The sequence below is a fragment of the Actinacidiphila sp. bgisy160 genome, assembly GCF_057707815.1.
This window is the reverse complement of sequence record NZ_JBYIQW010000018.1, coordinates 1-109,249: the sequence shown is the minus strand read 5'-3', so window position 1 is coordinate 109,249 and position 109,249 is coordinate 1. Positions and strand designations below refer to the sequence as shown.

The following is a 109,249-nucleotide window of genomic DNA, read 5'->3' as shown; positions in this document are numbered from 1 at the left end:
GGGCGAGGGCGTGGACCTGGCCAAGGACACCATCGCCTACTGCCGCATCGGCGAGCGCTCCGCGCACACCTGGTTCGTCCTGCACGAGCTGCTCGGCCAGCCCAACGTCAAGAACTACGACGGTTCCTGGACCGAGTACGGCTCCCTCGTCGGCGTGCCGATCGAGCTCGGCGCCGCGAAGTAAGCCCACGAGACCCCGACCCGGAGGAACAGCACCATGTGTGGAGCGAAGGCCGGCGGCCCGGACCTGGCCGGCATCGACGTGGCGACCGAGACGATCATCCAGGGTTCCGTGACCCGCGACGGCGAGCCGGTGGCCGGCTACGTCCGGCTGCTGGACGGCGGTGGCGAGTTCACGGCCGAGGTCCCGACCTCGGCGACCGGCCAGTTCCGCTTCTTCGCGGCCCCGGGTTCGTGGACGCTGCGCGCCCTCGTGCCGGGCGCGACCGTGGACCGTGCCGTCGTGGCCCAGCAGGGCAACCTCACCGAGGTCGCCATCGCCGTCTGACCCGGCGATCACGTGGACGACGAAGGGCCGCAATCCCACCGGGCCACCGGGTGGGAGTGCGGCCCTTCGGGTCGTACGGTGGAAGGGTGTCCACGAGGCGTCGTCGTCGCTGGTATTACGCCATGATGGGCAGTTGTGTCCTGCTCTTCGTCCTGGCGTGGAGCCTCGTGCGCCTGTGGTCGGTGCCGGTCGCCGTCGGGATGTGCGTGGTGGCCATGGTCATCCCGCCGGTCGCCGCCGTCGTGGCCAACCGCCGCGGACCGGACGAGCACTGGTGGGACGAGACCGGCGACCCCACCTCCGACGAGTGGTGGCGCGAGCTGGACCGCCGCGACGACCATCGCGACCAGCGCTGACGCCCGACGCGTCCGCGCGTCGGCCCGCGCCGCGAGGCCCCGAGGCGCAAGGAGGAGCGCGGTAAGGACCCGCGGCACAAGGACCCGGGACGGTTCACGACGGATCAGTAGACGAGCGCCTGCGTGCCCTCGGCCATGGCCTCGCTGACGAACACCTGGGCCCCGGCGATCCGGACGCCGTCCAGCACGTCCTTCTCCGTGATGTCCCGGCGTGCCGCGCACTGCGTGCACAGCGTGATCCGCCCGCCCGCCATGATGCCCTCGATCAGCTCGGGCAGCGGCGCGGCGTGCGGCAGCTCGAACTCCGCGGCCCGTCCCGGCAGCGCGAACCACGACGACTCGCCGGTCAGCCAGAGCGACACCTCGACGCCGCTGGCGACCGCCACCGCCGCCACCGTGAACGCCTGGGAGCAGCGTTCGGGGGCGTCCGCACCCGCGGTTACCTTGATCACGAGCTTCTTCGCCATGGCTTATACCTTAGGGTGGCTCGTCTCACAGGAAAAATACTGGGAGCGTTTGCCGACGCTCGGCATAATGCGTTCGCCGCGGAGGCGCGATCAGCGCGCCGGCCGCGGAATTCTGCCCGGGGGGGCTTGTGGAAGCGCGCACCATTTCGCGTACCGGCGTGGTGATCGCCACGATCACCGGACTTGTTGTGCTCGCGACATTGACCGCGGGGGCCGTCGTGGCGTTCGGCTCCTCGTCCTCGCCGCCGTCCGTGTCCGCGCTCCCCGGCGGGTCCCCGCCGAGCAGCCCGGGTCCGGAGACGACCGGCCCGGCGACGCCGTCACCGACGGCGTCCCCGAGCCGCAGCGCGACCGCGGCACCCTCGCCCACCCGCACCCTCAAGGGCACCGTGGACGACGGCAGGCACCGCGGCGACCTGCGCTACTTCCTGCTCACCCCGCCGGCGGACGCGGAGGTCTACGGGGACGAGGAGGGCACGCAGCTGTCCCGCTCCGAGGTCGCGGACTCCGCCGAGGTGAAGCAGGCCCTGGCCACCTACGGCTTCAAGGCCGCGGCCCAGCGGACCTACCTCACCGGCGACGGCGAGTACGAGGTCTCCGCCCAGCTCGTGCGTTTCGCGAGCGCGGGCTCCGCCACCGCCTACTACAACGCCTTCTACTACCAGGGCACCCGGATCACGCTTCCCTCGTCGCGCAACCCGGCCAAGGCCTACCGGCTGTCCTCCTCCTCCGCCGAGAGCACCGGCTCGGTGATCGTCCTGTCCCATCAGGGCGACGTGCACATCACGCTCTCCGTCACCGGGGCGAAGACGCCCGGCAAGGACCTGCTCGGCCGGATCCTCGACCAGCAGTACCGGCGCCTGAAGACCGGCCGCTGAGCCTCACAGGCCACACCCTCACACCTCACACCGAACGTACGGACCGGCCCGCGCGCCGGCCGCACCCACCCACGAACACCCCAGTGGAGAACCCCTTGTCCCAGGACACCCCCGTCCCGGAACAGGACGCCCCTGTTCCGGACGGGCCTCCCGTCCGCCCGCCGCGCAAGCGCGGCCGGACCACCCTGCTGATCGCCTGCGCGGCGGTCCTCGGCGTCCTCGCGGGCGCCGGCGCCGGCTACAAGATCCAGTACGACCGCCCCGAGACCCCGCTCCCCCCGCTCGCCCAGTCCGAGCTCGTGCAGCCCAAGGGCGCGGCCCCCGCGGCGAAGCCGCTCACGGCCGCCGAGGACACCCTGGTCACGTACGACGGTGACCTGCGCAAGCTGCTGGTCAAGAAGCCGAAGGGCGCCAAGGACCTCGACGGCCGGACCGGCCAGGACCACTGGATGTCGCTGTACGAGTACGCGGACTCGTTCGAGGAACCGGACCACATGTTCGCCGAGCTGAACGAGAACGACTTCCGGAGGGCCGCCGTCTCCGCGTGGCGGACGGGCGGTTACGCCACGACCACCACCACCGAGATCCACCTGATCCAGTTCCGCGACGAGAGCGCCACCTACACCGACGACATGTTCGACGGGCAGCGCGGCTACATGGCTGGGAAGAAGTACGCGGGCAACTCGGGGTCGGCCATCCCCGGCGCCTTCGGCGGCAGGGCGTGGGTCTACTCCAAGCCCTGGACGAAGGCGGGCTACCTGCCGCTGTACTCGGCGCGCGCCCTGGCCCGGAAGGGCACGGTCATGATGGACATCTGGGTGAACTCGGAACGGCCGATCAAGAAGTCCACCATCATGTCCCTGGCCGAGCGGCAGTGGGAGCGGCTGTGAGCGACGAGAACACCCCTGTCCCCGGGGAGCCGCAGCCCGAGGGCGGCGCGGACGTCCCGACGGCTCGGCCCGAAGCCCAGATGGCACCGTTCGCGGGGCTCGAGCCCGCGGACGGGACGGCCGTGCCGGAGGCCGTCCCCACGCCCGCGCCCCGCCGCGGACGCCGCGGCCTCGCGCTCGGCATCGCCGCCGCGCTGGTCGCCGTCGTCGCGGGCGGCGGCATCGGCTACGCCGTGCTCCAGCACCAGAAGGACGACGGCAAGCAGGCGAGCCCGCAGACCTGGAAGGCTCCCGAGCCGAAGAAGACCGGCGAGTACGGCACCCAGTCCGGCGGAAGCCACTACGGCGCGCTCGGCAAGCTGCTGCTGCCCGTGCCCGATGCCTACATGCCGGGCCCGGACGTGGACGAGTTCGGCAACGACGCGGAGTTCACCGGCAAGAAGGCCGTGGCCGTGTTCGAGGGCGACCTCGCAGGGCTGCCGAAGAAGCAGCGTGACCGCCTGCACAAGGCCGTCGCGGGGCTGCACATCCAGGGCGTCGGCCTGCGGACGTACCGCGACGTGATGGGCGAGGCCGTCTTCGAGACGCAGATCGTCCAGATGAGGAACAAGCGCGCGGCGCGCGCCGGAACCGAGTTCTTCACCGAGTTCACCAAGGCGCTCGGGGTCTTCAGGAACGGGCCGAGGATCGAGGGCCACGACAAGGCGCGCTGCGTCCTGCCGCCCAAGAAGCCCGGGGCGAAGCTCGACACCATGATCTGCGAGGCGACCGAGGGCGACCTGACCATCCGCATGTCCGTCTCGGGATCCTCGCCGCTGGACAAGGACGACGCCGCGGATCTGTTCAAGCAGCAGCTCGACCGCGTACAGGACCCGGGAGAGGCCGCATGACCGAGCAGACCCAGAGCGACGACGTGAAGATCCCGGCGCAGTCCGCCGCCCCGGCGGCGGAGGCCCTTCCGGACGCCGGTCCCGTGACCGCGCCCTCCGGGGAGGACGTGGCGGAGCCCGCGCCCGCGAAGGGCGGGACGGAAGCCCCGGTGGAGCCCGCGCCCGCCGAGTCCGCGCCCGCCGAGTCCGCCGTTGGCGAGTCCGCGCCTGAGGAGGCCGTCTCCGACGGGGAGGCGACGGAAGCCGTGGTGGAGTCCGTGCTCGCCGGGGCCGCTTCCGCGGGGGCCGTCGCGGATGCCGCGCCGGAGGCCGTTCCCGCCGAGTCCGTTCTCGCCGAGGCCGCCTCGCCCCGGCCGCGGAAGCGGCTGCGGGACCGCAGGGGGCTGCGGGCCGCCCTGCGGTGGACGGCCGCAGTCGTGGTCTTCGCGGCCCTCGGCGGCGCCGCGGCGTACGCCGTCACCCAGCCCGAGCGGACCGAGATCCCGGGCCTGGAGACTCCGGACGACGGCCGCTGGGCGTACCCCGCCCTGAAGCTGCCCAAGCTGCCCGCGGGGGCGCCCCGCGCGCTGGACACGGAACGGAACCGGCCCCGCCGTCACTACGCGGACGTCCGCACCCTGCTGCTTCCCGTCCCCGCCGGGGCCAAGGTCGACAAGGGCTTCCCGGGCGCCACCGGGTGGCTGCCGACCGGCGACTTCCTCGAGCTCTACCCCAAGGGAGACCGCAAGGAGCTGGGCGCGACCCTGGAGCAGAACACCCTTCGGCACATCGCCGCCCGCGCCTGGACCATGGCCGACGGCACCCGCGCGGAGGTCTACCTGCTGCAGTTCGCGACCCTGGGCCACTCGAGCGACGTCAAGGACAAGTTCGTCGTCGACGGCACCCCCGCGAAGGCCGAGTCGGCCGACTACGACACGGAGTGGGAGTCGACCTGGCTCGACGATCCCGAGCTGCACGTCTCCCTCTTCGACGAGGACAAACCGCGTGGCGCCGAGCACGTCCGATTCGGCTACGTCCAGGCCGGCGACGTCCTGGCGCTGGTCGTGCTCTCCAAGGCCGGCACCCAGCCGGCCGTCCCGTTCCACCAGACCGTGCTGCTCCAGGCGCAGCTGCTCGGCTGACCCGGGCCGTTCCCGGGTGGCCGGGCGCGGGCGCGGCGCGTGGGGAGACCTCACGCGGCCGCGCCCGTACCCGCCCACTAGACTCGTACCTGGCCCACCGGGCCGCCGACCGTCCGCGCCTGCCCGAGGAGCACGCTCGTGAGCGCCCTTGAGTTCTTCTTCGACACCCTGCTCGTCCTGGTCTGCCTTGGCGTCATCGCGTTCTCCGCTCTGGCCGTGAAGAAGCTCTACCAGGGACAGCGCTGAACATGATCGAGATCCCCTCCGACCTGCATCCCGACCTCGTCCCCCTCGCCTTCCTCCTGGGCACCTGGGAGGGCGCGGGCGTCTTCGACTTCCCCGGTGCCGAGAAGTGCAACTTCGGGCAGGAAGTGATCTTCAGCCACGACGGGCGGTCGTTCCTGGAGTACACCTCCAAGACCTGGGTGCTGGACGCCGAGGGCAAGCCGGTCCGGCCGCTGGAGAGCGAGTCCGGCTTCTGGCGGATCGGCAAGGACCGCAAGGTCGAGATCACCATGACCCGCGACGACGGCGTGATCGAGATCTGGTACGGCGAGCTCGCCGAGGGCAAGCCGCAGATCGACCTGGTCACCGACGCCGTGGCCCGGCTCGGCGACGCGCCCCCGTACAGCGGCGGCAAGCGGCTGTACGGCTACGTCAAGAGCGACCTGATGTGGGTCGGCGAGAAGACCACCCCCGAGGTCCCGCTCCGCCCGTACATGTCGGCGCACCTGAAGAAGGTCGTCAACCCCAGCGAGTGGGCGAAGGACCTCAAGGACCTCCCGGACGACGGCATCGCCTTCTTCCGCTGAGCCGCCCCGCGGGCTCCGTCGGCCCCGCACGGCTCCCGAGGGGATCACGACTGCGTGGTCCCCCTTTCCCCTGCCTAGACTGTTCTCGTGGTCACCACGGACTGGAAGAGCGACCTGAGGCAGCGCGGCTACCGATTGACGCCGCAGCGGCAGCTTGTCCTGGAGGCTGTTGACACGCTGGAGCACGCGACCCCGGACGACATCCTGTCCGAGGTGCGCAGGACCGCCTCCGGCGTCAACATCTCCACGGTCTACCGCACCCTGGAGCTCCTGGAGGAGCTGGGCCTGGTCAGCCACGCCCACCTCGGGCACGGCGCCCCCACCTACCACCTCGCCGACCGGCACCACCACATGCACCTGGTGTGCCGGGACTGCGAGTCGGTCATCGAGGCCGACGTGTCCGTCGCCGAACCGCTGACCGCGCGGCTGCGCGAGACGTACGGCTTCGAGACCGACATGAAGCACTTCGCGATCTTCGGCCGGTGCGCGGACTGCGCGGGGAAGTCCCGAACGCCTGAGGGTTCAAGTAACCGGACGTAGGCTGGTGGGCATGCAGCGACAAACAACGACCAGTCCTCTCCTGTCGCTCCCCGGTGCCGTTCCCGCGGAAGGCCCCGACGAGGGAGTCGCCGCGCACTACGGAGACCTCTTCCGCGAGCAACGCGCCCTGGCGTCCGGCGACGGTTTCGTCGACCTCTCCCACCGGGGCGTCGTTGCCGTCACCGGGCAGGACCGGCTCGCCTGGCTCCACCTGCTGCTCACCCAGCACGTCAGCGACCTCCCGCCCGGCCGGGCCACCGAGGCGCTGATCCTCTCCGCCCACGGCCACATCGAGCACGCCCTCTACCTCGTCGACGACGGCACGACCACCTGGATGCACGTGGAACCCGGCACCCAGGGCGAGCTCATCGCGTACCTGGAGAGCATGAAGTTCTTCTACCAGGTCGACGTCTCGGACCGGACCGGCGAGTACGCCGTCGTCCACCTGCCGGCGGGCAGCATCGCCGCCGTCCCCGAGGACTGGCCGGTGCGCGAGGTCCCGTACGGCCGCGACGTGTTCGTGCCGCGCGGCGAACTCGAGGACGTCGCCCGGCGGATCGGCACCCCCGTCGGTGTGCTGGCGCTGGAGGCGCTGCGGATCGAGGCGCACCGCCCGCGGCTCGGCCTGGAGACCGACCACCGCACCATCCCGCACGAGCTGGGCTGGCTGGACACCGCCGTCCATCTCGACAAGGGCTGCTACCGCGGCCAGGAGACCGTCGCCCGGGTGCACAACCTCGGCCGGCCGCCGCGCCGCCTGGTCTTCCTCCACCTCGACGGCAGCGAGGTCAGACTGCCCGGCCACGGCGCCGCCGTACGCCTCGCCGCGGACGGGCCGGACGGCCGCCCGGTCGGCACCGTCACCTCCTCCGCCCGGCACTGGGAGCTGGGCCCGATCGCCCTCGCCGTGATCAAGCGCAACACCCCGGTGGACGCGCCGCTGCTCGCGGACGGGACGGCGGCGAGCCAGGAGACGGTCGTCGAGCCCTGAGGGGCGCGCCTCACATTTCCAGGACGACCGTGAACGGGCCGTCGTTCGTGAGCGAGACCTTCATCTCCGCTCCGAAGCGGCCCGTCTCCACGTGCGCGCCCAGCGCCCGCAGTTGTGCCACCACCTCGTCCACCAGCGGCTCGGCGACCGGGCCGGGCGCCGCCGCGTTCCAGGTGGGCCGGCGCCCCTTGCGGGCGTCACCGTAGAGGGTGAACTGGGAGATCACGAGCAGCGGCGCGGCGATGTCCGAGCAGGACTTCTCGCCGGGCAGGATGCGCAACCCCCACAGCTTCCGTGCCAGCTGAGCCGCCTTCTCCTTCGTGTCGTCGTGCGTCACCCCCACCAGCACGCACAGTCCGGGACCGGCGATGTCCCCGACCGTCTCGCCGTCCACCACGACACTCGCTTCGCTCACCCGCTGGGCCACCGCACGCATGCCGCCATTGTCCCGGGCCGGCGGGGGCGCGCGGCACCCGGGCCGTACGCCCGCTTGGACTCACGCACAACTGTCCGGAGCCGCCGTTCGGGTGCAGGTGCCTGCGCGACGCAGTTACTCGGTGGCACGATCGAGATCTGCCCGACGTGGGGGACGAGGGGACGGACAGCGATGAAGCACAGCATCACGACCGGCACGGCGGAAGGCGATCGCATGCTCAAGGCACCGGGCCCGCGCTCCCCCCTCACCGCCGGCACCTCCCAGCCCGACTTCGCCGGTCTCACCCTCGAAGGACTGCGCACCGCGCGCCGTGAGGCCCAGCTGGAGGAGGCCGACCTCTCCTACCTGCGGCGGCTCCTCCAGGGCCGGATCGACATCCTCCGCGCCGAACTCGCCCGGCGCACCGCCCCGGACGCGCCCGTGCTCGACCGGCTCTCCGAGATCCTCACCGACACCCCGTCCCGGCACCGCTCCTCCGCCCGACACGTCACGCTGGGCACCCCGCACAGCGAGCGCTACCGGCAGCTCGCCGAGGAGATGCTCGCCGAGGTCCAGCTCTCCGACCTCGAGGCCCGCACCGACCAGGAACTCCACGACGCCATGGGCCGGCTGGTCCGTCACGAGCAGCAGGTCTCGCGCTGCAGGCAGTCCCTGCAGCGGACGGTCGACGGCTGCAGCACCGAGATCGCCCGCCGCTACCGCGAGGGCGAGGCCCGGGTCGACGACCTGCTGGCGGGGGACTGACGGCGGCCGACGGCGGCGCCGCGAAAACGGGATGCGGCGGTGGCCGGGCGCCGCATAGCGTGCGGGACATGAGCCTTGAGGTCCGTACGATCGGCGATCCCGACTTCCCCGGCTGGCTGCGAGCGGTCAACACCGGCTTCCACCGGCCGCCGTCGGTGACCGAGGAGGAGATCGCCCTCCGGCGCTCCCAGACGGACCTCGACCGCACCCAGGGCGCGTTCGACGAGGGCCGCTGCGTGGCCACGTTCCGGAGCATGCCCCGCGAACTCACCCTGCCCGGCGGCGCGGTGCTGCCCGCCTCGGCGATCACCAACGTCTCCGTCACCGCCACACACCGCCGCCGCGGCCTCGCCTCCCGCATGATGGCCGCGGAACTCGACGCCTGCGTGCGACGCGGCGAGCCGGTCGCGATCCTCGTCGCCGCGGAGTACCGGATCTACGGCCGCTTCGGCTTCGGCCCCGCGGCCGGGGTCACCGAGTGGGAGGTCGACACCGCCCGCGCCGGCCGCCCCCAGGGAGCGCCGTCCGACAGCGGCCGCATCGACCTGGCGGACCCGTCCGAGGTCCTCAAGCTCGGCCCCCAGCTCCACGACCGGGTGCGGCTGCGCGCGCCCGGCGCGATCAACCGCACCGAGCGCAACTGGGAGTACGCCACCGGGACGGTGGTCAACCCCTCCTTCCCCTGGAAGGAGCCGATCTTCGTCCTCTACCGCGACGCCTCCGGACGCGTGGACGGCCTGGCCGCGTACTCGGCCGAGGACACCTGGCACGGGATGTTCCCGAAGGTCCCGCTCACGGTGCGGGAGTTGATCGCCGCCACCCCCGAGGCCGAGCGCGCCCTGTGGCGGTATCTGCTGTCCATCGACTGGGTCGCCACGGTGCGCACCGGCTTCCGCGCCCAGGACGACGTCCTGCCGCTGCTGCTCGACGACCCGCGCGCCGCCCACGTCCACTCCACCAGCGACTTCCTGTGGCTGCGCCTGCTCGACGTGCCGCGTGCCCTGTCCGCCCGCACCTACGCGGCCGCGGGCTCCGTCGTCCTCGACGTCGCCGACCCCGACGGCCATGCCGCCGGCCGCTTCCGCCTCGAAGCCGCCGCCGACGGCACCGCCACCGCCGAGGCGGCCCCCTCCGCCGCCCCGGACGTCTCCCTCACCGCCGCCGCCCTCGCCTCCCTTTACCTCGGCGACGAGTCCGCGGCGCGCCTGACCGTCACGGGCGGCGTCACGGAGTCCCGCCCGGGCGGCGCGGCCCGCCTCGACGCGCTGTTCCGCACCGCGCGCAAGCCGTGGCCGATCGACACGTTCTAGTGGTGTCCGAAGGACACCAGCACCAGGAGGACGAGTACCCCGCCGACGCACATCGCATAGCTGGAACGCGCCTTGAGCCCGGCACCCACCAGCAGTACGCCCAGCCCCATCAACGGCCCGTACTGCCACGCCAGGTACTGCTCCAGCAACGCCGCCGTCACATGGCTCCACAGCATGACCCACCCCCTTCCAAGGTGGCCGACCCAAAGGCGCGGGCCCGCTGCCGTCCTGGCCCTACTGGGCCAGGAGCAGCGCGATCACCGCGAGTCCGACGCACGTGAACGTCGTATTCCGGGCCTTGTGGCCCACCGTGAACAGTCCGACGGCGAAGGCGCCTGCCGCGCCGTACCGCCACTGGACGAGCTGCTCGAACGCGAAGGCGCACAGAGCGAGAGCGGGCATAGCGATTCACTCCTTCGAGGCGCGTTGGATCGATCCCTCCGCGCGTAGAGCGCGGAGGGGGCAGATTTGACCCGTGGGTCGGCATGAGACAGCAGTGGAAGCTTGATGCTGATGCGTGCGATGCGACATGGCGCCGCACTGTCACCCGCGGCCATCCCCGGCGCGTCATCGGGACGGAGAGGCAGCGGTCCCCGATGGCGTCAACTGGTCCAACTTGACTGTCGGCCGACCAGTTGACTGCATTCCTCTACGGTCATGTTGCCGCTGACTGCAGATCCCTAAACTCTATGCAGTCAACTCCACTTGCCTGGCGTGAAGCTGTAGTGTGGGTCACGTGAGCAACGACCGCACCGCCGGTGGGGCCAGGCGTGAGTACGAGCGCGTGGCCGATGTGTTGCGTCATGAGATCGAGGGCGGCGCGATCGGGGTGGGCGAGCAACTCCCCACGCATGCTGAGCTGGTGGACCGCTTCGACGTCTCCCGGGCCACCGTCCAAAAGGCGATCAAGGCCCTTGAGGGCAAGGGCTACGTGGAGTCGGCCCAGGGCAAGGGAGTCTTCGCCCGCGACTGGCGGCAGTCCGGCAACGCCCACGCCAACGGGACCGCCGTGGTGGCCGTGGACGCCGGCAGCGTCGAGCTGGACGACGCCATCGCCGAGGCGTTCGAGGCGGAGCACATCACGATCGACGCGTACTGCCTGACGGCGGAGTCGCTCCACGGAGCCTTCCTGCCGCAGGCGCGCCGCGTGCTCAGGGGCGAGCTCCAGCCCTCGTCGATCCAGGTTCGGCTCCTGCTGGCCCGTCCCGGTGCGCACTTGGCGATCCCGCGGATCGTGGGCAAGCCGGAGGACACCCGGCCGCTCGACCGGCTGTCCGAGCTGATCAAGCGCTACGCGTTCACCCTGCGCAACCTGCTGGAAGACCTGGTCAGACGGGGTGTCGACGTGACTGTCGAGGTGCGGACCCTCCCCATCACGCCGGTGGCCAAGTACTACCTGATCAATCGGCATCGGGGGCTGATGGGCTTCTACAAGGTCGAGGCGCACCCCGTCCATTTCCCGGATGGCAAGGACGTCCAGATCTACGACGTCCTGGGTCTGGGGGCGCGGCTGTACCTTCAGGGGCCCGAGCAACGGGCGGAGTGTCAGCAGTGGTTCGACTCCTTGTGGAACACAATCGCCGAATCGGTGTGACACTCACTGAATGGCTTCGATCGACCCTGAGTGGCTCCTGAGCCGAGTACGAGGCGTCAACGTCGTCCTCTTCGACTTCGATGGGCCGCTTTGTGACCTTTTTGCGGTGTACACCGCCGATGCGGTGGCCGAGCGCATGAAGAAGTATCTGCGCTGCAAGCGACGGCTCTTGACGGATTTCGCCTCGTACACAGATACGCACCAACTGCTGTATGACGTCGCGGAGCGGGACGATATACCCGGCCGCATAGGCCGCGGCCTCGACAGGGTGCTCGTGCGGGCCGAGCGGCGGGCCGCAAAGGTGGCGCGCCCTACGGAAGGTGCGGCGGAACTCGTGGAGCTCCTGGCCCGCGCGCGGCTGCCGATCGCGATCACGACGAATAATTCTGCGGCAGCGGTGCGTATCTACCTGAAGAAACATGGGCTGGCTCGCCCGTTTGGTGAAAGAATCTTTGGTCGAGAGGCTCCCCAGCTCATGAAGCCCGACCCCCATTGCCTTCTCAAGGCCATGCGGCAGATCGGATCGGGCGGTGACCCGGGCAATTGCCTCATGATTGGTGATTCCGTGCGTGATCTGAAGGCCGCCAGTAGTGCGGGGGTCAGATTTCTGGCATATGCCGCCCATGATGAGCGCGATCCGGAGCGCGGTGAACGGCTACTGGAGGCCGGCGCGGATTTCCTGGTCAGCGACATGCGCGAGGTGACGGAAGCTTTCACCCGGGCCGATCTCGGCTGTTGGGGCGCTCCTGTGAGGGAGTGATGCGCAGAAACTCGATTGACACAACTGTTTCGATTCGCGTCACGCGGGAAGCCGGTATAGGCTCTGCGCTCATCAACGCCGTATCAAGTGGTTATTCCCTGCTGGGTCGATCTCAAACGGTCGGTGCAACTTATGACCATGGCTGCGCCTGCGAATGCCAGGGGTGCCGGTGCGGCGCCCTCGCGCCACATCGTGCGCAGTCGACTGCACGTGCCTCTTGTGCGCTGGCACTACAACCGTCGGAAGCGTGACGGGGAGTCCCTGATCCTGACGGGCCATCACAATTCCAATGAAGTGGTGACGCTGGACAAGCGACTCGCCCGGCTGGCCCGCGTGACGTTGGACGAGGCCGCACGGGTCAAGCTGCGGGTGCCGCTCACGACGCCCAAGGTCGTCATGCGCACATGGCCGGACGAGGCCGAGGTCCTTGCCACGCTGAACGAGGCCGTCGCAGGCCAGCGGCTCAAGCCGAACTTCGGTATTCCCCAGTGTCTGGTCACGTTCGGGCGGGCCTCCCTGCACCGATTCGTGGACGGCAAGCCCCTGTCCCAAGAGGCTCCCTCCGGCACCCCCATCCGCGAGAAGCGCCTGCGGGACATCGCGGAGGTCTTCGCCTACGCGGCGACGGTCACCCGCGAGCAGTTGCCGAAGCTGCCGGCGCGATGGCCGGGCGACAAGGACAGTGACGGGTTCCTGGACCTTCTCGTGCAGTACGCCGAGCGAGTGCACCACGAGCACCGTCCCGTGTACGGCAGCCTCTTCGACGCCCTCGGAGTGCCGGTGGACGCGCTGGAGCGTTTCCGGCGAGGGGTGCGGCAGCGGGTCGGAGTGCTCTACCCGAGGCCCTACTCCTTGCTGCACACCGATCTCCACCGCGACAACATCGTGCTGCTCAAGGACGGGAGCCTGTTCATCCTCGACTGGGAGCTGGCCACGTTCGGCGATCCACTCCATGACCTCGCGACTCATCTGGTCCGGATGGAGTACACCGAACGCGAGCGCGAGCGGATGAAACGGCAGTGGGAGAGGACTCTCAACCTGCGCGGCCATTCCGCGATGACCGCCGGGATGGCGACGGACCTGCAGGCCTACATGGACTTCGAGTACGCCCAGTCCGTCTACGCTGATGTCGTACGGGCCGCCCTGAGGCTCGGGGACGTTCCAGGGAGTCCGGAGCTCGAGCCCTCCGTCAGCCTGGTCGTGAGGGCACTGCAGCGGGCCCAGGTGCCCCTCGGGCTCGCCTCCGTCCCGGGGGAGTCGGAGGTGGAAGCCGCGCTGAACGACTGGCATTCCTGGCGTTATCCCCAACAGCGCTGGAGGTGGGGCTTCGTGGAGAGGCAGGCCCCCAGCCAGGCCCATGCCTTCTAGCGCGATGACCCAGGAGACCGTCGGCGACATGTCGGCCCTGCTGGAACGTGTGAGCTGCGTGCTGTTCGACTTCGACGGCCCCCTTGCGGACCTCTTCGCCCGCTACCCGGCAGCCGGCGTTGCCGAGACCCTGCGGGTCCGAGCGATGAAACTGGGCGTTCGTTCAGAGGAGCTGAGTGGCGTCAGCGATCCGCTGCGCGTCCTGCGGATTGTGGCGACATGTGATGCCTCCCGTCACGTCACATCGGAGCTGGAGAAGTGCTTGGCCCAGGAGGAGGTGTGTGCCGCGGAGACGGCTCTGCCGACACCGCACGCCGCCCGGCTGGTGAGTACCCTCGCCAAGAGCGGCCGGAAGGTCGCCATCACCACCAACAACTCGGCTGAGGCGGCAAGCGCCTACCTGGACCGAATCGGACTGTTGCGCTACTTCGGCAGACATGTCTACGGGCGGGCGGACGACCCGGGCCTTTTGAAGCCGGATCCCCACTGCTTGATGCGTGCCATGGCTTGCACGGGGGCAGTGCCGGAGAACTGCCTGATGATCGGTGATTCCCCCAGCGACCTCCGAGCCGCCGAACTCGCGGGTGTGCGGTTTCTCGGCTTCGCTCGTGACGAGCCCAAGTCGCATCGGTTGTACGAGGCGGGAGCGAAGCACGTCGTGACGTCATTGGGGCGTCTGTCAGCAGCCGCGGTGCCGGTGTAGGCGAGAGTTCAACTGCGCAGCCAAAGACCGGGTTGTACGCTCGACGGCATGTCGAACGACCGTACCGTCGGTGGAACCAGGCGTGAGTACGAGCGTGTGGCCGATGTGTTGCGTCATGAGATCGAGGGCGGCGCGATCGGGGTGGGCGAGCAACTGCCCACGCATGCGGAGTTAGTGGACCGCTTTGACGTCTCCCGTGCCACCGTCCAGAAGGCGATCAAGGCGCTTGAGGGCAAGGGTTATGTGGAGTCGGCTCTGGGCAAGGGAGTCTTCGCCCGCGACTGGCGGAAGTCCGTCACCGCCCACGCCAACGGGACCGCCGTGCCGGCCGCGGGCGCGGGCAGCATCGAGCTGGACGACGCCATCGCCGAGGCGTTCGAGGCGGAGCACATCACGATCGACGCGTACTGCCTGACGGCGGAGTCACTCAACGCGGCCATCGTGCAGCAGGTCAAACGGATCATCCGCGGGGACATCCGGCCGTCCTCGATCCACCTGCGCCTGCTGCTGCCGCGCACCGACGTGCGACTGGCCATTCCACGCAGCGTCGAGGACCCCGACGACGAGCGTCCCATGGAGCGGCTCAGCAGTCTGTCGGCGGCTCACGTCCGAGCCCTGAGAAACCTGGAGAACCTGGTCGGTCAAGGCGCCGTGTCCGAGGTGACCGTCGAGGTACGACTGGTGCCGGTCACGCCCCTGCACAAGCTCTATCTGATCAACGGCGACATGGCCCTTGACGGCATGTACGTTGTCACCGACAACGTCATCACCATCGGCGATGCGACCATCAAGATCCATGACGTCCTGGGTGTCGGGGCCAAGCTTTACCCGCAGCCGCCGGAACGTGTGGGACTCTCTCAGGAGTGGTTCGACTCTCTGTGGACGAGGCTAGCCAAGCCCGCCTGACATCCGCCGGCATCGAGTGTGTCCTGCTGGACTTCGATGGTCCGATCTGCCGCCTCTTCGCCGGGCATCCCGCCTCTGTGGCCGCCTCACGGCTCAAGGACGCCTCGGGCGCATGCGGCTGCTCCCGCCCGAGCTGCTCGACACGGAGATCTGCACGGGCTGCTGTGGGCGATTACCACGGGCGTCGGCCGCAACGCCTACGAGGTGAGCGCGGAACTGACGGCAAGTCGCGTGAGCTCGGATCCTGGGCTTGACATGACTTCATCCGTTGGGCCTGCGCTTCTTCAGGTTGCACGGAACGGGGCAATCGGGCTGAAGCGCGGTGCTGCCGCGTGAGTATCGAACGCACTGCCGGAGGGCCCAGGCGCGAGTACGAGGTGGCCGATGCACGGCTCACATCACCAGTGACATACAGTGCCCCGGCACCTCCAGCGGCTCGAACCCCACCTTCGCGTACACCCCGTGGGCGTCGTGCGTCGCGAGGAGCACGCGCCGCACGCCCAGGGACTCCAGGTGGTCCCGGGCGGCCGTTGCCAGGGCCGTGGCGAGGCCGCGGCCGCGGGCGGAGGGTGACGTAGACGTCGCAGAGCCAGGCGAAGGTGGCGTGGTCGGTGACGAAGCGGACGCCCCCTGGGCGCCGGAGGCCCTGTCGTAGGCGCCGAAGTTGAGGGAGGCGGCGATAGCGGCGCCGATGCGGGCGGGGTCGGCGGAGATCTCGTACCGGTCGTCGCTCATGGGGCCTGAGGGCAGGGAGGTGCCTTTGTGCAGTACTGCTTATTGGTGCGATGAAGGACTATTAACTGGACCTTGAGGGTGCCGTGGGCCCACGCTCGATGGCATGGGAATTCACGTACCGCTCATCACGCCCTTCGACGAGGCCGGTCGCGTGGACGCCGGCGCGCTGGAGCGGCTGGCGCACGAGGTGGCCGACGGAGGCGTCGCCGGGCTGGTGGCGCTGGGGACGACCGCCGAGGCGGCGATGCTGGACGAGGCCGAGAAGGCGGTCGTCCGGGAGACCGTGGGGCGGGTGTGCCGGGAGCGGGGGCTGCGGTACACCGTGGGCGCCGGGGGGCCGGACACGCGCCGGGCCGCCGCGGAACTCGCGGAGCTGGACGCGGACGCCGCGCTGGTGTCCGTGCCGTCGTACGTCAGGCCCTCGCAGGACGGGGTCGTCGCGCACTTCGAGGCCCTGGCGCGGTCGTCGGCGGTGCCGCTGGTCGTCTACAACATCCCCTACCGCACCGGGCTCGCCCTCACCGCGGACACGGTGCGCGCGATCGCCGCGATCGACGGGGTCGTGGGCTTCAAGCACGCCGTCGGCGGCATCGACCAGGACACCGTCCTGCTGGTCGGCCAGGTACCGCTGTACGCCGGGGACGACGTCTTCGCGCCCGCCCTGCTCGCCCTGGGCGCCCAGGGGGCGATCACGGCCTCCGGGCACCTGGCCACCGAGCGGTGGGTGGAGGAGGCCCGCTCCCACGACGCGGAGCGCGGGCAGGCGCTGGCGAGGCTCGCCGCCGCCCTCTTCGCCGAGCCGAACCCCACGCTGATCAAGGCGGTGCTGCACGTCCAGGGACGCATCCCGACCCCCGACGTGCGGCTGCCGCTGCTGCCCGCCGGGCGACCGTCCCTAGGGACGGCACTCCGGGCACTCGCCGCATCGGGGGATACTCGGGACCGTACGTACGCACTGATCGGAGAGACCGGATGAGGATCGGAATCGTCGGAGCCACCGGCCAGGTCGGCGGTGTCATGCGCAAGGTGCTGGCCGAGCGCGACTTCCCGGTGGAGCAGCTGCGGCTGTTCGCGTCGGCCCGTTCGGCGGGACGTGCCGTGCCGTGGAAGGACGGCGAGGTCACGGTCGAGGACGCGGCCACCGCGGACTACACCGGTCTCGACATCGTGCTGTTCTCGGCGGGCGGCGCCACCTCCAAGGCGCTGGCCCCCGAGGTCGCCGCCGCGGGCGCCGTGGTGATCGACAACTCCTCCGCCTGGCGGATGGACCCCGAGGTCCCGCTGGTCGTCTCCGAGGTCAACCCGCAGGCGATCGCCGACCGCCCCAAGGGCATCATCGCCAACCCCAACTGCACCACCATGGCCGCCATGCCCGTGCTGCGCCCGCTGCACGACGAGGCGGGGCTGACCGCGCTGGTCGCCACCACCTACCAGGCGGTCTCCGGCTCCGGTCTGGCCGGTGTCGCCGAGCTCGACGGCCAGGTGCGCAAGGTCGCCGACCGGGCGACCGAGCTGACCTTCGACGGCGCCGCCGTGGAGTTCCCCGAGCCCGCGGTCTACCAGCGGCCCATCGCGTTCAACGTCGTCCCGCTGGCCGGCAAGATCGTCGACGACGGCCGCTTCGAGACCGACGAGGAGCACAAGCTCCGCAACGAGTCCCGCAAGATCCTGGGCATCCCGGAGCTGAAGGTGTCCGGCACCTGCGTCCGCGTCCCCGTCTTCTCCGGGCACTCGCTGCAGGTCAACGCCCGTTTCGAGCGTCCGCTCAGTGTGGCGCGCGCGTACGAGCTGCTGGGCGCCGCCCCGGGCGTGGAGCTGTCGGAGATCCCGACCCCGCAGCAGGCCGCCGGCAAGGACCCCTCCTACGTCGGCCGGATCCGGGTGGACGAGACCGTCGAGCACGGCCTCGCGCTCTTCCTCTCCAACGACAACCTCCGCAAGGGCGCCGCGCTCAACGCCGTCCAGATCGCGGAACTCGTCGCCGCCGAGCTGCGCGGCTGACCGCTTCTTCCCACGGGTGCCCCGGCGCGGACCGCGCGCCGGGGCACTCGCCGTTCCGCTTGACCCTCACACCGTGTGAGGCGCTGGACTCGGAGACGTCATGTTCGGAATCGGAGACTTCGCCAGGCACGGCCGCGTGTCGGTGCGCATGCTGCGTCACTACGACGCGGTCGGACTGCTGCGCCCCGACCGCGTCGACGCCGCCACCGGCTACCGCTACTACGCCGCCGGGCAGCTCGCCCGGCTCAACCGCGTCATCGCCCTCAAGGACCTCGGCTTCACGCTCGAACAGGTGCGGTCGATCCTCGACGAGGAGGTGAGCGCGGAGCAGCTGCGCGGCATGCTGCGGCTGCGCCGCGCCGAGCTCGCGGCGGCGATGGCCGCGGACGCGGCGCGGCTGGCGGGCGTCGAGGCGAGGCTCCGGACGATCGAGAGCGAGGGACGGATGTCCACCGACGATGTGGTGATCAAGAGGGTGCCCGGGGTGCGGCTCGCGGAGCTGACAGCGACCGCGGAGGGGTTCGAGCCGGCGCAGATCGGGCCCGTCATCCAGCCGCTGTACGACGAGCTGTGCCGGCGGCTGGACGCGGCGGGCGTGCGGCCGGTGGGGCCCGGCGTGGCCTATTACGAGGACGCGGCGGAGGGGAACGGCGCGGTCCTGGTGCACGCGGGGCTGCAGGTAGCGGTCGAGCCGGACGGCCAGTACGACTTCTCGGTCGTCGACCTGCCCGCGATCGAGAGCGCGGCGACGATCGTGCACCGCGGCTCCATGGACGACGTCCTGCGCTCCGAGCAGACGCTGGCCCGCTGGATCGACGCCCACGGCCGCCGCCCCACCGGCTACCCGCGCGAGTTCTACCTGGAGGCCGGCGGGCATCCCGACACCTGGGTGACGGAGCTGCAGCAGCCGCTGGCCACGGGGGCGTGACCGGTCAGCCCATCGGCTTGCCCCGCTGAGCCGCCTCGGCGACCAGTTCGAAGGCCGTCAGGCCGTCCAGGGACTCGCGGATCACGTCCGCGTGCCCGGCGTGCCGGGCGGTCTCCTCGATGAGGTGGAGCAGGATCCAGCGGGCGCTGACCTTCATGCCCGGCGGGTTCCAGGGCGCGTCGGGCAGCGGCACCACGACCTCCAGGTCGGGCAGCGCCAGGACGGCCTCCTCGGTCTCCCGGCCGATCCGCGCGTACTCCTCCAGCCGGCCGGCGAGTGTCTCGCCCTCCAGCAGCCGGAAGCCGTCGAGGTAGTCCGCCTCGGTGCCCTTCTTGTCCTCGTGGCCCAGCAGCAGGCCCTGCACCCAGGACTCCTCGGTCCTGGCGACGTGCTTGACCAGCCCGGCGAGGCTCATCTCGCTGACGCTGGGCCGCGAGGACGCCTGCTCTTCGGTGAGTCCGAGCACCGCCCGGCGTACCCCGCCGCGTTGCGCCTCCAGGTAGGCCAGCAGCGCGTCCCGCTCATTAGTCTCGTTCCGTACCACCGTCGGCATCGCGCGCTCCCCTTGGTCGTGGGCTCGGTCGTGGGCGCCGGTTTCCCTGCGTCCTCGGTGTCTTCGACGTTACGCACCCTTGCGGTCAGTTCCGGTCCGCGATGAGCGGCGAGGAGAAGGCTCCCTCGGACAGGACGGGGACGACGGAGGCCGCGTCGAGTTCGGTGGCGATCACGACGTCCTCGGGGAAGCCGCCGCCGTCGAGTTCGAGCCCGGAGGCGCAGGCCGCCACGGCGGCGGCCGGATCGGGGGTCCCGGCGAAGGCGGCCGCCGCGGCGCGCGCCTCGGGGGAGGGCGTCACCGCGGGGGCGTGCCCCTGCAGCGCGGCGACGACCGCGCCGGCGCCGAGCAGGTCCTCCAGCGAGGGCCGCAGGGCCCCGTCCGGCCGGCGCTCGCCGGCGGCGATCACCGCGACGGGGCGCTCCCGGACGCCGTAGCCGTGCCGCGCGAGCCACGCTCCGACGGCCGTGGCGTTGCGCAGGCAGGCGGCGACCACGGTCGCCGCCTGCCCGGCAGCAGCGGCGATCGTCGATCCGTTGGGCGAGGGCAGCACCAGCCGCGGGGTGTAGGGCGCACGGCGCAGCGCGGCAGGGGACAGCGACCACGGCGAGCGCTCGGACACCTCCCGCCGCCCCACGGCAAGCCGCGCGCCGACCCGCCGGGCGTACGCGGCGGCCGTCGCGTCGCGCCAGGCGTAAGGGTGCACCGCGATGCCCGCCTCCACGGCCACCGTCACCGCCGTGGTGAAGGACAGGACGTCGACGACGACCAGGCACGCCACATGCGCGCCGATCAGCCGGGCGCCTTCCGGCCCCCACTCGAAGCGCACCCCGTGGCCCGTCTGCAGAAACCATTCTTCGCTCATGGGCGAGGACTATGCCGCCGCGGTCCCCTCCTGTACATCGGCGACCACGCAACTGACGTTGTCGGGACCGCCGGCGGCATTGGCCAGCCCGACCAACGTGCGCACCGCCTGGCCGGGTTCGGCTCCCGAGGCGAGCACCCGGCGCAGCTCCTCGTCCGGGACGACGGCGGACAGGCCGTCCGTGCACAGCAGGTAGCGGTCGCCGGGACGCGGGTCGTGCAGCCGCAGGTCGGGCAGGCGCCCGGCGGGGCGGGTGCCCGAGCCCAGCGCCCGTACGAGCAGCGACCGCTGGGGGTGCGAGGCGGCCTCGGACTCGGTCAGCCGGCCCTCGTCCACCATCGACTGCACCATCGTGTGGTCGTGCGTGATGCGGAACAGCTCGCCGTCGCGCAGCAGGTACGCCCGCGAGTCGCCGATGTGGACGAGGGCCAGCCGCTCCCCGGACCACAGCAGCGCGGTGAGTGTGGTGCCCGAGTCCGCGAAGCCGCGCACGGTCTCGTCGGCCCGGTCCAGGGCGTCCTGCAGCAGGTCCAGCAGGCCGCCCTGGGCGGCGCGGGTGTCGAGCTCCTTCAGCGCGTCGACGGCGGCGGCGCCCGCGGGCGCCCCTTCGCCGCCGAAGCCGTCGGCCACCGCCAGCAGTCGGGCGTCGGCGTAGGCGGTGTCCTGATTGCCAGGCCGGACCAGGCCGGCGTCGGAGAGGGCGGCGTAGCGCAGTTCCAGGCAGTGGTTCGCGTCGTTCACGGCGCGGTCCTTCCGGGACAGGTGATCGACGAGGAAGGCGGCCAGATCCCGCCGCGCGCCGTGCGCGGCCTCGGTCTGTGCCCAGTACGCCCGGATCTCCCGCGCGGCGGCGGGCGCGTCCAGTGCGCACACCTCACGTATGCGGGCCAGCGGCATCCCCAGGCGCCGCAGCCACGCCACGAGCCGGGCACGCTCCAGCTGGGCGGGCGCGTAGTGGCGGTAGCCGGTCAGCGGATCGACCCGTGTGGGCGTCAGCAGCCCGAGCTCGTCGTACAGCCGCAGCGCCTTCGGTGACAGCCGGGAAGCCTTCGCGAAGGCCCCGATCGTCAGCGAGTCCATGGCGGGCTCCCTCCCTCGGGCCGGGCACACCGCCCGGCCGCTTCGATGCTGTGGCCTGCCCCAAGGTCAAGGTCAACCGGCTGCCCGGGCCCGGTTCACAAGGCGATCGGCCGGTAGGCGAGGGCGGCGTCGACGATCCGCTCGGGTGTGGCGTCCTCGAGGCCGGCCGGCGGGTGGAAGAGCAGGTCGCAGGCTCTGGGGTGAGGGGTGTTGCAGTCGAAGAGCAGCAGGTGGTGGTCGGTGTCCGCGCCGACCGCGCCGTCCGTGACGCGGCGGACGATCCCGACGAGTTCCTCGCGCGTGACGCCGGCCACCCGCGGCTGGGCGGGCCGGGCGGCCTCCCGGGCGAAGTCCTCCAGGTCGCGCGAGGTGTGGTACCAGGCGAGGTCCGAGGGCAGGTAGTCATGGCCCGTCCGCTCGTTGAAGGCGGACACCGCCTCCTCGAAGGGCCCGCCGGTCCCGGCCAGGCGCGCGACGCACTCGATCTCATGGGCGGGCTCCGCCAGTCGTTCCGGGCTGACGGGCGGCGGTAGGAGTTCGGCACGCAGGTTCACGGCGGCATTATGCGCGCCGGGGCCGACAGCGGGCCGGAGCGGCCCGGGGCCGCGACGCCGGCCGGTCCGCCCCGCCGGACGACCCGGTTCGGGGAACCCGGCTCTGCCCGGTGGGGCGGCCGGCTGGGCCGGGAGGGGGACGTCACATCCCCGTAACGAGACTTTTGCAAGCACCTTGCTTGCAAAAGTTAGCACCGCGCGGCATCCTCGGAGACATGGCTTCACTGAACGTCGGCACCCTCGGTGAGTATCTGCGGGAGCAGCGCCGCAACGCGCAGCTGTCCCTGCGTCAGCTCGCCGACGCCGCCGGGGTGTCCAACCCCTACCTCAGCCAGATCGAGCGCGGGCTGCGCAAGCCCAGCGCCGAGATCCTGCAGCAGCTCGCCAGGGCGCTGCGCATCTCCGCCGAGACCCTGTACGTGCAGGCCGGGATCCTCGACGAGCGGGACCAGGGCGACGGGATGGAGGTGCGGACCGCCATCCTCGCCGACACGGCGATCAACGAGAAGCAGAAGCAAGTCCTCCTGCAGATCTACGAGTCGTTCCGCAAGGAGAACGCCGCAGTGGAGGAAGCTCTTGACGGGCAGCCCGCTGCGCCGCGCGAGCACGTGGCGAAGAAGGCGGCGAAGAAGGCTGTCGCCGTGCTGAAGCCGAACGCGTCCGGACCGGCCGGGCCGGGCAGCGGCGGTGGCGGCGGTGACGCCGCGGCCGCCGGGTGACCGGCCGCGGCCGGCCGCGCGGAACGAGCGACTGAACAGACGTACACGCCACCATCCTCAAACGGGAGAAACCCTCATGGCGATCACCGAAGACATCGTCAAGACCCTCAAGGACCCGACCCCGCTGTACGCGCTGGCCGGGACCGCGGACCTCGCGGCCGAGAAGCTCAAGGAGGTCCCGCCGCTGATCGAGAAGATCCGCGCCGAGGCCCCCGAGCGGATCGAGAAGATCCGCGGCACCGACCCCAAGGCCGTGCAGGAGAAGGTGACCGCACAGGCCAAGGACGCCCAGACCAGGGCGCAGGCAAAGGTCAACGAGCTCCTGGGCACCATCGACGGCGACCTGCGCAAGCTGCGCGACTCCGCGCAGGACTTCGCGCTGCAGCAGGTGGGCCGGGCCGCCGAGTACGCGGTCCGCGCCAAGGAGGCCTACGACGGCCTGGCCGAGCGCGGCAAGGACGCGGTCGCGACCTGGCGCGGCGAGGCCGCCGAGCAGGTCGAGGACATCGCGGTCGCGATCGAGCCGGAGCCCGTCCCGGCGGCGCGGCAGGCGCCGGCCGCGGACAGCAAGCCGGCTCCGGCGCCCTCCCCTGCCCCGGCCCCCGCTTTGGTGCAGGACAGTCAGGCGAAGAAGGCCCCCGCGGCCAAGAAGCCCGCGACGCCGGGCAAGAAGCCCACGACGCCGGGCAAGCCCGCGTCCTGAGCGGCCGGTACATCACGGGCCGGGCACGCGCGGCGTGCCCGGCCCGTTGTGCCGGTACGGTGGGAGCCGATGACGGAGGTGGACGGCAATGCTGGTGCAGGGCTTCTACAACTTTCTGGGCTGGATCTCCATCGCCCTGCTGGTCTTCGCGGTGTTCGCGCTGGTCGACGCGGCCATCCGGCGTGAGGACGCCTACCGGGCGGCGGACAAGAACACCAAGGCCTTCTGGCTGATCATCCTCGCCGTGGCGGCGGCGCTGATCGCGATCCTGCCGATCATGTGGTTCCTGCCGGTCATCGGCCTGATCGCGGTGATCGTCTACACGGTGGACGTGCGTCCGGCCCTCAAGCAGGTGTCGGGTCCGCGGCGGCGCGGCGGAAGCAGCAGCGACGGCCCGTACGGACCGTTCAACCGCTGAGGCGGCGGCCTCCCGGCCGGCGGACCGGCCGGGCCCGCGGATCAGGCGCCGGACTCCAGGAGCATCAGGGCCACGTCGTCCGTCAGCTCCCCACCGTTGAGCTCCCGGACCTCGGTCATGGCCGCGTCCAGCAGCTCCTCGCCGGCGAGTCCGGCGGACAGTTGCCGCGTGACCAGCTCGACCATGCCCTCCTGGCCCAGTCGCTGCGCGCCCAGGCCGATCCGGCCCTCGATCAGCCCGTCGGTGTAGAGCATCAGGCTCCACGCCTCGCCCAGCTCGAAGCGCGCGCCCTCCCAGCAGTCCTTTTGCGGCAGCAGCCCGAGCGCCGGGCCGCCGTGCTCGTACGGCAGCAACTGCGGCGCCATCCCGGACAGCGACAGCAGCGGCGCCGGGTGACCGGCCAGCCAGAGGTCGGCGGCGCGGCCGTCCGGACTGATGTCGACCTGGCAGAGGGTCGCGAAGATCTCGTCGTCGGACCGCTCGTGCTCCAGGACCTGCTGCAGCGTGCCCAGCAGGGCGGCCCCGCACAGTCCGGCCAGCGTCAGCGCGCGCCAGGCGATGCGCAGCTCCACCCCGAGGGCGGCCTCGTCCGGGCCGTGGCCGCAGACGTCGCCGATCATCGCGTGCACGGTGCCGTCCGGGGTGCGGACGGTGTCGTAGAAGTCGCCGCCGAGCAGGGCCCGGCTGCGGCCGGGCCGGTAGCGGGCGGCGAAGCGCAGGTCGGCACCGTGGAGCAGCGGCGTGGGGAGCAGCCCGCGTTCCAGCCGGGAGTTCTCCTGGGCGAGCAGCCGGGTCTCGGTCAGCTGGCGCTGTGCGACGTCGGCGCGCTTGCGCTCCACGGCGTAGCGGATGGCCCGGGTCAGATGGGACGGGTCCAGGTCGGCCGGGGTCAGATGGTCCTGGGCGCCGACGCGGACGGCCTCGGCGGCGCGCTCGGCGTCGGTGTCGGTGCCCGTGGTCAGCACCAGCACGGCCGTGCGGGGGGCGAGCCGCATCAGCTGCCGCAGGCTGTCCAGCCCGTCGGAGGTGCCTTCGGCGGCGTGGGCGGAGAGCTCCAGCAGGATGCAGTTGACATCGTCCCTCAGCAACCGCTCGGTCTCGGTCAGGTTGCGGGCGCGGCGGATGCGCACCCGTGTGCCGGAGACGTCCAGCAGGTCGGGGAGGGTGAAGGCGCCGGCGGGGTCCTCACCGATGACGAGCAGGGTCAGGGCAGGGGAGGTCCGGCCGTCGGCCAAGGGTGATTCCTGGCGCGGCCCCGGCACGGCGGCGTACTGGTCGGTGCGCCGCTCGGTCGCGGACATCGGCGACATCGGACAATTCCTTCCCTCCCCCCGAGGGCAACGTCCCGGAGCGGTCGGATCGGTCGGATCGGTTGCTCAGCTCCGAGCACACTGAAGGGCGACCATAGCGGTAGCGCCCGGCGGCGGGGGAGGCCCTGTTGGTAAACCGCCCGTGTCATATGCGGTGCTGAGCTGCGGATTTCGGACTCGGGGGGACGAGCCGGGCGTGGCCAACATCACGTTTGGCCCGGCGCGCGGTGGCGCGGGCCACGCGGCCGGGGTCACAGGACGCAGGTCACAGCGGTCCGGCGGTCCGGGGTGGCCGCGTCCGCTCATCGGGGGCGCACGACGCCGAGGGCTGGGCGTCGACCCGGCGCCCGCCACCGTGATCCGCCGCCCGGAACGCGACGCGTGGACGGGCTCGGGCGAGCGCGCGCCCCCGGGGCGGTGACGGTGCGCAGCCGCGTCTGCTCACGATCGATGACGCGGGCGAGGACCCGTTCGTGCGCGAAGTCGTAGGCACCTCGGCCCGTACGCCCTGGAGAGTGCGGGGTGGGCCGGGCGTATCGGCGTGCGCGACCGGTACGGGCGGCGGGGAGCGGCAGCGCGGCACGGGCCAGGCAGGCCGTACGCTTCACGCGGGCACCCCCGCAGCATATGTGACGGTTCGTCACATGGTCGTGGGCGGTGCCACGGAAGACGGAATCGGCCAGTGCCGTGAGCCGGTGTCCTTCCCCGGGACCGCGCGCGGGCGATCCGGATCAGCCCGGCGCCGGGGCCAGGGCCTCCCAGCGGACGGTCACCTCGCCCTGGCGCCAGCGGGCCGGGGCGTCGGTGACGGGCCAGCCGCCCGGGCCCGCCAGGCTGCGCACCGCGCGGATCCAGCGCTGCCGGGCGCCCAGGGAGGCGAAGGGCGCGGCGGCCGCCCACGCCCGGTCGAAGTCGGTGAGGAACGCGTGGACCGGCTCGCCCGGCACATTGCGGTGGATCAGCGCCTTGGGCAGCCGCTCCGCCAGGTCGGAGGGGCGCTCCAGCGAGCCGAGCCGGGTGGCGAAGGTCACCGTGCGCGGCCCCTCGGGGCCGAGCGCCACCCACACGTGTCGGCGGCCGATCTCGTCGCAGGTGCCCTCCACCAGCAGCCCGTCCGGCGCGAGCCGGGCCCGCAGCCGCGTCCACACCTCGGCGACCCGCTCCTCGTCGTACTGGCGCAGCACGTTCGCCGCCCGGATCAGGGCCGGCCTGCGGCCGTCGGGGAGGGGCACCTCGAAGCCGCCGTGCGCGAAGGAGAGCCCCTCGCGGGCGTACGGCCGGGCGGCGGCCACCCGGGCCGGGTCGATCTCGATGCCGACGACCTCGGCGTCGGGGCGCGCGGTGCGCAGCCGTCGCAGCAGTTCCAGGGCGGTCCAGGGCGCGGCGCCGTAGCCCAGGTCCACGGCGAGCGGGTCGTCGCTGCGGCGCAGCGCGGGTCCGTGCTGCGCGGCGATCCAGCGGTCCATGCGGCGCAGACGGTTGGGGTTGGTCGTCCCCCGGGTCACCTCACCGACCGGCCGTGTCGCGCGCATGCGTCGAGCCTATGCCGAGCCCACGGCCGTCGGATCCGGGCCCTGCCGACGGTCACGCTTTGGCAAAGCGGAAATGGATCTAGGCCTTCCGCTGGTTGTCAGGGTTGGAGGGTGGTCTCCGCTCGGCCGCCCGTCGAGGAAGTGGAGGACGCGACGTGAGCCAGTACGTGGCGAAGGTCCTGGCCGGTGGTGCCCACCGTCGGCTGCGCCGCCATGCCGGTGGGCGCCGTCCGCGGCGCGTGGCCATGCTCAGCGTGCACACCTCGCCCCTCCACCAGCCCGGCACCGGGGACGCGGGCGGCATGAACGTCTACATCGTCGAGCTGGCGAAGCGGCTCGCGGAGGGCCCCGGCGTGGAGGTGGAGATCTTCACCCGCGCCACCACGGCCGCCCTGCCGCCCATGGTCGAGCTGGCCCCCGGGGTCCTGGTGCGGCACGTGGACGCCGGGCCGTACGAGGGCCTGAACAAGGAGGACCTCCCCGCGCAGCTGTGCGCCTTCACCCACGGCGTGATGCACGCCGAGGCCAGCCACCGCCAGGGCTACTACGACCTGGTGCACTCGCACTACTGGCTCTCCGGCCACGTCGGCTGGCTCGCCGCCGAGCGCTGGGGCGTCCCGCTCGTCCATGCCATGCACACCATGGCCAAGGTGAAGAACGCCGCACTCGCCGACGGCGACACGCCCGAGCCCGCGGCCCGGGTCATCGGCGAGACGCAGATCGTCGACGCCGCCGACCGGCTGATCGCCAACACCGCCGAGGAGTCGGACGAGCTGATCCGGCACTACGAGGCCGACCCCCGCAAGGTCGCCGTCGTCCACCCCGGGGTGAACCTGGAGCGCTTCCGGCCGGACGCCCACGGCGGCCGCGCCGGGGCCCGCGCGCGCCTCGGCCTCCCGCAGGACGCGGTGATCCCGCTCTTCGCCGGCCGGATACAACCCCTCAAGGCGCCGGACATCCTGCTGCGTGCCGCGGCGATCCTGCTCGCGGAGGACCCGTCGCTGCGCGACCGCCTCGTCGTCCCCGTCGTCGGCGGGCCGAGCGGCAGCGGGCTGGCCAAGCCCGAACGCCTGCACAAGCTCGCCGCCCGGCTCGGCATCTCCGACCTTGTGCGCTTCCAGCCCCCGGTCGCCCAGGACCGGCTCGCGGACTGGTACCGGGCCGCGTCCGTGCTGGTCATGCCCTCCTACAGCGAGTCGTTCGGGCTGGTCGCCATAGAGGCGCAGGCCTGCGGCACGCCGGTGGTGGCGGCATCGGTCGGCGGGCTGCCGGTGGCGGTGAAGGACGGCGAGACCGGTTTCCTCGTCACCGGCCACGACCCGGCCGACTACGCGCGCGCCCTGCGCCGCTTCGTGGAGCACCCGCAGCTGGTGCCCGCCATGGGCGCGGCCGCGGCCCGGCGCGCGGAGTGCTTCGGCTGGGACGCGGCGGCCACCAGGACCGCCGAGGTGTACGCGGGTGCGATGGCCGAGCGGCGGCGTCGCCTACGATCGCCGCATGGGTGAGCGGGAGCAGACGGCGGCGCGCGCGGCGGTCGAGCAGGCACTGAAGGACGCGGAACTCGGCTGGGAGACCGGCGCCGGCGGCGAGTACGTCGTCACGCTTCCCGGCACGCGCAAGCTGTCCACCACCGTCGCCCTGGCCGTGGGGCGGCACACCCTCACGGTCAACGCCTTCGTCGTGCGCCGTCCCGACGAGAACCACGAGGCGTTCTACCGCTGGCTCCTGGAGCGCAACACCCGGCTGTACGGGGTGGCCTACGCCATCGACAGGCTCGGCGACGTCTACCTCTGCGGCCGGCTGCCGCTGGTCGCGGTGACGCCCGAGGAGGTCGACCGGCTGCTGGGCGCCGTCGTGGAGAACGCCGACGGCAGCTTCAACACCCTGCTGGAGCTGGGCTTCGCGGACGCGATCCGCAAGGAGCACGCCTGGCGGACCGCGCGCGGCGAATCCACACGCAACCTCGACGCGTTCACACATCTGATCGGCAAGGCGGACACGGGCGCCGAGTAGCGCCGCTGCCGCCCTGTGCCCTCCCGAGGCCTTCCCCGGGTGTCGCCGCACCACGACACCCTCAATGCCCGCCGCACACCTGTACGAGGCGAAGCGCGAACCCTCCCGCTAGCAGTCCGCCGTCGGCTCGGGCTCCGGTATCCGCGCCGGGGCCGGCGGCACCGCGTCCACCTGCGCGGCCTGCGCGCCGCGCTCCCGCAGCAGCAGCCAGTAGCCCGCGCCGGCGACCGTACCGACCACGGCGCAGGCCCCCCACACCACGCCGCCGCCCCACCGGTCCAGCGCCACGCCGCCCAGCAGCGGTCCCGCGAAGGACGCCGCGGGCCAGGCGAGGGAGTACATGCCCTGGTAGCGGCCTCGGGCGTGGGCCGGCGCCAGGTCGGCGACCAGCGACATCGAGGCCGGCGCGTGCAGGATCTCGCCGATCGTCCACACCGCCACCGTCAGCGCGTAGAACGGGACCGAACCGGCGAAGGCGGTGAGCCCGAAGCCCCAGCCCATCAGCAGAGTGCCGGCGGTGAGCAGCGCCGCCACGCTCCGCCGCTCCACGAGCCGGGTGAGCGGGATCTGCAGCAGCACGATCAGCAGGCCGTTGAGCCCGATGACCAGGCCGTACTGGCTCGCGGAGAAGCCCTGGCGGCCCATGTCGACCGAGAGGGTCGTCGAACCCTGCTGGGTGACCGTGCCCAGCAGGAACGTCAGCGCGACGAACGCCATGAACCGCTGGTCGCGCAGGACGACCCCGAGGCCGACGCGCGACTCCCCGCCCGCCGCACCCGTGGCGGCCGCTGCTGCGGGCTCCCCGCCCGGCATCGACTCCGGCACCTTGGCGTAGATCACCAGCGCGCAGAGCACCGTCATGAACGCGTCGCCGAGGAACAGCCACAGATAGCCCTGCGAGGCGATGAGACCGGCCGCCGCCGAGGAGACGGCGAACCCGATGTTGATCGCCCAGTAATTGAGCGAGAACGCCCGCACCCGGTCCGCGGCGGGCACCACGTCCGCCATCATCGCCTGCACCGCGGGCCGCGAGGCGCTGCTCGCCACTCCGATCACCGTGGCCACCGCCGCGATCTGCGCCTGCCCGTCCACGAAGGCCAGCGTCGCCGTGCCGGCGGCGGCGGCGACCTGGGCCAGCAGCATCGTCGAGCGCCGCCCCATCCGGTCGGTCAGCACCCCGCCGACGACCGCGCCGAAGGCGCCGCCCAGGCCGTACAGGGACGCGACGAGACCGGCGTAGGTGGCGGAGTAACCCCGGTCGAGGGTGAGGTAGAGCGCGAGGAAGGTGACGACGAAGCCGCCGAGCCGGTTGACCAGCGTGCTGGTCCACAGCCACCAGAAGGTCCGGGGGAGTCCCGACACGGTCTCCCGTAGGGCACGTCTGACATCGGGCACGGCGGCTGCTCCTCGCGGCGTCGGGGCGCTGTAGGCGTAATGGGCCGGTCTGGCCAGCGCAGCTTACATCCGCCCTCCGGAGGGCACCAAAGGGTTTTCTTTTAGACTCCTTGCCATGGCAGAAGCTCCCTACAAGCTGATCCTCCTCCGCCACGGCGAGAGCGAGTGGAACGCGAAGAACCTCTTCACCGGCTGGGTCGACGTCAACCTCAACGAGAAGGGCGAGAAGGAGGCGGTCCGGGGCGGCGAGCTGCTGAAGGACGCCGGACTCCTCCCCGACGTCGTCCACACCTCCCTCCAGAAGCGCGCGATCCGCACCGCGCAGCTGGCCCTCGAGGCCGCCGACCGGCACTGGATCCCCGTGCACCGCAGCTGGCGCCTGAACGAGCGCCACTACGGAGCCCTCCAGGGCAAGGACAAGGCGCAGACCCTGGCGGAGTTCGGCGAGGAGCAGTTCATGCTCTGGCGCCGCTCCTACGACACCCCGCCGCCGTCGATCGAGGACGGCAGCGAGTTCTCCCAGAGCGACGACCCGCGCTACGCCTCCATCCCGCCGGAGCTGCGCCCGCGCACCGAGTGCCTGAAGGACGTCGTCGTCCGCATGCTGCCCTACTGGTACGACGGCATCGTCCCCGACCTCCTCGCCGGCCGCACCGTCCTGGTCGCCGCCCACGGCAACAGCCTGCGCGCCCTCGTCAAGCACCTCGACGGCATCTCCGACGCCGACATCGCGGGCCTGAACATCCCCACCGGCATCCCGCTCGCCTACGAGCTCGACGCCGACTTCCGCCCGGTCACCCCGGGCGGCCGTTACCTCGACCCCGAGGCGGCCGCGGCGGCGATCGAGGCCGTGAAGAACCAGGGCAAGAAGAAGTAATCCGACGCGACCAAGCCCCCTGCCCGCGGTTTCTCCGCGGGGAGGGGGCTTGTTGCCGCTCCGGGGCCGTCTCTGGGCCGCCAGCCGGTTGATCGGGCCGTGCTCAGTCCGTCGGAAACCCCGGCTCCGGCCGTTCTCTCGTCTCCGCCTGTGCTCCCACCTCGCGGAGGGCCGAGACGGCTGCCGCAGCGTCTTCCTCGGGCACGCCGGCGAGAATCACGGCGGGAACCTGCGTCACCAGAACCTTGCTGTGCCAGAGGCTCAGCCCCTTCAGCCGACGCACGACCTGCGCGACGTCCAGCACGCGGAGGCCCGGATCGGTGAGCACCGCGTGATGAGGAACGTCGTCGCACACAGCAGCCCGGTGAAGGCAGCAAGGAGAACGAGCAGCCGGTAGCGCGAGCCCATCGCGTCAGCCATCGGCGTACACCTCGCCCACGCGAGTTCGCCACCGACGCCCTGGCCGCCGGCCGGGACCCCGACGTGCAGGCGACCTGCGTCCAAGTCGCTGCCACACCGAAGGTCTCCGAGCGCCTGGCCGTCGAGCCGGGAGCTCCCGTGATGACGCCTGGATACGGTAGGCGTCCGCGTCACCCGTGTGTCCGAGGACGTCACGGTAAGGCCGCCCCGCGCGGCAACGCCTCCGGGTGGGGGATCGGCCGGCGCCGGGATGGAGGGGGCGCCGCGTCGCCGACTGCGGGTCCGCAGGTGGCGTGCGTGGGGGGCTCCCATCCCGTCCACCGTCGACCCAGGCAGAGCCGAGCAGACGCGGTCCATGGCGTCCAGGTCGTTCGTACAGTGGCGCGCTCCCCCTGGACCCCCACGCCAGCTCCACGGTGTGTGGGTCGACGGCGGACGGGACGGGAGCTGGGGAGAGTGGCGGGTGAGGAAGTGGGCGGCTGATCAGTCGCGCTTGGGCCAGATCGGACCCTGTTCGGTCCAGATGACGCCCTTGTTGCGGCACAGGCAGAAGGGGTGGCCGATCGGGTCAGTGTAGACCTGCCAGCCGTACCCGTTGGGGCCGATGAAGTCCTGCCTCAGCGTCGCGCCGAGGTCGAGGACGCGGTGCTGCTCGGACTCCATCTCGTCCACTTCGAAGTCGAGGTGGAACTGCTTGGGGTGCTCGCTGTCCGGCCACTGCGGAGCGCGGTAGTCGTCCACCCTGATGAATGCCAGCTCGATCTCGCCGAACTGGATGCCGGCCCAGTTCTCAGAGCTGCCTTCCTTGATCGGACGGCCCGTCACCGCGGAGTAGAAAGCCGCCAGCTTCATCGTGTCCGGGCAATCGATAATAAAATCGGTGAGTCGCAGCATCCCGCGATCTTGTCACAAGCTCACACCCACTCCCAGAGGCAGCCAGGTTTTTACCGCACGTGCCGATCAGCACGATGGCCCCCAGGTCGCCGCGTACCCGCAGGCGCGCAATCACGGACACTCGCGGACCGTCCGCCCAGGTCACGACCGGTTTGCCGCAGGGCACGCAGCCGCTGACATTGCTTCGGGACGAAGAGGCCGTTTCGCCGGGGTGCTCGACATGGCCGGCGAACTTCCCGCCTGCCCCGATTGCGGACAGCCCATGAAGTCTGGCGGCCTGGTGCTCTCCCACCGGGAGGACGATGGCCAGCGGGTCTGTAGGCCGAGGTCGCACGCCTTGAGGCTCATGGCGTCGCCTGGTGGGACGCCTTCCCATGGGATTCGATCGGTGCCTGGTTCGCCGATTCGCAGGGCTCTAGGGTCGTTCCCCGTGACCGACTCCTCCCTCTCCCCGCTCTCGACGGCCAGTGCGTACGACGCCGTCGCCGTCCTCTACGCCGAGCTGTTCCGCGACTCGCTCGGCTCGCTCCCCCTGGACCGCGCGCTGATCGCGGCGTTCGCCGACTCCGTGCGGGCGGCCGGCGGCAGGACCGTCGCCGACCTCGGCTGCGGTCCGGGATACGTCACCGCGCACCTGCGGAGCCTGGGGCTGGACGCGTTCGGCGTCGACCTGTCCCCCGTGATGATCGGCATCGCCCGCGAGGCCCATCCGGAACTGCGCTTCGACGTCGGCTCGATGGACGCCCTCGACGGCGTCGCCGACGGCGAGCTGGACGGCATCCTGTCCTGGTACTCCGTCATCCACACGCATCCGCGCGACCTGCCCCCCTACTTCGCCGAGTTCCGCCGGACGCTGGCCCCGGGCGGTCACCTGCTGCTGGGTTTCTTCGAATCCGGCGGCGGTCCCCTCGACGCGTTCGACCACAAGGTGACGACGGCCTACCGCTGGCCGATCGACGACCTCGCCGCCCTGGCGGTGGCCGCCGGTTTCACCGAGACCGGCCGCATGCTCCGGGAGCCCGGACCGGACGAGCGCTTCCGCAGGGGGCACCTGCTGATGACCCGGGAACGGTAGCCGCCGCGAGCCGATGAGTTTCCGGCGCAAGGGCCGTCCTAACGACGTACGCGCCCATGTGCCAGGAGGAGGCAGCGATGACCACCGACGGATTCACCACGTGCCTGTGGTTCGACGGGAACGCCGAGGAGGCGGCGAACCACTACGTCTCGATCTTCAAGAACTCGGCCATCGGCACGATCGGCCGCTACAACGAGGCCGGGCCCGGCCCCGCGGGGTCCGTGCTGGCCGTGGAGTTCACGGCCAACGGCCAGAAGTTCGTGGCACTCAACGGCGGCCCGCAGTTCACCTTCAACGAGGCGGTCTCGTTCCAGATCCGCTGCGCCGACCAGGCCGAGGTCGACTACTACTGGGAAAAGCTCACCGACGGTGGTGAGGAGGGCCCCTGCGGGTGGCTGAAGGACCGGTTCGGGGTGTCCTGGCAGGTGTTCCCCGAGGTGCTGCTGGAGATGGTCGGGGACGCCGACCCGGAGAAGGCCAGGCGGGCCACGGAGGCGATGCTGTCCATGAAGAAGATGGACCTCGCCGCGCTGCGGCGCGCGTACGACGGCGAGTGACCGGGGGTCATGGCGTCGGGGGCCCGTCCGGAGAGTCCGGACGGGCCCCCGAGCGTGACGAACGCGGGTGGCGTGGAGTCGGTGGAGTCAGCAACTGCCGCCGCAGCGGCAGGGCGCTCCGGACTGGCAGCCGCAGCCGCAGCCCGATCCGCAGCCGCACGCTCCGAGCAGCGGCAGTTCACGAATGCCGACGGACTGCGGGGTCCCCTCGGGGGACGGCTGGTCGCGGGCGGTGGGCGATGTGGGGGACTCGGGCATGGTTACCCTCCTCTGCCGTTGGTGACGGCTGCCTGCATGCCTGCCAACCAGTGAACGGCACTGCCCACCGGCGCATCAACGGCGCGCGGAAGCGTTCTGCCCCGAAAGGCGCACCCGCCCCGCGCGCCGCCCCGCGCCGTACGGCTGTCGCCGGCGTTAGTCCGCCGGCAGCGGGGTGGGGGGCGGGCTCAGCTCGTCCGCGTGCTCGCCCGTGACGAGGTAGACGACACGCTTGGCGACCGAGACCGCGTGGTCGGCGAAGCGCTCGTAGTAGCGGCCGACGAGCGTGACGTCCACGGCCGTCTCGATGCCGTGCTTCCAGCGGTCGTCGAGCAGGTGCTGGAAGAGCGTGCGGTGCAGTTCGTCCATGCGGTCGTCGTCCGCCTCCAGCTGCAGCGCGTCGTCGACGTCCTTGGTGACGATGACCTCGGCCGCCTTGGCCATCAGGCGCTGCGCCAGCTGGCCCATCTCCAGGATCGTGCTGTGCAGGTCGCGCGGGACGGCGGTGTTGGGGAAGCGCAGCCGTGCGAGTTTCGCCACATGCCGGGCGAGGTCGCCGGAGCGCTCCAGGTCCGCGCTCATGCGCAGGCTGGTGACGACGATCCGCAGGTCGGTCGCGACGGGCTGCTGACGGGCGAGCAGGGTGATGGCCCGGTTCTCCAGCTCGCGCTGGAGGTCGTCCACCTTCTCGTCGGCGGCGATCACGCTCTCCGCGAGCTTGAGGTCGGCATCGAGCAGCGCCGTGGTGGCCCGCCCGATCGCGGAGCCGACCAGCCTGGCCATCTCGACCAGGCCGTCACCGATCGAGTCCAGTTCCTCATGATATGCGTCGCGCATCGCGTTCCTTTCCTTGCCGCTTCAGCCGTTCGAAAAGAGGATTGTCCTCCCACGCTGACACGCTCCCCAACCTCGCGCGCACACGCGTACCGCTCGAGCATCCGGAATGAACCGGTGCTGACACCACGGTGAACTCTTGGCAACGCGCGTTCGAGAAGACGCTCCGACGGCTGTGGGCCACTCATTCCGTCCCCCTAACCTGGGGGTATGGACGTGAACGCGGCAGTCGCCGCAGCCAGTGCGATCGCCGGGCTCTGCACCGGTGTGATCGCTGTGCTCGCGTTCCGCTGGAGCGAACGGGAACAGGCCCGCCCCACACGCACATCCCTGCGGCCGGACGCCGCAGCCGTACTTCCGCCGGGCGTGGACACCGTGCTGTCCGTGCTGCGCTCGTCGGCCGTCGTCCTCGACGAGGGCGACGCGGTGGTCAAGGCCAGCTCGGCGGCGTATGCCCTCGGACTGGTCCGTGGCGGAAGGCTCGCCGTCGACCAGATGCTGCAGATGGCCCGGGAGACCCGGCGGGACGGCGAGATACGGCAGGTCGAACTGGACCTGCCCCGCCGGGGCGCCGGCCGCGGCGAGGGCCTGGCGGTCTCCGCCCGGGTGGCACCCCTGGGCTCGCGCCTGGTGCTGCTCCTGGTGGAGGACCTGACCGACGCCCGGCGCATCGAGGCGGTAAGGCGCGACTTCGTCGCCAACGTCAGCCATGAGCTCAAGACCCCGGTCGGGGCGCTGTCGCTGCTCTCCGAGGCGGTGATGGACGCCAGCGACGACCCGGAGGCGGTCGAGCGCTTCGCGGGCCGGATGCAGATCGAGGCCGCCCGGCTGACCAGCCTGGTCCAGGAGATCATCGACCTCTCCCGGGTCCAGGACGACAACCCCCTCGACGACGCCGAGCCGGTCGCCGTCGACGACCTCGTCGCCGAGGCGGTCGACCGCTGCCGCCATCCGGCGAACGCCAAGCAGATCACCATGGCCACCAGTGGCGCCCCCGACCTGTACATCTGGGGCAACCGGGGCCAGCTCGCGGCCGCGCTCGGCAACCTCGTCGAGAACGCGGTCAACTACAGCCCGGCCCGCACCCGTGTGGGTATCGCGGGCCGCAGGGTCGCCGCACCCGGTGGCGGGGGCCCCGCCCAGGCCGGAGGCTCTGGGGGACTGATCGAGATCTCCGTGACCGACCAGGGAATCGGGATCTCCGAAAAGGACCGGGACCGCATCTTCGAGCGGTTCTACCGGGTCGACCCGGCGCGTTCGCGCGCCACCGGCGGCACCGGCCTCGGTCTGTCCATCGTCAAGCACGTGGCCGCCTCCCACGGCGGGGAGGCCACGGTGTGGAGCGCCGAAGGCCAGGGCTCCACCTTCACTCTGCGGCTGCCCGAAGCCGCGGCGACCCGGGACGGCCGGGACCGCTCCACCGCCGTGGCGGCGGAGGACTCCGGCCCCGGGCCCGGCTCCGGCTCTTCCTCCTCCGCCCTCTACGAGACGTTTCCCGATCACATCCCCGCTCCGGAGGTCCTTCCGTGACCCGAGTACTCGTCGTCGAGGACGAAGAGTCCTTCAGTGATGCCCTGTCGTACATGCTCCGCAAGGAGGGCTTCGAGGTCGCCATCGCGGTGACCGGCCCCGACGGACTGGACGAGTTCGAGCGCAACGGCGCCGACCTGGTCCTGCTCGACCTGATGCTGCCGGGTCTGCCCGGCACCGAGGTCTGCCGCCAGCTGCGGCTGAAGTCCAACGTCCCGGTGATCATGGTCACCGCCAAGGACAGCGAGATCGACAAGGTCGTCGGTCTCGAAATAGGAGCGGACGACTACGTCACCAAGCCCTTCTCCTCCCGCGAGCTGGTCGCCCGTATCCGGGCCGTCCTGCGCCGCCGCGGCGAGCCCGAGGAGATCTCGCCCACCGCCCTCGAGGCCGGGCCGGTCCGCATGGACGTCGACCGGCACGTCGTCACGGTGGGCGGCGGCAAGGTCGACCTGCCGCTGAAGGAGTTCGACCTCCTGGAGATGCTGCTGCGCAACGCGGGCCGTGTCCTCACCCGCATGCAGCTCATCGACCGGGTCTGGGGCGCCGACTACGTCGGCGACACCAAGACCCTCGACGTCCACGTCAAGCGGCTCCGCGCCAAGATCGAGCCGGACCCGGGTGCGCCGCGCTACCTGGTGACGGTCCGCGGCCTGGGCTACAAGTTCGAGCCGTAAACCGGCCGCCGCCAGTGACGCCGGACGGAGTCCGGCTCAGCGCTGCGAAGCCGGTGAGGCCCTCTGGGGCCGAGCGGTGCGAGGAGCGCACGCGGGACCGGGTTCGAGCCGGACCCGGTGACCGACAGGAAGGCGGGAAGGGCCCCGGGAGCGATGCGCTCCCGGGGCCCTTCCGCGTGCCGGGGTGCCTCAGCCGGCGGGGGACTCGGTGATCGTCTCGGTCTCGGTCGGCGAGGCCGTGACGCCCTCGGCGGGCGACTCGCCCGGGCTCGCGGTCTCGGTGGGGGAGGGCTGCTCGCTCGGCCCGAAGGAGGTGTAGTAGCCGGCGGCCGGCAGCGCGAGGCTCTGCAGGGAGACCTCCCCGGTCTTGCTGAAGCCGAAGACGACGTTCTTGAAGTCGCCGTCGGTCTTGCTCGCGGAGCCGCCCTTGAAGAGGGCGGACGGGTTGCCGTCTCCGCCGAGCAGCAAAGAGCTGTGGCCGGGCAGCGAGATCGGGCCGGACAGCTTGGCGTCCATGGAGCCGACCTTCACGGAGTCCAGGGTCTGCGAGTCGTCGCCGTTGTTGAAGATCTTGGCCGTCACCGAGGAGGAGCCGTCGGAGGTGGCCTGCGTGAGCACCACGACGTTCTGGACCTCGATGTCGCCGACGCTGGTCGCCGCGTTGTCCGGCCTGATGCGCAGCGTCTCCGCGTCGTTCCCGGCGGCGCAGGCGGCGAGCGGGACGATCGAGAGTGCGAGGGCGGCGGCGAGAGCGCCGCGTCGAAGGCTGCTGCTCACGGCGGCGGCATCTCCTTGGGCGGGGTACGGACGTACGGGACTTACGCTTACCTGTTGCTGGATTAGGTTACCGAGCCTGTCTCACGCGCCCGCACCGGGCCACCCCTCGGCGGGGCGGGGCTTCACCCGCCCGGGTGTCCCGGAGGCGTTCACGGGGCCCGGCAGGGGCCTTCCGCAGGCACCCGGAGGTACCGGCGCGGGCGTGGCGGAATCCATTCCGGGATTCCGCCGAACGATTCCCGCCACACCGGCAAGATCCATTTACTGTTCATCCGCCGGACGGAAATCCGGCGTGGTGCGAAAATGGATCACATCAAGCTCGCGGCGGCCGAACGGAGTAGCGACAGACCCCCCGCAAGAGAGCGACAAATCGGGATGTTCCTTCCCTTGTCCAGGCCGTCCGCAGGGTGTAACGACGGCGTTTCAAGGCCCCTCGACACCCACTCCGACCTGCGAATTCCGCCCTCCGCTCCCTCTCCGCAGCACGTTCCGGCCGCACTTGTCAAGCCCCGAGATATGCCCTGACCTGCGAAAACGCCATTCAGAACCGGCCGTTCCCGTGTTACCCTGGATAGCCACGGAAGGGGTACCTGTCACATGACGTTCAAGGTTGGCGACACCGTGGTCTATCCCCATCACGGGGCCGCGCTGATCGAGGCCATCGAAACTCGCCAGATCAAAGGCGTGGACAAGACCTACTTGGTGCTCAAGGTCGCCCAGGGCGACTTGACGGTACGCGTGCCCGCGGACAATGCGGAGTTCGTCGGCGTGCGCGACGTGGTCGGTCAGGAAGGGCTGGACCGGGTCTTCGAGGTGCTGCGCGCACCGTACACCGAGGAGCCCACCAACTGGTCCCGCCGCTACAAGGCAAATCTGGAGAAGCTCGCGTCCGGCGATGTCATCAAGGTCGCGGAAGTCGTACGTGACCTGTGGCGTCGTGAGCGGGAGCGCGGGCTGTCGGCCGGCGAGAAGCGCATGCTCGCCAAGGCCCGCCAGATCCTGGTCAGTGAGCTCGCGCTCGCGGAGAACACCAACGAGGACAAGGCCGAGACCCTCCTCGACGAGGTCCTCGCGTCCTGACGCGGATTTCCGCCGCGGTGCCCGGTGCGTCCCATACGCCGGGCACTGCGGCATGCCGGGACGCCCGCGCGGTGCCTGGCCACTTTGATCACTTCGACCACTTCGACGACGCCGAGGAGCCCCCCTCGTCTTCGTTCGCGCGTCGCTTCCCCCTGCATACTGGGTGCCGGGCCCGGGCAGCAGGCTCTGTCGGTGTCACGGAAGGGTCCGACAGGGGCTTCGCGCCCGGCACGTTGAGGCGATACCCATTTCGGCCAAGGACACAAACCTGACTACCGCGGCAGTCATTCCCGCCGCCGGACGTGGAGTCCGGCTCGGCCCCGGTGCGCCCAAGGCGCTGCGCACCCTGGGCGGCGTCCCGATCCTCGTGCACGCCGTGCGTGCCATGACCCGCGCCCGCGCGGTGTCCCTGGTCGTGGTGGTGGCACCCCCGGACGGGGTCGCCGAGGTCAGGGCACTGCTCGACAGTCACGGCCTGCCCGAGACCAAGGACATAAAGGTCGTCGCCGGCGGCGAGAGCCGGCAGGACTCGGTACGGCTGGGTCTGGCCGCGCTGCCGGACGAGGTCGAGGTGGTGCTCGTCCACGACGCCGCGCGCCCGCTGGTGCCGGTCGACATGGTCGACGCCGTCGCGGCCGCCGTGCGGGACGGCGCCTCGGCCGTCGTGCCCGGGCTGCCGCTCGCCGACACGGTCAAGGAGATCGACCCGGCGACCGGCGCCGTCGTCGGCACCCCGGACCGCTCGCTGCTGCGCGCCGTCCAGACCCCCCAGGGCTTCGACCGGGCGACGCTGCTCAAGGCGCACACCACGGTCACCGGTCCGGTCACGGACGACGCGAGCATGGTCGAGCGGCTCGGCGTCCCGGTGCTGGTCGTGCCGGGGCACGAGGAGGCCTTCAAGGTCACCCGCCCGCTGGACCTGGTCCTCGCCGAGGCCGTGCTCGCCCGCAGGAGGGCCACCGATGACTACTGAGCCGACCGCCGCCGCCCCGGCCGCGTACGTCCCCGTGCTGCCCCAGGTGGGCATCGGCACCGACATCCACGCCTTCGAGGCGGGCCGCGAACTGTGGGTCGCCGGCCTGCTGTGGGAGGGCGAGGGCGACGGCCTGGCCGGACACTCCGACGCCGACGTCGTCGCGCACGCCGCCTGCAACGCGCTGTTCTCCGCCGCCGGCATGGGCGACCTGGGCGCGCACTTCGGCACCGGCCGCCCGGAGTGGTCGGGCGCCCCCGGTGTGACCTTGCTCACGGAGGCGGCCCGGATCGTCCGCGAGGCGGGCTACGACATCGGAAACGTGGCCGTCCAGGTCATCGGTCCCCGCCCCAGGATCGGCAAGCGCCGCGACGAGGCCCAGAAGATCCTTTCCGCCGCGGTGGGCGCCCCGGTGGCGGTCTCCGGCGCGACGACCGACGGCCTGGGCTTCACCGGCCGCGGCGAGGGACTGGCGGCCGTGGCGACCGCACTGGTGGTGCGCCGCGCGAAGTGACCGACGGCGCGGAAGAGTTGACGCGCCGCTCGCGAGGCCGTGCCGTCCGCTGTACGGGTGAAGCGGCCGGCCGCCCACCGCCCGGTCGGCCGGTGCCACGGCCCCGGCGAGCGTCACAACACCGTGAAGCTCATGCGGAGCGGACGGCGCACGCACCCGGGACCACTACCCTTGATGCGTGACTATTCGCCTGTACGACACCAACGCGCGCCAGGTCCGTGACTTCACCCCGCTCCGGCCGGGCTGCGTCTCGATCTACCTGTGCGGCGCCACCGTGCAGGCGGCCCCGCACATCGGGCACATCAGGTCCGGCCTGAACTTCGACATCATGCGCCGCTGGTTCGCCTACCGCGGCTATGACGTGACGTTCGTCCGCAACGTCACCGACATCGACGACAAGATCATCACCAAGTCGGGCGAGCAGGGCCGCCCCTGGTGGGCGATCGGTTACGAGAACGAGCGGGCCTTCAACGAGGGTTACGACGTGCTCGGCTGCCTGCCGCCCACGTACGAGCCGCGCGCCACCGGTCACATCCCCGAGATGATCGAGATGATGCGCGGCCTCATCGAGCGCGGTCACGCCTATGAGTCGGAGGGCAACGTCTACTTCGACGTCCGCTCCTTCCCGGACTACCTGGAGCTGTCCAACCAGGAGCTCGGCAACCTGCGCCAGCCGGAGAGCGAGGGCGAGACCGGCAAGCGGGACGCGCGCGACTTCGCGATGTGGAAGGCCGCCAAGCCCGGCGAGCCCTCCTGGGAGACCCCGTGGGGCCCCGGCCGTCCCGGCTGGCACCTGGAGTGCTCCGCGATGGCCCACAAGTACCTGGGCCGCGCCTTCGACATCCACGGCGGCGGCATCGACCTGATCTTCCCGCACCACGAGAACGAGATCGCCCAGGCCAAGGCCTTCGGCGACGAATTCGCGCGGTACTGGGTGCACAACGCCTGGGTCACGATGAGCGGCGAGAAGATGAGCAAGTCGCTCGGCAACTCGGTCCTCGTGGCCGAGATGACCAAGCGCTGGCGGCCCATCGTGCTGCGCTACTACCTCGGCACCCCGCACTACCGCTCGATGATCGAGTACAGCGAGGAGGCGCTGCGCGAGGCCGAGTCGGCGTTCGCCCGGATCGAGGGCTTCGTGCAGCGGGTCGTCGAGATGGCCGGCCCGGTCGAGCCGGCCGCCGAGGTGCCGCCGGCCTTCGCCGAGGCCATGGACGACGACATGGGCGTCCCGCAGGCGCTGGCGATCGTCCACACCACCGTCCGGCAGGGCAACTCGGCGCTCACCGCGGACGACAAGGAGAGCGCCGTCGCCCGCCTCGCCGAGGTGCGCGCGATGCTCGGCGTCCTGGGCCTGGACCCGCTGGACCCGCACTGGTCGGGCGACGGGCGCGGCGAGGACCTGCACGGGGTCGTCGACTCCCTCGTCCGGCTGGTGCTGGAGCAGCGGGAGTCCGCCCGGGGCCGCAAGGACTACGCGACCGCCGACGCCATCCGCGACCGGCTCCAGCAATCCGGGCTGGAGATCGAGGACACCCCCTCCGGGCCGCGCTGGACGCTCGGCTCCCGGTAGCCGGGCGCTCGCGTCATCATTGACACACGTACGTACGTTCACGCAGTAGCAGCAACAGCAGCAGGAAACAGGTGACCCATGGCCGGCAACAGCCAGCGCAGGAACCGCCGCACGTCCAACAAGAAGGGCGCCACGGTCGGTAGCGGTGGGCAGCGGCGCAGGGGCCTGGAGGGCAAGGGCCCCACCCCGCCCGCGGAGGCACGCAAGGGGCACGCCAAGCAGCGCGCCGCCAACGCCAAGATGAAGCGCGCCGCGTCCGCGCAGTCCCGCCGCCCGTCCGGCCGGGGCGCCAAGTCGACGTCGGAGCTGGTGGCAGGGCGCAACCCGGTGGTGGAGGCGCTGCGCGCCGACATCCCGGCCTCGGCGGTCTACGTCCAGCAGTTCATCGACAACGACGAGCGCGTGCGCGAGGCGATCAAGCTCGCCACCGACCGGGGCATCCCGCTGATGGAGGCCCCGCGCCCTGAGCTGGACCGCATCACCAACGGGCTCAACCACCAGGGTCTGGTGCTGCAGATCCCGCCGTACGAGTACGCGCACCCCGACGACCTCGCCGCCGAGGCCTTCGACGCGGGCGAGGACCCGCTGATCGTCGCGCTGGACGGGGTCACCGACCCGCGCAACCTGGGCGCCGTCGTCCGTTCCGTCGCCGCCTTCGGCGGCCACGGGGTGGTCGTGCCCGAGCGCCGCGCGGCCGGGATGACCGCGGGTGCGTGGAAGACCTCGGCCGGCACGGCCGCGCGGGTCCAGGTCGCCCGGGCCACCAACCTCACGCGGACTCTGGAGGCCTACCAGAAGGCGGGCCTCACGGTCGTCGGCCTGGCCGCCGACGGCGAGGTCGAACTGCAGGACCTCGAGGCGCTGGCCGGACCGGTCGTCGTCGTCGCGGGCTCGGAGGGCAAGGGTCTGTCGCGGCTGGTCGGAGAGACCTGCGACCTGCGGGTGCGCATCCCGATGCCGGGCGGCGCGGAGTCGCTGAACGCCGGTGTCGCCGCGGGCATCGTGCTCTACGAGGCGGCGCGCCGCCGGGCCTGAACCCGCGCGCGCTCCCCTGCGTGCCCCGGCGACAACCCCCGATTGACGGGCCTCGGACACAACGGGGCCCGTCACACAGTGTCCTTATCGGGTGTCACTCGGTTAGATGAGTGTGGACACCAGAACACCCCGCACTCCTCCGGGGGGACGGTCGTCGGCGATCACCGACGAGCCTGTGCTCAACATGCTCAAGGTCTCCTCCGACCCGGCCCAGGTCATCGTCAATCACGCGAGCTTCCGCGTGCAGCTCGGCGCGACGTCGGGCCGTGCCCTGACGAGGACCCAGCGCGTCCCCGTCATCCCGACCTCCGTCCGCCCCTCCGCCGCCGCGCAGCGGCGCGGAGCGCCCCTGGTGTGGTCCGGGCGCAGCGAACCCGGCGACGCCGCCGCCACCCACCTGCTCGCCGCGGTGCGCCACGGTCAGGCGGACGGCCTCGACCTCGGCGCCGCGACGCAGGTGCTGCCGCGGATCGAGGAGCCGCCGCAGCCCGTCGTCGGCCCGCCGCGCCGGCCGCCGGCGCCCGGCGAGATGCTCGGCGGCATCCGCCCCGCGCGCGGTGCCTACGGCGGCTACGACCCCGAGGACACCAACGAGTTCGCGTACTCCGCGCCGCCCGCCGACCCCGTCGACGAGGGCCCCGACTTCGACCCGTACGAGGAGCCCGGCGAGGGGTACGGCCGCGCCCGCGACCGTGAACGCGCCGAGCCCATCCGGCACGCCTACTACCCCGGCCGCCGGATGAACCTCGGCATCGTTCTGCTGCCGCTGCGCATCTTCCTGGGCTTCATCTCCATCTACGCCGGCATGGGCAAGCTCTGCGACCCCGTCTACTTCGACGGCGGCAAGCGCGGCTCGATGGTGACCTGGCTCGCCTCGCTCCACCCCTCGGGGCTGGCCGAGCCGCTGCGCGACCTCGCCCTCGCACACCCCATCGGCGCCGGGCTCACGGTGGCCTTCCTGCAAGTGATCGCCGGTGTTCTCACGGTCTTCGGGCTCTGGCAGCGGCTGGCGGCGTCGATCGGCGTCATGCTGTCGGCGGCGCTGCTGGTGACGGTGAGCTGGCGGACCGTCCCGGCCTACGACACGCCCGACATCATCCTGCTCGCCGCGTGGAGCCCGCTGGTCATCGCGGGGGCTCCGGTCTACTCCGCCGACGGCCGCCTGGCCGGTGAGGCCTGGCGCAAGCTCGGCCCACGCGCCCCCCTGGGGGAGCTGCGGCGCCGGGTGCTGCGCCGCGGCGCGGTGCTGGCGACGGTGCTGACCGGGATCTCGCTCGTGGTCGGTGCCACGCTCGGCACCGCCGTACGGTCCACCAGCCCGCGGTCCGAGCTCCCCGCACCGACCGACCTGCCGACCAACGACCTCGAGGGCTCCCCGCTGCCCGAGGTGCCCGGGGAGAAGTCGTCCCGGCCCTCCAGGACCCCCTCGGCGGGCCGTTCCGGAGGTCCCTCGCCCTCCCCGTCCTCCGCGCCGTCGGCCCCGGGACCGGCGTCCTCGGCGCCGAACGCCCGGCAGTCGCGTCCCGGGGCGTCCTCGGGGAACACCGGCAACGGCGGCGGTACCGGTGGCGGGCCGACGCAGCCCGTGCCGTCCGTCCCGTCCCGCCCGACGGTGCCCAACAACCCGCCCACGCCGGGCGGCGGCAGTGGCGGTGGCGGCAGCGGCGGCGGTTCCTCCGACAGCGGAGGCGCGCTCGGCGGGCTGCTGGGCAGCGGTGAGACCTCCGGCTGGCTGCTGGGGGCCCCGGCACGGCACGGCTCGGGCAAGTTCGCGTAACACCCGTACGGCGCACACGCAGAGGCGGCCGGAGGTTCCTTCCTCCGGCCGCCTCTGCGTGGCCGTCGTGCCCTGTCGCGGCCCGTACGCTCAGCTCTGGGAGGCGAGTTCCTTCGCGGCCTCGGCGAGGTCCTTGGCGGTGTCGATGGCCCGCCAGTACGCGCCCTGGGGCAGTGGGAAGCCCGCGAGCCGCCGTTCCCGGGCGAGTTGGGGGAAGGTGGTGCGCTCGTGGTCACCGCGTTCCGGGAGCAACTCGGTGAACTCGGGGGAGAAGACGTAGACGCCCGCGTTGATGAGGAACGGCGACGGGGGCGACTCGATGAAGTCCACGACATGGCCGAACTCGTCGGTCTCCACGGCGCCCCACGGAATGCGCGGACGCGCCAGCGCCAGCGTGGCGACCGCCGCCCGCTCGATGTGGAAGGCCGCCATCTCCCGCAGCGAGAACCGCGTCCAGATGTCGCCGTTGGTGGCGTACCAGGGCTCCTGGGGCCGTGGCAGGGAGGCAGCGGCGTATCTCAGGCCGCCGCCACGGCCGAGCGGTTCGCGCTCGACGACCGTGGTCACCCGCAGCGGCAGGTCGGCCGCCGGGCCGGCGAGCCACTCCTGGAGGACCTCAGCGAGAGGGCCGCACGAGATCACGGCGTCGGTGACGCCCTCGGCGGCCAGCCAGGCGAGTTGGTGGCCGATGATCGGGATCCCGGTGCCGGGGATCTCGATCATCGGCTTGGGGCGGGTGTCGGTATAGGGCCTCAGGCGGGAGCCCTGTCCTCCGGCGAGGAGGACGGCCTGGGTCACCGCCGGGGAGGTCGCGGGCGTGCCGGTCATGGGCGCACCCTACGCGACCCGCGCGACGGGTCATCCGACCGAGGCCACGCCCGTCGCGAAGGCGGTGTCGCAGACCGGCCGCGACCAGGCCTGGGCACGCTGCACCGAGCCGTACTTGGCGACCGCGGCGCGGCCCAGGGACCGGGCGATCGAGCCGCAGTACCGCGCCAGCGACGGCCGCTCGGCCATCTCGCGCTGCAGGTGCGTCAGGGCGACGCCGGGGTTCTTCTGCTGCACCTCGCCCAGCAGCTTGCGGCGGAGCACCTCCTGTGGGGCCGACCTCTCGGACGCCGCCTTCTTCTGGTGCGAGGCGGTGAGGACTTGGGCGTCGGACGCCGAGGTCGCCCACGGCACGCGGGTGACGGCGAGGGTGCCGGAGAGCACGAGGACGACCGGGAGGACGAGGGCGAGTGACTTGCCGATGCGGCGGGCTACCTGGTTCACGGCAGTGATGGTAGCGAGGAGTGATGATTTGGCGACATTTAGCCACTCTGATGAGTGATGAATGCCCCTTGATCAACTATGGGCGCATTGACGAACATGGTCGAAATGCCGTTGTATGACCGGAAATGTCAGGTGTTTCGGCCCCGGAACGGCCGTGGCCCGGCCCCCTTGCGCGGGGGCCGGGCCACGTGGGTCCGCAGGCGGTCCTGCGACCGGGCGCTCGTGCGCTCAGTCGGTCAGACGCTCGCCGGTGGAGGTGGAGAAGACGTGGGTCTCGCCGGCGCGCGGCACGACGTGCAGCACGGAGCCCTTCTCCGGCACCTGGCGGCCGCCGACGCGGATGACCAGGTCCTTGTGCTCGCCGTCGACCTGGGCCGAGCCGTAGACGAAACCGTCCGCGCCCAGCTCCTCGACGACGTTCACCGTCACGGCCAGACCCGCCGGCTCGTCCTTCGACAGGCCGGAGCCGTCGCCGTTGACGATGTCGAAGTGCTCCGGGCGGACGCCGACGGTGACCGTGCGGTCGCCCTTGTCGGCCGCGGCCTGCACCGCTTCGCGCTCGACCGGCACCACGGAGTTGCCGAACTTCACGCCACCGTCGTGGATCGGCACCTCGACCAGGTTCATGGCCGGGGAGCCGATGAAGCCCGCGACGAAGAGGTTGGCCGGCTTGTCGTACATGTGGCGCGGGGTGTCGACCTGCTGCAGCAGACCGTCCTTGAGGACCGCGACGCGGTCACCCATGGTCATGGCCTCGGTCTGGTCGTGAGTGACGTAGACCGTGGTGACGCCGAGGCGGCGCTGCAGCGAGGCGATCTGCGTACGGGTCTGGACACGGAGCTTGGCGTCCAGGTTGGACAGCGGCTCGTCCATGAGGAAGACCTGCGGCTCACGGACGATCGCGCGGCCCATCGCCACGCGCTGGCGCTGACCACCGGAGAGCGCCTTGGGCTTGCGGCCCAGGTACTCGGTGAGGTCCAGGATCTTGGCGGCTTCCTCGACCCGCTTGCGGATCTCGGCCTTGTTGACGCCCGCGATCTTCAGGGCGAAGCCCATGTTGTCCGCGACGGTCATGTGCGGGTAGAGCGCGTAGTTCTGGAACACCATGGCGATGTCCCGGTCCTTGGGCGGAAGGTGGGTGACGTCCCGGTCACCGATCCGGATGGCGCCGGCGTTGACGTCCTCCAGGCCGGCCAGCATGCGGAGCGAGGTCGACTTGCCGCAGCCCGAGGGGCCGACGAGGACGAGGAACTCGCCGTCCTCGATGTCGATCTGGAGCGCGTCGACGGCGGGGCGCTCGGACCCGGGGTAGATCCGGGTCGCCTTGTCGAAAGTGACAGTGGCCATGGTGCAGTGGTCCCTTCACCGGCAGGAACGTGCCGGACGATCCGAGTAAAGGAAAGAGGTCTAGTCCACAGGATGTGGACCTTCCGTGACGCTACCTGCCCCGCCCCGCTTTGTCAGCACCCTCCCGGCCCCCAATTCCCGGACCTCCCCCCTCCCCGCCTGGGTACACTTCTCATGGCCCCACCCGTCGCCCGGCCACCCCGGAGCGGGGGACGGCGCCGTGCCGCCTTAGCTCAGCTGGTAGAGCACCGCTCTTGTAAAGCGAAGGTCGTCGGTTCGAACCCGACAGGCGGCTCCAGTTGGGAGCAGTGACAACGCCCCGGACCATGATCGGTCCGGGGCGTTCGGTGTCTGCCGGGTGCGTCGGCCGCGGTGCTCACGTGTGGCCTGAGCGGGAGGGTTTCGGGGCCGATGGCCTCACGCTGTGTGTCCGATGTCACGTCCGACCGGCCGAGCCACGGCGACCGCCAGGGCGAAGGCGGCGTGGAGCGGAACGCCGGCGTCTCGTCCAACGTCCAGGGAGTGGCCTCGCGGCCGAGGCCCTTGGGCGGCTCCACGAGCGAGGCGACGTTCTGGGTGGCCGGATCCTCCGGCGGGCCGCCGTGAGGGCCGTGCAGAGGACGCGGTGAGCCTCCTGGGCCGTGGCGGGCCCGTACGGCGGGACACCTCGGCGACGAAGGTCCGCACGTCACGCGTCCCCAGGGTGTGTGCGGCATGCCGCCTGGTGACGATCGGGTAGAACAGCGCCACGCGGTACGGGTGACGCGATGCGGGGAGTTCCCGCCATCGCGCGGCGAGGCGGCGGAAGCGTGTCGCCACGGTGCACCTCAAGCCGGCTCAGGGGCCGGGCGGTCGTACCCCGGCTAACCCCGGCGCTTGTGTACCTGCCACCAGATGATCAGGGCCGCGGCGATCACCAGCAGCATGACCACGCCCCAGAACGTGATCTGGCCGCCCCAGTAGTGGAAGGAGAAGCCGCTTCTGCCGCGGTACCGGCTGCGAGCGAGCAGTGCGCCGGTGGTGAGTGTCGTGTGCACGGCTCAACATGTTCATCGCGCGGAGTCCCGCGCAAGGGTCCGGGGGGTTAGTGACGGAACCGTAACAGCGCAGGTGGGGCCCAGGAGTGGCGTCGGCGGGACGGGGTGGCCGTCACGCGCCCTGGAGTGAGTTCGGGAACGTGACGGCCGTCCGGTTCACCAGGGCGCCGGGCCCGGGGGTGCGACGACCGGGGGACGGTCGTCGCAGGTGATGGTGTTGGGCAGCTCCCACGCCGCCAGCCAGGGGCCCGTGGCGCCGCCGCCGTCGTTGCCGCCGAGGTCGGTCAGGGAGAACTCGGAGCCGGTGGCGGGGAAGTTGAAGGAGCCGCAGTTGTTGACGCCCACCGCGCCGACGTTGCGGGCGTCGACGTTCTCGAAGGACGCGGAACCCGCGGCCCGGGCGCTCACGACCGAAGTGCCGGTGCCGTCCACCCGGATGTCCTTGAAGTGCACGTTCGTGATCGAGTAGGTGTCCTTCACCGGCCAGTCGGCGACCAGCATGATGGCGTTGTAGGTGCTGTCGAGGAAGTGGTCGCCGGTCACGCGGATGTCGGCGTCGATGTTCCGCTCCAGGGCGTAGAACCAGATCGCGCCGAGGCCGATGTTCCAGTTCAGCTCGTACGTGCCGGACCGCACCGTGGTGTTGTCGGTGATCCACAGGTGCCCGGTGAACGGCTGGGCGCCGAAACGGGAGCCCACCTGGAGGGCACTGCCCTCACGGATGGGGTCGGCGATCAGGTTGCCCGAGACCGTGTTGTCGGTGCCGCCGTAGATCGCGATGCCGTTGGCGAGCACGGGCGTCTGCACGGTGTTGCGGTCGAAGGTGTTGCGGGCGTTGCCCGTCTTCTCCGACCACATCGCCAGCCCGTCGTCGCCGGAGTTGCGGACGAAGTTGTTGCGGACCACCGAATCGGTCACGCCGGTGTGGAAGTTGAGGCCGTCGGCGATCTGGTCGGTGATGACGTTGTCCGTGATCCGCAGGTTCGACATCGGGCCGTCGAACCACAGGCCCACCTTGGTGTGGTGGATGTACAGACCGTCGACGGTGGAGTCGCTCATCGCCCCACCGACGCCGTTCACCTGGTCGGTGTCGATGCGTTCGCGTACGTCGCCCTCGATCGCGAAGCCCGACAGGTGGACGTTGCGGCTGCCGCCCGCCGACGTGTCCTTGCCGTAGAAGCCGACGCCGGTGCGGAGGGAGTGGTCGGGCGCGGGGGAGTCGAGCGCGACCTCCTTGCCCTTGAAGATCGTGTACCAGCTGCCGGCGCCCTCGATCGTCACGTCGTCCACGACGATGTGCCGGTTGACCTGGTACGTGCCCGGTGGGACGTAGACCTTCAGGTGCGCGCGGCGGGCGAAGGCGATCGCCTTGTCGAGGGCGCCCGCGGAGTCGCGGCGTCCGGTCGGGTCGGCGCCGAAGGCGAGGACGTTCGCGGCGACCAACGAGACGCGGGGCGGCGCGACGAGCTGCGAGTCGAGGAGGTCCACGGTCGTCGTCACGGCCCCGGCGCGCGCGGGGACGGTCAGCCGGACGCGGTCGCCCGCCTTGTACGTCCGTGTCAGCAGGAGCCGCTGCTCGTCGTAGAAGTGGCTGGGCCGGAAGGGCTTGGGGATGACCGGCGCCGGGGTGGTCGCGTTCGGCACGCAGCCGCACTCGGTGATCCACCAGTCGTCGTGCAGCAGTCCGGCCCGCGGATCGTTGGAGAACGGGTACTGGTTGTAGAGCCAGGCGTACTGCGAGGTCAGGGTCATCGTCGTGCGGGCGCGGCCGTTGACCGTCACGTCGAGCGGCGCGGTGATGCCGCCTCCGCCGGGCGCGTCCGGGATGCTGTACCGCACGGTGATCGCGTTGGCGGCGCTCGGCAGCGTGAACTCCAGGTACTGGCCGCGGCGCAGGGTCACCGCCTTGCGGCCCGACGCCTCCGCGGGGAGCGTGTAGGCGGTCCGGTCCGGGCCGATGACCTCCCCGTCCGTGGCGGCGTTCTCGGCCTCCTGCTCCACGAACCCGAGGTCCGCGCCGCGACCCTTGACCAGCGCCGGGTCCAGCGCCGCCCGCGTCACGACCGGCCCGGCCGCGCCCTTCGCCGAGGCGGCGCCGGCCTGGGCCGTCGCGCCGGCCGGGCCGATGCCGAGGCCGGCCGCCACGGCGACCACCGCGACGGCTCTTCGCCACGCACTCCTGCTGCTGCTCCCTGTCATCCCCAGCTCTTCTCTCGTAAGGCGCGACCGCCCGGGACGTTCGAGGCGGAGCGGACGTCGTGAGGTGAGGCGACCGTAAGGACCCGTCAGGCCGCTCCACAAGGCTCATGCCACAGGTTTTCGGCTGAATGATGGCTGACTGCGGATATCTGTTTGTTTCTTGCGTTGCTTGCGTTAGTCGTTGCGGATACGGACAGCATGGAGCACCCGGGCGCGGCCGGGTGCCCGGGACGGGGAGCAGCGGGGCTGGTGGAGGCGGCTCACCAACTCGGCCAGGGCTGGGGCAGGGGAGCCCAGTCCGGGCCGCGGTGGCGCAGCCACCATTCGCCGATGGTCCGGAACTTCTCCTCGAAGGCGGCGTCCTGGCTCATGAAGCCGGTGACGGGCGCACGCAGGCGGGTGACGCGGCCGCCCGCCTCGCAGATCACCACCCGCCGCACGCCCATGCTCGACTCGACCCAGATGCCCTGGACGTCCGCCCAGCGAATCGTCCTGCGCCGCAGGTTGTGCACCACCGCGGTCGATGGGGTGAGCGTGACCCCGGATCGTGCGGAGCTGAGCAGCCCCACCGGCAGCACGAGGAGCCACAGGCTCACCGGGAACGCGAAGCCGGGGCCGGGCGAGGTGGGGGAGAGCAGCGGTGCGGCGATTGCCAACACCGTGACGACGGCGGCGCCGGGCAGCAGCGGCATCACCCTCTGGTACCAGGTCAGCCGGAAACGGACGCGCTCCATCGAACTCCCCACCCCTCGTCGGCGCATGATCGCCGACGCAGTTTGGCCGACGCTGTTGCCGCCGTCCACCCGGTGGGAGGGTCAGTCGGCCTCGGCGGCCGCGGGCCGCGCTTCGGGCGCGTGACGCAGTCCGTAGGCGGTGAGGGGTTCGAGGGCGGCGAGGAGTTCGGTGCCGCGTGCGGAGGGGTGGTAGTGGATCTGCACGGGGGTGCTGGGGATGACCTCGCGGCTGACGAGGCCGAGGGTCTCCAGTTCCTTGAGGCGTTGCGAGAGCAGCCGGTCGGAGATGCCCGGCACCATGCGGCGGTAGTCGGTGAAGCGCCGGGCGCCGCGTGCGGCGGCCAGCAGGACGGCGCCGGTCCAGCGCCGGCCGACCTGCTCGAGGACGGCCTGGAAGGCGGTGCAGGCCTCGGCGTCGATGTCGGGTGCGGTGATGTCGCGAGAAGTCACTTATCGGAGATTAGTGGCTAACCCTCTTCTTTGTCGAAGGCCCCGGTCCCCCGACGCTGAAGCCATGGACACCACCGACCGTGCACAGCGGCTCCGCTTCGGACTGAGTCTCGACCCGGACGCCGGCCGCCTCCCGGAGACGCTGGAACTGGCCGCCGCCGCGGACGCCGCTGGGCTGGACCTGCTCGCCCTGCAGGATCACCCGTACCAGCCCGGGCACCTCGACGCGCTCACGCTGTCCGCCCTCGTCACCGCCCGCACCTCGCGCATCTCCGTCTTCACCGACGTCGCCGACCTCCGGCTGCGGCCCCCGGCCATGCTGGCCAAGACCGCCGCCAGCCTGGCCGCGGCCTCCGGCGGCCGCTTCCAGCTGGGCGTGGGCGGCGGCGGGATACCGGAGGCGATCGGCTCGATGGGGGCGCCGCCAATGCCGCCCCGCCAGGTGGTGACGTACACCGAGGAGTCGCTGCGGCTGCTGCGGACCGCCCTGGACGGCGGGCCCGTACGGCACCGCGGCGAGGTCCTCACGGTGCCGGGCTACCAGGCAGGCCCGGTGCCGCCGAGCCGGGTCGAGGTGTGGCTCGGCGGGCAGCGGCCGCGGATGCTGGCGGTCGCGGGCCGGGCCGCGGACGGCTGGATCTCGCCGCTGAACATCTACGTGCCGCCCCAGGAGGTGCCGGAGCGCCAGCGGATCGTCGACGAGGCGGCCCGCGCCGCCGGGCGGGATCCCGCGCGTGTCCGCCGCATCTACAACGTGATCGGCGTGATCGGCGGTTCCGGCGCCCCCGGCCTCAACGGGGACGCCGGCCGGTGGGCGGACACCCTCGCCGAGTGGGCGACCGTGCTGCGCTTCGACACCTTCGTCTTCTGGCCCGTCACGGCGCACCGGCAGCAACTGGAGGTCTTCGCCGGCGAGGTCGTGCCGGCCGTCCGCGAGCGGGTGGCCCGATGACGCCCGGCCACGGCGCCGCCCCGGCCGCCGCCTTCGTGGTGCCCGCCGCCCTGGCGGAGCGGACCGTGCTCCCCGGTGACCCCCGCTACCCGTTGCTGCGTTCCACCTACACCACCGTCGCCCACCCCGGCGCCGTGGTCCTCGTGCGCGGGCCCGGCGACATCGCTGACGCCCTCGCCGCGGCCCGGGCTCAGGGACTGCCCGTCGCTGTGCGCTCCGGCGGACATGGGCTGTCCGGCCGGTCGTCCAACGACGGCGGCGTCGTCATCGACCTGTCCGGGCTCGACGAGGTGCGCGTCCTGGACCGCGCGACCCGCCTGGTGCGGGTCGGGGCGGGCGCCCGCTGGGGCCGGGTGGCCGTCGCGCTGGCGGCCCAGGGGCTGGCCGTCAGCTCGGGCGACCACGGCAACGTGGCGGCGGGCGGCCTGGCCACCGCGGGCGGCATCGGATGGCTCGCCCGTACGTACGGGCTCACCGTCGACCGCGTCCGCGCCGTCGAGCTCGTCCTGGCCGACGGGACCGCCCTGCGCGCCGACGCCACGCACCACCCGGACCTGTTCTGGGCGGTGCGCGGGGCGGGTGCGGGCGTGGGGATCGTGACCGCCTTCGAGATCGAGGCGATGGAGCTGGGGGACATCGGTGTGGCCCAGCTGGTCTTCGAGGCCGACCCTGCGGGCGGGGCGCTCGCGCAGTGGGCGGCCGCGATGGCCGCGGCCCCCCGCACGCTCACCTCCGCCGCCCACATCCTGTCCAACGGGTCCGCCCTGGCGCTGTCCGTCACCGTCGCCACGGCCGACGACGACCCCGGCCGCGTTCGTGAAACCCTCGGCCCCCTGCTGGCCGGGCGGCACCGGCCGCTCCAGGCGACCGCGCAACTGGCCCCGTACACCGCGCTGGTCTCCACCGCCCACCAGCACGCGAACACCGGCCAGCAGCCCGTGGTGAGCACCAACTCGCTGCTGCCGGCCATGGACCGGGACGCGGCGCGCGCCGTCATGGCGACGGCCGGCGACCGGCGGCGGCCGGCCTTCGTCCAGCTGCGCTCGCTCGGGGGCGCGATCAACGACGTCCCGGCCGGCGCCACCGCCTACGCCCACCGCACCCAGCAGGTCCTGGCGCAGGGCAACCTCTTCCCGCCGCACGGGCCGGACGACCTGCACCGCCTGTGGGAGCCGGTGCGTGAGCTCGGAACCGGCAGTTACGTGAACTTCGAGAGCGGCACCGGCCCCGGCGTCTTCGGCCGCGCCTACCCGGGCGCCACCGGCGTGCGGGTGCGCGAGCTGTGGCGGCGCCACGACCCGGACGGCGTCCTGCGCCCGCTCACCCCCGGCTGACCGGGCCGGGGCCGGGCCGGCGGCGCTCCGCGAACGGCCCGCCGGGCCCGAAGGCCAGTGCCGCGAAGCGCCGGCCCATCCGTCGGTAGCCCGCGGCGTTGGGGTGCAGGTCGTCGGGCAGGTCGGCGACGTCGCCGGGCCCGAACAGCCGTCGGCCGTCCAGATAGTGCAGTCTCCGGTCGCCGGAGGCGGCCCGGGCGGCGACGATCCGGGCGAGCTCGGCACGGATGACGGTGAGCGTGAGCGCGCCGCCGGGGACGTCCGCGGGAGAGCCCATGGCCACCACTCGCGGGACGGGGGCCGACAGGTCGGGCGCGGTGGGGCCGGGGGTGGTCTCCACGATCGGGCAGCTGATGGGCGAGACGACCAGCAGCGGCGTGTCCGGGTGACCGTCGCGGACGGTGTCGAGGAAGCCGTGCACCGCCGGGCCGAAGGAGCGCAGCCGGAAGGCGTCCCGGTTCACGATGTTGATGCCCAGCTTGAGGCTGATCAGGTCGGCCGGCAGGTCCCGGATGGTCCGGGCGACGTACGGGTCGAGCATGGCGTTGCCGCCGAGCCCCAGGTTGAGCAGTTCGGCCCCGGCCAGGGCCGCGGCCAGCGCGGGCCAGGTGGCGGTCGGGGACTCCGCCGCCGCGCAGTGGCTGATGGAGCTGCCGTGGTGGATCCAGCGCCGCCGGCCGGTCGGGCGCGGCGGCAGCACGTCGGCGTCGGCCCACAGCCCGACCAGCTCGGTGCGGGTCTGCTGCGGCAGCCACAGCTCGACGTCCTTCTCGCCGCCGGGCAAGTCGCGGAACCGGACCCGCCCCGGCGCCCCCGGCTCGCGCCGGGAGGGCTCGGCGAAGAGGTCCGGCTTGTGGAGCACGTCCCCGGGCGGGGCGGGGGCGCTGCCGGCCCGCCTGCCGTCGACGACCAGGTCGACGACCCCGGCGGGCAGTGGTTCCGAGGTCCCCGCCAGCTGCCAGACCGAGGTCAGCAGCTCCAGCTCGACCACCCGGGCCGCGGTGCGGAACGCCAGCCGTACGCCGGAGGGCAGGGCGGTCATCTCGTCCATGAAGACGTCCGGGTACTGCGCGCGCGTCCAGGCCGGGAGACGGCGCGGCAGCAGTCCGGCGATCGTCCGCTCCAGGTCGAGCGCGCCGCGGATCTCCACCGGGCCCCCGGTCAGTGGGACCGGGCGCAGGGCGTGCGTCGCTGTTGTCACGTTTTCTCCCTGCCCGGGACGAGCCGTGGGCACACGGCCGCGCCATCGGATCCCACGCCCGGCGCCGCGCCCGCGCCGATGGGCATGGGCACCGGCAGGCCTTCACGGGACCAGGACGACCTTGCCCATCGTGCCCCGGCCCTCCAGGGCCGTGTGCGCGGCGGCGGCCTCGGCGAGCGGGAAGCGCTGCACGACGGGGGTCAGCCGCCCGGCCGTCCACGCGGCGAGGGCCTCCTCCTCCAGCGTCCGCAGGCCGATCCGCAGCATGGCCGGACCGAGGACGACCCCGGAGGTGATGCCGCGCGCGGTCAGTTCCGCGGGCGTGAATTCCAGTGGCCCGCCGGACGCCCAGCCGTAGACCACGTGCCGTCCGCCCGGGCCCAGCAGGTCCACCGCCCCACGGCCGAGGTCCCCGCCGACCGCGTCGAGGACGACGGTGCCCGGCCGCCCGCCCAGGGCCGCCCGGGCCGTGCCCGTCCAGCCCTCGGCGGAGTAGTCGACGGCGGCGTCCGCGCCCAGCTCCAGGACGCGCGCGGTCTTGGCCGGCCCGCCCGCGAGGCCGAGGACGGCGGCGCCCGCGTTGTGCGCCGCCTGTACCAGCAGACTGCCCAGCCCGCCCGCCGCCGCGGTGACCACGACCGTGTCGGCCGGGCCGAGCGGTGCCTGGCGCAGGATGCCCATGGCCGTGCGGCCGGTGCCGATCATGGCGACGGCCTCGGCGGCGTCCCGGCCGTCCGGCAGTACGTGGAGCTTCTCGACGGCGGTGACGGCGAGTTCGGCGTAGCCGCCCGGCACCATGCCCAGGTGGGCGACGACGCGCCGGCCGAGCCACTCGGGGCCGACGCCCTCCCCGGCGGCCTCCACGGTGCCGGCCACCTCGCGGCCCGGGACCGTGGGCAGTTCGGGCAGCGGGTAGGGGCCCTTGGGGTCGCCGGAGCGGATGGCGGTGTCGATCACGTGAACGCCGGCGGCGGCGACGGCGATGCGCACCTCGCCGGGCCCCGGCTCCGGGTCCGCGGTCCTCTCGTAGCTCAGGTTTTGGGCCGGGCCGAACGCGTGGAGACGGATGGCGTGCACGGTGCTTCCCCCTGGACACGGAACAGTGGGCGGTCGGATGATCCGCACCGCCCACTGTTCAACCTCAAGCGGGGTTGAGGTCAAGCAGTCGCGCTGGCCGCCCGGTCGCCCACGCCGAGCAGATCGGGCGGGTCAGGCGAGGAGCTTCGCCTTCGCCTTGGTGTACTCCTCCTCGGTGATGTGGCCCTGGCTCTTGAGCTCGGCGAGTCTGGAGAGCTGGTCGACGTTGCCGCCCGCCGCTCCGCCCTCGCCCTTGGCGGCCTCCCTCACGTACTGCTTGAAGGCCGCGTCCATTTCCTTCGCCTGCTTCTGGTCGCGTTCGGCCATGCCCTTGCCCCTGGCGATCACGTAGATCAGCACGCCGATGAAGGGCAGGAAGATCAGCACGATGATCCAGCCGGCCTTGGCCCAGCCGCCGACCGTGTGGTCCCGGAAGAGGTCCCCGATGATCCTGAAGAGCAGGAAGAACCACAGTACCCAGCAGAAGATCAGGAGCATCGTCCAGAAGAGGTTCAGCAGAGGGTAGTCGTCCATGCCCCAAGTGGACGGCGGCCGAACGGGTCCCGCACGCGGGCTTGCGCCGTTCGGGCTACAGCCGGGGGAAACGCGCGGCCAGGTCCCAGATCACGGGGTTGGCGTCCAGGCCTTCGTGCATGTCGGTCAGGTCGGCGATCAGGTCGTGCAGGAAGTCGCGGGCCTCGCGGCGCAGCTCGGCGTGGGCGAGCGAGAGCGGCCGCTCGTCCGGCGCCCAGTCGGCGCTGACGTCCACGAAGCCGAAGCGGCGCTGGAAGCGGATCCGGTCCGTGGACTCGGTGAAGTCCAGCTCGGCGTACTGGGGGCGGGCGGAGCGGCTGCCGAGCGGGTCGCGGTCCAGCTGTTCGACGATGTCGCACAGCGCCCACGCGAAGTCCAGGACCGGCACCCATCCCCAGGCTGTGGACAGTTCACGGTCGGCCGACACGTCCGCCAGGTAGACGTCCCCGCAGAACAGGTCGTGGCGCAGCGCCCGCACGCCGGCGGTGCGGTAGTCGGTCTGCGGGGGGTCGGGGAAGCGGCGGGAGAGCGAGTAGCCGAGGTCGATCACTCGCCGATGGTACGCGGCGGCGCCGACGGCAGGTCCTTGTGGAGGACGGAGCAGGGGCGGCCCATCTGCCGGTCCTCGCGATGATCGATCACGCGGTAGCCGAGCGTCCGCCAGAACGCCAGTGCTCCCGGGTTGGCGTCGAGCACCGCCAGGCGCACGCCGTCCCGTCCCTGCGCGCTCAGCCGCTCCTCGACCAGCCCGGCGAGTTGGCGTCCCAGGCCCGAGCGGTGCCGGCCGCCGTGCACCATCAGCAGGCCGATCCAGGGGTACGGGTCGAGGGGATCCGGGTGCTCGGCGAGCGTGACGGCGAGACCGGCCAGGCTCCCGTCGGCGTCGTCGCGGGCGAGCAGCACTTCCGCGGCCGGGTGGGTCAGTTCGGCGTTGACGCTGCTCGCGACCTGCTCCGCGGAGACGGCTTCGGGGTCGGGGAAGTCGCCGGTGGCGCGGTGGAAGCCGGGGTTCGAGGCGTACAGCTGCGTCAACCCGGCGAGGACGCCGGGCGGGAGGGAGCCGTCCACCGGGACGAGGGGTTCGAGCACCAGCATGCCCCGCACGCTAGTCGCTTGCGGGGCATGGGGCGCCTTATTGACTGGGGTTCGTCAGGCTCTCGGGGGCCCTCGGCGTCAGATCCCGACACCGAAGTCGGTGGCGATGCCGGCCAGGCCGGAGGCGTAGCCCTGACCGACCGCGCGGAACTTCCACTCGGCGCCGTTGCGGTAGAGCTCGCCGAAGACCATGGCGGTCTCGGTGGCGGCGTCCTCGCTCAGGTCGTAGCGGGCGATCTCGGCGCCGCCGGCCTGGTTGACGATGCGGATGTAGGCGTTGCGGACCTGGCCGAAGTTCTGGCTGCGGGTCTCGGCGTCGTAGATCGAGACGGGGAAGACGATGCGCTCGACGTCGGCGGGCAGTGCGGCCAGGTTGACGTTGATCGCCTCGTCGTCGCCCGCGCCCTCGCCGGTGCGGTTGTCGCCGGTGTGGACGATGCTCTGGTCCGGCGTCTGCTTGTTGTTGAAGAAGACGAAGTAGGCGTCCGCGTAGACCTTGCCGCTCGGGTTGAGCGCGATGGCGCTCGCGTCGAGGTCGAAGTCGGTGCCGGTGGTGGTGCGCACGTCCCAGCCCAGGCCCACCGTGATGGCCGCCAGGCCCGGTGCTTCCTTGGTGAGCGAGACGTTGCCGCCCTTCGACAGGCTTACAGCCATGGGAGTCCCCTCCGTGATGTCGGTCATTCGTGCCGACGACGACGCTACCTTCACAGGGGAGAACGTCGTGAGAGGGCGGCACGGTTCCTTTGCGGCGAAAACCGCCTCCAGTGCCATGTCCCGGAAAATCCTGTGACTCCGGCGGCCGTCGGCGGGATCATGGGAGGCATGTCCGGGCCGCCCCCTCTCGTCGTCCGCGGCTCGGTCTCCCTGCCGGAGGCCGAGCTGACGTGGCGTTTCTCCCGGTCGTCCGGACCGGGCGGCCAGCATGTGAACACCTCCGACAGCCAGGTCGAGCTGCGATTCGATCTCGCCAATTCCGAGTCGCTGCCCGCGGTGTGGAAGAAGCGCGCCCTGGAGCGGCTCGCCTCCCGCCTGGTGGGCGGCGTCCTGGTGGTACGGGCCTCCGAGCACCGCTCGCAGTGGCGCAACAGGGAGGCGGCGATGACGCGCCTGGCGGTGCTGCTCGCCGAGGCGACGGCGCCGCCGCCCAAGGCGCGCAGGCCCACGAAGATCCCGCGCGGGATCAACGAGCGGCGGCTGAAGGAGAAGAAGCGCCGCGGCGAGACCAAGCGCGGCCGCGACCCGCGGGGCTGGTCCTGAGCCCTGGCGGCGTCCCGCGCGGCCCGGCCGCGCGCCTCAGCCGAGGTGTCGGTAGCGGCCCCGGAAGTACAGCAGCGGCGCGCCGTCCGCACTGGGGGTGCGCGCGGTGAGCACGCGGGCGATCACCAGGGTGTGGTCACCGGCCGGGACGCGCTGCTCGGTCTCGCACTCGAGCACGGCCAGGCCGCCGCCGAGAATCGGCGCGCCCGAGACCTCACCGCGGTAGTAGGCGACGTCCTCGAAGAGCAGCCGGTCGCTGATGCGGCCGCGCAGGGCGAAGCGACCGGCGATGTGCCGCTGGCTCTCGCTCAGCACGGACACCGCCCAGCGGCGCCGACGCTCCAGCAACTCGTCCATGCGGGATCCCTCGCGCAGGCTCACCATCACCAGGGGCGGCTCCAGCGAGACCGAGACGAAGGCGGTCGCGGTCATGCCCACGTCCTCGCCCCGCGGGCCGTCCTCGGGGTCGTGGGCGGTCACCAGGACCACCCCCGCGGCGAGGCGGCTCATGGTGGCGCGGAAGGCATCGCTGTCCACGCCGGGGAGGGGTGGCTCGGAACCGTCGGGCACGGTCCCAGGATGCGGGATGCGGGGCGCGGAGGTGATTGACTGTGACACGCCCCGACGCTAGCCGGACTGCCGGAACATCCGCATCGGACTTCGGATCGAGCCAGGTCCTAGGACCTCCCGGCCATACCCGCTTCCGGTCGTGCAACCCCCGCTCACCTGCTCGATTGTGTTCAATGGGTGAAGGGAAAGTACCGGCCTGCTCTACGCTGCGTGATCGGAACACGACAATCAGATGTGACTTGAGTCACAAGGGGCATGAATTGTTGACCCTGTGTACCGGTCGAACTGCTCGCTGTGATTCAGTTGCGGTGGGAATTGGACCACAACGGACCACAAGCAGTCTCAGGAGTTGTCGTCGAGGGCCCGGGGAGAGCGCATGGACACCGAGTCGGAGCCGTATGTCCGCCTCGCGACCCTGCGCCAGGTGCACCAGGTCGTGGCGGACCTCAACTGCGCGCGCAGCCTCGCCGACACCCTGCAGGCCGTGGCCGACGGCGTCGTCAGGGGCCTCGGCTTCGAATTGGCCGTGGTCAACCTCGTCCGTCCGGACGGTGACCTGGTCGTCGCCGCCGTCGCCGGGAGCGCTGCAGCGGAGGCCCTGATGGCCGGCCGGGTCGGCTCGCGCGCCTCCTGGGAACGCCGGCTCACCATGGGGGAGCGCTGGGGCACCCTGCGCTTCATACCCCACCACGAGGGCTGGGTCCTGGACGGCGACGACGTTCCCAGCTGGCCCGGCGACGGCCCGCTGCCCCGCTTCCCCGACGAGTGGCATCCCGAGGACCGCCTCCTCGCCCCCATGCACGCCAATCCGGCCGGTGGCGGCGAACTGATCGGCGTCATCTCCGTCGACCGTCCCGTCGGCGGCCGCCGGCCCGGCCCGTGGGGCCGCGAGGCCCTGCAGATGTACGCCTTCCAGTCCGCCATCGCCATTAGCAACGCGCGTCTACGTGCAAATATGCAACGCGCCCTGGTGCGTCTGGAACGCGAGCAGCAGGCGCTGCGGGCCAGCGAGGAGAGCTTCCGGCAGGCCTTCGAGTACGCCCCCAGCGGCATGGCCATCGCCGAGATGGGCGGCGACCAGCACGGCAAGCTGGTCCGCACCAACGACGCGCTGTGCCGGCTGCTCGGCCGTCCGGCCGCGGTGCTGCGCCGCCACTCCTTCTCCGACCTCGTCCACCCCGAGGACGTCGGCGTCCTGCTGCGCACCAGCGCCGAGGGCGGCCGCGCCGAACTGCGGCTGCAGCGCCGCGACGGCAGTTACGTCTGGGTCAGCCTGCGCAACTCCGTGGTCGCCGACACCGCCGACGGGCCGCGTTTCCTGCTCACCCACGTCGAGGACATCGAGGAGCGCAAGGGCCGCGAACTCGCCCTCGCCCACCGCGCCAGCCACGACTCGCTCACCGGACTGCCCAACAGTGCCGAGCTGCGCGCCCGGCTGTCCGGAAAGATCTGCGCGCGTCCGCAGGCCCCGGACGCCGACGGCCACACCGCCGCCCACGCGGGCGCCGACGAGTTCGCCTACACCTACGACTACGACCCGGTCGAGAGCGCCGCCCGGCTGAGCGGCTTCGACCACCACACCCACACCGTCCCGCCGTCCGACGAGGCCGACGGCAAGGGCCTCGCCGTCCTCTTCTGCGACCTGGACGGGTTCAAGTCGATCAACGACCGCTTCGGCCACCACACGGGCGACGCCGTGCTCATCGAGGTCGCCCGCCGCCTCACCAGCGCGGTGCGCGACGGCGACACCGTGGCCCGGCTGGGCGGCGACGAGTTCGTCGTCCTCGCCGACGGCCTGGGCCGGGAGGACGCCGAGGACCTCGCCGTCCGCCTGCGCAACGCGATCATCCCGCCGATCCGCTTCGAGGGCCGAGCGGTCCGGGTCGGCGCCAGCTTCGGCATCGGATGGGCCGGCTGCGGCATGACCGCGGACGAGGTGCTGCAATCCGCGGACCAGCGCATGTACATCGAGAAGCGCTCCCGCAACGGCACCCGCAGCCACCGCCGCGCCGCGGGCTGACCGCGCGGCGGACGCACCCCGGGCGGCCCCGCGCCTCCTCCTCGACGGAGGGCTCGGGTCCACCTTGGGGAGTACCCCGGATCGCTCCTCCGGTTGACTCCCGCACGCATCCGGGATGCCTACGCTGGGTTACGTGCAGCGTCTCTACGATTTCCTCCGCAGGCACCCGACCTGGGTCGACACCTTCTGGGCCCTCGTCCTGCTCGGGTTGTCCTCGCTGTGGATCGCCGCCGACGCGAGGCACGCGCACACCCGGGTCGCCGCCCTGCCGCTGGCGCTCGCACTGTCCGCCGTGATCGCGCTGCGCCGCCGCATGCCGGAGAAGATGCTGCTGCTCGCCGTCCTCGTCGGCGCGCTCCAGCTGGTGCTGGACGTCCAGGTCAACCCGGGCGACTTCGCCATGCTGGTGATCATCTACACCGTCGCGGCCAACGGTGCCCGCTGGGCGTCCCGGCTCGCCCTCGTCGGCGGCCTGTGCGCCTCCACCATTTCCACGCTGCGCTGGCCCAACGAGAGCGAGGGCCACTGGGCCGACGCCGTCGCGACCGTCTTCCTCGCCGTCCCCTTCCTGCTGGCCTGGGTGATCGGCGACAGCCTGCGCACGCGTCGCGCCTACTACGCAGAACTGGAGGAGCGCGCCGCCCGCCTGCAGCGCGAACGCGAGGCCCAGTCCAAGGCCGCGGTCGCCGCCGAACGTGCCCGGATCGCCCGCGAACTGCACGACGTCGTCGCCCACAACGTCTCCGTCATGGTCGTCCAGGCCGACGGCGCCGCCTATGTGCTGGACGCCTCCCCCGAGCAGGCCAAGCAGGCCCTGGAGACCATCTCCACCACCGGCCGCCAGGCACTCACCGAGATGCGCCGCCTGCTCGGGGTGCTGCGGGCCGGCGACGACGGTGGCGGGGAGTACGTGCCGCAGCCGGGCGTCGACCAGCTGACCGACCTCATAGAGCAGGTCCGGGGCGCCGGCCTGCCGGTCGCCTTCGAGCTCGAGGGGGAGTCCCGGCCGCTCGCCAGCGGCGTCGAGCTCACCGCGTACCGCATCGTCCAGGAGGCGCTCACCAACACCCGCAAGCACGGCGGGCCCGAGGCGCGCGCCACGGTCCGCCTCACCTTCGGCGACAGCGACCTCAGCCTCCTCATCGAGGACGACGGGCGCGGCGCCCAGCAGGAGCTCTACGAAGGCGGCGGCGAGGACGGCCAGGGCCAGGGACTCATCGGTATGCGCGAACGCGTCGGCATGGTCAGCGGCACCCTGGACGCCGGGCCCCGCCCCGGCGGGGGCTTCCGCATCAACGCGGTGCTCCCGGTGAAGGCGTCCCGCTAGCGGGAACAACCGACCACAGGCAAAGGGAAAGAGGACCCGACCCATGGCGATCCGCGTGATGCTCGTCGACGACCAGGTGCTGCTGCGCACCGGCTTCCGCATGGTGCTGCAGGCCCAGCCCGACATGGAGGTCGTCGCCGAGGCCGGGGACGGCGCCCAGGCCGTGGAGACGCTGCGCACCACCCCGGTGGACGTGGTGCTCATGGACGTCCGCATGCCCCGCCTGGACGGCGTCGAGGCCACCCGCCAGATCTGCGGCGCCCCCGACCGCACCCCCGACGACGGCGGCCCGCGAGTGCTCATCCTGACCACCTTCGACCTCGACGAGTACGCCTTCTCCGCCCTGAAGGCCGGCGCGAGCGGCTTCATGCTCAAGGACGTCCCGCCGGACGAGCTGCTCACGGCGATCCGCGCGGTCCACAGCGGCGACGCGGTCGTCGCCCCCAGCACCACCCGGCGCCTGCTCGACCGCTTCACCCCGCTGCTGCCGAGCGCGAGCCAGCCGACGCACAAGGAGCTGGACCGGCTGACGGACCGCGAGCGCGAGGTGCTGATGCTGGTCGCCCAGGGGCTGTCGAACGGGGAGATCGCGGCGAAGCTGGTGCTCAGCGAGGCGACGGTGAAGACGCATGTCGGGCGTATCCTCACGAAGCTGGATCTGCGGGACCGGGTGCAGGCGGTCGTCCTCGCGTACGAAACGGGCCTGGTCCGCGCGGGCAGCGGCGGCGCCTGAGCGTGCCGCGTGTGCGGCGCGGTGGTGGTTGCGGTCCGGTTGCCGTGTGCGGGCCGTTCGCGCCTGCGGCGGGCACCCTCCCGCCCTCCCGCTCCCCCCTCGCGCACCCCCCGCGAGGCGGTCACCGGTCGGGGCGCCGCACGCAACGTCACGCGTCGGCGCGAACCCCCGCGAGGAAGCGCGCGAAGTCCGCCACCGCGTCGGCGACCGCCGCCGCGTCCCACTCCAGCGCCGACGCCCCCACCGTGACCTCCGTCATCGCGACTCCCGGCACGTCCGCCCCCGCCCAGCGCCCGAAGAGCGCCGTCTTGGTCTCCTCGGCCTGCCGCACCGCGGCCTCGTTGAGGACGTCCGGGGACTCCGCGAGCCACACCTGGAACTGGTGCGTGTGCGGCACCTCCGGGTGTACCCGGACCCACCCCGTCCCCGCGAGCGCGTCCCGCAGGGCCGCCGCGACGATCTTCGCGTGGGCCACGTACTCCGGCAGGCGCGGCAACTCGTGGTCGAGCCCGTCGAGCGCGGCCAGCACCGCGGGCCACTGCTGGAAGACGAGCCCGCCGTAGCGGTGCCGCCAGGTGCGGGCCTCGGCGGCGAGGTCGGCCGGGCCCGCCAGCGCGGCGCCGGAGACGCCGCCGAGGGACTTGTAGAAGGAGACGTACACGCTGTCGGCGAGCGCCGCGATCTCGTCCAGGGGGTGCCCGAAGTGCGGCGGGCACTCCCACAGGCGGGCGCCGTCGAAGTGGACGACGGCGTCGCGCTCCCGCGCCGCGGCCACGGTGGCGGTGAGCTCGTCCCAGGTGGGGAGGACGAATCCGGCGTCCCGGAGCGGCAGTTCCAGCATGAGCGTGCCGAAGGGCTCGTCCATGCCGCGCACTTCGTCCGCGTCCGGTATCCGGCGGGCCGTGGTGGGGTGGACGGTCCGCAGTCCGCTCAGCGCGGCCAGCGCGCCGCGCTCGTGCACCTCGGGGTGGGCCAGCGGGTGCAGCCCGACCACCGGGTTGCCCGTGCGGCCCGCCCAGCAGCGCAGGGCGACCTGCTGGGCCATCGTCCCGGTGGGGAACCAGACGGCCTCCTCCGTGCCGAGCAACCCGGCCACGCGCTGCTCCAGCTCGGCGACGATCCCGTCGCCGTACATGTCCAGGGGGCCGTCCAGACCCTCCCGTCCGGCCAGCCGCGCCAGCCGTTCCCGCATCGTGGCGGGTTTCCCGTGGGACAGCACCCGGTCGCAGGAGCGTACGGCGGCGATGCGCCGCGCCTTCTCGTCATCGGCAGAGGTCATGGACCGATCCTGCCGCCCCGGAGGGCGCCGCGAAACATTCGCGTAGCATTGACGAGAACGTCCGGTACCCCCGTGAGGACTGGAACGGAAGGCCAGCGCAGCGTGAACGCATCGCACAACCAGGGGCCCCTGCCCCCCGACGTGGAGGCCCGCCCCGCGCGGCTCACGGTCGGTGTCGTCGGCGCGGGCCGGGTCGGTCCCGCGCTCGCGGCCGCGCTGAGACTCGCCGGGCACCACCCGGTCGCTGCGTCGGGCGTGTCCGACGCCTCACGGCGCCGTGCGGCCGCCCTGCTGCCCGACGTGCCGCTCGTGGAGCCGGCCGAGGTGCTGGCCCGCTCCGAGCTCGTCCTGCTGACCGTGCCGGACGACGCGCTGCCCGGGCTGGTGGCCGGCCTCGCCGAGACCGGGGCCGTACGGCCGGGCCAGTTGCTGGTGCACACTTCGGGCCGGTACGGCGCCGGCGTGCTGGGGCCGGCGTTGCGCGCGGGCGCGCTGCCGCTGGCCCTGCACCCCGCGATGACCTTCACCGGCACCTCCGTCGACGTGCAGCGGCTGGCAGGCTGCTCCTTCGGTGTCACGGCCCCAGCGGAGCTGCGGATGGCGGCCGAGGCGCTGGTGATCGAGATGGGCGGCGAGCCCGAGTGGATCGAGGAGTCGGCGCGTCCGCTCTACCACGCGGGCCTGGCGATCGGCGCGAACCACCTGGTCACCCTGGTCGCCCAGGCCATGGAGCTGCTGCGCGCCTCCGGTGTCACCGAGCCCGGCCGGATGCTGGGCCCGCTGCTCGGCGCCGCCCTGGACAACGCCCTGCGCTCCGGTGACGCCGCGCTCACCGGGCCGGTGGCCCGCGGTGACGCGGGCACGGTCGCCGCGCACCTGGCGGAGCTGCGCCTGCACGCCCCGGAGATGGTGGCCCCGTACGTCGCGATGGCCCGCGCCACGGCGGACCGCGCGCTGGCCGGCGGAATGCTGAAGGCGGAGTTCGCGGAGGCACTGCTGGGCGTCCTGGCGGACGGCGCCGAGGGGGAAAAGCGATGACCAGGCTGGTGCACACCGCGAGCGAGTTGCGGGAGGCGGTCGAGGGCCGGCCCGGCGAGGTCGGGGTCGTCATGACCATGGGCGCACTGCACGAGGGGCACGCCACGCTCGTGCGGACCGCCCGCGAGCGGGTGGGGGACGGCACGGTCGTCGTCACCGTCTTCGTCAACCCGCTGCAGTTCGGGCCGAACGAGGACTTCGACCGCTACCCGCGCACCCTCGACGCGGACGTCGAGATCGCCGGGCGGGCCGGCGCGGACGTCGTCTTCGCGCCCGCCGTCGACGAGGTCTACCCCGGCGGGCAGCCGCAGGTACGGATCAGCGCCGGGCCGATGGGCGAGGGCTACGAGGGCGCCTCGCGCCCCGGGCACTTCGACGGCATGCTGACCGTCGTCGCCAAGCTGCTCCACCTGACCCGGCCGGACGTCGCCTTCTACGGGCAGAAGGACGCCCAGCAACTGGCCCTCATCCGCCGCATGGTGACGGACCTGAACTTCCCGGCCGAGATCGTCGGCGTGCCCACGGTCCGCGAGCCGGACGGCCTGGCCCTGTCCAGCCGCAACCGTTACCTCTCCGACGGCGATCGCGTGATCGCCCTCACCCTCTCCCGCGCCCTGTTCGCGGGCCGCGACGCGCTGGACGACGGGCCGGACGCCGTACGGGACGCGGCGCGGACGGTGCTGGAGAAGGGCGAAGGCCTCGCGGTGGACTACCTCGCCCTGATCGACCCGCGCGACTTCACCGAGGCCGCCCCCGGCCACACCGGGCCGGCGGTGCTCGCCGTCGCCGCCAAGGTCGGCACGACCCGGCTGATCGACAACATTCCCCTGGAGTTCGGAGCCCGCCGATGAGCGGCACAGGTACAGGCATACGGCTGCACGCCCCCGCACCCGGCTGGGCGCACGAGGCGGACGTGGTGGTGGTCGGGTCCGGGGTCGCCGGGCTGACGGTCGCGCTGCGCTGTGCCGCGCAGGGCGCCAAGGTCACGGTCGTCACCAAGGCCCGGCTCGACGACGGTTCCACGCGCTGGGCGCAGGGCGGCATCGCCGCCGCCCTCGGCGAGGGCGACACCCCGGAGCAGCACCTGGACGACACCCTCGTGGCGGGCGCGGGACTCTGCGACGAGGAGGCCGTGCGCACCCTGGTCACCGAGGGCCCCGACGCCGTCCGCCGGCTGATCGCGACCGGCGCGCACTTCGACACCAGCGAGGCGACCGGCGAGATCATGCTGACCCGGGAGGGCGGCCACCACCGCCGCCGGATCGCCCACGCCGGCGGCGACGCTACGGGTGCGGAGATCTCCCGGGCGCTGATCGAGGCGGTGCGTGAAGCCAGGATCGAGTTCATCGAGAACGCGCTCGTGCTGGACCTGCTGACCGACGCCGAGGGCCGGGCGGCGGGCGTCACCCTGCACGTCATGGGCGAGGGGCAGCGCGACGGCGTCGGCGCCGTCCGGGCCCGCGCCGTGGTGCTGGCCACCGGGGGCATGGGGCAGGTCTTCTCGGCCACGACCAACCCGGCGGTGTCCACGGGCGACGGAGTGGCGCTGGCGCTGCGCGCCGGGGCGGAGGTCTCGGACCTGGAGTTCGTGCAGTTCCACCCGACGGTGCTCTTCCTCGGCCCGGACGCGGAGGGCCAGCAGCCGCTGGTCTCCGAGGCGGTGCGCGGGGAGGGCGCGTTCCTGGTGGACGCCGACGGGGTGCGCTTCATGCAGGGGCAGCACGAACTGGCCGAGCTGGCGCCGCGCGACATCGTCGCCAAGGGCATCACGCGCCGCATGCAGGAGACCGGCGCCGAGCACATGTACCTCGACGGCCGGCACTTCGGTGCCCGGATGTGGGAGCGGCGCTTCCCGACGATCCTCGCCGCCTGCCGCGCCAACGGCATCGACCCGGTGACGCAGCCGATCCCGGTGGCCCCCGCCGCGCACTACGCCTCCGGCGGCGTCCGCACCGACCTGCACGGCCGCACCACGGTGCCCGGCCTGTACGCGTGCGGCGAGGTCGCCTGCACGGGCGTGCACGGCGCCAACCGGCTGGCGTCCAACTCCCTCCTGGAGGGGCTGGTCTTCGCCGAGCGCATCGCCGCCGACATCGCGGAGCACCCTGCGGCCCCCGGCCCCCCGGTGGTCCCGGACCCGGCCCGCTTCCCGCTGCTGCCCTCCGAGGCCCGCTTCGATATCCAGCGGATCATGACCCGCGGCGCGGGCGTGCTGCGCAGCGCGGACAGTCTGGACGGTGCGGCGGCCGCCCTGAGCCGGATGTACGCCGACGCCGAGGAGCTGCTGGAACGCGACGGCAAGACGGCCGAGCCCTGCGTGGAGAGCTGGGAGGCGACCAACCTCTGCCTGGTCGCCCGGGTCCTGGTCGAGGCGGCCCGCCGCCGTGAGGAGACCCGCGGCTGCCACTGGCGCGAGGACCGGCCCGGGCGCGACGACGCGCACTGGCGCCGGCACATCGTCGTCCGGCTCCCCTCCGGTGGTGCGGGGCTGCCCGCCGCACCCACTAGTCTCACCATCCGCACCACCCCCACAGCGGACCTCCCACCGACCCGTCCTGGAACGGAGCACCTGCGATGAGCACGCCCGACCTCCCCCTCCTGCAGATCGGCGGTGCCGGCGGCGGTGGCTGCGGCGACGGCTGCGGCTGCGGTTCCGGCGGCGACTACGCGCACGACCCGAGCGAGTGCGGTCTCGACCCCGACCTGGCGCGGCTGCTCGTCGACGCAGGGCTGGACCCGGTGCTGGTCGAGGACGTCGCGCACCTGGCCATCGAGGAGGACCTGGACGGCGGGGTGGACGTCACCACCGTGGCCACCATTCCCGAGGACGCCCTGGCCACCGGTGACTTCACCGCGCGCGAGGCCGGCGTGGTCGCCGGGCTGCGGGTCGCCGAGGCGGTGCTGTCCATCGTGTGCACCGACGAGTTCGAGGTCGAGCGGCACGTCGAGGACGGCGACCGGGTCGAGGCGGGTCAAGTGCTGCTCTCGGTGCGCACCCGTACGAGGGACCTGCTGACCGCCGAGCGCAGCGCCCTCAACCTGATGTGCCGGCTGTCCGGGATCGCCACCACCACGCGCCGCTGGGCCGACGCGCTGGAGGGCACCAAGGCGAAGGTTCGCGACACCCGCAAGACGACCCCGGGCCTGCGCGCGCTGGAGAAGTACGCGGTCCGCTGCGGCGGCGGCGTGAACCACCGCATGTCGCTGTCGGACGCCGCCCTGGTCAAGGACAACCACGTGGTCGCCGCGGGCGGCGTGGCGGCCGCCTTCAAGGCCGTCCGCGACGAGTTCCCCGAGCTGGCGATCGAGGTCGAGGTCGACACCCTGCACCAGGTCCGCGAGGTCCTGGAGGCGGGCGCGGACCTGATCCTGCTGGACAACTTCACCCCCTCCGATACGGAGGAGGCGGTCGCCATCGTCGCGGGCCGCGCCCTGCTGGAGTCCTCCGGACGGCTCACCCTGGACAACGCCCACGCCTACGCCGCGACCGGCGTCGACTACCTGGCCGTGGGCGCCCTGACGCACTCCTCGCCGATCCTCGACATCGGACTGGACCTGCGGTCCGAGGGGTCGGAGCGGGACTGATGCTGCTCACCATCGACGTCGGCAACACCCACACCGTCCTGGGGCTGTTCGACGGGGACGAGATCGTCGAGCACTGGCGGGTCTCCACCGACCCGCGCCGCACGGCGGACGAGATGGCCGTCCTCATGCAGGGCCTGATGGGCATGCACCCGCTGCTCGGCGAGGAACTGGGTGACAACATCCACGGGATCGCCATCTGCTCCACGGTCCCCTCCGTGCTGCACGAGTTGCGCGAGGTGACGCGCCGTTACTACGGTGACGTGCCCGCGGTCCTGGTCGAACCGGGCGTCAAGACCGGCGTGCCGGTTCTCGCCGACAACCCGAAGGAAGTCGGCTCGGACCGGATCATCAACTCCCTGGCCGCCGTGCACCTCTACGGCGGGCCGTGCATCGTGGTGGACTTCGGCACGGCCACCACCTTCGACGCGGTCACGGCGCGCGGCGAGTACGCGGGCGGCGCCATCGCCCCCGGCATCGAGATCTCGGTGGACGCCCTGGGCGCCCGCGGCGCCCAGCTGCGCAAGGTGGAGCTGACCCGCCCGCGCAGCGTCATCGGCAAGAACACCATCGAGGCGATGCAGTCCGGCATCCTGTACGGCTTCGCCGGCCAGGTGGACGGCGTGGCCGAGCGGATGGCCCGGGAACTCGCCGACGACCCGGACGACGTGACGGTCATCGCCACCGGCGGCCTGGCGCCGCTGGTGCTGGGCGAGTCGGCGGTCATCGACGTCCACGAGCCCTGGCTGACCCTGATAGGCCTCCGGCTGGTCTACGAGCGGAACGTGTCGACGACCTGACGACAGACGACCTGACGGCCCGGCAGGTGTACGGGGGACGCTCGCGGCGCGCCCGGCCATATCTGGTTACGCGTATTTTGTCCGCTTAGTACGTAAAGTCAGACCATGCCCACGCCACACGGGTCCCGAGGCGGAATGGCGTTCAGCGCGGATGAACTGCGCGTGCTCCGGCGCGCCCTCTCAGCGGCCCTCCAGTCCAGCTCCATGATGCCCACTCCCGACGAGGTCAGGGACTATCTGCGCCTCGCCGAGGACGTCGACGAGGCGGCCCGCGAGGGCGGGCGGCTGCGGACCTTCCAGCTCGCGGAACTCGCCCGGTACCGGGCGGCGCTGCCGGGCAGCGCCGCCGGCTACCTCGAACGGCTGACGGGGGCGCTCGACACGGGCTACGTGCCCCTGCCGGACGACCTCGCCGCGCTGCGCCGACTGCACGACGCGCCGTGCACGGACGCCGAGGCGCACCGCAGGCGGGCCGTGCTGCGCCGCTGCGAGCACCTGGCGGAACTCGACGTGCGCGCCCGCCTGGAGGCTCGCATCCCCGCTCCCTCGCAGCCCTGCGGCACCCCCTCCACCGGCAGGGCCCGGCTGCGCGCGCTGCCCGGCGGACGGGCGGCCTCGGACGATCCCAAGCCGGGACCGAAGCCCGAGCCGAAGACGCCCCCCACCGAGCCGGCCGCGCCGGAACCCGGTGAGGAGAAGCGCAAGGTGCCCACACCGGCCGAGATCTTCCCGCCGCGCCGGCGCACCCCGCCGCCGCCCGAGGAGCGCGCCACGGGCTGACGCGAAGCCACCGCACAACCTGCGGAGACGTCACGGCTCCTTCCCGTGACGTCTCCCGTGCGTTCGGGGGCGCGCCACCCGACTGCCGACTTCCCTCAAGGGGGACCCGGCATGAGCCCCATGGCCCCGCTCGGCCTCGTCCGCAAGGCCCAGGCCCCGGCGGCGAAGGACGCGGGCGGGCCGGCGGCGGCCCGGTCGCTCGCCGCGCAGGAGGGCTGGGACGTCGACTGTGGTGGACCGGATGGGCCAGAAGAACGACGCGGGCGCCCTCGCGATCACGGCCGAGGCGCCGTCCGGTTCGGGGGGAAGCACCTTTGGCGGTTCCGGCGCGGGCCCCGTGCGGCCCCCTGGTGGCCGGCTCGGCGGCGTGCGCGGCCCTGGGGGGCTTCCTGATGGCGGCGGCCCGCCGCAGGGCGCGTACGGCGGCGTAGCCGCCGCGGGTGACGCGCTCGTGGCCGTCCGCACGGCGGCGGGCCGGGGCCACGGCGTGACCGGCCGGGCGGACTGCCCCGGTGGTGGTCCCCCGCGGGCCGCGCCAGGGGACGTGGCTACCCTGGTGCCATGGACTACGTCTCCGCGCTCGTGCCCCCCACCGTGATGGCCATCGCGTTCACCTTCCTCATCCGGACGCTGATCAGGAGCCAGGGCGGGGTCAACAAGGCCAAGGAGGACGCGGTGGTCGACGCCGCGCTGTCCGGGGCCCAGCCCCCGGCCCAGCGCTCGGGCGGCACCGCGAAGCGGGCATGACCTCAATATTTCCGGCATTCCGGGCATTGGGTCAGTCCGTAAGCAACTAGTATTCGGGTGTGCCCCGTCCATTGGGAGACCTCGAAGACGCCGTGATGACCCGGGTGTGGCGCTGGAACCGCCCGGTGACGGTGCGCGAGGTGCTGGAGGATCTCCGCCGGCAGCGTTCGATCGCGTACACGACGGTCATGACCGTAATGGACAACCTTCATCAGAAGGGCTGGCTCCGGCGGGAAGCCGAAGGGCGCGCCTATCGCTATGAGGCGGTTTCCACTCGGGCCGCTTACTCGGCGGCTCTCATGCACGAGGCGTGGGCCGCGAGCGACAACCCCGCGGCGGCCCTTGTCGCCTTCTTCGGCATGATGTCCGCGGAACAGCGAGAAGCGCTCCGTGACGCAATGCGTGTGGTGCAATCCGCTGATCCGGGTGACCCCGGGGACACGGACGGATCGGACGGGCGATAGCGTCCGCACATGCGCGCCGCATCAAATGACGTCACCATCCGCCGGGCCCGGACGGCCGACGTGCCGGCTGTCCGGCGACTGCTCGACGCCTATGTCCGCGACCGCATCCTGCTCGACAAGCCGACCGTGACGCTTTACGAGGACATCCAGGAGTTCTGGGTGGCCGAACACGACCAGGACGCCGAAGTGGTGGCCTGCGGCGCCTTGCACGTGATGTGGGAGGACCTCGCCGAGGTGCGTACCCTCGCGGTCGATCCGGCGCAGCACGGCAAGGGGGTCGGGCATCTGGTGCTGGAGAAGCTGCTGCAGACCGCGCGGTGGCTGGGAGTGCGGCGCATTTTCTGCCTCACCTTCGAAGTGGACTTCTTCGCCAAGCACGGCTTCGTGGAGATCGGTGAGACGCCGGTCGACGGTGACGTCTTCGGTGAGCTGCTGCGGTCAAAGGACGAGGGAGTGGCCGAGTTCCTCGACCTCGAACGAGTGAAACCCAACACCTTGGGCAACAGCCGGATGCTGTTGCATCTGTGAGGCTGCCCAGGGCGTCCGTCCGGCACAACAGTATGTCCGAATCGTTCCGCGGAAGACCGCGGGGATGCCTACCGGGCCGGGAGCAGTTCGGGCAAGGGGTTTGAGTTTTCCGGGAAAAGGCGGTTTGCTTTTACCGGTTATCCGTATTCGATGAAAGGGAAGCCGGTGGCACAGAAGGTTCAGGTCCTTCTTGTTGACGACCTCGACGGCGGCGAGGCGGATGAGACCGTGACGTTCGCACTCGACGGAGTGACGTACGAGATCGACCTCACCACCGACAACGCCGACAAGCTGCGTGGTCTCCTCGGTCCGTACGTGGACAAGGGCCGCCGCACCGGTGGCCGGGCCGGCCGTGGCCGCGCCGTGAAGGGCGCCGCCCGCGGCGGCGCCACGAGCCAGGACACCGCGAAGATCCGCGCGTGGGCCAAGGAAGAGGGTTACGAGGTCAACGACCGTGGCCGCGTGCCCGCGCAGATCCGCGAGGCGTACGAGAAGGCGCACGGCTGATCGGTCCGGGCGAGACGCAGCCGGACCCGGTGGCAGGCGGTCGCGAGCGCGGAGACCAGGGCCGCGAGGCCCACGGTCCCCCCGGAGCGTCCGTCCGCCGCGGGGGCGGGCTGCGTGCCGAACGCCATCCCGGGCAGGGAGAGCGGCGCGCCGGCGTGGCGCCCGCCGTCCGCAACGGGCGGCCGGAGCCAGGCGGGCGCGCCGTCGTCGTAGGCGGCCTCCCGCCCGCGCAGCGGGACGAGGTCGAGCGGGATGCCGCTCCACTCCAGCCAGTCCAGCAGGCCGGGCAGCTCCTCGGCGCTGCCCGGGGCGACGAAGAACCGCATCCGGTGCCCCGCCAGGGCGACCGGACCCGTTTGGGGTGCCGGGAAGCGGCCGAGCACCTCGTGCCCCGCCGCCGCCGGTACGTCGAGCGCGTCCGCGTGTTCCAGGGTCGCCGGGACCCGTGAGGCCTGCATGTCCTGCGCAACGTCCTCCGGGGGCCCCGGGTTACGAGCCGGGTCACCGGGAGTGTCCGGCGGGCCGGATTCGTCACCCTACGTGAATCCACGCGACGCAAGTCTGTTCGCCTATAGCAGACAGCGGGCGTGCTCCCGGCATGGACTGTCCGTGCGGGCGGGTAAGAAATACCTAGTGGGAACGGACGACGGCCATGTCGGACAGGCGGGGCGTTCGCCCTCGGCGTACTGGATAAAGGGCTATCCGCCTGGCCTGCGGGAACATCGTCTCGCACCATCGGGTTGTGGCTGTTGTCGACGGCGCGGGGGTTAACGACCTCGCAAGGTGTCGACGGTTGAAGTGAGCTGCCCCGCTGTGCGGGACTAGCATGCGGAAGGACAGGGAGGGGACACGCCCCTAACTGCCCGACCGCTCTGAGGAGCGATTAACGATGTTCGAGAGGTTCACCGACCGCGCGCGGCGGGTTGTCGTCCTGGCTCAGGAAGAAGCCCGGATGCTCAACCACAACTACATCGGCACCGAGCACATCCTCCTGGGCCTTATCCACGAGGGTGAGGGTGTCGCCGCTAAGGCCCTGGAGAGCCTCGGGATTTCGCTCGAGGCGGTCCGCCAGCAGGTCGAGGAGATCATCGGCCAGGGCCAGCAGGCCCCGTCCGGTCACATCCCCTTCACCCCCCGGGCCAAGAAGGTCCTGGAGCTGTCGCTCCGCGAGGCCCTCCAGCTCGGCCACAACTACATCGGCACCGAGCACATCCTGCTCGGCCTGATCCGCGAGGGCGAGGGCGTCGCCGCCCAGGTCCTCGTGAAGCTGGGCGCCGATCTCAACCGGGTGCGGCAGCAGGTCATCCAGCTGCTCTCCGGTTACCAGGGCAAGGAGGCCGCCACCGCCGGCGGCCCGGCCGAGGGCACCCCCTCGACCTCGCTCGTCCTGGACCAGTTCGGCCGCAACCTCACGCAGGCCGCTCGTGAGACCAAGCTCGACCCGGTGATCGGGCGCGAGAAGGAGATCGAGCGCGTGATGCAGGTGCTGTCGCGCCGCACCAAGAACAACCCCGTCCTCATCGGCGAGCCCGGCGTCGGCAAGACCGCCGTCGTCGAGGGTCTGGCCCAGGCCATCGTCAAGGGCGAGGTCCCGGAGACGCTGAAGGACAAGCAGCTCTACACCCTGGACCTCGGCGCCCTGGTGGCCGGCTCCCGCTACCGCGGTGACTTCGAGGAGCGCCTGAAGAAGGTGCTCAAGGAGATCCGCACCCGCGGCGACATCATCCTGTTCATCGACGAGCTCCACACCCTGGTGGGTGCGGGCGCCGCCGAGGGCGCGATCGACGCCGCCTCGATCCTCAAGCCGATGCTCGCCCGCGGTGAGCTGCAGACCATCGGCGCCACGACGCTCGACGAGTACCGCAAGCACCTGGAGAAGGACGCGGCCCTGGAGCGCCGCTTCCAGCCCATCCAGGTCGCGGAGCCGTCGCTGCCGCACACCATCGAGATCCTCAAGGGCCTGCGGGACCGCTACGAGGCCCACCACCGCGTGTCCATCACGGACGCCGCCCTGGTGGCCGCGGCGACCCTCGCCGACCGCTACATCTCGGACCGCTTCCTGCCGGACAAGGCGATCGACCTGATCGACGAGGCCGGTTCCCGGATGCGTATCCGCCGGATGACCGCTCCGCCGGACCTGCGCGAGTTCGACGAGAAGATCGCCGACGTGCGCCGGGAGAAGGAGTCCGCGATCGACTCGCAGGACTTCGAGAAGGCCGCTTCCCTCCGCGACAAGGAGAAGCAGCTGCTCTCCGCGAAGACCAAGCGGGAGAAGGAGTGGAAGGCCGGCGACATGGACGTCGTCGCCGAGGTCGACGAGGAGCTGATCGCCGAGGTCCTGGCCACGGCCACGGGCATCCCGGTCTTCAAGCTCACCGAGGAGGAGTCCTCGCGTCTGCTGCGCATGGAGGACGAGCTGCACAAGCGCGTCATCGGCCAGAAGGACGCGATCAAGGCCCTCTCGCAGGCCATCCGCCGCACGCGGGCCGGTCTGAAGGACCCCAAGCGCCCCGGTGGCTCGTTCATCTTCGCCGGCCCGTCCGGCGTCGGTAAGACCGAGCTCTCCAAGACGCTCGCCGAGTTCCTGTTCGGCGACGAGGACGCGCTGATCCAGCTCGACATGTCCGAGTTCAGCGAGAAGCACACCGTCTCGCGGCTGTTCGGCTCCCCGCCCGGATACGTCGGCTACGAGGAGGGCGGCCAGCTCACCGAGAAGGTGCGCCGCAAGCCGTTCTCGGTCGTCCTCTTCGACGAGGTCGAGAAGGCCCACCCGGACATCTTCAACAGCCTGCTGCAGATCCTGGAGGACGGTCGCCTGACCGACTCCCAGGGCCGGGTCGTGGACTTCAAGAACACGGTCATCATCATGACCACCAACCTCGGCACCCGGGACATCTCCAAGGGCTTCAACCTCGGCTTCGCGGCCGCGGGTGACGTCAAGACCGGGTACGAGCGGATGAAGGCCAAGGTCGGCGAGGAGCTCAAGCAGCACTTCCGCCCCGAGTTCCTGAACCGTGTGGACGACATCGTGGTCTTCCACCAGCTCAGCGAGGAAGACATCATCCAGATCGTCGACCTCATGATCGCCCGGGTGGACGAGCGCCTCAGGGACAAGGACATGGGCATCGAGCTCAGCCCCGAGGCCAAGAAGCTGCTCGCCAAGAAGGGCTACGACCCGGTGCTGGGCGCCCGGCCGCTGCGCCGGACGATCCAGCGCGAGATCGAGGACGTGCTCTCCGAGAAGATCCTCTTCGGCGAGCTGCGTACCGGTCACATCGTGGTCGTGGGCACCGAGGGCGAGGGCGAGGAAACCAAGTTCACCTTCCGGGGTGAGGAGAAGGTCGCCGTCGCCGACGCGCCTCCGGTCGAGGCGGCCGGCGGGCCGAACCTCAGCAAGGAAGCGTAACCGCAAGTAATCGCACGCGACCGACCCCGTCCGCACATTAGTGCGGCGGGGTCGGTCGCGTTTTGTGTTCCTGATGAACCCACCCTTGTTACGCCGGTTGCATTTGTGGAAAGGTGAGCGATGTTCAGCACGGACCCTTCCTTCTCCGTGCCCCGGCCGGTGTCGTGCCGTCATTCCGGCAGGCATTCGAAAAGATCAGCCGAGAGTGAGGAGAGGCCGCCTTGCCCCCTCACCGGCGCCCCGGCCTCACCTCCCCCCATGTAGGTGCTTCCCGCGCCGGCGCGTTGGTGCGTACTTTTTCCGGCGGGGCGAACGCGGAAGGAAACTCTCGTTGAAGGAATCCCCGCACCCGAATTCCGCGCACCCCGGCCGGTTGTTCCGCGTACCGGACGAGGCGCTGTCCGGAGAGATCGGAAAGTCCCTGGGAAAGGAAGGCGCGCACCAGCCGTTCGAGGAGTTGCTGGCCCGCCATTGGCGGCCGGTCTCCGAGTACGCGGAGTTGTGCACGGTCTCCGGGCACGCCGCCGGGATACTCGCGGCGGCCGCGTTCACCCGGGTCTTCGTCGACACCCTGCGACTGACCGGGCCCACGGCCGCCTGGCGCCCCGAACTGCTGATCACCGTCCACAAGATCGCCGAGGAGTGGGCCGTCGACCGCCGGCGCGCCTGGCTCCACCGGCGGCTGCGCCCCCGCCCCGACCAGAGCGACACCCGCCTGGCGGTACCGGAGAACCGCCGGCTGGCGAACCGGGCCTTCATGCGGCTTCCCGAGCCCGCGCGCTGCCTGCTCTGGCACGCCGAGGTGGACGCCGAGCCGCTGGACGTGCCGGCCGGGCTGCTGGGCATCGACCCGGGGCGGGCCGCGGCCCAGCTGGAGCTGGCTCGTACCCGCTTCCGCGAGGCCTGCGTCCAGGCGCACCGCGACCTCGCGCCGTACGAGGCCTGCCTGCCGTTCAGCCGGCTGCTGGACATCTCCATCCACCGCGGTGGCGCCGGGCTCGTACCCGACCTGCAGCGCCACATCGCGCGGTGCGACCACTGCCGGTACGCGGCCGAGCAGCTCGACCACTCCGGGGACCGGCTCGGCGTGCTGATCGCCGAGGCCGTGCTGGTCTGGGAGGCGCGGGGCTACTACGACTCCCGCCCCACCCGCCGGGCGGCGCGTGACAATGATGCCGGGAGCGGCTCCGGCGGTCCCCCCGGACGGCGCCGCGGCGGCCGCAGGCGCCGGGCCACGGCCGGCGGCCGCCGGCGGCTCGCCGCGACCTTGCTGGGCATCGGCGGCTGCGCCGTCGTGACCGCCCTGGCCATCGGTCTCACCGGCGGCGACGGCGGGACCGACGACCGTGCCTCCGGTACGGCGCCCACCACGGCCACGGCGTCCCCCACCGCCTCGGCCTCGGTCACCGCCTCGGACAGCGCGCCCGGCTCGGGCACGGTCACCGCCGAGCCCGTCCCCGGCGACGGACTCCGCGGCCGGCTCCGGAACAACGACAACGACCTGTGCATCGACCTGTCCGGCCGCCGGACCGTCCTCGGCACCGAGGCGGCCACCGCGCGCTGCGACTCCGGTGCCACGCAGTTCTGGTCGTACGAGCCGGACGGCCTCATGCGGAGCGTCGCCCAGCCCGCGTACTGCCTCAACTCCCACCACGGCCCCGCCCTGGAACTGGGTCTGTGCACGGCGTCCTTCGTCACCGGTGCGGAGGACGTGCGCTACGACCTCACCCTGACCGGGGACCTCATCCCCCGCTGGAACCAGCAGCTCGCGGTCGCCCCCGCGGGCCGCGGGCCGGGTGCGGAGGTCGTCCTCAGGCCCCGCGACGGCCGGCCCGTCCAGCGCTGGACCTTCGACACCTCCATCGCTCCGCCCCGCTTCCAGTCGGTGGCGTACACCACGGACGCGCAGCTGCTCGCCGGCTCGACCCGGGTGGCCGCGCTCCCCTCGGTGCCGCCGAGTCAGACGCCGTCGGCCGAGGTCTCGCCGACCTCCGGTGAGGACCCCTGCGACGGGTACTGCGGCGGTGGCGGCCGCGGCGGCTGGCGTCACGGCGGCTGGGACGGCTGGGGGGACCGGGACGGCGCGCGCCCCTGAGGCGGTCCCGGGACGGCCGGTGACGCCCCGACGCGGTGACGGGACGACGGTCACGCCCAGGGGGTCGCGACCCGCTCGCGCGGGCGGGCGAGCGGGTCGCGACCGCCATGCGCAGGACGTTCTCCCACCGGCCGTCGACGGCGAGCGCGGCGAGCCACCCGAAGTCGCCCTCCTCGGACAGCGGCACGGGTGCCCGGACAGTCCCTGGGAGACAGGGCCTGTCGCACCGGCTCGGCGGCCAGTGGCGCGCATGCGCACAGGCCGGTCCACGAGGCCCGCGCCGGGGCCCTCGGCCGCGAGGAGTCTCGTGACCAGAGGACCCGCGACGGGCGATGTCGGCCGTACGCCCACGGCCGGAGGATTTACCTCCCCGCCCCCTGCCATGCGGCTCGCGCTCTTTTCCTATTCGCGCGCCCCGCGTACTCCCGGATTTCCTGTTCCGTGTGACGCGGGCCACGGGACCTAGGTCCCGACGTGAAATTCCCTTTGGTCCCGGGGCCGGTGACGTGACCCACGTGACCTGCGCCACGTACGAATCGCCTTAGGAGAAAGAGGCCCTGCGGCAAATGCACGTCGAGGGGTGCGTGAGGTGCAATCCACGAAAGACGGTAGTAGACGGAGGGGTTTGTCGGGAGACGGAATGCCGGGTTACCAAGGGGTCGCGGCGAACACGTCGCAATGTTCTTGTCCGGCTATTTCCGCGAGGTAATTCCGTATGCGTATGCCCAAGATCTCGAACTCCGTCTTCCGTGGCCGTCGCACCGTCGTCACCGCCGGCGTGTGCGCCTCGCTGGCACTCGGTGCGGCAGGGACGGCCATGGCGGAGACGCGGGGCGAGAGTCTGCTGGGCCTCGGTGCGGCCGGGAAGCTGGCGGACGCCACCCGGGCGCAGGCCGACGTGCAGCAGCGCGCCGCCCAGGCCGTGAAGGCCGACCGTCAGGCGCGTGCCGAGCTGCACTGGAAGCACAAGAACCACCTGGCGCAGGCCGCGAAGAGCGCCCCGCAGCAGCAGAGCCGCAGCAACAGCGGCTGGTCGGTGCCGGTCGAGAAGTACGCGCTGTCCGCCGGCTACCTGCAGAGCGGCGCCCGCTGGGCCCACAAGCACTCCGGCCAGGACTTCGCCGTGCCGATCGGCGCCGGCGTCCGCGCCGTGAGCGCCGGCACCGTGGTCGAGGCGGGCTGGGGCGGCGCCTACGGCAACAACATCGTGATCCGCCACGCCAACGGCATGTACTCGCAGTACGGCCACCTGTCGAAGACGCAGGTGCGCGTCGGCCAGCACGTCGGCCAGGGCCAGCAGATCGCGCTGTCCGGCAACACCGGCAACAGCACCGGTCCCCACCTGCACTTCGAGATCCGCAAGACCCCGTACTACGGCTCCTCCGTGAACCCGCTGCCGTACCTGCGGGCTCACGGCGTCTCGGTCTGACCCCGGTAGGTCTGGGCGATCAGCTCCTGGGCGACCTCGAGGACGGCGGCCCGCTTGTCCTCGGGGTCGCCCTCGAGGTTCTGCATGGCGAACACCCCCGCGTGCATCGCGAAGACCGCGGTGATCGAGCGCACCTGGTCGGTCAGTGGCGCGTCCGGGTCCCTGAGCAGGGAGTGGACGGCGAGCAGCTTGGTCTTGAAGGTCTCGCCGATGCTGAGGTCACGGACGGTGGCCTGGTTCTCCTGGACGAAGCGGAAGAGCGGGCCGGCGCTCCACAGCGCGTCCGCGTAGCGGCGCAGCACCTCGCGCTTGGTCTCCAGGGTGCGCGGCTGCTCCGCGGCCCAGGAGATCAACTCGTCGACCGGTGAGGCCAGGTCCTCGACGATGCTGTTGAGGATGTCCTCCTTGGTCCTGAAGTGGTAGTACAACGCCGCTTTGGTCACGTCCAGGTGCTCGGCGATCTCGCGCAGGGACGTCTTCTCGTATCCCTGCTCGGCGAAGAGTTGCAGCGCGACGTCCTGGATGCGGCGTCGCGTATCACCTCTGCGTGCGTGGGGCGTTGCCATGGGCGAACTTTAACTTACTTGACGCCCGGCTAGTAAGCCGCATACTGTCAGGGTGCCCCAGGCAACTAGCCGGGCGGCAGGTAAGCAACCGAAGACAAGCATGAAACAAGTAGGGGAGCTTGTGATGGCGGAGACCGCCGAGACCCCACAGCGCAGCGTGCGCGTGGTGTTGTTCGGGCTCATGATCGCGATGCTGCTCGCGATGCTCGACAACATGATCATCGGCACCGCGATGCCCACCATCGTGGGCGAGCTGGGCGGCCTGGAGCACCTTTCCTGGGTGGTCACCTCGTACACGCTCGCCACCGCCGCGTCGACCCCGGTCTGGGGCAAGCTCGGCGACATGTACGGCCGCAAGGGCATCTTCATGTCGTCGATCGTGATCTTCCTGATCGGATCGGCGCTGTCCGGCATGGCGCAGGACATGGGCCAGCTGATCGCCTTCCGCGCCGTGCAGGGCCTGGGCGCCGGCGGTCTGATCGTCGGTGTGATGGCGATCATCGGTGACCTGATCCCGCCGCGGGAGCGCGGCAAGTACCAGGGCATGATGGCCGGCGTCATGGCGGTCGCCATGATCGGCGGTCCGCTCGTCGGCGGCAGCATCACCGACAACTGGGGCTGGCGGTGGAGCTTCTACATCAACCTGCCGCTCGGCGTGGTCGCCCTCTTCATGATCTCGGCGGTGCTGCACCTGCCGAAGAAGCACATCAAGACCAGCATCGACTACCTCGGCACGGTGCTGCTCACGGTCAGCATCACCTCGCTCGTCCTGCTCACCACCTGGGGCGGCAACCAGTACGCGTGGGGCTCGCCCCAGATCCTGGGCCTGCTGGTGCTCGGGCTGGCCGCGCTGGCCGCCTTCCTCTATGTGGAGACCCGCGTCGCGGAGCCGGTCATCCCGCTGCACATCTTCCACAGCCGCAACTTCTCGCTGATCTCGGTGATCGGCTTCCTGGTCGGCTTCGTGATGTTCGGTGCGATGACCTTCCTGCCGCTGTACCAGCAGACCGTCCAGGGCGCCTCCGCGACCAACTCCGGGCTGCTGCTGCTCCCGCTGCTGCTGGCGATGATGGTCGTCTCGCTGATCGCCGGCCGGATCACCACCCAGACCGGCAAGTACAAGATCTTCCCGATCGTCGGCGGCGGTCTGATGACCGTCGGCCTCTACCTGCTGTCGACCATGGACACCGGCACCACCCGCTTCGTCTCCGGTGTGTGGATGGCCGTGCTCGGCGCGGGCATGGGCTTCCTGATGCAGATCACGATGCTGATAGCGCAGAACAGCGTCGAGATGAAGGACATGGGCGTGGGCTCCTCGTCCTCCACCCTGTTCCGGACGATCGGCGGCTCCTTCGGTGTCGCCCTCTTCGGCGCGATCTTCACCCACCAGGTGCAGAACACCATGACCGACCGCCTGGGCGACGCCGCCTCGGGCGCGGCGTCAGGCTCCGCGCAGTTGGACCCGGCGGGCCTGGCCAAGCTGCCGCCGGCCGTCAAGGACGCCTACCTCCACGCCGTCGCGGGCGGCACGCACCACGTCTTCCTGTGGGGCGCCGCGGTCAGCGTCATCGGCTTCCTGCTCGCCTTCTTCGTCAAGGAGATCCCGCTGCGTTCGGCGCCCACCGCGCCCACCACCGAGGAGGCGGTCGCCGCCGTCGAGGTGGTCTGAGCCACCCGGCCCACCCCGCCACCCGCTGCCGATGCTCGCACGGGGGTCGTTGTCCGACCCGCGTGCGGGCATCGTCGTATGGGGGGAGAACCGGCGGCCGTCGAGGACGCGGCACAGGACTGCCCCTCCCGGCCAGGGCAATGTCAATCGCGGGGCAGCAGCAGCCGGGCGACCGCGCCGCCGCCCTCCTCCTGGGGCACGTTGCGGAAGGTGAGACGGGCGCCGAGGACACGGGTCTGGCCGGTGGCGATCGTCAGCCCCAGGCCGTGGCCGCTGCCGGCCCGGTCGCTGCTGCCCGTGCGGAAGCGGCTCGGGCCGTCGCGGAGCAGGTCGCCGGGGAAGCCCGGGCCGTGGTCACGGACCTCCACGTACGGGCCGTCGACGGTGACCTCGACGGGCGGCCGGCCGTGCCGCGCGGCGTTCGCCAGCAGGTTGCCCAGGACGCGCTCCAGCCGGCGCGGGTCGGTGCGGACGACGGCGTCTCCGCGGACGGTCACGGTCGCCTCGGGGGCCGCGGCCGCGACACGGCGCCGTACGAAGTCGCCGAGCGCCACGCCCTGGAGGTCGGCCTGCTCGGCGGCGCCGTCCAGCCGGGCCACCTCCAGGACGTCCTCGACCAGGGTGCGCAGCGCCTGCGACCGGTCCCTGACCAGCTCGGCGGGGCGTCCAGGCGGCAGCAGTTCGGCCGCGGTGACCAGCCCCGTCACCGGTGTGCGCAGCTCATGGGCGATGTCCGCGGTGACCCGGCGTTCCGCCTCCAACCGGCCGGCCAGCGCGTCCGCCATGGCGTCCACGGCGCGCGCCAGTTCGTCCGTCTCGTCCCGGACCCGGCCGCCGATCGCGTCGCGCACCCGTACGTCGGTCTCCCCGTCGGCCACCCGGCCCGCCGCCTCGGCCGCCTTGCGCAGCCGCCGGGACAGCTGCCCGCCGATGAGCACGCCCAGCGCCGTGCCGCCCACGACGACCGCCGAGGAGCCGATGACCAGCGCCTGGTCCAGGTCCTCCAGGACCGAGAAGCGGTCGGTGAAGGCCGTCCTCAGCGACAGGATCTTGCCGTCCGCCAGCGGGGTCTCCGCCCACACCACGGGAGCGCCGCCGGTGCCGGAGACATACGTGGCCCGCTTGCCCTCCCGGGCCAGCCGCTTCAGCGGCGCGGGCAGGTCCGGGTCGTCCAGCCGGGCGTCGATGGTGAGCCGGCCGGTGGACTCGTAGATCCGCTGGGCGAACTGCACCCGCTCGTTCTGCACGTCACGAGAGTTGTCGATCATGCTGGCCCGGGCGGCGTTGTGCACGACCAGACTCAGCACCAGCGCGACCAGCGCGGAGACCACGGCGATCGCTACGCAGACCTTCCAACGCAGCCCGATCTTCGCCAGCGGACGCCCCCTTCTCGTCGCCGGCCCCCCTGGACGCGCGGTCACCGCGTCAGCCCCTGAGCTTGTAGCCGAAGCCGCGCACCGTCTCGATGCGCTCCTGCCCGACCTTCGTCCGCAGCCGCTGCACATGGACGTCCACCACCCGGGTGTCACCGCCCCAGTCGTAGTCCCAGACCCGCTCCAGCAGCCGGTCCCGGGACAGCACCGTCCCCGGTGCCGCCGAGAACTCCAGCAGCAGCCGCATCTCCGTCGGCGTCAGCGCGATCCGCTCACCGGCGCGCCGCACCTCCATCCCCTCCGGGTCCACCTCCAGGTCCCCGAAGGTCAGCACCCCGGTCCCGGCCGGGGGCTCGTCCGCCGCGGCCACCCGGAAGCGCCGCAGCACCGCCCGCATGCGGGCGGTCAGCACGGCCCCGTCGAAGGGCTTGGTGACGTAGTCGTCGGCGCCCGCCTCCAGGCCCAGGACGACGTCGATCGCGTCGGCCCGCGCCGAGAGCATGATCACCGGAACCGTCGACTCGTCCCGGATACGCCGGCACAGGCTCACCCCGTCCAGGCCCGGCACCATCACGTCCAGCAGCGCCAGGTCCGGCTGCCGCGCCCGGAACGCCGCCAGCCCGGCCAGGCCGTCCGACACGGCCGTCACCACGAATCCGTCGCGCTCCAGCGCCAGGGTCGTCGCCTCGCGGATGACGTCGTCGTCCTCGACGAACAGGACGTGGGTGTCAGTCATGCGGACCGCTCCCCGTCTCGTCGTCCGCCGTGTAGTCGCGGTGGGAGAACGCGACCTCCTCGAACCGGGAGCCGTTCCACTGGTAGGTGGTGACGTCCTCGCCCGAGGGGTTGGAGACCGCGTCCTGCGGCTCGTACACCTGGTGGGTCACCTTCAGGGTGCCGTCGCCGATCTCGGCGAAGACGGGGGGCTGCTCGTCGGCGAAGACGTTGACGTACGCGCCGCCCACCCGGCGGTAGACATAGCTGCCGATGCCCACGTTGTCCGCGCAGGTCGAGACGTTGACCACCAGGTCCGTGCCGTCATCGCCGGTCAGCCGCCCGGAGCGGCGGTCCACCGGGTACGTCTCCTGTGCGGCTTTCGGGCGGTCTCCGGTGGCCGCGGACGGCGCGGCGCAGGCCACCAGGCTGTCCCGGATGTCCTGGGCCACCTTGGGGTCGTGCTTCACCAGGCGCATCACGTCGCCGGCGCCCATGGTGTCCTTCGCCCGCGGGCCCGCGGACCGCCCGGAGTCCAGGGTGCGGGCGTCGGGGGCCGGTGGTGACACCGAGGGGGACGGCAGGGCGGGGGAGGCGACCGAGGCGGTGCCCTCCTCGCGCACTCCGCCGGCGTCGCGGCAGCTGGTCACGGCGACGAGTGCCCCGCACACCGCGACGGCGGCGGCAGCGGCACCCACCGGGACTACGCTGCGGCGCACACGTCCTCCGTCCTGCCCGTGTCGGGCTCCACGGGCCTTCCGTACCCGTTGCTCTGCCGCTCCAGCTCGGCGCGCAGCCGCGCCAGCGCCCGGTGCAGCGTGCTCTTCACGGTACCCACCGACATGCCCAGCGCGTGCGCCGTCTCCTCCGTGCTGAGCTGCCGGTAGTGGCGCAGCAGCACCACCTGGCGCTGCTTGGGGGCCAGCATGCCGAGCGCCTCCAGCAACATCGCCCGGTCGGCCCGCTGCTCGGCGCCGTCGTCGACGGAACCCTCCGGCAGCTCGGAGGTCGGCACCTCCTCCAGCCGGCGGGCGCGCCACCACTCGGTACGCGTGTTGATCATCACCCGGCGCATGTAGGCGTCGGCCAGGTTCTTGTCGGCGATGTCGCCCCAGCGCGGATAGGTGCGGGCCAGCGCCGTCTGCACCAGGTCCTGGGCGTCGATCGGGTCCGGGACGAGCCGGCGCGCGCTGCGCAGCAGGGCGTCCTGCCGGTTCCGCACGTACTCCTCGAAGTCCATCACCTGGGCTGTCCCCTGGGCATTCGCCGCCATGGCGTCCCTCCGTCCGGCGCGCTTGATTACGACCCGGCCGACGCTACGGAGCGGATGTACGGCTTTCGCGACCACCGCCGCACGGCGAACCCACAGCCACCCATCGGTTGTGTAACGACGGGGCCGTCCGGGCGGTGCGGCACTCAGCCGGGCAGCCGGTACAGACCGTCCTCGAGGGGCTCCACCAGGCCGTCGGCGACCAGGCCGTCCAGGGCCCGGGCGCGCTGGACGGGCTCGTGCCACACGGCGTCCAGCGCGGCCTGCGGCACCGGCCCCGTGGCCTCCCGCAGGACGGCCAGCAGTCTGCCCCGGACCTGGCGGTCGGTGCCGGCGTACCTCTGGCCGCGGCGGGGCGGGCCGTCGTGCGCGGGGGAGCCGGCCAGCCGCCAGGCACACTGCGCGGCGATCGGGCAGCGCACGCACTCCGGGCCGCGGGCGGTGCAGATCAGGGCGCCCAGTTCCATCGTGGCCGCGGCCCAGCGGGCGGCGGTGGCCTCGTCGGCGGGGAGCATCCGGTGGGCGATCCGGCGCTCGGCGGCGGTCGTGGCGTTCGGCGGGTACTCCACACCGGCCACGGCGCGCGCGAAGACCCGGCGCACATTGGTGTCCAGCACGGCGTGCCGCTGCCCGTACGCGAAGGAGGCCACCGCGGCGGCCGTGTACTCGCCCACCCCCGGAAGGGCCAGCAACTCGGCGTGCTCCGTGGGAACTTCGCCGCCGTGCAGCTGGGCGATCGCGGTCGCGGCGGCGTGCAGCCGCAGCGCCCGGCGCGGATAACCGAGCCGGCCCCAGGCGCGCACCGCCTCGCCGGGGGGTTCCGCCGCGAGGGCGCCCGGGCTGGGCCAGCGTTCCAGCCACTGCCCGTACACCGGCAGCACCCGGCTGACCGGGGTCTGCTGCAGCATGAACTCGCTGACCATGACGCCCCACGCGCCCGCCTCGGGCCGGCGCCACGGCAGGTCGCGGGCGTTGTCGTCGAACCAGTCGATCACGGGGTCGTGCAGCTGCTGGTGGTCGAGGTCGTCGTTCATAGCGTCTCCGATCCTATGTCCCCGGGGCCGTCGCGGCGGGCAGCGCGAACGGGTGAGGGACTCCCCGGGACGGAGAGGAGATCTGCTGATCAATCACACAAGTCGCCGGCGTGCCGCGCGTGCCTTGGTCCGATTCAAGGGAAACCGCATAAGGTTTGCGCGTGGGCTCTGTGCGCAATCCCGTGGGACCTCTCCCGTCCTCCATCTACTGGCGGCGACGGGCGGTTGTGCTGCTCCTGCTCGCGCTGCTCACCGTCCTGGCCGTATGGGCCGTCAACTCCCGTGAAGGCGGCGGGAACAGCGCCAACGGGCCGGACGGCCGTTCACCCGCGCCCTCCATCACCCCCGGTCCCTCCGCGAGCGGTCCGCTCAACAGCTCGCGCCCCGGCGGCTCGGTCGGCGGTGGCGGTGGCGACGACGGCGGCGGCGGTGACGCCACGGACGGCGGCGCGGGCGACTCCGGTGCCACGGACGGCAGTTCGCAGGGCGCCGACTCCGGTGCCACCGACGGCGGCGCGGACGCCGCTGCCGCGGGCACGGGCGGTTCGGGTGGCAGCGGCAGCGGCGGGGCGCAGTTGCCCGCGGGGTCCTCGCTGCCGGACTGCGGGCCGGGCGTCTCACTGAGCGTGCGGAGCACCGACAACGCCTACGAGCCCGGTGAGCGGCCCCGGTTCACGCTGACCGCGACCAACCCCTCCGCCACCGCCTGCAAGCTGGACTTCGGCCCGGACTCGGCCGTCTTCTCCATCACCGACGTCAACGACCGCCACGTGTGGGCCAGCGACGACTGCCCCAAGAGCCGGGCCCCGTACCTGCTGCAGGTCCCGGCGGGCGGCTCGACCTCGTACGACGTCGAGTGGGACCGCCGGACGAGCTCCCCGAAGTGCGCCACGCCCAAGGGCCGGACGGCCCCGTACGGCACCTATCTGCTCGAGGTGAAGCTCCCGGGCCGTTCCGCGAAGCAGACGTCCTTCGTCCTGAAGAACGTCTAGTGGGTCAGACGTAGCGCTCCAGGATCGAGGACTCCGCGAGGCGCGACAGCCCCTCGCGGACGGAGCGGGCCCGGGCCTCGCCGACACCGTCCACCGTCTGCAGGTCGTCCACGCTCGCGGCGAGCAGCTTCTGCAGCCCGCCGAAGTGCTCGACCAGCCGCTCCACGATCGTGTTCGGCAGCCGGGGCACCTTCGCCAGCAGCCGGTACCCGCGCGGCGAGACCGCGGAATCCAGCGCCTCCGGCGAGCCGGCGTAGCCCAGCGCCCTTGCCACGGTGGGGAGTTCGAGCAGCTCGCCCTGGGGCAGCGAGTCCAGTTCGGTGAGCGCCTCGGCGACCGTGCGGCTGCGCTTGGCGGTCGGCTCCGGCACGTAGTCGCGCACGACCAGCTCGCGCTCGGGTTCGACGCCCGCGATCAGCTCGTCCAGCTGCAGGGAGAGCAGCCGGCCGTCGGTGCCCAGCTCGACCACGTACTCCGCGATCTCGGTGGCGATGCGGCGCACCATCTCCAGGCGTTGTGCGACCGCCGTGACGTCCCGGACGGTGACCAGGTCCTCGATCTCCAGGGCGGAGAGCGTGCCCGCCACCTCGTCCAGGCGCAGCTTGTAACGCTCCAGGGTGGCCAGCGCCTGGTTGGCGCGGGAGAGGATGGCCGCCGAGTCCTCCAGGACGCGGCGCTGCCCGCCCACGTAGAGGGCGATCAGCCGCATCGACTGGCTGACGGACACGACCGGGAAGCCGGTCTGGATGGAGACCCGCTGCGCGGTGCGGTGGCGGGTGCCGGTCTCCTCGGTGGGGATCGACGCGTCCGGCACCAACTGGACGCCGGCCCGCACGATCTTGGTGATGTCCCGGTCGAGGATGAGGGCGCCGTCGAGCTTGCACAGCTCGCGCAACCTGGTGGCGCTGAACTCGACGTCCAGCACGAAACCACCGGTGCACAGCGATTCGACGGTCTTGTCCATACCCAGGACGATCAGGCCGCCGGTGTTGCCGCGCAGAACCCGCTCGAGACCGTCCCGAAGGCCGGTCCCGGGGGCCACGGCGCTCAGGGAGGCGCGCATCAGGCCGTCACCGGCGGAGCCCTCGCGACTCCCCGCCTTGCCGGGAGCTGCCGCCCGGTCGTTGGCTGCCACTGCTCTCCTCCGGTCGTACGGATGCCCGGATGGGCGAGACCAGGGCAAAGTTTACCGTCGGAAGGGTCAGGGACGTGGGGCCCTCTTGGGCAGGACGCGCAAGGCGTCCCCTATGTCCGTCACCTCCGTCACCTTCATCCCCGCCGGGATCTTCCCCGGGTCCGGCGGCACGAGGGCGTGGGTGAAGCCCAGCCGGGCCGCCTCGGCGAGCCTGCGCTGCACCCCGGTGACCCTCCTGACCTCGCCCGCCAGGCCCACCTCGCCCACCGCGACCAGGTTCTTCGGCAGCGGCGTGTCGATCGCCGCGCTGGCCAGGGCGAGCGCCACGGCCAGGTCGGCGGCCGGCTCACCGAGCTTCACGCCGCCTACGGTCGCGGTGTAGATGTCCTGCTTGCCGATCGACCGGATCCGGCCCCGCTGCTCCAGCACCGCCAGCATCATCGACACCCGTGAGTTCTCCAGGCCGGAGGTCGTACGGCGCGGGGAGGGGATCTGGGTGTCGACGGTCAGCGCCTGCACCTCGGCGACCAGCGGGCGCTTGCCCTCCAGCGTGACGGTCAGGCACGTGCCGGGGACCGGCTCGTCGCGGCGGGTCAGGAAGAGCCCGGACGGGTCGGCCAGGCCCGTGATGCCCTCGTCGTGCAGCTCGAAGCAGCCGACCTCGTCGGTGGCGCCGTAGCGGTTCTTGATGCCCCGGATCAGGCGGAGGCGGGCGTGCCGGTCGCCCTCGAAGGACAGCACCACGTCCACCAGGTGCTCCAGCAGCCTGGGGCCCGCGATCGCGCCGTCCTTGGTGACGTGGCCGACGAGCAGCGTCGACATGCCGCGCTCCTTCGAGGCGCGGATCAGGGCGCCCGCGACCTCGCGCACCTGGGCCATGCCGCCGGGGGCGCCGTCGATCTCCGGGGAGGCGACCGTCTGCACCGAGTCCAGGATCAGCAGGGACGGCTTCACGTCGTCGAGGTGGCCGAGGACGGCGGACAGATCCGTCTCGGCGGCCAGGAAGAGGTGGTCGGAGAGCGCCCCGATGCGGTCGGCGCGCAGCCTGACCTGCGAGGCGGACTCCTCGCCCGTCACATACAGGGTCCGCGTATGCGGCCCCGAGGCCTTCGCCGCCACGTCCAGCAGGAGCGTCGACTTGCCCACGCCTGGCTCGCCGGCGAGCAGCACCACGGCCCCGGGCACCAGCCCGCCGCCCAGGACCCGGTCCAGCTCCGGCACACCCGTGCCGCGCGCGGTGGCCTGCCTCCCGTCCACCTGGCCGATCGGCATCGCGGGCGTGGTCACCCGGCCCGGCGCGGTCGTCCGCACCGCCGCCGCGCCGCCGTACTCCTCGACCGTCCCCCACGCCTGGCACTCGCCGCAGCGGCCGAGCCACTTGGCCGTCGTCCAGCCGCACTCCGTGCAGCGGTACGACGGACGGTCCTTGGAAGCGGGGCGGGTACGGGCAGCCATGTGCCGCACGCTATCGGGTGGCACCGACAACGCGGCACCGCGCGGGGCGCGGGCGCCCGCCGCCCGCTCCGGAAAGCGCTCGCGCACGTGGCCGGAGGGGTCACTCGACGGGGTGAGCGGCGTGTGCTCTTTCGGGCGGGATCACCACCCATTTGGATTAAAGCTCGCCGTGATGCCTGGGGGCGTACGGGTCGTGGCCCTACCGTCACGGAGTGATGAGCAGCAGGTCTGACACACCCTCCCAGACAACCGGCGCGCACCGCCGACACCGCGCGCCGGTCCAGCGTGGCCGCGCCGCGCCGGGTGGCACCGCCTCCCCGGCGCGGCGGCGGCCACGCCCGCAGGGGACCCTGCCCGCGCAGCCGCCCGCCCACTATGAGCCGTACCTGGACGGGCTGTTCACCTACTGCCTCTCCGTGCTGTGCGAGCACGACTCCGCCGCCGCCGCCCTCGGCGACGTGCTGGCCGTGGCCGAACGCCAGCGCGCCCGGCTGCGCGACGCGGAGCTGCGCAGGCCCTGGCTGTACGCGCTGGCCCGCTGGGCCTGCCTGCGGACACTGGCCGAGGGGCGGCCGGTATCGGTGAAGGCGTCGGCCGACGTGGCCGCCCGCAGACGCGGCGAGCTGGCGGCGCTCGCCTGGCCCGAGGCGGCCGGCACCACGCCCGAGCAGCGCGAGGCACTGGAGCTCGCCGTCCGGCACCAGCTGGCGCCGGACGAGGTGGCCCTGGTCGTCGGGCGCGAGCCGGACGCGACGCGGGCGCTGCTGGCGCAGGCGGCCTGCGAGGTGGAGCGCACCCGGGCGGCGCTCGCCGTGGTCGAGCTCGGCAACTGCGCGGCGGTCGCCCGCCTCGCCGGGGACGCGCGGGTACTGCTGGGCTCGGCGCTCCGCCGCGAGCTGGTGACCCACGTCGACACGTGCCCGCACTGCCGGGTCACGGCGGAGCGCGCCGTGGCGACGGGCCCCTGGCCGGGCCTGGCCACCACCGCCGCCACCGCCGTGCTGTCGACGGTCGAGGCACCCCGCTCGGCCGCGTACGCCGCCCTGCTGCACGCCATGCGGGGCGGCGTCGGACGCACCCGCCAGGCCACCCCGCGCTTCGACCGGCACGGCTTCCCGATGGACCTGAAGGAGCGGATGGCGCGGCGAGCCCGGATGCGGCACCGCGCGGTGACCTCCACGGTGGTCGCGGCCGTCGTGGCGGCGCCGGTGCTCGCGCTGTGGGCGGCCTACCACGGGGCGCCGCTGGCCCCCGAGCACAAGGGGGAAGGTTCCCTCAGCGCCGGCGAGGGCCTCGACGGCGTGCAGTACGAGAAGGCCGGTGTCGCGGGCACCGCCGACGCGCGCGAGCGGTCCACACGCGGCGGCCAGGGCCGCCTGTCGGTCTCCGTCGTGTCCGCCGCCCCCTCGGCGTCCGCCGCCGCCTCGGCCGGTGCCCGCGGTCCCGCCTCGCCGTCGGGCGACACCGCGGACGGCGACGACCGCTCGGTGCCTCGCACGGGCCGGCTGCTCGTGGAGGCCCGCTCGCGCGGCCACATGACCGTCGTCACCCTCACCGCCGAGGGGTCAGCGCCGGTCCGCTGGAGGGCGGCCACCTCCGATCCGTGGCTGCGGCTGAGCCGGAGCCACGGCAGGCTGCGCCCCGGGGAGAGCATGACACTGACGGTCCTTGTGGACCGCTCGCGGGAGCCCGTGGGGCCGTGGACGGCACGTATCTGGTTCGACCCGTCGGGCGCGGTCGTCACGATCGAGGGGCGGGGGAGGCAGTCGCCGTCCCCTGAGCCCTCTCCGACCCCGTCCGCACCCGACCCGTCACCGAGCGACCCGCCGAGTCAGAGCCCCCCGGCCTCCCCGTCCCCCGCGGAGGGCGAGGACTAGACACGCCCTAGAGGCCCTAGAGGCCCTGGCGCCCAGGCGTCCGCGCTCTTGTCCGCGTGCTAGTCCGCGTCCTCGTCCTCGTTCCGGGCCTGGGGGCCCGGCACCGGGTCCGCGGGGTGCGGCGCCATCGGCAGCAGCGAGTCGAGCCGCTGCTCGCACAGCCCGACGAGCCGGTCGTAGCCCTTCGGCCCCATCAGCTCCGTGAGCTCCGCCCGGTACGAGCGGTAGACCGGTTCGCCCGCGCCGTGCGCCGAGCGCGCCCCCGTGCACCACCAGTGCAGGTCGTGGCCGCCGGGGCCCCAGCCGCGCCGGTCGTACTCGCCGATCGAGATCATCAGCACGCGCGTGTCGTCGGGGCGGTCCACCCAGTCGTACGTGCGCCTGATCGGCAGCTGCCAGCACACGTCCGGCTTGGTCTCCAGCGGCTCGCGGCCCTCCCTGAGCGCGAGCGTGTGCAGCGCGCAGCCGGCGCCCGCGGGGAACCCGGGGCGGTTGAGGAAGATGCAGGCACCCTGGTGCCGCCGGGTCTGCCGGTCGCCGTCCTCGTTGACCTCGGCCCAGCCGCCCTCCTCGCCAACGTCGTGGAACTGCCACAGCTCCGGGGTGAGCCGCTCCACGTGCCGTGCGACGCGCTTCTCGTCGTCGTCGTCCGAGAAGTGGGCCCCGAGGGTGCAGCAGCCGTCGGAGGCCCGGCCCGCCTGGATGCCCTCGCAGCCGCGGCCGAAGACGCAGTTCCACCGTGAGGTGAGCCACGTCAGGTCGCACCGGAAGACCTGTTCCTCGTCGGCCGGATCGGGGAACTCGACCCACGCGCGCGGGAAATCGAGACCCACCTCGTCCGCCACGTCCGCCACGTCCGGGTGATGCTGCCGCTTCGTCGCCTTTTTCGCCTTCGCCACGATGTCAGGGTAAGCATGTGAAGCTTCTCGAGTGGTCACCCGCGCACGTGCCCATACCCCGCATGTCCTCGGTCCGGGCGCGTCGCAGTAGCGTTCCGGGCATGAGACTCGGTGTCCTCGACGTGGGTTCGAATACCGTCCACCTTCTGGTCATGGACGCGCACCCTGGCGCGCGTCCGCTCCCCGCGTACTCCCACAAGGCGGAGCTGCGGCTGGCGGAGTTGCTGGACGAGGACGGCGCGATCCGCGAGGACGGCGTGCGGCGGCTGGTCGCGCAGGTCGCCGAGGCCCTGGTCGTCGCCGAGGACAAGGGCGTCGAGGACGTCCTGCCGTTCGCCACCAGCGCGGTGCGCGAGGCCACCAACGGCGAGCAGGTGCTCGCCCGGGTGGCCGCGGAGACCGGGGTCAACCTGACCGTGCTGTCCGGGGAGGACGAGGCACGGCTCACCTTCCTCGCCGCCCGCCGCTGGTTCGGCTGGTCCTCCGGCCGGCTGCTCATGCTGGACATCGGCGGCGGCTCCCTGGAGGTCGCCTACGGCATGGACGAGGACCCGGACGCCGCGGTCTCGCTGCCGCTCGGCGCCGGCCGTCTCACCAGCGGCTGGCTCCCCGACGACCCGCCCACCGTGGACGATGTGCGGCGCCTGCGCAAGCATGTGCGCGCCGAGATCGCCCGCACCGTCGCGGAGTTCAGCCGGCTCGGCGCACCCGACCACGTGGTGGGCACCTCCAAGACCTTCAAGCAGCTGGCCCGGATCGCGGGCGCGGCGCGCTCCGCCGAGGGCCTGTACGTGCAGCGCACGCTCAGCCGCAAGGCGCTGGACGCGTGGGTGCCCCGGCTGGCCGACATGACGGAGAGCGCCCGCCGGGAACTCCCGGGCGTGTCGGAGGGCCGCGCCCGCCAGCTGCTGGCCGGGGCGCTGGTGGCGGACGCGGCGATGGACCTGTTCGGGATCACCGAGCTGGAGGTCTGCCCATGGGCGCTGCGCGAGGGCGTCATCCTGCGCCGCCTCGACCTGATGACCAGCGACCGGGGCTGAGGCGGGGGCACGCCGCGCCGCCCGCGCGCCCCCGCGTGTCGATCGCGTCACGTCGGCCGGGTGCGATGTGCCGTTCGGCCGACCGGCCGCCGTACGCTGTTTCCCGTGGCAGCCCCTGACCCTGTGGACCCGAACGGACACACCGTGCGCGTACCGGACGCGAAGGTCGCGTTGTCCACGGCCTCGGTCTACCCCGAGTCCACGGCGACGGCCTTCGAGATCGCGGCCCGGCTGGGCTACGACGGCGTCGAGGTGATGGTGTGGACCGACCCGGTCAGCCAGGACATCGAGGCGCTGCGCCGCCTGTCGGACTACCACGGCATCCCGGTCCTCGCGGTGCACGCCCCCTGCCTGTTGATCACCCAGCGGGTCTGGTCGACCGACCCCTGGGTGAAGCTGCAGCGGGCCCGGGCGGCGGCGGAGAAGCTCGGCGCCTCGACCGTGGTCGTCCACCCGCCGTTCCGCTGGCAGCGCAGCTATGCGCGGGAGTTCGTCGCCGGCATCTGGCGGATGGCGAACGAGACCGACGTCCGGTTCGCCGTCGAGAACATGTACCCGTGGCGCTACCGCGACCGGGAGATGCTCGCGTACGCCCCCGACTGGGACCCGACCAAGGACGACTACCGGCACTTCACCATCGACCTGTCCCACACGGCCACGGCCAGGACCGAGACCCTGGAGATGCTCGACCGCATGGGTGACCGGCTCGGCCATGTCCACCTGGCCGACGGCAACGGCTCCGGCAAGGACGAGCACCTGGTGCCCGGACGCGGCAAGCAGCCCTGCGTGGAGGTCCTGGAGAGGCTGGCCTCGCGGGGCTTCGACGGCCACGTGGTGATCGAGGTCAACACCCGGCGCGCGATGTCGGCCGCCGAACGCGAGGCGGACCTCGCCGAGGCGCTGGCCTTCACCCGGCTGCACCTGGCCGCGGCCGCGCGGGTGCGCTGATGGCTCCGGAGGGCGGGACGGGCAGGCGCGGCCGCGGCCGCCCCGCGGGGAGCCGCTCGGGCACCGCCGAGACCCGGGAGCGGATCCTCTCCGCGGCCCGCCAGGAGTTCTCCGCCCGCGGCTACGACAAGACCTCGATCCGCGCCATCGCCAAGTCCGCGGGCGTGGACCCGGCGCTGGTACACCACTACTTCGGGGCCAAGGAGCAGGTCTTCGAAGCCTCGATCGAGTTGACCTTCGAGCCCGCGTTCGGCGTCCCCGACGTCCTCGCCTCCGGCCCCGAGGGCGTCGGGGAGCGGCTGGCCCGCTTCTTCGTCGCCATCTGGGAGAACCCGGTCTCCCGGGCCCCGATGCTGGCGATCGTCCGCTCCGCCGTCACCAACGACGCGGCCGCGGCCGTGCTGCGCGGCATCGTCCTGCGGCGGCTGCTGGAACGCGTCGCGTCGGAGCTCGAGGTCCCCGACCCCCGGCTCCGCGCGGAACTCGCGGGTGCCCAGATGATCGGCATCGTGATGATGCGCTACGTCATCAAGCTCGAGCCGCTGGCGTCGGCGGACATGGAGGAGGTCGTCGCCCTCGTCGCGCCGACCCTCCAGCGCTACCTGACCGACCCCGGACCTGTCACGGACTGATCCGCGGCGCGGCGAAACGGGTCGACAATGGGGAGAGCGCCCCGTCGCCGCCCCGTCGCCGCCCCGTCGCCGCCCCGCGACGGACGCGGAGGGCCGGCACCGGATCGTCATCCACACAGTGGACTCGCCGTCCGTAATACGGACATGCCGCCGCGCGCCGCGACCGGAGGCGTACGCTCGAAGGCTCCGGATGGAAACGTAGGGAGTGGTCCCCGTGCCCGAGCTGAGGTCCCGCACAGTCACCCACGGCCGCAACATGGCGGGCGCCCGCGCCCTCATGCGGGCCTCGGGCGTAGCGAGCGAGGACATCGGCAAGCCGATCATCGCCGTGGCCAACAGCTTCACGGAGTTCGTGCCCGGGCACACCCACCTGCAGCCCGTCGGCCGCATCGTCAGCGAGGCGATCAAGGCCGCGGGCGCCGTGCCGCGCGAGTTCAACACGATCGCCGTCGACGACGGCATCGCCATGGGTCACGGCGGCATGCTCTACTCGCTGCCCTCCCGCGACCTGATCGCCGACTCCGTCGAGTACATGGTCGAGGCGCACTGCGCCGACGCGCTGATCTGCATCTCCAACTGCGACAAGATCACCCCGGGCATGCTGATGGCCGCCCTGCGCCTCAACATCCCCACCGTCTTCGTCTCCGGCGGACCCATGGAGGCCGGCCGGGCCACCCTCGTCGACGGCACGGTGCGCACCCTCGACCTGATCGACGCGATCGCGGACGCCGTCAACGACAGGGTCTCCGACGAGGACATCCTCCGCATCGAGGAGAACGCCTGTCCCACCTGTGGCTCGTGTTCCGGCATGTTCACCGCCAACTCGATGAACTGCCTCACCGAGGCGATGGGCCTGTCCCTGCCCGGCAACGGCTCGGTCCTGGCCACCCACACGGCCCGCAAGGCGCTGTACGAGGACGCCGGCCGCACCGTCGTCCACCTCACCCGGCGCTACTACGAGCAGGACGACGAGTCCGTGCTGCCGCGCTCCATCGCCACCTTCGCGGCATTCGAGAACGCCATGGCCCTCGACATCGCCATGGGCGGCTCCACCAACACCATCCTCCACCTGCTCGCCGCGGCCCAGGAGGCGGGCGTCCCCTTCGGCCTGACCGACATCGACGCCGTCTCGCGCCGCGTGCCGTGCCTCGCCAAGGTCGCGCCCAACGTCGCGAAGAGCCGTACGTACTACATGGAGGACGTGCACCGCGCCGGCGGCATCCCCGCCCTGCTGGGCGAGCTCCACCGCGGCGGCCTGCTCAACGAGGACGTCCACGCCGTCCACTCTCCGTCGCTCGCCGACTGGCTCAAGACCTGGGACGTCCGCGGCGGCTCCCCCTCGGCCGAGGCGGAGGAGCTCTGGCACGCCGCCCCCGGCTGCGTCCGCTCCGCCGAGGCCTTCTCCCAGTCCGAGCGCTGGGCGGCCCTCGACCTGGACGCCGCCGAGGGCTGCATCCGCTCCGTCGACCACGCCTATTCCAAGGACGGCGGCCTCGCCGTGCTCCACGGCAACCTCGCCGCGGACGGCTGCGTGGTGAAGACCGCCGGCGTCGACGAGTCGATCTGGACTTTCGAGGGCCCGGCCGTGGTCTGCGAGTCCCAGGAGGAGGCCGTCGACAAGATCCTCCGCAAGGAGGTCAAGGAGGGCGACGTCGTCGTCATCCGCTACGAGGGCCCCAAGGGCGGCCCCGGCATGCAGGAGATGCTCTACCCCACCTCCTTCCTCAAGGGCCGCGGTCTCGGCAAGGCCTGCGCCCTCGTCACCGACGGCCGCTTCTCCGGCGGCACCTCGGGCCTGTCCATCGGCCACGCCTCGCCCGAGGCGGCCTCCGGCGGCACGATCGCCCTGGTCGAGGACGGCGACCGCATCCGCATCGACATCCCCGGCCGCAGCATCGAACTCCTCGTCCCGGAGGAGGAACTGACCGCCCGCCGCGCCGCCCTCGGCGGCGTCTACGCCCCCAGGGCCCGCGACCGCAAGGTCTCCCTGGCCCTGAAGGCGTACGCCGCGATGGCCACCAGCGCCGACAAGGGCGCCGTCCGCGACGTGTCGAAGCTCGAGGGCTGACGCCGGACCCCGGACCAGCCGTCCCCGGGACCCCTTCCGCCGGTCCCCACGATCACCAGCGGGAGGGGTCCTTCGCGTCCACGGCGAACACGCTCCCGTCGGGCGCGGTCGCGAACACCTTCCCGTCGGCGACGACGGGGGCGGGCGGGTCCAGTACCTGACGGCTGCGGTTGCCGTTCATGCGTGGCGGGGTCTGCCCGAGGAAGCGGCCGTCCGCTGTGTGAAACGCCAGCAGGCGCCCGTCGGCCGCGACGAAAAAGAGGTGGTCGCCGTCGACGACGGGCGGGGACGCGTAGCTCACCGATGTCTCCACCGTCCATCGCTCCGCGTCCTCACCGCCGGTTCCGTCGGTGTCGACCGAGACCAACGCCCCGTTGTAACCGATCGCGTAGACCCTGGAGCCCTGCACTGCGATACGTGCACCGGGGAGCGGCACACCGAGCCGAATCCGTTGCAGCGTTCCCGCGCCGGGCGTGTAACGCACGATGGCGGTGGTCCGGGACTCGGCATCGGACACGCTGAAGTAGACGCTGCCGTCGACCACGCCGATCGGGCTGAGGTTGCCTGTGAGGCGTTTCTGTCCGCGCCTGTCACCGTCGTTCGGATTGAGCGCGGTGACCAGCGTGGTGTTTCCGTCACCTGCGACTTCGATCGCGTAGATGACATCCGAAGCTCGGTCCACGGTGAAGATCGGCTGGGAGTGGCCCGGGAGCGGCTTCCGCCACTTCTTCGTGCCCGTCAGTCCGTCGACCGCGGTCACGACGGCTCCGGGCGAGACCAGGAGAATCTGCGCGCCCGTGTCCAGGAAGCGGCCGTTGTAGGGCGACAGATCGAGGTCCCACCAGGTCTTCCCTGTGGACGAATCGATGGCTTCGAGTCGGTTCCGGCGGGCGATGTGGGCATGGAGGACATCCCCCGACAACAGAGGCGCGGTGGATGGTTCGTCCGTCGAGCCGTCGGTTGCCACGCGTCGTGACCACTGGAGCAGGCCGCTGGCGGGATCGAGTTTCGCGGCGAGGACCCCTGGTTGCGCGCAGTACAGGGCTCGCCCGCTGTAGGAACAGGCGGGCATCGCGGTAGTGGACGCGTCGTTCCGGAGGACCGAATGCCACGGCGTGAACCGTTTCGTCTCCGGCCCGATGGCGCTGTGGCTCGCCGTCGTTTCTCCGCCGTCGCGACCCGCGTGGCGCTGTACGGCCAGCACCGCGCCGGTGCCGAGGAGGGCCAACGCGACTCCTGCCGCGAGGGCTTGCCGCTGTCGGTTCGCAAAGCGCCCCGCCGTGTGTTCCCGGCTCCTCTTCGGCAGGCCGGCGCGGTCGATGCGTTCGTCGGCTCCTGGCGGGCGCTGGGCGGGGAGGAAAAGGTCCCCTTCCTCCAGAAGCGTGAATGCTTGGGTGTTGTAGGACGCCGACACTGCTCTGAGCTCCGCCATCAGGGCATCCGGGGCCGGCCGTTCCTCGGGGTTCTTCGCCAGACAGCGTTCGATCAGCGGCCGGAGATCGGCCGGTACGCCGGTCAGGTGTGGTTCCTCGTGCACCACTTGGTAGGCGACGACATACGGACTGTCGGAATCGAATGGGCTCCGTCCGGTCGCCGCGTGCACGAGCACGGAACCCATCGCGAATATGTCTGCGGCCGGTCCCACCGAGCGCGGCTGGCGGAACTGTTCGGGTGCCATGAACGGGGGCGTACCGATCAACTTGCCCGTCTCGGTCCTCAGGTCACTGTCGGACGGTCGTGAGATGCCGAAATCGATCACCTTGGGGCCGTCCGAAGCCAGCAGCACGTTGCTGGGCTTCAGATCCCGGTGCACCACGCCCACCCGGTGGATGTCGCGCAGGGCTTCGGCCAGTCCCGCCATCAGGTACCGCACTTGGGCAGGCGACACCGGTCCGTTCCGCTTCACGAATTCAGCCAGAGTGGGCCCGGGCATGTAGAGGGTGGCCATCCAAGGCCGTTCGGCGTCGGGGTCGGCGTCCACCACCGGAGCGGTGAACGCGCCGCTCACCCGCCGAGCGGCGGCGACCTCCTGCCGGAAACGCGCTCTGAACTCCGGGTCGGCCGCCAACTCCTGGTGCACGACCTTCACGGCCAAGCGCAGGCCGGACGTGGAGCGTGACAGATGCACCACGCCCATCCCGCCGGAGCCGAGCCGCCTTTCCAGGCGGTACTGCCCCGCGTATTCGGGAAATTCCGCTTCCCGGTCAGTTCCGGGTCTCCGCAGTGGCGGCATGACCCACCCCCGTGTGTTCGTCCACAGCCGCAACTTGGTGAGCCTAGTGGATTGCCGTTACGACGACGGCTCGGATTGCTAGCCTGCACCTGACAGAGAGTTAATCTCCACGGGGGAGGGCCGATGTCCGAGAGCAACTTTGACGATGCTGCGGGAAGGATGGTTGTCGCGGACGCCGAGGCGACTGCCGTTGCCGACATCGTCACCTACCCGGTGGCGCCGGGTTGCCGTCTCAACGTCCGGAGCGGGCCCGGGACGGGTTACCAGATCGTGAAGGTCCTGCCCTATGACGCCCGCGTGCCCATCTACTGCCAGGCCAACGGCACCACTGTCAGTGGCTACTACGGCACGTCGAACATCTGGGACCGAATTGGTCCCGGGCAGTACGTCTCCGACGCGTATGTGCACACTGGCAGTGACGGTTACGTCGCGGCACGCTGCGGATAATTGTCGTACTCCGTCCCGAAGGCGCGTGAGTCAGAGAAGAACAGGCGCGCCGTGCCGGCGGTCGGCGTGGCCGCGATGGCAGGGACCGTCCTCCTGGTGCTCGGGGGCGTGGCGGAGGGGTCCGCGGTGGGGGCGCCCATCATCTACGACCAGGCCGCGCCCGACGTGCGACTCAACGTCCGCAACGGACCGGGCTCGGGCTACCGGATCGTCACGACCTCACCGTACGGCGCCGAGGCGTCGGTCTTCCGCCAGACGCAGGGTACGACGGTCAGCGGTTACTACGGCACGTCGAACATCTGGGACTGCATTGGTGACGGCCAGTTCGTCTCCGACGCGTACGTCCGGACCGGCAGCGACGGCTACATCGCCCCCCGCTGCAGCTGACGCAGCCGTACCTCGTGCTCCATCGCGCCACCAGGCACTCGCTCGCCGGAGAGCCCGGTGGTGCGTGTCGGCAGCGACGGGTACGTCACCGAGAGCGCGTCTGACAGAGCCCGCGCGGTGGGTCGCGCCCGGGTCCCCCGGGGAAGAACAACCCCCATGACCACACAGCCGGCCCACCGCGTGCTCGCCCAGTCGTTCAACACCGTCGCCGCGCAGTACGCCGCGGCCCGCCCCGGTTACCCCGGTGAGCTGTTCGACGCCGTCGAGGAGATCAGCGGCCGTCCCTTCGCCGGGGCCACGGTCCTGGACGTGGGCGCCGGGACCGGAATCGCCACGGCGTTGATACGGGCGCGCGGGGCGGACGTGACGGCCGTGGAGCCCGGGGCGGGGATGGCCGCGCAGTTGCGGGCGGGGCAGCCGGACGTGCCGCTCGTGCGCGGGGACGGGGACGCGCTGCCGTTCGCGTCCGGGGTGGCGGACTTCGTGACGTACGCCCAGGCGTGGCACTGGACGGACCCGGCCAGGTCCTCCCCCGAGGCCGCACGGGTGCTCCGGCCGGGCGGCGCGCTCGCCCTGTGGTGGAACGTGCCGGACACCGGAGTCGCCTGGGTGCGGGAACAGGAGGAGCGGCTGGCCCGCGCGGTCCCCCGCTACCACGAGAACGGCCTGACGGGGACGGCGGAGGACATCCTCCGCTCGCTCGGCACCCGCCTGGGGATGCGCGCCCAGACCCGCGTCCTGCACTGGACACGTACCGTCCCGCTGGACACGCACCTCACGATGCTCGGCAGCCGTTCCTACTTCGCCGTGCTCGCCCCGGACGCCGCCCGCCGCATCCTCGACGACGAGCGGCGCGCGCTGCTGGCGCTCTTCCCGGACGGCCGGGTGATCGAGCCCTACAAGGTCGATCTCACGGTGGCGGTGAAAAGGACCGACGGGCCCTAGCTAGCCGGCCCGCCGCTTCCCCGCCACCGAACCGACGACGCCGACCACCCCCGCGACGAGGACCCCTCGCCACAGGCCGTCCCAGAGGCTGCCGAAGAAGCCCTCCGAGGTCAGGATCCGGCGCATCACGACGTCGGTGACGAGCAGCATCCCCGCGGGCACCAGCGCGACGCGCCAGGGGTGGGCGGCCGCCCAGCGGCGTATGCGGCGGTCGGCGCGCGGGCCGCGCCCGGTCACCGCGCCGGCGCCGCCGACGAGGAAGAAGAGCATCAGCGCGACGGACACGGCGCCCGCGACGACGCCGAGCCCGAAGTCGCCACTGAAGGCGGAGGCGGCGAGGGACACCCCACCGCCGATCGCGCCGACGGCCGCCGCCGGGCGCCAGGGGCCGAGGGTGGCCGAGGCCACCGCGAGCTGACGCTTCTCGACTCCGGTCACGTCCCGGGATACATCGGTAGAACGCCTCATATGGCCACGGTCACTCCGCTTCGCTCCCGAAGCCATAGGGGATGACCCTGAGACGGCCCGGAACCGTGGGTCAGGGGCGACGCCCCCGTCCCGCCCGGTCCCGGGCCGCCGCGTCACACCGGTGCGCCCTGCACCCGGACCGGCGTCACCCCCTCCTCGTTGTGCCGCTCGGCCCAGCCGAGCAGCGCCATGCCGCAGGCGTGGTCGAGGTGCCGCAGCCGGCGCAGGTCCAGTTCCATCGGGCGGTCGCGGGGCAGTGCCTCCAACTGCTCCAGCAGCTTGGGCAGCCGCAGGAAGGTGGCGTTGCCCAGGACGCGGACGACGATCGGGCCCTCACCCTTGTCGTGGATCTCCACATGGGTCTGCGAGGTTTCCCAGGCCGCCTTGAACACGGCCGTCAGCAGCCCGATGAGCACTCCCTCGAACAAGTTGGTGGCCGCGATCGCCGTCGCGGTCACCAGCAGGACGACGGCCTCGCCCCGGTGCTCGCGCCACAGCGGCACGATCTCCTTCACCGGTACGAGCTTCCCGCCCGCGTGCACCAGCACGCCCGCCAGCGTGGCCACCGGGATCACCCCGAGGGCGCCGGGGAGCAGCGCGGCGAACAGCAGCAGCCACAGGCCGTGCAGCACGCGCGCCGCCTTCGTGCGGGCACCCGCGTGCACGTTGGCGGCGCTGCGTACGATCACCGCGGTCATCGGCAGCGCACCGAGCGCCCCGCAGACGGCGTTGCCCGCGCCCTGTGCGATGAGTTCCTTGTCGTAATCCGTGCGCGGCCCGTTGTGCAGCCGGTCCACCGCGGCGGCGCTGAACAGGCTCTCGGCGGAGGCGATCAGCGTGAAGGCCACCACGGTGCCGATCATGGACAGACTCGCCAGCCCCGCGAACTGCTCGGCGCCCGGCGGCTGGACGACGTCGAGCAGGCCCGCCACCTCGACGCGCTCGACCGGCAGGTCGAACAGCGCGGCCGCGCCCGTGGCCAGCGCGACCGCGGCCAGTGGCCCCGGCAGCAGCCGTGCGGCGCGCGGGATGCGGGGCCAGACGACGAGCACCACGATGGTGCCGCCGCCTACGGCGAGCGCGGTGAGCGCCGCGGGCGAGGCGAGGGTGGCCGCGACCAGTCCGGGTAATCCGGCGATCTTCGCCGGGCCGCCGGCCGGCGCCGCGGTGTCGGTGAGCGCGTATACCTGTCCGGCGATCAGCACCAGGCCGATGCCGGCCAGCATGCCCTGGACGACGGCGACGGAGATGGCCCGGAACCAGCGGCCCAGCCGGAGCGCCCCCATGGCGAGCTGCAGCCCGCCGGCGCAGAGCACGAGCACGCCCAGCGAGGGCAGCCCGAACTCCTGGATCGCCTCGTAGACCAGGACGGTGAGTCCGGCGGCCGGGCCGGACACCTGGAGGCTGCTGCCGGGGAGCATCCCGGCCACGATGCCGCCGACGATGCCGGTGACCAGGCCGAGTTCGGCCGGTACCCCGGAGGCGACGGCCACGCCCACGCACAGCGGCAGGGCGACGAGGAAGACGACCAGGGACGCGGTGACGTCGGCGCGCAGCGACCGCGGGCGGGGCAGTCGCGACGCGGCGCGCATGATGCGGCTCACCGGGCGGGGGCGGGGGTGGGGGTGAGGAAGCCGCGGACGGGCCGGACAGGCCCGGCGGCTGGTGGGGGGAGGGCGGAACCAGAGGTGGGGGATGGGGGGATGAAGGTCTTCACGAGGGTGTCCTCCATTGCGCCCCGGCGCCGGCGTGGGCGGGGCGTACGTGGTCGAGCAGTGTGGGGGGGCGGTCTCTCCCGGACCGTGAGCGCCGCGTACGCGTGCATGTGTGCATGTGCGTGCACGTGGACGCGCGGGCGCCGGCGCGGGCTCAGGCCGGGGTCGGGCCCGGGCCGCGGGCGACGACCGCGGTCAGGAGGGAAGAGCAGGCGGCGGGCCGTGCCTCAGCAGCGGAACGCGCCGTGGGCGAGCGGTAGTTCTCCGGATCTGGAGAGGGGTACCGCCTGCCGGGCGGTCCGCGGCGCCGTCACGGCGGCGGACACCTGGGCGTCTTTTACCGGAACCGTCTCATCGGTTCCGGTGCCGCCCCGCGGGGCCGGTGCTGGGGCCGGGACGCTCACGGTCCCGGGCAGCACCAGGCGTATGCCGTTGCTCCCGTGCCGCCGTGCCAGGCAGTTCCGGGTCTCGGCCTCCGCGCGCGCCACCGTCGTACCCGCACCTCGGCCGGAGGCGGGAGCGGGCTCGGCGGTGGCGCAGCCTATCGCCGCGAACAGGGAGAGCAGCAGTGCCGCCATGACGGCGACAGCGCGCGCAACTCCCTTGGCCGATACCACAGGTGCCCCCGTTCCGATGCGAAGCCGCCCTCCATTTTGCGCAGGCAGCCACTCCATTTTGCAAGCTCTTTAGGTAAACGGAGCGTAAATGATCGGTCACTCAAACGAATGCATCCACTGCTCCTTGACGCCCAGACGCGCCGCGGAGCATTATTCACCGCATGATGAATAAAGCCGAGGAGCCCCGGGAACCCGGCCCCGGACCCGCCGTTCACGCCTTCGGGCTCACCGTCGTCCGAGGCGGCCGCACCGTCCTGGACGCCCTGGAGTTCACCGTCCCCCGTGGCGAGATCACCGGCCTGCTCGGCCCCAGCGGCTGCGGCAAGTCGACCCTCATGCGCGCTGTCGTCGGCACCCAGGCCTGCGTCACCGGCACCCTCGACGTCCTCGGCCTGCCCGCCGGCCACCGCGACCTGCGCCCCCGCATCGGCTACGTGACCCAGGCCGCCTCCGTCTACCGCGACCTGACCGTCCGCCAGAACCTCGAGTACTTCGCCGCCGTCCTCGGCGGGGACGCCCCCGGCCACGTCGAACGCGCCATCGCCGACGTCGGCCTGGCCTCCCACGCCACCGCCCTCGCCGGCAACCTCTCCGGCGGACAACTGGGCCGGGTCTCCCTGGCCGTGGCGCTGCTCGGCAGCCCCGAACTGCTCGTGCTGGACGAACCCACCGTCGGCCTCGACCCCGTCCTGCGCCGCGACCTGTGGGAGCTCTTCCACCGCCTCGCCGCCGAACGGGGCGCCACCCTCCTCGTCTCCAGCCACGTCATGGACGAGGCCGAGCGCTGCCACCGGCTGCTGCTGATGCGCGAGGGCGGCATCCTCGCCCACGGCGCCCCCGAGGAACTGCGCGCCCGCACCGGCGCCCGCACCGTCGAGGACGCCTTCCTCCACCTCGTCGACGAGGCCGCCGGCAAGCTCCCCCACCAGGCCGGGGAGGCCGCCCGATGAGCACGCGCCGCACCCTCGCCACCGCCCGCCGCGTGCTGCTGCAACTGCGCCACGACCCGCGCACCATCGCCCTGATGGTCGTCGTGCCCTGCGTGCTGCTCACCCTGCTGTCCTGGGTCTACGACGCCAGCCCGCGCACCTTCGACACCGTCGGAGCCTCGCTGCTGGGCATCTTCCCGCTCATCACGATGTTCCTGGTCACCTCGATCGCGACGCTGCGCGAACGCACCTCCGGCACCCTGGAACGCCTGCTGTCCATGCCGCTGGGCAAGGGCAACCTGCTGGCCGGGTACGCCCTCGCCTTCGGCGTCATCGCCGTCGTCCAGGCCGCCCTCGCCACCGGGCTCGCCGTCCTCGCGCTCGGCCTCGACGTCACCGGCTCCGCCTGGCTGCTGCTCCTGGTCGCCCTCGCCGACGCCTGCCTGGGCACCGCCCTCGGCCTGTTCGTCAGCGCCTTCGCGGCCAGCGAGTTCCAGGCCGTGCAGTTCATGCCCGCCGTGCTGCTGCCGCAGCTCCTGCTCTGCGGACTGCTCATGCCGCGCGACCGGATGCAGCCGGTGCTGGAGGCCGTCTCCAATGTCCTGCCGATGTCGTACGCGGTCGACGGCATGCAGGAGGTCCTCACCCATACGGGCGTCACCGGTGACTTCGTCCGCGACCTCGCCGTGGTCGCCGGCAGCGCCGCGCTCGCGCTCGCCCTCGGCGCGGCCACGCTCCGCCGCCGTACGGCCTGATCCCCGGCGGTGACCGCACCGTGGACGGCACGGCCGCCGGGCCGCCCACGGTGCGAGTATGGGCCCATGACGCAGAAAGTCGCGGTGCTCGGCACCGGCAAGATCGGCGAGGCCCTGCTGTCGGGCATGCTCCGTGCCGGCTGGAAGCCGGAGAACCTCCTGGTGACCGCCCGCCGTCCGGCCCGCGCCCAGGAGCTGCGCACCCGCTACGGCGTCGAATCGTGCTCCAACGAGGAGGCGGCCAAGACCGCGGACACCCTCATCCTCGCTGTCAAACCGCAGGACATGTCCTCCCTCCTGGAGGAGCTCGCCCCGCACGTCGCCGCCGACCGCCTGATCATCAGCGCCGCGGCCGGCGTCCCCACCTCCTTCTTCGAGGAGCGCCTCGCGCAGGGAATCGCCGTCGTCCGCGTCATGCCCAACACCCCGGTCCTGGTCGACGAGGGCATGTCCGTGATCTCCGCGGGCAGCCACGCCGCCGAGGAGCACCTGCTGCGCACCGAGGAGATCCTCCAGCCGGTCGGCAAGACCCTGCGCATCCCCGAGTACCAGCAGGACGCCGCCACCGCGCTCTCCGGCTCCGGCCCCGCGTACTTCTACTACCTGGTCGAAGCCATGACCGACGCCGGCATCCTCCTCGGCCTGCCCCGCGCCCAGGCCCACGACCTGATCGTGCAGTCCGCGATCGGCGCCGCCGTGATGCTCCGCGACAGCGGCGAGCACCCGGTCAAGCTCCGCGAGGCCGTCACCTCCCCGGCCGGCACCACCATCAACGCCATCCGGGAACTGGAGAAGCACGGCGTGCGCCACGCCCTGATCGCCGCCCTGGAGGCAGCCCGCGACCGCAGCCGAGAGCTGGCCTCCGGCAACGGCTGACCGGCCCGACCCGGCGAGGATGCCGCAGGCCGCGCGCCGGCGGTCAGCCCGGCGGCAGCAGCCCGATCGCCCGGTAGGCCGCGTCGACGGCCGGGCGGGCCAGCACCCGCGCGCGCTCGGCACCCTCCCTGAGCACCCCGTCCACGTAGCCGGGGTCGGCCACCAGCTCCGCGTGCCGCTCCCGCAGCGGCCGCAGCTCCTCCACCACGGCCTCGGCGGTGTCCTTCTTCAGGGCGCCGTACGAGTCGTACCCCGCCGCGAGGTCCTGCGGCGACCGGCCCGCGCAGGCCGACAGGATCTCCAGCAGGTTCGCCACCCCCGGCCGCTCCCGTGGCTCGTACTCCACGTCCTGCCCGCTGTCCGTCACCGCCCGCAGCACCTTCCTGCGGACGACCTCCGGCTCGTCGAGCAGGTAGACGATCCCCGGACCGGTGTCCTGCGACTTCCCCATTTTCGATTCCGGGTCCTGCAGGTTCATCACCCGTGCCGCCACCTGCGGCAGCACCGCCCGTGGGACGGTGAAGACATGCCCGTACCGGTGGTTGAAGCGCACCGCCAGATCGCGCGTCAGCTCCACGTGCTGCGCCTGGTCGTCACCGACGGGCACCTCGTCCGCCCCGTACGCCAGGATGTCCGCCGCCATCAGCACCGGGTACGTCAGCAAGGACAGCCGCACACTGCCGCCCCGCCGCTGCTCCCGGGCCGCCTTCTCCTTGTACTGGACCATCCGCCGCATCTCCCCGTCGGTGGCCGTGCATTCGAGGAGGTACGCCAGCCGGGCGTGCTCGTCCACATGGCTCTGGACGAAGAGCGTGCAGACCCGCGGGTCGAGCCCGGCCGCCAGCAGGAGTGTCGCCGCCTGCCGGCTCAGCCGCCGTACGCGCGCCGGATCGTGCTCAACGGTGAGGGCGTGCAGGTCCACGACGCAGAACAGCGACTCGGCCCGGTGCTGATCCACAGCGGCCCACTGCCGCACGGCGCCCAGGTAGTTGCCCAGGGTCAGGTGCCCCGTCGGCTTGATCCCGCTGAAGACCCTCGTCATCGGTGTTCCTCCCGGCTTGGGACCGCCGCGGTCGGCGAGCCGGAGCGGAAACACCGACGGCCGCCGAAGCGGCGGCCGTTGGACGCATGCGCTGAGCGTCGGCCGCCGTCAGGCGGCCCACCACAGGTACGAGTGCGCATGCTCGGTCATGCAGCGAAGGTAACGCGCAAACCAGTTGACGGCCACAGGTTTGAAGCACCGCGGGGCGTGGTGTAGTGTTCTCAAGCTGCCTCGGACGGGGTCACCTTTCCAGGGGCGGCCACTCCAGCCGCCCGGCGGCAACCCACTGCAGCACGACTTCCCTGCGGGGACGATTTCGGCGTGCCGAAATCCGATCCGAATGGCTCGATTATGAGCCGCCGGGGAAATCCGCTAACGTAGTGGACACGCCGGAAGGCGCGAAACGAAAAACCCCGCTCCAACAGGGGGCCGGAAACG

The 109,249-nt window shown here is 72.1% G+C and carries 113 protein-coding genes, 1 tRNA gene and 1 pseudogene (1 of these 115 cut by a window edge); 69 read left to right on the top strand and 46 right to left on the bottom strand.

The features are described 5' to 3' along the window. The 3 genes from AC3EUJ_RS17255 to AC3EUJ_RS17245 all read left to right on the top strand — a co-directional run. A protein-coding gene (locus tag AC3EUJ_RS17255) for a sulfurtransferase (RefSeq protein ID WP_431962152.1) crosses the window boundary here: on the top strand, positions 1-184 show its 3' end. It extends 662 nt beyond the left edge of the window; 184 of the gene's 846 nt are visible here — the last part of the coding sequence; its start codon lies off the left edge, out of view; the stop codon is at positions 182-184. Between the two features lie 33 nt (positions 185-217). Beyond that, complete coding sequence (locus tag AC3EUJ_RS17250) at positions 218-508, top strand: DUF1416 domain-containing protein (RefSeq protein WP_431962150.1); 291 nt, start codon at positions 218-220, stop codon at positions 506-508. 86 nt (positions 509-594) lie between these two features. Beyond that, positions 595-864 (top strand): DUF3099 domain-containing protein, encoded by a 270-nt coding sequence (locus AC3EUJ_RS17245; RefSeq protein WP_431962148.1) that lies wholly within the window; start codon positions 595-597, stop codon positions 862-864. A 104-nt stretch (positions 865-968) separates the two neighbouring features. On the opposite strand, the gene AC3EUJ_RS17240 is transcribed toward AC3EUJ_RS17245, so the two are convergent. Continuing rightward, positions 969-1,331 (bottom strand): DsrE family protein, encoded by a 363-nt coding sequence (locus tag AC3EUJ_RS17240; RefSeq protein WP_431962146.1) that lies wholly within the window; start codon positions 1,329-1,331, stop codon positions 969-971. Positions 1,332-1,489: 158 nt separating this feature from the next. On the opposite strand from AC3EUJ_RS17240, the gene AC3EUJ_RS17235 reads away from it, so the two are divergent. The 7 genes from AC3EUJ_RS17235 (at position 1,490) to ygfZ (ending at position 7,453) form a co-directional block, all read left to right on the top strand. After that, the gene (locus tag AC3EUJ_RS17235) at positions 1,490-2,209 is read left to right on the top strand and encodes a hypothetical protein (protein WP_431962144.1); all 720 of its coding nucleotides are present in this window, start codon (positions 1,490-1,492) and stop codon (positions 2,207-2,209) included. 95 nt (positions 2,210-2,304) lie between these two features. Continuing rightward, positions 2,305-3,099, top strand: a complete 795-nt coding sequence (locus tag AC3EUJ_RS17230) for a flagellar basal body-associated FliL family protein (RefSeq protein WP_431962142.1) — start codon at positions 2,305-2,307, stop codon at positions 3,097-3,099. Then, the gene (locus tag AC3EUJ_RS17225; protein ID WP_431962140.1) at positions 3,096-3,989 is read left to right on the top strand and encodes a hypothetical protein; all 894 of its coding nucleotides are present in this window, start codon (positions 3,096-3,098) and stop codon (positions 3,987-3,989) included. The genes AC3EUJ_RS17230 and AC3EUJ_RS17225 overlap by 4 nt, the downstream gene beginning before the upstream one ends. After that, positions 3,986-5,110, top strand: coding sequence for a hypothetical protein (locus tag AC3EUJ_RS17220; RefSeq protein ID WP_431962138.1), 1,125 nt, complete (start codon positions 3,986-3,988; stop codon positions 5,108-5,110). Before AC3EUJ_RS17225 ends, AC3EUJ_RS17220 begins: the two co-directional genes overlap by 4 nt. Before the next feature lie 248 nt (positions 5,111-5,358). Beyond that, complete coding sequence (locus AC3EUJ_RS17215; RefSeq protein ID WP_431962136.1) at positions 5,359-5,922, top strand: heme-binding beta-barrel domain-containing protein; 564 nt, start codon at positions 5,359-5,361, stop codon at positions 5,920-5,922. Positions 5,923-6,009: 87 nt separating this feature from the next. Further along, a complete protein-coding gene (locus tag AC3EUJ_RS17210; RefSeq protein WP_431962134.1) occupies positions 6,010-6,462 on the top strand; it encodes a Fur family transcriptional regulator in 453 nt (150 codons plus the stop codon). A 10-nt stretch (positions 6,463-6,472) separates the two neighbouring features. Further along, positions 6,473-7,453 (top strand): CAF17-like 4Fe-4S cluster assembly/insertion protein YgfZ, encoded by a 981-nt coding sequence (gene ygfZ, locus AC3EUJ_RS17205; RefSeq protein ID WP_431962132.1) that lies wholly within the window; start codon positions 6,473-6,475, stop codon positions 7,451-7,453. A gap of 10 nt (positions 7,454-7,463) precedes the next feature. On the opposite strand, the gene dtd is transcribed toward ygfZ, so the two are convergent. Next, positions 7,464-7,889, bottom strand: a complete 426-nt coding sequence (dtd, locus tag AC3EUJ_RS17200; RefSeq protein ID WP_431962130.1) for a D-aminoacyl-tRNA deacylase — start codon at positions 7,887-7,889, stop codon at positions 7,464-7,466. A 171-nt stretch (positions 7,890-8,060) separates the two neighbouring features. Between dtd and AC3EUJ_RS17195 the strand changes: the two genes are divergently transcribed. Continuing rightward, positions 8,061-8,633, top strand: a complete 573-nt coding sequence (locus AC3EUJ_RS17195) for an RsiG family protein (RefSeq protein WP_431962128.1) — start codon at positions 8,061-8,063, stop codon at positions 8,631-8,633. 68 nt (positions 8,634-8,701) lie between these two features. Next, positions 8,702-9,943, top strand: a complete 1,242-nt coding sequence (locus AC3EUJ_RS17190) for a GNAT family N-acetyltransferase (protein WP_431962126.1) — start codon at positions 8,702-8,704, stop codon at positions 9,941-9,943. Here AC3EUJ_RS17190 and AC3EUJ_RS17185 read toward each other — a convergent pair. Continuing rightward, positions 9,940-10,119 (bottom strand): hypothetical protein, encoded by a 180-nt coding sequence (locus tag AC3EUJ_RS17185; RefSeq protein WP_431962124.1) that lies wholly within the window; start codon positions 10,117-10,119, stop codon positions 9,940-9,942. The genes AC3EUJ_RS17190 and AC3EUJ_RS17185 overlap by 4 nt on opposite strands. Before the next feature lie 58 nt (positions 10,120-10,177). Further along, on the bottom strand, positions 10,178-10,345 hold the full coding sequence (locus tag AC3EUJ_RS17180) for a hypothetical protein (RefSeq protein WP_179280085.1): 168 nt from the start codon (positions 10,343-10,345) through the stop codon (positions 10,178-10,180). A 334-nt stretch (positions 10,346-10,679) separates the two neighbouring features. On the opposite strand from AC3EUJ_RS17180, the gene AC3EUJ_RS17175 reads away from it, so the two are divergent. From AC3EUJ_RS17175 to AC3EUJ_RS17155, 5 genes are all read left to right on the top strand, one after another. Further along, positions 10,680-11,537 carry a GntR family transcriptional regulator gene (locus AC3EUJ_RS17175; RefSeq protein ID WP_431962122.1) on the top strand — a complete coding sequence of 286 codons (858 nt, stop codon included), beginning with the start codon at positions 10,680-10,682 and terminating at the stop codon, positions 11,535-11,537. 10 nt (positions 11,538-11,547) lie between these two features. Further along, positions 11,548-12,297: an HAD family hydrolase gene (locus AC3EUJ_RS17170; protein WP_431962120.1), complete on the top strand. Its 750-nt coding sequence runs from the start codon at positions 11,548-11,550 to the stop codon at positions 12,295-12,297. Between the two features lie 297 nt (positions 12,298-12,594). Further along, a complete protein-coding gene (locus AC3EUJ_RS17165) occupies positions 12,595-13,665 on the top strand; it encodes a phosphotransferase (protein WP_431962118.1) in 1,071 nt (356 codons plus the stop codon). Positions 13,666-13,669: 4 nt separating this feature from the next. After that, entirely contained in the window at positions 13,670-14,368 is a 699-nt protein-coding gene (locus AC3EUJ_RS17160) for an HAD family hydrolase (protein WP_431962116.1), read from the top strand. Positions 14,369-14,416: 48 nt separating this feature from the next. Further along, positions 14,417-15,274: a GntR family transcriptional regulator gene (locus AC3EUJ_RS17155; protein WP_431962114.1), complete on the top strand. Its 858-nt coding sequence runs from the start codon at positions 14,417-14,419 to the stop codon at positions 15,272-15,274. 393 nt (positions 15,275-15,667) lie between these two features. On the opposite strand, the pseudogene AC3EUJ_RS17150 reads toward AC3EUJ_RS17155, so the two are convergent. Continuing rightward, positions 15,668-16,009 (bottom strand): annotated as a pseudogene (locus tag AC3EUJ_RS17150) (GNAT family N-acetyltransferase). Between the two features lie 103 nt (positions 16,010-16,112). Here AC3EUJ_RS17150 and AC3EUJ_RS17145 point away from each other — a divergent pair. The 3 genes from AC3EUJ_RS17145 (at position 16,113) to AC3EUJ_RS17135 (ending at position 18,938) form a co-directional block, all read left to right on the top strand. Then, positions 16,113-16,985 (top strand): dihydrodipicolinate synthase family protein, encoded by an 873-nt coding sequence (locus tag AC3EUJ_RS17145; protein ID WP_431962112.1) that lies wholly within the window; start codon positions 16,113-16,115, stop codon positions 16,983-16,985. Then, the gene (locus AC3EUJ_RS17140; RefSeq protein ID WP_431962110.1) at positions 16,982-18,010 is read left to right on the top strand and encodes an aspartate-semialdehyde dehydrogenase; all 1,029 of its coding nucleotides are present in this window, start codon (positions 16,982-16,984) and stop codon (positions 18,008-18,010) included. Before AC3EUJ_RS17145 ends, AC3EUJ_RS17140 begins: the two co-directional genes overlap by 4 nt. 100 nt (positions 18,011-18,110) lie before the next feature. Beyond that, positions 18,111-18,938, top strand: a complete 828-nt coding sequence (locus AC3EUJ_RS17135) for a MerR family transcriptional regulator (RefSeq protein WP_431962108.1) — start codon at positions 18,111-18,113, stop codon at positions 18,936-18,938. A gap of 4 nt (positions 18,939-18,942) precedes the next feature. Here AC3EUJ_RS17135 and AC3EUJ_RS17130 read toward each other — a convergent pair whose 3' ends face one another. The 4 genes from AC3EUJ_RS17130 to AC3EUJ_RS17115 all read right to left on the bottom strand — a co-directional run bounded on the left by AC3EUJ_RS17130 (position 18,943) and on the right by AC3EUJ_RS17115 (position 21,990). Next, positions 18,943-19,491, bottom strand: coding sequence for a DinB family protein (locus AC3EUJ_RS17130; RefSeq protein WP_431962106.1), 549 nt, complete (start codon positions 19,489-19,491; stop codon positions 18,943-18,945). Between the two features lie 85 nt (positions 19,492-19,576). Then, positions 19,577-20,356, bottom strand: coding sequence for a 2-phosphosulfolactate phosphatase (locus AC3EUJ_RS17125; RefSeq protein ID WP_431962104.1), 780 nt, complete (start codon positions 20,354-20,356; stop codon positions 19,577-19,579). A 9-nt stretch (positions 20,357-20,365) separates the two neighbouring features. Then, entirely contained in the window at positions 20,366-21,436 is a 1,071-nt protein-coding gene (locus AC3EUJ_RS17120) for a MerR family transcriptional regulator (protein WP_431962102.1), read from the bottom strand. Positions 21,437-21,531: 95 nt separating this feature from the next. After that, positions 21,532-21,990 carry a bacteriocin immunity protein gene (locus AC3EUJ_RS17115; RefSeq protein WP_431962100.1) on the bottom strand — a complete coding sequence of 153 codons (459 nt, stop codon included), beginning with the start codon at positions 21,988-21,990 and terminating at the stop codon, positions 21,532-21,534. A gap of 215 nt (positions 21,991-22,205) precedes the next feature. On the opposite strand from AC3EUJ_RS17115, the gene AC3EUJ_RS17110 reads away from it, so the two are divergent. From AC3EUJ_RS17110 to AC3EUJ_RS17100, 3 genes are all read left to right on the top strand, one after another. Further along, positions 22,206-22,709: a helix-turn-helix domain-containing protein gene (locus AC3EUJ_RS17110; protein WP_431962098.1), complete on the top strand. Its 504-nt coding sequence runs from the start codon at positions 22,206-22,208 to the stop codon at positions 22,707-22,709. Positions 22,710-22,785: 76 nt separating this feature from the next. Next, complete coding sequence (locus AC3EUJ_RS17105) at positions 22,786-23,412, top strand: hypothetical protein (protein ID WP_431962096.1); 627 nt, start codon at positions 22,786-22,788, stop codon at positions 23,410-23,412. 88 nt (positions 23,413-23,500) lie between these two features. Then, positions 23,501-23,830 (top strand): DUF2516 family protein, encoded by a 330-nt coding sequence (locus tag AC3EUJ_RS17100; RefSeq protein ID WP_431962095.1) that lies wholly within the window; start codon positions 23,501-23,503, stop codon positions 23,828-23,830. Between the two features lie 41 nt (positions 23,831-23,871). On the opposite strand, the gene AC3EUJ_RS17095 is transcribed toward AC3EUJ_RS17100, so the two are convergent. After that, the gene (locus AC3EUJ_RS17095; RefSeq protein WP_431962094.1) at positions 23,872-25,140 is read right to left on the bottom strand and encodes a PP2C family protein-serine/threonine phosphatase; all 1,269 of its coding nucleotides are present in this window, start codon (positions 25,138-25,140) and stop codon (positions 23,872-23,874) included. Positions 25,141-25,871: 731 nt separating this feature from the next. Then, positions 25,872-26,672 carry a class I SAM-dependent methyltransferase gene (locus AC3EUJ_RS17090; protein ID WP_431962093.1) on the bottom strand — a complete coding sequence of 267 codons (801 nt, stop codon included), beginning with the start codon at positions 26,670-26,672 and terminating at the stop codon, positions 25,872-25,874. A gap of 155 nt (positions 26,673-26,827) precedes the next feature. Here AC3EUJ_RS17090 and mshA point away from each other — a divergent pair, with 155 nt between their 5' ends. Further along, complete coding sequence (gene mshA / locus AC3EUJ_RS17085) at positions 26,828-28,177, top strand: D-inositol-3-phosphate glycosyltransferase (protein WP_431962092.1); 1,350 nt, start codon at positions 26,828-26,830, stop codon at positions 28,175-28,177. Continuing rightward, positions 28,170-28,685, top strand: a complete 516-nt coding sequence (locus AC3EUJ_RS17080; RefSeq protein ID WP_431962091.1) for a type III secretion system chaperone family protein — start codon at positions 28,170-28,172, stop codon at positions 28,683-28,685. The genes mshA and AC3EUJ_RS17080 overlap by 8 nt, the downstream gene beginning before the upstream one ends. Positions 28,686-28,793: 108 nt before the next feature. Here AC3EUJ_RS17080 and AC3EUJ_RS17075 read toward each other — a convergent pair whose 3' ends face one another. Further along, positions 28,794-30,080: an MDR family MFS transporter gene (locus tag AC3EUJ_RS17075; RefSeq protein WP_431962090.1), complete on the bottom strand. Its 1,287-nt coding sequence runs from the start codon at positions 30,078-30,080 to the stop codon at positions 28,794-28,796. A gap of 115 nt (positions 30,081-30,195) precedes the next feature. Between AC3EUJ_RS17075 and AC3EUJ_RS17070 the strand changes: the two genes are divergently transcribed. After that, positions 30,196-30,957, top strand: coding sequence for a phosphoglyceromutase (locus tag AC3EUJ_RS17070; protein WP_431962089.1), 762 nt, complete (start codon positions 30,196-30,198; stop codon positions 30,955-30,957). A 103-nt stretch (positions 30,958-31,060) separates the two neighbouring features. On the opposite strand, the gene AC3EUJ_RS17065 is transcribed toward AC3EUJ_RS17070, so the two are convergent. Together AC3EUJ_RS17065 and AC3EUJ_RS17060 are read right to left on the bottom strand one after the other, a co-directional pair. Continuing rightward, positions 31,061-31,312, bottom strand: coding sequence for a ribosomal protein L7/L12 (locus tag AC3EUJ_RS17065; protein WP_431962088.1), 252 nt, complete (start codon positions 31,310-31,312; stop codon positions 31,061-31,063). Positions 31,313-31,860: 548 nt separating this feature from the next. Further along, positions 31,861-32,271 carry a VOC family protein gene (locus tag AC3EUJ_RS17060; RefSeq protein WP_431962087.1) on the bottom strand — a complete coding sequence of 137 codons (411 nt, stop codon included), beginning with the start codon at positions 32,269-32,271 and terminating at the stop codon, positions 31,861-31,863. A gap of 430 nt (positions 32,272-32,701) precedes the next feature. Here AC3EUJ_RS17060 and AC3EUJ_RS17055 point away from each other — a divergent pair, with 430 nt between their 5' ends. Together AC3EUJ_RS17055 and AC3EUJ_RS17050 are read left to right on the top strand one after the other, a co-directional pair. Then, positions 32,702-33,346, top strand: a complete 645-nt coding sequence (locus AC3EUJ_RS17055) for a class I SAM-dependent methyltransferase (RefSeq protein WP_431962086.1) — start codon at positions 32,702-32,704, stop codon at positions 33,344-33,346. Positions 33,347-33,423: 77 nt separating this feature from the next. Beyond that, complete coding sequence (locus tag AC3EUJ_RS17050) at positions 33,424-33,903, top strand: VOC family protein (protein ID WP_431962085.1); 480 nt, start codon at positions 33,424-33,426, stop codon at positions 33,901-33,903. Positions 33,904-33,990: 87 nt separating this feature from the next. On the opposite strand, the gene AC3EUJ_RS17045 is transcribed toward AC3EUJ_RS17050, so the two are convergent. Together AC3EUJ_RS17045 and phoU are read right to left on the bottom strand one after the other, a co-directional pair. Next, the gene (locus AC3EUJ_RS17045; protein ID WP_431962084.1) at positions 33,991-34,161 is read right to left on the bottom strand and encodes a hypothetical protein; all 171 of its coding nucleotides are present in this window, start codon (positions 34,159-34,161) and stop codon (positions 33,991-33,993) included. Positions 34,162-34,317: 156 nt separating this feature from the next. Then, on the bottom strand, positions 34,318-34,998 hold the full coding sequence (gene phoU / locus AC3EUJ_RS17040; protein ID WP_431962083.1) for a phosphate signaling complex protein PhoU: 681 nt from the start codon (positions 34,996-34,998) through the stop codon (positions 34,318-34,320). 207 nt (positions 34,999-35,205) lie between these two features. Between phoU and phoR the strand changes: the two genes are divergently transcribed. Next, positions 35,206-36,525: a two-component system sensor histidine kinase PhoR gene (phoR, locus tag AC3EUJ_RS17035; protein ID WP_431962082.1), complete on the top strand. Its 1,320-nt coding sequence runs from the start codon at positions 35,206-35,208 to the stop codon at positions 36,523-36,525. Then, positions 36,522-37,202: a two-component system response regulator PhoP gene (phoP, locus tag AC3EUJ_RS17030; RefSeq protein WP_431962081.1), complete on the top strand. Its 681-nt coding sequence runs from the start codon at positions 36,522-36,524 to the stop codon at positions 37,200-37,202. The genes phoR and phoP overlap by 4 nt, the downstream gene beginning before the upstream one ends. A gap of 189 nt (positions 37,203-37,391) precedes the next feature. On the opposite strand, the gene AC3EUJ_RS17025 is transcribed toward phoP, so the two are convergent. Beyond that, on the bottom strand, positions 37,392-37,979 hold the full coding sequence (locus AC3EUJ_RS17025) for a DUF461 domain-containing protein (RefSeq protein ID WP_431962080.1): 588 nt from the start codon (positions 37,977-37,979) through the stop codon (positions 37,392-37,394). A 597-nt stretch (positions 37,980-38,576) separates the two neighbouring features. On the opposite strand from AC3EUJ_RS17025, the gene AC3EUJ_RS17020 reads away from it, so the two are divergent. The 6 genes from AC3EUJ_RS17020 (at position 38,577) to AC3EUJ_RS16995 (ending at position 44,931) form a co-directional block, all read left to right on the top strand. Beyond that, positions 38,577-39,059: a CarD family transcriptional regulator gene (locus tag AC3EUJ_RS17020; RefSeq protein ID WP_018559600.1), complete on the top strand. Its 483-nt coding sequence runs from the start codon at positions 38,577-38,579 to the stop codon at positions 39,057-39,059. A gap of 241 nt (positions 39,060-39,300) precedes the next feature. Continuing rightward, positions 39,301-40,032: a 2-C-methyl-D-erythritol 4-phosphate cytidylyltransferase gene (ispD, locus tag AC3EUJ_RS17015; protein WP_431962184.1), complete on the top strand. Its 732-nt coding sequence runs from the start codon at positions 39,301-39,303 to the stop codon at positions 40,030-40,032. Beyond that, the gene (ispF, locus tag AC3EUJ_RS17010) at positions 40,022-40,546 is read left to right on the top strand and encodes a 2-C-methyl-D-erythritol 2,4-cyclodiphosphate synthase (RefSeq protein ID WP_431962079.1); all 525 of its coding nucleotides are present in this window, start codon (positions 40,022-40,024) and stop codon (positions 40,544-40,546) included. Before ispD ends, ispF begins: the two co-directional genes overlap by 11 nt. A 178-nt stretch (positions 40,547-40,724) precedes the next feature. After that, on the top strand, positions 40,725-42,119 hold the full coding sequence (cysS, locus tag AC3EUJ_RS17005) for a cysteine--tRNA ligase (RefSeq protein ID WP_431962078.1): 1,395 nt from the start codon (positions 40,725-40,727) through the stop codon (positions 42,117-42,119). Between the two features lie 78 nt (positions 42,120-42,197). Next, complete coding sequence (rlmB, locus tag AC3EUJ_RS17000) at positions 42,198-43,154, top strand: 23S rRNA (guanosine(2251)-2'-O)-methyltransferase RlmB (protein WP_431962077.1); 957 nt, start codon at positions 42,198-42,200, stop codon at positions 43,152-43,154. Between the two features lie 106 nt (positions 43,155-43,260). Then, entirely contained in the window at positions 43,261-44,931 is a 1,671-nt protein-coding gene (locus tag AC3EUJ_RS16995; RefSeq protein WP_431962076.1) for a DoxX family protein, read from the top strand. Between the two features lie 90 nt (positions 44,932-45,021). On the opposite strand, the gene AC3EUJ_RS16990 is transcribed toward AC3EUJ_RS16995, so the two are convergent. The 3 genes from AC3EUJ_RS16990 to AC3EUJ_RS16980 form a co-directional block, all read right to left on the bottom strand. Continuing rightward, entirely contained in the window at positions 45,022-45,759 is a 738-nt protein-coding gene (locus AC3EUJ_RS16990) for a nucleotidyltransferase family protein (protein WP_431962075.1), read from the bottom strand. Between the two features lie 30 nt (positions 45,760-45,789). Further along, positions 45,790-46,203: a hypothetical protein gene (locus AC3EUJ_RS16985; RefSeq protein ID WP_431962074.1), complete on the bottom strand. Its 414-nt coding sequence runs from the start codon at positions 46,201-46,203 to the stop codon at positions 45,790-45,792. A 228-nt stretch (positions 46,204-46,431) separates the two neighbouring features. Continuing rightward, entirely contained in the window at positions 46,432-47,550 is a 1,119-nt protein-coding gene (locus tag AC3EUJ_RS16980; protein ID WP_431962073.1) for an ABC transporter ATP-binding protein, read from the bottom strand. Positions 47,551-47,772: 222 nt separating this feature from the next. Here AC3EUJ_RS16980 and AC3EUJ_RS16975 point away from each other — a divergent pair. Continuing rightward, positions 47,773-47,848: transfer RNA gene (locus AC3EUJ_RS16975), tRNA-Thr, on the top strand. A 565-nt stretch (positions 47,849-48,413) separates the two neighbouring features. Here the strand turns inward: AC3EUJ_RS16975 and AC3EUJ_RS16970 are convergent. From AC3EUJ_RS16970 to AC3EUJ_RS16955, 4 genes are all read right to left on the bottom strand, one after another. Further along, positions 48,414-48,587 (bottom strand): hypothetical protein, encoded by a 174-nt coding sequence (locus tag AC3EUJ_RS16970; RefSeq protein ID WP_431962072.1) that lies wholly within the window; start codon positions 48,585-48,587, stop codon positions 48,414-48,416. 156 nt (positions 48,588-48,743) lie between these two features. Then, positions 48,744-50,786, bottom strand: a complete 2,043-nt coding sequence (locus AC3EUJ_RS16965) for a glycosyl hydrolase family 28-related protein (protein ID WP_431962071.1) — start codon at positions 50,784-50,786, stop codon at positions 48,744-48,746. A gap of 260 nt (positions 50,787-51,046) precedes the next feature. Beyond that, positions 51,047-51,520 (bottom strand): hypothetical protein, encoded by a 474-nt coding sequence (locus AC3EUJ_RS16960; RefSeq protein ID WP_431962070.1) that lies wholly within the window; start codon positions 51,518-51,520, stop codon positions 51,047-51,049. Positions 51,521-51,601: 81 nt separating this feature from the next. Next, positions 51,602-51,970: a winged helix-turn-helix transcriptional regulator gene (locus AC3EUJ_RS16955; protein WP_431962069.1), complete on the bottom strand. Its 369-nt coding sequence runs from the start codon at positions 51,968-51,970 to the stop codon at positions 51,602-51,604. Positions 51,971-52,034: 64 nt separating this feature from the next. Between AC3EUJ_RS16955 and AC3EUJ_RS16950 the strand changes: the two genes are divergently transcribed. Together AC3EUJ_RS16950 and AC3EUJ_RS16945 are read left to right on the top strand one after the other, a co-directional pair. Then, positions 52,035-52,922, top strand: coding sequence for an LLM class flavin-dependent oxidoreductase (locus AC3EUJ_RS16950; protein ID WP_431962068.1), 888 nt, complete (start codon positions 52,035-52,037; stop codon positions 52,920-52,922). Then, on the top strand, positions 52,919-54,256 hold the full coding sequence (locus tag AC3EUJ_RS16945) for an FAD-binding oxidoreductase (RefSeq protein WP_431962067.1): 1,338 nt from the start codon (positions 52,919-52,921) through the stop codon (positions 54,254-54,256). Before AC3EUJ_RS16950 ends, AC3EUJ_RS16945 begins: the two co-directional genes overlap by 4 nt. Here the strand turns inward: AC3EUJ_RS16945 and AC3EUJ_RS16940 are convergent. The 6 genes from AC3EUJ_RS16940 to AC3EUJ_RS16915 all read right to left on the bottom strand — a co-directional run bounded on the left by AC3EUJ_RS16940 (position 54,243) and on the right by AC3EUJ_RS16915 (position 58,817). Beyond that, positions 54,243-55,457 (bottom strand): GDSL-type esterase/lipase family protein, encoded by a 1,215-nt coding sequence (locus AC3EUJ_RS16940; protein ID WP_431962066.1) that lies wholly within the window; start codon positions 55,455-55,457, stop codon positions 54,243-54,245. The two genes, AC3EUJ_RS16945 and AC3EUJ_RS16940, sit on opposite strands and share 14 nt — an antisense overlap. A 102-nt stretch (positions 55,458-55,559) precedes the next feature. Continuing rightward, positions 55,560-56,534: a zinc-binding dehydrogenase gene (locus tag AC3EUJ_RS16935; RefSeq protein WP_431962065.1), complete on the bottom strand. Its 975-nt coding sequence runs from the start codon at positions 56,532-56,534 to the stop codon at positions 55,560-55,562. A gap of 132 nt (positions 56,535-56,666) precedes the next feature. Beyond that, positions 56,667-57,068 carry an SHOCT domain-containing protein gene (locus tag AC3EUJ_RS16930; protein ID WP_431962064.1) on the bottom strand — a complete coding sequence of 134 codons (402 nt, stop codon included), beginning with the start codon at positions 57,066-57,068 and terminating at the stop codon, positions 56,667-56,669. Positions 57,069-57,123: 55 nt separating this feature from the next. Continuing rightward, on the bottom strand, positions 57,124-57,618 hold the full coding sequence (locus AC3EUJ_RS16925) for a hypothetical protein (protein WP_431962063.1): 495 nt from the start codon (positions 57,616-57,618) through the stop codon (positions 57,124-57,126). Continuing rightward, positions 57,615-58,163, bottom strand: coding sequence for a GNAT family N-acetyltransferase (locus AC3EUJ_RS16920; protein ID WP_431962062.1), 549 nt, complete (start codon positions 58,161-58,163; stop codon positions 57,615-57,617). The genes AC3EUJ_RS16925 and AC3EUJ_RS16920 overlap by 4 nt, the downstream gene beginning before the upstream one ends. A gap of 78 nt (positions 58,164-58,241) precedes the next feature. Next, positions 58,242-58,817, bottom strand: a complete 576-nt coding sequence (locus tag AC3EUJ_RS16915) for a TerD family protein (RefSeq protein ID WP_431962061.1) — start codon at positions 58,815-58,817, stop codon at positions 58,242-58,244. 168 nt (positions 58,818-58,985) lie between these two features. On the opposite strand from AC3EUJ_RS16915, the gene arfB reads away from it, so the two are divergent. Beyond that, entirely contained in the window at positions 58,986-59,420 is a 435-nt protein-coding gene (arfB, locus tag AC3EUJ_RS16910) for an alternative ribosome rescue aminoacyl-tRNA hydrolase ArfB (RefSeq protein ID WP_431962060.1), read from the top strand. A gap of 36 nt (positions 59,421-59,456) precedes the next feature. Here the strand turns inward: arfB and AC3EUJ_RS16905 are convergent, their stop codons facing one another. Next, entirely contained in the window at positions 59,457-59,930 is a 474-nt protein-coding gene (locus AC3EUJ_RS16905; RefSeq protein ID WP_431962182.1) for a flavin reductase family protein, read from the bottom strand. 436 nt (positions 59,931-60,366) lie between these two features. On the opposite strand from AC3EUJ_RS16905, the gene cdgB reads away from it, so the two are divergent. From cdgB to AC3EUJ_RS16890, 3 genes are all read left to right on the top strand, one after another. Then, positions 60,367-62,010 (top strand): diguanylate cyclase CdgB, encoded by a 1,644-nt coding sequence (gene cdgB / locus AC3EUJ_RS16900; protein ID WP_431962059.1) that lies wholly within the window; start codon positions 60,367-60,369, stop codon positions 62,008-62,010. Positions 62,011-62,143: 133 nt separating this feature from the next. Further along, positions 62,144-63,337: a sensor histidine kinase gene (locus AC3EUJ_RS16895; RefSeq protein ID WP_431962058.1), complete on the top strand. Its 1,194-nt coding sequence runs from the start codon at positions 62,144-62,146 to the stop codon at positions 63,335-63,337. Between the two features lie 43 nt (positions 63,338-63,380). Next, positions 63,381-64,070, top strand: a complete 690-nt coding sequence (locus tag AC3EUJ_RS16890; protein ID WP_431962057.1) for a response regulator — start codon at positions 63,381-63,383, stop codon at positions 64,068-64,070. 148 nt (positions 64,071-64,218) lie between these two features. Here the strand turns inward: AC3EUJ_RS16890 and AC3EUJ_RS16885 are convergent, their stop codons facing one another. Beyond that, positions 64,219-65,349: a threonine aldolase family protein gene (locus AC3EUJ_RS16885; protein WP_431962056.1), complete on the bottom strand. Its 1,131-nt coding sequence runs from the start codon at positions 65,347-65,349 to the stop codon at positions 64,219-64,221. 102 nt (positions 65,350-65,451) lie between these two features. On the opposite strand from AC3EUJ_RS16885, the gene AC3EUJ_RS16880 reads away from it, so the two are divergent. The 10 genes from AC3EUJ_RS16880 (at position 65,452) to AC3EUJ_RS16835 (ending at position 73,795) form a co-directional block, all read left to right on the top strand. After that, positions 65,452-66,387, top strand: coding sequence for a Rossmann-like and DUF2520 domain-containing protein (locus tag AC3EUJ_RS16880; protein ID WP_431962055.1), 936 nt, complete (start codon positions 65,452-65,454; stop codon positions 66,385-66,387). Beyond that, positions 66,384-67,238, top strand: a complete 855-nt coding sequence (gene panC / locus AC3EUJ_RS16875; RefSeq protein WP_431962054.1) for a pantoate--beta-alanine ligase — start codon at positions 66,384-66,386, stop codon at positions 67,236-67,238. Before AC3EUJ_RS16880 ends, panC begins: the two co-directional genes overlap by 4 nt. Further along, positions 67,235-68,965: an L-aspartate oxidase gene (locus AC3EUJ_RS16870; protein WP_431962053.1), complete on the top strand. Its 1,731-nt coding sequence runs from the start codon at positions 67,235-67,237 to the stop codon at positions 68,963-68,965. Before panC ends, AC3EUJ_RS16870 begins: the two co-directional genes overlap by 4 nt. Further along, the gene (nadC, locus tag AC3EUJ_RS16865) at positions 68,962-69,972 is read left to right on the top strand and encodes a carboxylating nicotinate-nucleotide diphosphorylase (RefSeq protein WP_431962052.1); all 1,011 of its coding nucleotides are present in this window, start codon (positions 68,962-68,964) and stop codon (positions 69,970-69,972) included. The genes AC3EUJ_RS16870 and nadC overlap by 4 nt, the downstream gene beginning before the upstream one ends. Further along, positions 69,972-70,769, top strand: a complete 798-nt coding sequence (locus AC3EUJ_RS16860) for a type III pantothenate kinase (protein WP_431962051.1) — start codon at positions 69,972-69,974, stop codon at positions 70,767-70,769. Before nadC ends, AC3EUJ_RS16860 begins: the two co-directional genes overlap by 1 nt. A gap of 105 nt (positions 70,770-70,874) precedes the next feature. Continuing rightward, entirely contained in the window at positions 70,875-71,549 is a 675-nt protein-coding gene (locus tag AC3EUJ_RS16855) for a hypothetical protein (RefSeq protein WP_431962050.1), read from the top strand. Between the two features lie 561 nt (positions 71,550-72,110). Continuing rightward, the gene (locus AC3EUJ_RS16850) at positions 72,111-72,296 is read left to right on the top strand and encodes a hypothetical protein (protein WP_431962049.1); all 186 of its coding nucleotides are present in this window, start codon (positions 72,111-72,113) and stop codon (positions 72,294-72,296) included. A 59-nt stretch (positions 72,297-72,355) separates the two neighbouring features. Further along, on the top strand, positions 72,356-72,760 hold the full coding sequence (locus AC3EUJ_RS16845; protein ID WP_431962048.1) for a BlaI/MecI/CopY family transcriptional regulator: 405 nt from the start codon (positions 72,356-72,358) through the stop codon (positions 72,758-72,760). A 9-nt stretch (positions 72,761-72,769) separates the two neighbouring features. Beyond that, positions 72,770-73,288, top strand: a complete 519-nt coding sequence (locus AC3EUJ_RS16840) for an amino-acid N-acetyltransferase (protein WP_431962047.1) — start codon at positions 72,770-72,772, stop codon at positions 73,286-73,288. Between the two features lie 165 nt (positions 73,289-73,453). Beyond that, complete coding sequence (locus AC3EUJ_RS16835; RefSeq protein WP_431962046.1) at positions 73,454-73,795, top strand: histone-like nucleoid-structuring protein Lsr2; 342 nt, start codon at positions 73,454-73,456, stop codon at positions 73,793-73,795. Here AC3EUJ_RS16835 and AC3EUJ_RS16830 read toward each other — a convergent pair. Next, positions 73,726-74,253, bottom strand: coding sequence for an SCO3374 family protein (locus tag AC3EUJ_RS16830; protein ID WP_431962045.1), 528 nt, complete (start codon positions 74,251-74,253; stop codon positions 73,726-73,728). The genes AC3EUJ_RS16835 and AC3EUJ_RS16830 overlap by 70 nt on opposite strands. Before the next feature lie 431 nt (positions 74,254-74,684). Here AC3EUJ_RS16830 and AC3EUJ_RS16825 point away from each other — a divergent pair, with 431 nt between their 5' ends. The 3 genes from AC3EUJ_RS16825 to AC3EUJ_RS16815 all read left to right on the top strand — a co-directional run bounded on the left by AC3EUJ_RS16825 (position 74,685) and on the right by AC3EUJ_RS16815 (position 80,725). Beyond that, on the top strand, positions 74,685-77,201 hold the full coding sequence (locus AC3EUJ_RS16825) for an ATP-dependent Clp protease ATP-binding subunit (RefSeq protein WP_431962044.1): 2,517 nt from the start codon (positions 74,685-74,687) through the stop codon (positions 77,199-77,201). Positions 77,202-77,532: 331 nt separating this feature from the next. Next, positions 77,533-79,296, top strand: a complete 1,764-nt coding sequence (locus tag AC3EUJ_RS16820) for an RICIN domain-containing protein (protein WP_431962043.1) — start codon at positions 77,533-77,535, stop codon at positions 79,294-79,296. A 715-nt stretch (positions 79,297-80,011) separates the two neighbouring features. Continuing rightward, positions 80,012-80,725 carry a M23 family metallopeptidase gene (locus tag AC3EUJ_RS16815; RefSeq protein WP_431962042.1) on the top strand — a complete coding sequence of 238 codons (714 nt, stop codon included), beginning with the start codon at positions 80,012-80,014 and terminating at the stop codon, positions 80,723-80,725. On the opposite strand, the gene AC3EUJ_RS16810 is transcribed toward AC3EUJ_RS16815, so the two are convergent. Next, the gene (locus AC3EUJ_RS16810) at positions 80,707-81,291 is read right to left on the bottom strand and encodes a TetR/AcrR family transcriptional regulator (RefSeq protein WP_431962041.1); all 585 of its coding nucleotides are present in this window, start codon (positions 81,289-81,291) and stop codon (positions 80,707-80,709) included. The two genes, AC3EUJ_RS16815 and AC3EUJ_RS16810, sit on opposite strands and share 19 nt — an antisense overlap. Positions 81,292-81,415: 124 nt before the next feature. Between AC3EUJ_RS16810 and AC3EUJ_RS16805 the strand changes: the two genes are divergently transcribed. Further along, positions 81,416-82,960 carry an MDR family MFS transporter gene (locus tag AC3EUJ_RS16805; RefSeq protein WP_431962040.1) on the top strand — a complete coding sequence of 515 codons (1,545 nt, stop codon included), beginning with the start codon at positions 81,416-81,418 and terminating at the stop codon, positions 82,958-82,960. A 143-nt stretch (positions 82,961-83,103) separates the two neighbouring features. Here AC3EUJ_RS16805 and AC3EUJ_RS16800 read toward each other — a convergent pair whose 3' ends face one another. The 5 genes from AC3EUJ_RS16800 to AC3EUJ_RS16780 all read right to left on the bottom strand — a co-directional run bounded on the left by AC3EUJ_RS16800 (position 83,104) and on the right by AC3EUJ_RS16780 (position 87,351). Beyond that, complete coding sequence (locus AC3EUJ_RS16800; protein ID WP_431962039.1) at positions 83,104-84,465, bottom strand: sensor histidine kinase; 1,362 nt, start codon at positions 84,463-84,465, stop codon at positions 83,104-83,106. Beyond that, a complete protein-coding gene (cseB, locus tag AC3EUJ_RS16795; RefSeq protein ID WP_431962038.1) occupies positions 84,386-85,069 on the bottom strand; it encodes a two-component system response regulator CseB in 684 nt (227 codons plus the stop codon). Before cseB ends, AC3EUJ_RS16800 begins: the two co-directional genes overlap by 80 nt. Further along, positions 85,062-85,766 carry a hypothetical protein gene (locus AC3EUJ_RS16790; protein ID WP_431962037.1) on the bottom strand — a complete coding sequence of 235 codons (705 nt, stop codon included), beginning with the start codon at positions 85,764-85,766 and terminating at the stop codon, positions 85,062-85,064. The genes cseB and AC3EUJ_RS16790 overlap by 8 nt, the downstream gene beginning before the upstream one ends. Next, a complete protein-coding gene (locus tag AC3EUJ_RS16785) occupies positions 85,751-86,320 on the bottom strand; it encodes a SigE family RNA polymerase sigma factor (protein ID WP_431962036.1) in 570 nt (189 codons plus the stop codon). The genes AC3EUJ_RS16790 and AC3EUJ_RS16785 overlap by 16 nt, the downstream gene beginning before the upstream one ends. Positions 86,321-86,463: 143 nt before the next feature. Beyond that, the gene (locus AC3EUJ_RS16780) at positions 86,464-87,351 is read right to left on the bottom strand and encodes an HhH-GPD family protein (RefSeq protein ID WP_431962035.1); all 888 of its coding nucleotides are present in this window, start codon (positions 87,349-87,351) and stop codon (positions 86,464-86,466) included. A gap of 161 nt (positions 87,352-87,512) precedes the next feature. Between AC3EUJ_RS16780 and AC3EUJ_RS16775 the strand changes: the two genes are divergently transcribed. Then, positions 87,513-88,343 (top strand): hypothetical protein, encoded by an 831-nt coding sequence (locus AC3EUJ_RS16775; protein WP_431962034.1) that lies wholly within the window; start codon positions 87,513-87,515, stop codon positions 88,341-88,343. Positions 88,344-88,347: 4 nt separating this feature from the next. Here AC3EUJ_RS16775 and disA read toward each other — a convergent pair whose 3' ends face one another. Together disA and radA are read right to left on the bottom strand one after the other, a co-directional pair. Then, complete coding sequence (disA, locus tag AC3EUJ_RS16770) at positions 88,348-89,478, bottom strand: DNA integrity scanning diadenylate cyclase DisA (RefSeq protein WP_431962033.1); 1,131 nt, start codon at positions 89,476-89,478, stop codon at positions 88,348-88,350. Between the two features lie 66 nt (positions 89,479-89,544). Beyond that, the gene (gene radA, locus AC3EUJ_RS16765) at positions 89,545-90,933 is read right to left on the bottom strand and encodes a DNA repair protein RadA (RefSeq protein WP_431962032.1); all 1,389 of its coding nucleotides are present in this window, start codon (positions 90,931-90,933) and stop codon (positions 89,545-89,547) included. 215 nt (positions 90,934-91,148) lie between these two features. Between radA and AC3EUJ_RS16760 the strand changes: the two genes are divergently transcribed. Then, positions 91,149-92,810, top strand: a complete 1,662-nt coding sequence (locus AC3EUJ_RS16760) for an RNA polymerase sigma factor (protein WP_431962031.1) — start codon at positions 91,149-91,151, stop codon at positions 92,808-92,810. A 59-nt stretch (positions 92,811-92,869) separates the two neighbouring features. Here AC3EUJ_RS16760 and AC3EUJ_RS16755 read toward each other — a convergent pair whose 3' ends face one another. Further along, positions 92,870-93,709 (bottom strand): DUF3109 family protein, encoded by an 840-nt coding sequence (locus AC3EUJ_RS16755; protein ID WP_431962030.1) that lies wholly within the window; start codon positions 93,707-93,709, stop codon positions 92,870-92,872. Positions 93,710-93,810: 101 nt separating this feature from the next. On the opposite strand from AC3EUJ_RS16755, the gene AC3EUJ_RS16750 reads away from it, so the two are divergent. The 4 genes from AC3EUJ_RS16750 to ilvD all read left to right on the top strand — a co-directional run bounded on the left by AC3EUJ_RS16750 (position 93,811) and on the right by ilvD (position 98,397). Further along, a complete protein-coding gene (locus AC3EUJ_RS16750; RefSeq protein ID WP_431962029.1) occupies positions 93,811-94,749 on the top strand; it encodes a Ppx/GppA family phosphatase in 939 nt (312 codons plus the stop codon). 144 nt (positions 94,750-94,893) lie between these two features. Then, positions 94,894-95,697 carry a sugar phosphate isomerase/epimerase family protein gene (locus AC3EUJ_RS16745; protein ID WP_431962180.1) on the top strand — a complete coding sequence of 268 codons (804 nt, stop codon included), beginning with the start codon at positions 94,894-94,896 and terminating at the stop codon, positions 95,695-95,697. Next, on the top strand, positions 95,697-96,329 hold the full coding sequence (locus AC3EUJ_RS16740) for a TetR/AcrR family transcriptional regulator (protein WP_431962028.1): 633 nt from the start codon (positions 95,697-95,699) through the stop codon (positions 96,327-96,329). The genes AC3EUJ_RS16745 and AC3EUJ_RS16740 overlap by 1 nt, the downstream gene beginning before the upstream one ends. A gap of 214 nt (positions 96,330-96,543) precedes the next feature. After that, a complete protein-coding gene (gene ilvD, locus AC3EUJ_RS16735) occupies positions 96,544-98,397 on the top strand; it encodes a dihydroxy-acid dehydratase (RefSeq protein WP_431962027.1) in 1,854 nt (617 codons plus the stop codon). A 52-nt stretch (positions 98,398-98,449) separates the two neighbouring features. Here the strand turns inward: ilvD and AC3EUJ_RS16730 are convergent, their stop codons facing one another. Further along, positions 98,450-100,630 carry a serine/threonine-protein kinase gene (locus AC3EUJ_RS16730; protein ID WP_431962026.1) on the bottom strand — a complete coding sequence of 727 codons (2,181 nt, stop codon included), beginning with the start codon at positions 100,628-100,630 and terminating at the stop codon, positions 98,450-98,452. Positions 100,631-100,789: 159 nt separating this feature from the next. Between AC3EUJ_RS16730 and AC3EUJ_RS16725 the strand changes: the two genes are divergently transcribed. From AC3EUJ_RS16725 to AC3EUJ_RS16715, 3 genes are all read left to right on the top strand, one after another. After that, complete coding sequence (locus AC3EUJ_RS16725; RefSeq protein ID WP_431962178.1) at positions 100,790-101,077, top strand: SH3 domain-containing protein; 288 nt, start codon at positions 100,790-100,792, stop codon at positions 101,075-101,077. Between the two features lie 75 nt (positions 101,078-101,152). Beyond that, entirely contained in the window at positions 101,153-101,464 is a 312-nt protein-coding gene (locus tag AC3EUJ_RS16720) for a hypothetical protein (RefSeq protein ID WP_431962025.1), read from the top strand. Between the two features lie 156 nt (positions 101,465-101,620). Then, entirely contained in the window at positions 101,621-102,409 is a 789-nt protein-coding gene (locus AC3EUJ_RS16715; RefSeq protein WP_431962024.1) for a class I SAM-dependent methyltransferase, read from the top strand. On the opposite strand, the gene AC3EUJ_RS16710 is transcribed toward AC3EUJ_RS16715, so the two are convergent. Then, positions 102,410-102,847 (bottom strand): hypothetical protein, encoded by a 438-nt coding sequence (locus AC3EUJ_RS16710; protein WP_431962023.1) that lies wholly within the window; start codon positions 102,845-102,847, stop codon positions 102,410-102,412. Between the two features lie 143 nt (positions 102,848-102,990). After that, on the bottom strand, positions 102,991-104,469 hold the full coding sequence (locus tag AC3EUJ_RS16705) for a SulP family inorganic anion transporter (protein WP_431962022.1): 1,479 nt from the start codon (positions 104,467-104,469) through the stop codon (positions 102,991-102,993). Between the two features lie 901 nt (positions 104,470-105,370). Between AC3EUJ_RS16705 and AC3EUJ_RS16700 the strand changes: the two genes are divergently transcribed. From AC3EUJ_RS16700 to proC, 3 genes are all read left to right on the top strand, one after another. Further along, positions 105,371-106,159 (top strand): ABC transporter ATP-binding protein, encoded by a 789-nt coding sequence (locus AC3EUJ_RS16700; RefSeq protein WP_431962021.1) that lies wholly within the window; start codon positions 105,371-105,373, stop codon positions 106,157-106,159. Next, the gene (locus AC3EUJ_RS16695) at positions 106,156-106,893 is read left to right on the top strand and encodes an ABC transporter permease (RefSeq protein WP_431962020.1); all 738 of its coding nucleotides are present in this window, start codon (positions 106,156-106,158) and stop codon (positions 106,891-106,893) included. Before AC3EUJ_RS16700 ends, AC3EUJ_RS16695 begins: the two co-directional genes overlap by 4 nt. A 66-nt stretch (positions 106,894-106,959) precedes the next feature. Next, on the top strand, positions 106,960-107,769 hold the full coding sequence (gene proC / locus AC3EUJ_RS16690; RefSeq protein ID WP_431962019.1) for a pyrroline-5-carboxylate reductase: 810 nt from the start codon (positions 106,960-106,962) through the stop codon (positions 107,767-107,769). Positions 107,770-107,812: 43 nt separating this feature from the next. Here proC and trpS read toward each other — a convergent pair whose 3' ends face one another. After that, a complete protein-coding gene (gene trpS / locus AC3EUJ_RS16685) occupies positions 107,813-108,811 on the bottom strand; it encodes a tryptophan--tRNA ligase (protein ID WP_431962018.1) in 999 nt (332 codons plus the stop codon). Between the last annotated feature and the right edge of the window lie 438 nt (positions 108,812-109,249).

Bases quoted from the DNA above. Each gene is read 5' to 3' on its own strand.
- AC3EUJ_RS17045 (WP_431962084.1), bottom strand. From the start codon at position 34,161: ATGCCCGAGTCCCCCACATCGCCCACCGCCCGCGACCAGCCGTCCCCC.
- phoR (WP_431962082.1), top strand. From the start codon at position 35,206: ATGGACGTGAACGCGGCAGTCGCCGCAGCCAGTGCGATCGCCGGGCTC.
- dtd (WP_431962130.1), bottom strand. From the start codon at position 7,889: ATGCGTGCGGTGGCCCAGCGGGTGAGCGAAGCGAGTGTCGTGGTGGAC.
- ygfZ (WP_431962132.1), top strand. From the start codon at position 6,473: ATGCAGCGACAAACAACGACCAGTCCTCTCCTGTCGCTCCCCGGTGCC.
- AC3EUJ_RS17155 (WP_431962114.1), top strand. From the start codon at position 14,417: ATGTCGAACGACCGTACCGTCGGTGGAACCAGGCGTGAGTACGAGCGT.
- AC3EUJ_RS16995 (WP_431962076.1), top strand. From the start codon at position 43,261: ATGAGTGTGGACACCAGAACACCCCGCACTCCTCCGGGGGGACGGTCG.
- AC3EUJ_RS16815 (WP_431962042.1), top strand. From the start codon at position 80,012: ATGCGTATGCCCAAGATCTCGAACTCCGTCTTCCGTGGCCGTCGCACC.
- AC3EUJ_RS16945 (WP_431962067.1), top strand. From the start codon at position 52,919: ATGACGCCCGGCCACGGCGCCGCCCCGGCCGCCGCCTTCGTGGTGCCC.
- AC3EUJ_RS17095 (WP_431962094.1), bottom strand. From the start codon at position 25,140: ATGTCGCCGATGTCCGCGACCGAGCGGCGCACCGACCAGTACGCCGCC.
- phoU (WP_431962083.1), bottom strand. From the start codon at position 34,998: ATGCGCGACGCATATCATGAGGAACTGGACTCGATCGGTGACGGCCTG.
- AC3EUJ_RS16905 (WP_431962182.1), bottom strand. From the start codon at position 59,930: ATGAGCCGCCTCGCCGCGGGGGTGGTCCTGGTGACCGCCCACGACCCC.
- AC3EUJ_RS17070 (WP_431962089.1), top strand. From the start codon at position 30,196: ATGGCAGAAGCTCCCTACAAGCTGATCCTCCTCCGCCACGGCGAGAGC.
- nadC (WP_431962052.1), top strand. From the start codon at position 68,962: ATGAGCACGCCCGACCTCCCCCTCCTGCAGATCGGCGGTGCCGGCGGC.
- AC3EUJ_RS16720 (WP_431962025.1), top strand. From the start codon at position 101,153: ATGGCAGGGACCGTCCTCCTGGTGCTCGGGGGCGTGGCGGAGGGGTCC.
- AC3EUJ_RS17140 (WP_431962110.1), top strand. From the start codon at position 16,982: ATGAGGATCGGAATCGTCGGAGCCACCGGCCAGGTCGGCGGTGTCATG.
- AC3EUJ_RS16825 (WP_431962044.1), top strand. From the start codon at position 74,685: ATGTTCGAGAGGTTCACCGACCGCGCGCGGCGGGTTGTCGTCCTGGCT.
- AC3EUJ_RS16920 (WP_431962062.1), bottom strand. From the start codon at position 58,163: ATGCTGGTGCTCGAACCCCTCGTCCCGGTGGACGGCTCCCTCCCGCCC.
- AC3EUJ_RS17090 (WP_431962093.1), bottom strand. From the start codon at position 26,672: ATGCGCGCGACACGGCCGGTCGGTGAGGTGACCCGGGGGACGACCAAC.
- AC3EUJ_RS16870 (WP_431962053.1), top strand. From the start codon at position 67,235: ATGAGCGGCACAGGTACAGGCATACGGCTGCACGCCCCCGCACCCGGC.
- AC3EUJ_RS17190 (WP_431962126.1), top strand. From the start codon at position 8,702: ATGAGCCTTGAGGTCCGTACGATCGGCGATCCCGACTTCCCCGGCTGG.
- AC3EUJ_RS17105 (WP_431962096.1), top strand. From the start codon at position 22,786: ATGGCGATCACCGAAGACATCGTCAAGACCCTCAAGGACCCGACCCCG.
- AC3EUJ_RS17130 (WP_431962106.1), bottom strand. From the start codon at position 19,491: ATGCCGACGGTGGTACGGAACGAGACTAATGAGCGGGACGCGCTGCTG.
- proC (WP_431962019.1), top strand. From the start codon at position 106,960: ATGACGCAGAAAGTCGCGGTGCTCGGCACCGGCAAGATCGGCGAGGCC.
- AC3EUJ_RS17220 (WP_431962138.1), top strand. From the start codon at position 3,986: ATGACCGAGCAGACCCAGAGCGACGACGTGAAGATCCCGGCGCAGTCC.
- AC3EUJ_RS16715 (WP_431962024.1), top strand. From the start codon at position 101,621: ATGACCACACAGCCGGCCCACCGCGTGCTCGCCCAGTCGTTCAACACC.
- AC3EUJ_RS17145 (WP_431962112.1), top strand. From the start codon at position 16,113: ATGGGAATTCACGTACCGCTCATCACGCCCTTCGACGAGGCCGGTCGC.
- AC3EUJ_RS17020 (WP_018559600.1), top strand. From the start codon at position 38,577: ATGACGTTCAAGGTTGGCGACACCGTGGTCTATCCCCATCACGGGGCC.
- AC3EUJ_RS16990 (WP_431962075.1), bottom strand. From the start codon at position 45,759: ATGACCGGCACGCCCGCGACCTCCCCGGCGGTGACCCAGGCCGTCCTC.
- arfB (WP_431962060.1), top strand. From the start codon at position 58,986: ATGTCCGGGCCGCCCCCTCTCGTCGTCCGCGGCTCGGTCTCCCTGCCG.
- radA (WP_431962032.1), bottom strand. From the start codon at position 90,933: ATGGCTGCCCGTACCCGCCCCGCTTCCAAGGACCGTCCGTCGTACCGC.
- AC3EUJ_RS17195 (WP_431962128.1), top strand. From the start codon at position 8,061: ATGAAGCACAGCATCACGACCGGCACGGCGGAAGGCGATCGCATGCTC.
- AC3EUJ_RS17170 (WP_431962120.1), top strand. From the start codon at position 11,548: ATGGCTTCGATCGACCCTGAGTGGCTCCTGAGCCGAGTACGAGGCGTC.
- AC3EUJ_RS17160 (WP_431962116.1), top strand. From the start codon at position 13,670: ATGACCCAGGAGACCGTCGGCGACATGTCGGCCCTGCTGGAACGTGTG.
- AC3EUJ_RS17120 (WP_431962102.1), bottom strand. From the start codon at position 21,436: ATGGACTCGCTGACGATCGGGGCCTTCGCGAAGGCTTCCCGGCTGTCA.
- AC3EUJ_RS16860 (WP_431962051.1), top strand. From the start codon at position 69,972: ATGCTGCTCACCATCGACGTCGGCAACACCCACACCGTCCTGGGGCTG.
- AC3EUJ_RS16840 (WP_431962047.1), top strand. From the start codon at position 72,770: ATGCGCGCCGCATCAAATGACGTCACCATCCGCCGGGCCCGGACGGCC.
- trpS (WP_431962018.1), bottom strand. From the start codon at position 108,811: ATGACGAGGGTCTTCAGCGGGATCAAGCCGACGGGGCACCTGACCCTG.
- rlmB (WP_431962077.1), top strand. From the start codon at position 42,198: ATGGCCGGCAACAGCCAGCGCAGGAACCGCCGCACGTCCAACAAGAAG.
- ispF (WP_431962079.1), top strand. From the start codon at position 40,022: ATGACTACTGAGCCGACCGCCGCCGCCCCGGCCGCGTACGTCCCCGTG.
- AC3EUJ_RS16830 (WP_431962045.1), bottom strand. From the start codon at position 74,253: ATGCAGGCCTCACGGGTCCCGGCGACCCTGGAACACGCGGACGCGCTC.
- AC3EUJ_RS16760 (WP_431962031.1), top strand. From the start codon at position 91,149: ATGAGCAGCAGGTCTGACACACCCTCCCAGACAACCGGCGCGCACCGC.
- AC3EUJ_RS17050 (WP_431962085.1), top strand. From the start codon at position 33,424: ATGACCACCGACGGATTCACCACGTGCCTGTGGTTCGACGGGAACGCC.
- cseB (WP_431962038.1), bottom strand. From the start codon at position 85,069: ATGACTGACACCCACGTCCTGTTCGTCGAGGACGACGACGTCATCCGC.
- AC3EUJ_RS16780 (WP_431962035.1), bottom strand. From the start codon at position 87,351: ATGAACGACGACCTCGACCACCAGCAGCTGCACGACCCCGTGATCGAC.
- AC3EUJ_RS16730 (WP_431962026.1), bottom strand. From the start codon at position 100,630: ATGCCGCCACTGCGGAGACCCGGAACTGACCGGGAAGCGGAATTTCCC.
- AC3EUJ_RS16810 (WP_431962041.1), bottom strand. From the start codon at position 81,291: ATGGCAACGCCCCACGCACGCAGAGGTGATACGCGACGCCGCATCCAG.
- cdgB (WP_431962059.1), top strand. From the start codon at position 60,367: ATGGACACCGAGTCGGAGCCGTATGTCCGCCTCGCGACCCTGCGCCAG.
- AC3EUJ_RS16725 (WP_431962178.1), top strand. From the start codon at position 100,790: ATGGTTGTCGCGGACGCCGAGGCGACTGCCGTTGCCGACATCGTCACC.
- AC3EUJ_RS16800 (WP_431962039.1), bottom strand. From the start codon at position 84,465: ATGTGCAGCGGCTGCGGACGAAGGTCGGGCAGGAGCGCATCGAGACGG.
- AC3EUJ_RS16930 (WP_431962064.1), bottom strand. From the start codon at position 57,068: ATGGACGACTACCCTCTGCTGAACCTCTTCTGGACGATGCTCCTGATC.
- AC3EUJ_RS17135 (WP_431962108.1), top strand. From the start codon at position 18,111: ATGTTCGGAATCGGAGACTTCGCCAGGCACGGCCGCGTGTCGGTGCGC.
- AC3EUJ_RS17215 (WP_431962136.1), top strand. From the start codon at position 5,359: ATGATCGAGATCCCCTCCGACCTGCATCCCGACCTCGTCCCCCTCGCC.
- AC3EUJ_RS16705 (WP_431962022.1), bottom strand. From the start codon at position 104,469: ATGCGCGCCGCGTCGCGACTGCCCCGCCCGCGGTCGCTGCGCGCCGAC.
- AC3EUJ_RS16850 (WP_431962049.1), top strand. From the start codon at position 72,111: ATGGACTACGTCTCCGCGCTCGTGCCCCCCACCGTGATGGCCATCGCG.
- AC3EUJ_RS16700 (WP_431962021.1), top strand. From the start codon at position 105,371: ATGATGAATAAAGCCGAGGAGCCCCGGGAACCCGGCCCCGGACCCGCC.
- panC (WP_431962054.1), top strand. From the start codon at position 66,384: ATGACCAGGCTGGTGCACACCGCGAGCGAGTTGCGGGAGGCGGTCGAG.
- AC3EUJ_RS16915 (WP_431962061.1), bottom strand. From the start codon at position 58,817: ATGGCTGTAAGCCTGTCGAAGGGCGGCAACGTCTCGCTCACCAAGGAA.
- AC3EUJ_RS16750 (WP_431962029.1), top strand. From the start codon at position 93,811: ATGAGACTCGGTGTCCTCGACGTGGGTTCGAATACCGTCCACCTTCTG.
- AC3EUJ_RS17100 (WP_431962095.1), top strand. From the start codon at position 23,501: ATGCTGGTGCAGGGCTTCTACAACTTTCTGGGCTGGATCTCCATCGCC.
- AC3EUJ_RS16805 (WP_431962040.1), top strand. From the start codon at position 81,416: ATGGCGGAGACCGCCGAGACCCCACAGCGCAGCGTGCGCGTGGTGTTG.
- AC3EUJ_RS16885 (WP_431962056.1), bottom strand. From the start codon at position 65,349: ATGACCTCTGCCGATGACGAGAAGGCGCGGCGCATCGCCGCCGTACGC.
- AC3EUJ_RS16695 (WP_431962020.1), top strand. From the start codon at position 106,156: ATGAGCACGCGCCGCACCCTCGCCACCGCCCGCCGCGTGCTGCTGCAA.
- AC3EUJ_RS17060 (WP_431962087.1), bottom strand. From the start codon at position 32,271: ATGCTGCGACTCACCGATTTTATTATCGATTGCCCGGACACGATGAAG.
- AC3EUJ_RS16980 (WP_431962073.1), bottom strand. From the start codon at position 47,550: ATGGCCACTGTCACTTTCGACAAGGCGACCCGGATCTACCCCGGGTCC.
- AC3EUJ_RS17250 (WP_431962150.1), top strand. From the start codon at position 218: ATGTGTGGAGCGAAGGCCGGCGGCCCGGACCTGGCCGGCATCGACGTG.
- AC3EUJ_RS16960 (WP_431962070.1), bottom strand. From the start codon at position 51,520: ATGGAGCGCGTCCGTTTCCGGCTGACCTGGTACCAGAGGGTGATGCCG.
- AC3EUJ_RS17185 (WP_431962124.1), bottom strand. From the start codon at position 10,119: ATGCTGTGGAGCCATGTGACGGCGGCGTTGCTGGAGCAGTACCTGGCG.
- AC3EUJ_RS16965 (WP_431962071.1), bottom strand. From the start codon at position 50,786: ATGACAGGGAGCAGCAGCAGGAGTGCGTGGCGAAGAGCCGTCGCGGTG.
- AC3EUJ_RS17240 (WP_431962146.1), bottom strand. From the start codon at position 1,331: ATGGCGAAGAAGCTCGTGATCAAGGTAACCGCGGGTGCGGACGCCCCC.
- AC3EUJ_RS16785 (WP_431962036.1), bottom strand. From the start codon at position 86,320: ATGGCGGCGAATGCCCAGGGGACAGCCCAGGTGATGGACTTCGAGGAG.
- AC3EUJ_RS16740 (WP_431962028.1), top strand. From the start codon at position 95,697: ATGGCTCCGGAGGGCGGGACGGGCAGGCGCGGCCGCGGCCGCCCCGCG.
- AC3EUJ_RS17180 (WP_179280085.1), bottom strand. From the start codon at position 10,345: ATGCCCGCTCTCGCTCTGTGCGCCTTCGCGTTCGAGCAGCTCGTCCAG.
- AC3EUJ_RS17110 (WP_431962098.1), top strand. From the start codon at position 22,206: ATGGCTTCACTGAACGTCGGCACCCTCGGTGAGTATCTGCGGGAGCAG.
- AC3EUJ_RS17125 (WP_431962104.1), bottom strand. From the start codon at position 20,356: ATGAGCGAAGAATGGTTTCTGCAGACGGGCCACGGGGTGCGCTTCGAG.
- AC3EUJ_RS16950 (WP_431962068.1), top strand. From the start codon at position 52,035: ATGGACACCACCGACCGTGCACAGCGGCTCCGCTTCGGACTGAGTCTC.
- AC3EUJ_RS16890 (WP_431962057.1), top strand. From the start codon at position 63,381: ATGGCGATCCGCGTGATGCTCGTCGACGACCAGGTGCTGCTGCGCACC.
- AC3EUJ_RS16855 (WP_431962050.1), top strand. From the start codon at position 70,875: ATGCCCACGCCACACGGGTCCCGAGGCGGAATGGCGTTCAGCGCGGAT.
- AC3EUJ_RS17080 (WP_431962091.1), top strand. From the start codon at position 28,170: ATGGGTGAGCGGGAGCAGACGGCGGCGCGCGCGGCGGTCGAGCAGGCA.